The organism is Rivularia sp. UHCC 0363 (assembly GCF_034931125.1).
Lineage (GTDB): Bacteria > Cyanobacteriota > Cyanobacteriia > Cyanobacteriales > Nostocaceae > Rivularia.
This window is the reverse complement of the sequence record NZ_JAYGHM010000020.1, coordinates 1-108,677: the sequence shown is the minus strand read 5'-3', so window position 1 is coordinate 108,677 and position 108,677 is coordinate 1. Positions and strand designations below refer to the sequence as shown.

Below are 108,677 nucleotides of genomic sequence, written 5' to 3'. Positions count from 1 at the left end.
CCACAAACGGACTTTCTTAGGCGTACTTAAAACGCCTCTACTGATTCGGACTAAATCAAATTTAGTCGTCATCGCTACTTTACGAATAATATTTGCAGCACCGTTGCAGTCTGCATTTATTTTGATTCCGGTTCCAGATTTAAATAAACCGCGATTAGTTCTAATACCACTACTCTTCCACCCGTCGGGTTTCTCACCATATTTAGGTAGAATATCATTATCCAAAAACGATGTTTTAGAGGTATAACTTTCTTCGGTTTCAATAAACTCAATTCCGTATTGCTCGCATAACTGTTCAATACGGTTTTTTAGTTTTGCGGTTGGGATTTGGACAAATTTTTGATTGTTCTTTTTCCCCATATTCGCGCTATCTTTTTGACCAGTATTCCAACCAAAAACAATTGAACCAATGCTTTTATCAATGCAGTGGTTAATTACAGCTCTTGCTGCTTTATTAACAGCGTCACGCATTTGACGGTTACGTTTTTCTGTCAGTGCTGCGAGTCTATTTGACCAAAAACCTTGGGGTTTATTTTCTTTGATTTTGGCGACAGATTTGTTATACCACTGATTTAAGCTTTTGAGATGTAAGCCATCAACTATAAAAGATGTTCCAATATTAGATACACAAGTTAACCAATTATTCAAACCGTGGTCGATTCCTAGCACTTTTGATTTATCAAATTCAATATTTTCTAATTCTGTTTTATAAACAAATTCGGCATAGAAGCATCTATTCCTTGGTAATATTCTTATTTCTTTAATAGCTGACCAATTTAAGTTAGTAGGCATTGGTAGAAAAAAATCAGATATTCCAAACCATGCCTTAACTTGGGTTCCTAAAGGGAATCTAATTTGACCGTTTTTTAGTTTCAACCACCTTTTAGGATATGTGACAGTAAATAAACCACCAGGTTTTCTATAGTTTGGTGCTTTTGGTTTTTGATTTAACTCTCCATTTTTAGATTTAGCTGATAACTTTTTAAACGATTTAAAAGCTTCACCAACATTCAAGCAAGTTTGCTGCATAGAGGATGCATAACCCGCGTTGAAATGTTTGTTAGTTTTCATCTGAGCAGTTAAGTCAAACCCGCTAACAATCTTCCCTGTTTTAAACCATATTTGCCTAGCATAGTAGACAGAACAGTTATATAAATTATTAGATTCGTAGCAAAGATACTCAATTATCGATGCGGTTTCTTTGTCACACTTTATCAATCCTTGTTGACAGCCAAACACTTTGTTCTCCGGTTGCTCATCTATATTTGTTATGTTAGATTGTTGGTTGACAACTGTCAACCCGTCAACCAAATATTATGAGAAAAGACTCTGTAGGATATAGGCACAATGAACATTCTGTAGGCTTGGCTACGGTTCACTTAGTTTGGGTACCTAAAAGAAGGAAGCCTGTACTAAAAGGGAATGTTAAATTGCGATTATCTGAGATATTAGATTCAGTCGCGGTAGATAACGAATGGATTATCAAGGCTAAAGAAATAGCTTCAGACCATGTACATTTACTTATAGAGTATGACGAAAAAACAGCTATTTTTAATGTCATCAAAGCATTCAAAGGGAGAAGTTCAAAATTACTAAGAGATGAGTTCCCAGAATTGAAAAAACTCCCATCACTTTGGACTAGGAGTTACTTTTACGATACGTCTGGGAAAGTTAGCACTAGTAAGGTAATGGCGTATATAAACGACCCGCATCATGAAAGACATTAATATTGAATTCAGATAAATCGCGAAATGTGGCGGACAGAGTACTCTGTCCGCCCACTTTCGCTGCTATGTCGCTTTTCCACCCCGGTTTAAAAACACGGGGCTACCAAGCATCGGACTTTACGTGTTGTTCCAATCATCATAATTATTTTCCTATAACTCTAGTGCTAGGGTTATTAACCTAAATAATAATATACAAGATTTCCTACCCTCAAAAAATAATCAAAAACCAAATCGGGATATATTCCACTACCAACATCGTCGGAACAATTGAGATAAATTAAATATTGGCTCGCGGCATCAATTGGAGTATTCACTCGTTTAAAGCAGATGACAACAAAGTTACTGAACAATCGTTATCAAGTTATCCAGGTGTTAGGTGCTGGTGGGTTTGGTGAAACCTTTTTAGCAGAAGATACTCATCTTCCTTCTCGTCGTCGTTGTGTTATCAAGCAACTCAAACCGTTGGTAGACGATCCAAAAACCTATGAAAAAATTCAGCAACTTTTTGAACGAGAAGCAACAACTTTAGAATTTCTCGGTGAAGGTAGCGACCAAATTCCTAACCTTTACGCCTATTTTGCGGAAAATGGTCTGTTTTATCTGGTTCAGGAATGGATTCAAGGGCAAACTTTAACAAATATTATTGAAGTTAATGGATGTTTGGATGAAAAAGCTGTCAGAGAAATTTTACTTAGTTTGCTATCGGTTTTAGAATACGTTCACTCGAAAGGAATTATTCACCGCGATATAAAACCCGATAATATTATTTTCCGCAGTTCTAATAGTAAGCCGGTTTTAATTGATTTCGGTGCGGTCAAAGAAACTATTCGTAATACCGTCAATTCTTCGGGAAAACCGACGCAATCGATGGTGATTGGGACACCGGGATATATGCCGATCGAACAAGCTGTAGGACATACAGTCTTTGCTACTGATATTTACAGTTTGGGTTTAACCGCAATTTATTTGTTAACTGGGAAACATCCCCAAGAATTAGAAACTGACCCGCAAACTGGTAAAATACTATGGGAAAATTATGCCTCTGGAGAATTATCTACTTCTTTTAAAGCAATTCTTGATCGCGCGATCGATCCAAATGTAGGTAGTCGCTACAGTACTGCCAGCAAAATGCTTGATGCATTAAAGTCAAAGACTTCTACTACTGCTTCACCCGCATTTAACCAGAATACTCAAAAAACAGTTGCAGTATCTCCCGCAGCCGGAATTCCTCGAAATACCCCAACTCCAACTTCTACAAACTGGTTAAAACCCGGTTTAATTTTCGGTGGTTTGCTAACTGCTGGATTAATTGGGGGAGTGGCGATCGCCAATTTTAACCGTCAACAACCGGAGGAAAAGGTCGTCATATCTCAAACGCCGTCAGATATTAATAGTAGTCCTATTCCTTCTCGCGAACCAATCACCGAAGTCGAACCATCCGAAATCCCGGAAATTCAACCTCCATCACAGCCACAAATTGCTCCACCGCAACCGCAGCAGCAACCAATAATCGAACCAACACCTGAACCAACACCGGAAAACAACCAGCCGTCAGTCATTCCAATACCAGAACCACAACCCCAAATAATTTCGACTCCTGCTCCTATCCCTACTCCTAAAGCTTCAGCACCTCCAAAAGAAATTGAAAAACCAGTTGTTAATAATACAAACAATCGTAGTTTTCCAGTATTTCCTACAGGTATTTCTGAAAACAATGTCAAAGCAAATTTAGGACAGCCAACCAAAGTTTCTAAAGGTTTATGGAATACCCGCGCCTATCTTTATAAATTACAACCAAATCGTGTAGACCTCGGTTTGCTTTTTGACCGTCAATCTGGAATATTGCGGCAAACAGAAGCCTCTCTCGCCCAATCCGTGGGAGCAAACATGATGGAAAATACTTTAAGAGGAATGTTAGCAGGTAATATAAATGGCGATATCCAGCAAGGATTGCAGCAAGTTTATCAGCGCCAAACAAACCAATATTCCTTTCAAACCGGCGGTTTAAAAGGAGTAATCGAACGCAATCAAGAAGACCGCATTTATATTGCTGTCTGGGATGCGGATTTACATTAAACCAATTCGCAATTCGCAATTCGCAATTCGCAATTAATAATTACGGATTGCGAATTTTAAAAATTTATTACTTAACCGAAACCTTAGCACCAGCTTCTTCAAGCTGCTTCTTAGCATCTTCAGCAGCTTCTTTGGTAATAGCTTCTTTAATTGGTTTAGGAGCGGATTCTACTAAGTCTTTGGCTTCCTTCAAACCTAAGCCGGTAATACCGCGTACAACCTTGAGGATCGCAATCTTCTTATCGGCTGGTACGTCTTCAAGTACTACGTCAAACTCAGTTTTCTCTTCTTCAGGTTCAGCAGCAGCAGCACCAGGCGCTCCGGGCATCATTCCGGGCATCATCATCATGCCACCACCACTGGAAGCAGAAGCATCTACTTGAAATACTTCTTCGATTTGCTTAACTAGTTCGGAAGTTTCGAGTAAGCTCAAAGACTTCAAGCTTTCCATGATTTCATCGGTTTTTGCAGACATTTATTTACTCCTGAAGTTTTGTGTTGTTTTGTTACTTAAATCAAGAATTCTTTTTAATCTAGATTTTTCAAGTCAGACTTAGTTTGTTTATGTACAATCCAAGATCCAAAATCCTAAATCTAGAAGTTAAGAGTCCCCAGAACTTTCTTTCTCGGAAACTGCTTTGACTGCGCGTGCCAAGGAATTTGGTACTTCGTTGATACCTCTTGCCAATTTGGTTGGTACTGCGTTGAGTCCCACAGCCAATTTGGTTGCAATCGAATTCAAACCACCAGCCAAGCGAGCCATAAGTTCTTGCTTGGAAGGCAAATCCTTGAGTGCTTTGACTTGATCTACACTCAAAGCCTGTCCTTCAAGTACTCCACCACGAATTTGTGTTTTCTTGGTGACTTTTTGGAATTCTTCGTAAGCCGTAATGGCATCTTTTAAGTCTTCTTTTACTAGCAAAAAGACTGAAGAATCTTGAAGGTACTGCGTCATTGGCTGCCATAGAGTATCTTCTTCAACAGCAATACGCATCAAGGTGTTTTTGGTTCTTTTACAAACAGTACCAGTTGGACGCATCCGATTACGCAAATCGCTAATTTCCGATACGCTTAGTCCTTGGTATTCAATTACTAATGCCAGGGAAGATTCGCTCAAAAGTCCTTTGAGGTCGGCGACTATCTCCTTTTTGTTCTCTAGCGTTCTACCCATTTTATATCACCTCCTTCATGGTTTTTTTCGACCTTAAAAACAACAAAACCCTGACTGCAACAGCCAGGGTTTAACATTTGTAAAAACTTCTTTACAAGTAATTACAAAATCCTTAGATCATCTAATTCTTACTACTAGTAGAGAAAGAAGAAATGGGATGTTAACCTAGGCAGGAAATTAAGCTTTTGTAAAAGCACCTGCTGTCTCTGGCTGTTACGTATTGAGTTTTTAAGCTATGTCGCTAAGTTTTAAATCGCGCAAAGCGTTGACATCTAGTCTAATCGATGGTCCCATTGTGGCAGATACGTAAATAGTCCGCCAATAGCGACCCTTTGCTCCTGAAGGACGGTTACGTTCAATGCTTTCTTGCAACGCCTTCAAGTTTACCAATAAATCTTCTGGAGAAAAAGATGCCTTACCAAACATAACATGAACTATGCCAGTCCGGTCGGCTCTAAATTCTAATTTACCAGCTTTGAATTCTCCGATCGCACCTACAAGGTCAAATGTGACGGTTCCACCTTTAGGAGATGGCATCAAACCACGCGGTCCTAATAATTTACCAAGTTTTGCTACTTGCGGCATGACATCGGGGGTAGCAATTAGCTTATCAAAATCCATTCTTCCTTGCTGGATTTCGGTAATCAGTTCTTCAGAACCAACTACATCAGCACCTGCACTAGTTGCTTCTGCGACTTTTTCGCCTCGCGCAATTACTGCCACTCTGATGTCTTGTCCGGTACCTTTAGGCAGTACTACTGTTGTCCGCAACTGCTGATCTGTATATTTGGGGTCAATTCCCAAGCGAATATGCGCTTCTGCTGCTTCGGGGAATTTTGCTGTTGCCGTTTCTTTAAGCAAACTTAAAGCTTCTATCGGTTGATATTCTTGATCTTCTATCTTTTCATGCAGCGCTATCATACGACGCGACAATTTTGCCATTTGTTCCTCCTGGGGTAATTAGCGAGATTAATTCTCTCCCCCAAATAATTTTGGATTTTAGATTACTCTACGAGAAGACGCTTGCGCGTCAATGGATTTTGGATTTTAGTTAGTTGTTGGTTACTAGTTATAAATTCATAACTCTTAACTCTTAACTCCTAACTTTCTTAATCTGATACCGTTACACCCATATTACGAGCAGTACCCGCAATAATTTTCATCGCCGCTTCGATGTCGTTGGCGTTCAAATCGGGCATTTTAGTTTCGGCTATTTCTCGCAATTGGTCTTTTGTGATTGAACCAACTTTGGCTTTATTTGGTTCGGCAGAACCTTTTGCTATTTTGGCTGCTTTGGTAATTAGTACCGATGCTGGAGGAGTCTTGAGTATAAATGTAAAACTCCGGTCTTCAAAAACCGAAATTTCTACCGGAATCACCGTCCCAGCTTTATCAGCTGTTTTGGCGTTGTACTCCTTACAGAACATCATGATATTAACACCGTGCTGACCTAAAGCAGGTCCCACAGGAGGTGCTGGGTTAGCTTTCCCAGCTTGCAGAGCCAGTTTAATAATCGCTGTTATTTTCTTCGCCATTTCCTACTAGCTTTGTTTTTCTACTTGGTTAAATTCCAACTCTACTGGCGTATCTCTTCCGAAAATCGAAAGCAGTGCTTTGAGCTTGCTTCGTTCCGGACTTACTTCAATTACTTCACCTTCAAAGTCTTTGAATGGACCTGAAAGCACAATTATCTTATCACCAGCAGCCATGTCAATTTTCACTACTGGCTCTTGTTCGGTAGCTTGCTTGAAGATCCTTTCTACTTCACTACGAGAAAGGGGTAACGGTTTTACGTGACCACGCCCTCTTCCACTACCTTTTTTTTGTTCGGCTCCTACGAAGTTGATTACATGGGGGGTGTTTCGCACCACCTGCCAGATATCATCTTCCATTTCCATTTTTACCAGTACATAGCCAGGAAATACTTTTTCCTCTGTCTGGTAACGACTGCCATCTTTACGGATTTTGACTGTTGGCGTGTGTGGAATCTCTACCTGAATTATTTTGTCAGCCACATCAAAGGTTTGAATGCGCTGCTCCAAGTTGGTTTTTACACGCTTTTCGCAGCCAGAGGCTACTTGCACTGCATACCACCGGGGTGCTTGCACGCCATCGTTTGACGCTGCGTCCATTTCCTCTGACTGCAACGGCGAATTACGGTCTTCGTCTGTTGCAGAAGTCATTTAAATACCACTGTTGCTGCCCAAGCAAAGAATTTATCTACAAAAAATATCACTGTAGCGGAAAGGGTTACCATTAACAATACGGCTGCGGATTCACTCACCAACTGTTTACGACTAGGCCAAACGACTTTTTCAAATTCCTCTCTAGTTCCTTTAAAGAAGTTGCCAGCATTAAACCCGCTACTCATTTCCTGTACCTGTACTTCGTTTTTCTTGGCCATAGTCAAATACCTCTCCCCCAATCCTATATTCTTACTATACGGAACGTCTCCATTAAATAGTAACAGTTCTGAATTAGACCACTATTCATAAAATTAGATGTATAAAGCTGCTATAAAAAATAAAATTAACCCGAAAATCTTAGTAAAACTTTCGGGCTGCATTTTATTTAATAACGCGCCCTGGAGGACTTGAACCCCCGACATCAGGTTTTGGAGACCTGCGTTCTACCAACTGAACTAAGAGCGCACAAGCTTTATTAATTATTATTTGTGCTGGTCTTAACTAGTTTAACCCAATTGTGCCAAATATGATCTATTTTTTCTGAAAACTAATAAAGAGCGGCCAGTGATGCCGCTTTACTGTAGATGCTCGTATCTGTCTCGGGGTAGTTATTGATGTCACAGTGAGCGGTCAAAACGCTGCTTAATCCGGGTAGCTTTCCCGATGCGATCGCGAAGATAATAAAGTTTGGCACGTCGTACTTTACCTCGACGCATAACTTTTATATTATCAATTCGGGGAGAATGCAGGAGAAAAACCCGTTCAACGCCAACACCTTGAAATACTTTACGAACTGTAATAGTTTCGTTGATTCCACCGTTACGCTTGGCAATTACAACTCCTTCGTAGGGCTGTACGCGAAATTTCTCGCCTTCTTTGATTTTTACTCCGACTCTCACGGTATCACCTACGTAAATTAATGGTAGGTCTGTTTTGAGTTGTTCCGCTTCTAGGTTACGGATTATTTCTTGTACGTTCATTAGTTTTTTCAAATCTCACGATCACCAATAATAAATCTATATCGATGTTTTAGTCCACTTATTTAAAATGATTATTTTAATGATTACAATATTTTTTTGTATAAAGCACAATTTGTTTTTATATTCGGTAGTTGATATGGCTGTACTTAGAGTATTGAATGTATGAAATTTAGCGTTGTCATTACAACCTATAACCGTTTAGATTTACTTAAACGAGCAATTAACTCTGCTTTTAGCCAGACTGTTGAGTGTGAAATCGTGATTGCTGATGATTGTTCGTCTGATGGGACTTCCGAGTATGTCAATAATTTCAAGGAACAGCTACCACCACGACAGCAGCAACGACTAATTTACTTTTGTAATAGCGTTAATTCAGGTCATGCTGCAACAGTAAATGCTGGAATTTCTCTGGCTCAAGGTGAGTGGATTAAATTTTTAGATGATGACGACTATCTGGCTCCCAATTGTCTTGAAGAAATGCTTTGTGCGATCGCCATGCGTGAAAGTGCTGTAATCTGCTCTTGTATTGCGTCTCAGGTCAATGAGTTGTCAGCGGAGGTGAGTCGTACACCCGTACTCGGTCCGGGATCGGCTTTTTACATACCCCAAGCGGATATTCATTACGGTATGCTTTTGGAGCGATTACCATTCGGAACTCCGGTTCAAGTCGCTTGTACTCGTGAGGCTTTTTTAAAAAGCGGTGGATGGGATATTAAATTGACGGGCTGCGATGATATTGATTCTTGGATTCGTATTGCTCAGTTTGGAGATGCTATTTTCTTAAATCAGTGTTTGGCTTACCGAACAATTTGGTCTGGAGGATATGACCAAAAAATCTTTCTCCAAAAGCGTTTAAATACTAACATTTTAATGAAAGAGAAGATTTACGCTTTAGTTGACGAACAATACCGCTCTGACATTCCAGCTTTTGATGATATTAGAAATTACTTGAAGCTACATTGGGCAATAGTTGCATTGAAGCAAAAAAAAATCAAAAATTTTCTTAAATTGGCAGATACTTCTGTTTTATCTCTAACTGCTTGGCGGCTTCTGCTTGCTTCGGCTTTAGCACGTCGCGGGAATTTACACACTCGTAATTTACGTAAAATTGTCTTAATTGAATAATGATTTAGCTTTTAATAGGTAGATAATTTTGCCTACATCTAAACTAATGGCAGTAAATACATTGAAAAAACATTTACTGACTAATTAGGTTTATAAAATTATAATAGTTGGAATATACTTGATTTCTTTTAAAGGAGATATCGAAGATTACATATGAGCAGAGCATATTCCTAATATATATAAGAAAAGCGGCTAAAAGACTTCGCAGTTGCGATCGCGGAACGTTTTTATCCTTACGCATTACTTTTGCATAATTTCAGACTAAATAAATTCACTTATTAAAGATGCTCAGTATTCATAGAGCGTATCGTTGATTTTACTTAGATGCGTAAATTTATAGTCAAGCATTTCTTTGATGGTTTAGCTTAGTTAAAGCTAACTTCTCATGACTATCTATTTATAAGAAGCAATATTTTAACTGAAAAAATTTAAAATCATCAAGGAAACAAAATATTGAAAATTTTTATCTTATGTATGAAGTAAAACTTGCTTCGGAGCAGTTACTATAAATTCATGCTTTGTTTAAATGTAACAACTTATTTTAATACGTAGTATGTCGATGAAAATAATCCATATTTTGAACGATATTCAGGAAATTGGTAACGGTATCATCAATGTAGCGGTAGATATTGCTTGTTTGCAAGCTAAAAATGGTCATGATGTAGCGGTAGTTTCTGATGATGGTGAATATGAAATATTGCTTAATAAATATGGTGTTAAACATTATCATTTAAATCAAAAAAGAACACCACAAAATATTATGAAAGCAGGAGTAATTTATCGGCAGATTATCAAAGATTTTCAGCCAGATATCGTTCATGCTCATATGATGACAGGTATGCTGCTTGCAAGTGGTTTGAGATTTGGAAATAATTATGGTTTGGTTTCCACTGTACACAACGAATTTAAGCACGAAAGTATATTAATGGGTTTAGCTGATCGGGTAATTGCTGTCAGTAAAGTTGTGGCTCAAAGTATGAAAAAAAGGGGTATTTCAGAAGATAAATTACGGGTTATTTGTAATGGAACTTTGGGAAGTCCCCGGAACCCGATACATGAATATCAAAATTTACAGTTACACCATCCAGCAATTCTCACTGTTGCGGGAATGTATCAGCGTAAAGGTATTACTGTACTAATAAATGCTTTTGAGCAAATTGCAGATTTATTTCCTCAATCTCATCTTTATTTAGTCGGAAATGGTCCGGATAAAGAGATGTTTGAAACACAAGCAAAACAGCTAAGTTGCATTGATAGAATTCATTTTGAAGGTTATCAGCCAGAACCGCAACGCTACTTAAACTCTTGTGATATATTTGTCCTCGCTTCTTTTCGCGATCCTTGTCCGCTGGTACTTTCAGAAGCGCGTGAAGCCGGTTGTGCGATTATTGCAACCGAAGTTGATGGAATTCCTGAAGCTTTGGATTATGGAGAAGCTGGGCTTTTAGTACCACCACAAAATAGTCAAGCTTTAGCAAATAAGATGATAAATTTGGTGAATGATGCAAATGCATTACACGAATGGAAAAATCGAGCCGGTCAAAATTTAGAAAGGTTGAATGTTAACCGGGTTTATCAAGAAACATTAGCAGTTTATCAAGAGATTAAAGGTTAAATAATTTAACTCCTAACTCCTCACTATTCTTAATTCCCAAATCCAAAATCCAAAATCCTATGACTCCTAACTCCTAACTCTCCTTCCCCATTTTCCACTGAAAAGGTCATGTAGCAAAATATAAAAGCAGGGAATCACAAATAAAGTTAATACTGTTGCTAAAGACAATCCAGAAAAGACTACTACACCCAAAGGTTGTAGGAATTCCGAACCTTGCCCGATACCTAACGCTAGGGGGAACATACCCAAAACTGTGGTAATGGTGGTCATTAATACCGGACGCAAGCGTTGCGGTGCAGCTTGCAAAATTGCGGTTTGACGGTCAACACCTTTTTGTTCGCGAATTTGATTGGCTAACTCTACCATGATGATGGCGTTATTAACGACAATACCTACTAACAACACTGCACCAACGATAACCGTTGCACCAATGGCTGTCTGAGTAATATAAAGTCCGAAAATACCCCCAGCTAATGCCAAAGGAATTGTAAACATAATTACTAAGGGATCAACCAGGGAATTGTACTGCACAGCCATGACCACAAATACCAGAAAAGCGGCTAATCCTCCCAACAATTTCAAAGAGTTTTGCAATTCTTCATTAGCTTGCGATGACGAACTAGGCAATACCAACACACCTTCAGGCAAATCCAAACTCGCGAGTACAGAATTAACTTGTTTTAGTGCTTCCCCTAGACTTGCTCCTTCAGTTAAGTTACCTGCAACAATAAAGACCTGACGCTGGTTAATCCGCTGAATTTCTCCGGGTGCTTGTCCGTCAACAATGTCGGCAACGTCACTTAAACGTACTTGACGATTATTATTTACAAATAAAGGTAATCTTGCCAGTTCCGAAGCAGATTTGATTGATTCTTCGCTCAACTGTACCTTTATATCTACCAAACGGTTATCGCGCTGCAACTGAGTCGGTGTGCTACCCTCGATCGCGGTTTGAATAGTGTCACCAATCGATTGAGTTGTTAAACCTACATCCGCAACTCTTTCCCAGTCGGGTAAAATTTGAATTTCTGGTTGCTGGGGGTCAGCATCGGGACGGAATCTAGCTAAAGTAGCTTGTTCTTCCATTGCTGCTAATACTTGACGACCTGCTTCTTGTAGCGATCGCGAATCATTCCCCTGTAAAATCACATCAACTTCTGCACCACGGACGGGGGAATTACTCAATATTAAACCCCGGACTGCACCGGGACTCAGACGCAAACGAATTCCGGCTAAATTAAGTTTCTCAAACTCAGCGGTCACTTTTTCTACATAAGCTTCTACATCGGTACCGGGTTTTAAGGTAATGGTACTGGAACCCCGTAACGGGTTTTCACTGGTACTAGTACCAAACAGCGCACCTCCAGCAGTGGTAAAAGTATACTCGGTTTCTGGCTGTTCGATCAGAATATCATCTACCGCAGCCATAATTTTGCGGTTGGTTTCCAAAGGTGTACCGGGAGGAAACTGAGCAAATAAGTTGGCTTGTCCGGTACTAATGCGGGGTAAAATTTCTTGGGGGATTTGGGGAATCATCCATAAACTGCTACCACCAAATATTAAAATAGCTGCTCCAATAGCCAGCCAGCGAAAACGCAGCACTTTCGCTAAAAAATTACCGTATGCTCTCGTAGCAGCTTCAAAACTACGATTAAACTGACGTAATAACCAAAATTCGTTCAAACGACTCGACCACCGTAAAGCTAGCAGTCGGGATGTCATCATCGGTACAACGGTGACTGCAATTAAAATCGAAGCTGCAACAGAAAAGCTGATAGTGAGAATTAACTCATTAAATAGCAGCGAAATAAAGCCACCGATTAATAGAAACGGCAATACTGCAACTAAGTTGGTACTAGTGGAAGCAATCAAAGCTGATTCAACTTCCCGGCTGCTTTGTTCGGCTTGTTGGAGTAATTGATGGGGACTCAAACGAGTTCTTGTACTTTTACCCGGAGTCATTCCCGCACCTTCGGCAATATTCTCCAACATGACGATGGAGTTATCAACAACAATCCCCACACCCAAAGCTAAACCACCCAAACTAAAAATGTTCAGAGATAAGCCAAATACACCCATCATAACAATTGCAGCTAGGGTAGCTAAGGGAATTGCCAGTACAATAATCAACGTTTGACGGATAGAACCAAGAAATAATAAAACCGCGATCGCAGCGAGCAAGGTACCAATTAAACCGGAAGTAGTAACGTTTGATATGGAGTTACGGATAAACTGCGATTCATCCGAGGTTGTGGTAATTACTGTTCCTTCTGGAATTAAACCGGATGCTTTTAGCTGTTCCAAACGCTGTTTGACGCTATCGACAACATTAACTGTATTGCTATCCGGCTGTTTTTGAACGCTGAGTTTTACTGCTTCTTCGCGATTGAGTGAAACGAATATTCGTTGTTCTTCGGAACCATCGATAACTTGGGCAAAATCTCGTAGGTAAACGCGACGAGGGGGAGTAGCAGTTGTAGAAGATTCGGAAGCAGAAACTTCAAAGGAAAGATTTTCAATCTCTTGAGCATCTTGAAAACGTCCCACAGTCCGGATTAACGGCTCGGAATTTTCACCAAATATTCTGCCACCGGAAACGTCTTGGTTACGACTCCTCAGTTCATCAAGTACGTCTGTTAATCCTACGCCCAAAGCTTGCAAGCGGTTCAAGTCAATATTTACTCTAATTTCTTCTTGAAGCCCTCCTGATACATCTACCCCCGCAACCCCCGGAACTACACCAAGTTCACGAGCGAGTTCTTCTTCAGCAAATACACGCAGGTCAACGCCTTTTAAATCAGGTGAAGTTAAGGCAAATTCATAGACTGGTAATTGGGAAGGGTCAAATTTGAAAATACGCGGTGCTTCAAGAGTATCGGGTAAACTGCTTCTGGCTCTGTTATATGCAGCTGTCGCATCATTAAGGGCTTGGTCAATGTTACCCCCCGGTTGAAAATACAAATCGACGCTGATATTACCTTCACGAGTTTGGGAATATACCTGAAGCACACCTTCTGTACGAGCAAAAGCTTCTTCTAATGGTCTGGTAATTTCATCAACCCCCACTTCCGGGGAAATTCCCGGTGCTGTAATACGTGCGCCAATTCGGGGATAGGTAATTGATGGCAGTAAATCTACGGGTAATCTGATTGTATAAAAAACACCTAGCACAATTACTGCTAGTGTCAGCATCAACGTACCGATATGCTGACGAATTGAAACACCGCTAATACTAAATCCGTTTGGGTTAACTTGTTGCATATTACCAGTGAACAGTGAACAGTTATCAGTTATTCGTTTTTTGGAGTTGAGTTGGCTTTTCAGAAAGAATTGAAAGTCTTACAGCCGCATTATCTTTTAACGGCTCTCCGCTACGGGCTACAAATTTTTCTCCTGGTTGCAGTCCAGATAAAATTTCGACTTTGCCATCAATTTTTTTGCCAACTGTTACTTCTCTGACTGAAACTGTAGGCTTTTCTGAGGAATTTAAAACGAATATTTTACCTTGACTATTTGTCTGGGAATTTTCTTCAGTTTTGGTTTTGCTTTTTCTGTCTTTTTGTAACGCTGATTCAGGTATTACTATATTTGCTTGTTCCTGAGATGTAAAATCAACTCGTGCTAATAAACCGCTACCAATCTGCTTGTTGTTGTTAGGAATAACTACTTCTACTGGTACTAGTCGAGCGGTTGGATCGGCTGCGGGGGAAATACGGGTAACTGTTCCGTAGTATGTTTGATTGGGAAAGGAATCTAAACGCACCTGTACGGACTGTCCAACCTGGATTTTTGCTAATTCTAATTCGGAGATTTGAACTTCTACTTTGATCCGATTGAAGTCCCCTATTTTGACAATTTCATTCCCCGGTTGGAGAAGATTTCCCGGTTCTGTTAATCTCTGTAAAACTGCACCACTAATGGGTGATATGAGTCTTGCATAGGAGCGTCTTTCTACTGCTTCTGCAACAACTGCTTGCTGAGCAATAACTCTACCTTTTGCCGCTGCAAGAGCTTGCTGTTCGACCCGAACGTTTTCTTGAGCAGCACGAACAAGTTGAGCGGCTGATTGAGCTTGTGTACGTGCTTGTTCGGCAGTTTGTTTGGCGATCGCACCTTGACTTGCAAGTTTCTGCTGTCTTTGAGAATCTGCTTGTAGCTGTTGGAGTTGCAGTTTAGTTCTTTCGACTTCCGCACGAGCATTACTAATCTGAGCGTTAATACGTGCGATTTCTGATTTCAAAGATGCTAATTCTGCTTCTGCTTGATTTATTGCCGTTCTTAATAGGGTATCATCCACCTGTCCAATGACTTGCCCTTGGTTAACCGTATCACCAACATCTACATTTAATCCCAAAAGCCTTCCTTCTACTTGCGATCGCAATGAAACTGTACGAAAAGGTGTCGTAGTACCCGTCAGTGGCTGTGATTTTTGTAACGAATCCGTGCGAGCGATCGCTACATCTACAGGAACTGCACCACCTTTTTTTCCTCCCCTACTTCGACGTTGGGATTGAGCATCGGCTGTTTCTTTGGGAAGCGAGCCGCTACAACTAACGCTTAAAAGCCCTAATCCCAACAAACAAGCAATCAACCCGCGAGAACAAGGAACTAAGCTATATGCTGATGAGAAAAAATCATTATTCTGTTGTCTATTAGTCTCCTTCTTGTATGGCATATGTTTGAAATAAAAAATAGGGAATAGTGAGAAGGAAGAAACAATAAATAATGTTACTAATAAAGCATAATTTATTTAATAAAAGTAATTGGCTTTCCCAACTTTTTTAGAGGCAACTTAGCATGAAAAATAAAATAGTTAGTTTTATTAATACAAGCCGAGTATGAAGCAAAAAAGGTTTGAGAAAATTAAAAGCATTAATCTTTTACAAACTTAGTTAGTATGCATAACTAGTATTTACACTTATATGCATGATTTTTTTATACGACCTTACTTGTGGATATTTAAACTTATACATAAGAATCATCCGATTAACTATCAGGATTATAAATATTTTTAAATAATTCTGACTATATCGCAAGTAATAAATTCTACCTTACCTATTTATGACCTTTTTCACTTCTATTTTTTTTATTTAAAGGCTACAAATTTTTATTTGCGACATTGTAACTAAATTATCTTTCTTTTACAAAACATTGCGCTATTTTAAGAAAAGTAACAAAATCTGGTTTAGATAAAAGACATGGTGTAGTTATCATCTGACCGGATTTTGAGTTGAATATAAGGAAGTGTACCAGTGACATCACCGCTAAAGCTTGCAGAAGCAACAAATGAATCCGTATTGATCGCGAAATTTTTTCGAGAGTCCGAAGGTAAATGGCATTCGGAACGACGCTACTATACTTTACCGGACGGAGAAACTAAAGAAGTCGAAAGCGCGATCGCGGTGCGGTTTTTAGAAGCAGGATGTGATGAACTGATTGTTCTGGCTCAGATGCACGGTTTACCGTCAGATAAAATTTTGATTTGTGGTACCGAAGTGACTTGGGAAAGCGTCAACTCGGTGAGTGGGAAGAAGGAATCGAAGGGTTCTACCTTATTTGGGGCTTTGGGCAATATACTGTATCGCGATCGTGGTTTTGCTACGTCGAAACCAATTACCGCTGAGTTTCATTTACCGAATGAGAAAACTTTGTGTTTGCGTACCGAGTACAAAGGTTCGGTATTTGAGGAAGAGATCAAGTTTATTGGTGAGAAATACCGCACTCGTCAATCTGTGATTTCTCGCGCTGGGGAACAGGTAATGATTGGACAGTATTTGGAAAAGCGGATTGAAGGATGATCGGTAAAAAAAATCATCGTTGGGATTAGAGAGTAGGAAAGAGGTTTAGATGATTTTAGATTTTGTTACATACTTCGTTTTATTAATGCCTAAGAGTTTTGCACTGTTAGGTTTATTTTTATGTCTACATATAAGAATTAAGTCTCAGTTTGGATTGCTATAGCTAGTAAAGGTCGGCGGAAATAAAGCTACCATTTCAAATTACTAAAAAACCTCTAGAATCAACCCTCTTTCTTTTACCTTGTTATATTAGATAGCTTAAAAAACAGCTTGTAATACCGTCTCTTTATTAATATTAATATCAATATGAAATTATTTTATTATTTGATTCTAGTCACAATCAGTTGTATTGAACCTTTATTATTCCAATACATAAAAGGTATATCATTCGCGAAACAAGTGAGTATACCGCTTTGATTTGCTTGCAATATTTTATCAGTACCGATTTTAAATAAATTATCGGTATCAAAGTTAATTGTTCCCATCAGAGCAAACCAATTTTCTTGAGGTGAGCGTCTTAACCGTTCGCTATTTTTTAATATCCAGTTTGAAGTGGGGAACCCATCAGCATTGCATGAAACAAACCAATCTATCCATTTTTCATTTGTAGATACTGTTAAATGATAATCTTGATTGACAACTAAATTAATTCCCGTACTATTCCATTTTTGTCTTGCCAAAATTAACGCTCTTACAGATTCTCCAATATTCATCAATTTTTACCTAAATTCCAGTTATTCACTATTTCCTCTATTCAAAAATTGTGTGTTGAATTACAAACAGTACTATAAATTAATCTACTTTCAGTAGTTATTTTTTGCTATAACGAGTAATTTTACTTATTAGATTAATATTTTATTTATACGAATAAAGTTTGCAAATTTGAAAAAAGATTGTTAGCATTCAAATGGTTATCTTGTAGTTATATTTACCAGTGTATTCTACCAGTTGATGTAATTTAACATTGGGAAATATGGCAATTATTAGAGTCACCAGCATTGCGGATAGTGGAAAAGGAACCTTTAGAGAAGCTATCTTAAACGCAAATTCTAGGGATACTATTCGCTTCGATTCAGCCCTTGCTAACAAAACTATTCGATTAAAAGAACAGCTCGTCATTGATAAAACTCTAACTATCGATGGGGCTGATGCATCTAATTTAACTATCAGCGGTGAGAATAAGACGCGGATTCTAAAAGTTAGCTATAACTATTCAGATGTGGTACTGCGGAACCTTACTTTTGCTAACGGTAGAGCGGTTGATAGCGATCCGAATAAGACCTTGCGAGGTGGAGCGATCGAACTAGCTGACTCTAATACCTTGGTGGTAGAGAATTCCCGCTTTATTAAGAATGTGGGGGAACGAAGTGGTGCAATCTTTGTCGGCTACGGTGCGAGTGCCACAATCAAGGACAGTGTTTTTGATGGAAATGACGGCTCGGTAGCTAAAGACGGTTTTAGTGCCGGTGCAATCTCGACCTATGGAGGTGGACAAGGAGCAACAGTTGTTAATAGTAATGGTGAACGCAATGTCGGGGGAAATGCTTTTTTAAACATTAGTAACAGTACTTTCACCAATAATAAAGGTACCTATGGCGCTGTTTACACCTTGTTAACTGGACTCAAAGTTGAGGATTCGGTATTCAGAAAAAATCAGGGTGTAGGTGGAAGCGGAGCCATTTTCACTGATGGAGCGAATGGAACTGAGAAACCCGATAATCTCGGAGGGACGACTCTGATTCGTAACGTTATCGCTGAAGATAACGTTGGTGGTGGAGATTATGGTGGAGCCTTTTTCCTCAGCGGATATTCAAAGGACAAGATTGTAATTGAAAACAGCAAAATAGCGAATAATAAAGCCAACAAAGGAGGTGGTTTAGCTGTTCAGTCGTATCGAGATGAAGCAAATCCTGCCTCATTAATTATTCGTAATTCCACAATTGCTAATAACACATCACCGTCCCAAGGAGGAGGTCTATGGACAGATGTTAAAGGTGGAGTCACCATTGAAGATTCGACTTTTTCTGGCAACCGCGTTACGAATTCTAATAAAAATGGGCAAATAGGAGGAGCAATTGCCCTGAATTATAAAACGCAAGCTAAATCGACCATTACCAACAGCACATTTGTCAATAACTACGCCGATCGCCAAGCAGGAAATATCTGGATTGCTGGGGAAACCCAAGGGAAAAATCTAACCATCAGCAAGTCCAAGTTTGCAGGAAATAGATCTCCACAATTTAATGGTGAATCGGAGCGTACAGTAAATTTCAAAGTAACCGATGGAGGTGGGAATGTCGTTCAAAATATAAAGGGTGCCGATACTTCGATCGCTGGAGCAAAGCTTGTTACTAATTTACAGTTAGCTCCCGTTCCTCAAAATGCCGGTGATTTTGGTAGTAATCCAGGTGAATTACCTGTAGATACAGGACTCGAATCTGAGCCAATCCCTACACTGAAGAATGACCCTCTACGTTATGAAGCAGAAGAACTTACTCTAAATGGTTATCAAGTTGAGACTGTAAAAGACTCTGGTGCTAGTGGTGGAAAGCATATCTCTCTAAAAGGAGCAGGTCAGAATCAAGGCTCTGCTACAGGTCAATTTGAAGGTGAAACAGGAACTTATCAAGTTAAAGTCGGTTACTATGACGAAAACGACGGTCAGTCTAAAGCCACAGTCACTGTTGGAGAAAAGACCGCGAGCTTTGTGTTTGACCAAGATTTACCTGATAGCTGGGCAAAACCTGCTGCTAAAACTAGTCGTATTGCCGTAGAGTCAGTGCAGCTAAAGTCTGGGGACACCTTCAAAATCGAAGCAACTAGCAACCAAGGTGAATTTGCTCGCTTTGATTATATTGAATTCTCTCCCATTAACGTAGAAGCATCTTCAGTCAATAATCCGACTCCTCAATCAACCCCCATACCAATTGAGAATAATTTAGCTTCTGAACCATCTGAACCTACCATCAATGGAATAGTAAATCTTCGCAACGTCGATTTTGATGGAGATGGTAAAACTGACGAAAAAGTTTTGTTGACTCTAGAAGATATTAACAGTACCGCATCCTATAACAATTCTGGAGGTTTCTATCAAGTTTTAGACTTGGACGGTACCGTGGTTGATACAGTTACGAATCAGCCTATTCGACCCGGAGAAAAAGGATATGAAACAGCAGCACTCAATCAACGTATGACTCAACTAGAGTTCGGTAAAGATGATGGTAGCTTAAGTGTAGAAGTTGATGGAGGAATATTCTTAGCAGCATACGCGATCGCAAACGGTACCGCAGAAGAATTTCTCGATCAAAACCCAACTAACAACCAAAATCCAAATGGATTAAATGCTTACTTTGTTTTTGGAAATGCTAATCCAGATGGACAACAACACCTCAAATCTTCAGGTAACAGCTTGGGTCTTGAATATTTGTATGATGGTGGAGATCAAAGTTTTGATGATTTAACTTTCAACGTGAATGTGAAGAGCGCGTAATTAGCGTAGCAATAATTTGAACTTTTGTAGTGCGATCGACCCGGTTTCCTTAAACTGGGTTTTTTAATTCTTGCTTTAATCTTTCTAAAATTAACAAAACGCGACTATTGATTAATCGCGTTTGCTCAAATTGAGAACCTCACAAATTTTTATTAAATCACGCTATAATAATTGCACAATCATACAATGGCTATATTGTCAACTACTTGTAAAAACTTTTTATTTTAAATGTATGTGGGTAAAATCAGCTAAAATGATCGTTAAAATCATTGATTTCGAGCTGAGTGTAGTTTTCTCGGCGCACTAATTGAAATTACCCTAGAGTCCGTTTCTAAATTTTCCATATCTTCTGGAGTCACAGTTGCTGTAAGCAAATTAGCTGAAATATGACCTCTTAACTTCACACCTGCGGGTACATACCCTGGTTCTGCAACTTTTATAGTTACTCCGAAAAGATCGTCGCCATCTGGTTGTTGCGATGTGGTATTTTGGTCGCGTTCAGCGTATCGTGCCATTTCGGAACCATGTTCTTTTTTATGGCAGCCGTGCAACGTGCTTTTTCTGATATGCACTGGTCTTCCTGCGATGTAAAGCATAAATAATTATTCCTTGCTAACGACCCGATTTCTTAATTCGAGTAATGAGCATTATATTATATCGCTTTATCGTATCACATCGCTCTAACGGCGGAAATAGCAGCTTGAATATTAATCGGACCGTAGCCGTAGCGAGCTTTTTGAGAAGGGTCTTGAGGAGGATTATTCTGGGCGCTTTGCCGCAATATTTGGTGAATTTGGTTGATATCCAAGGTAATATTGCGATCGCGAGCTTCACTTAACATCAGGGCTACGATTCCGGTGACAACAGGTGAAGACATACTTGTGCCGGTTTTTCGGGAAGACTTAGTTTCGGTAAGCGATGATGCAGCCCATATATTTTGTCCGGGAGCGATAAAATCGGGTTTTTGTCGTCCATCACGAGTTGGACCGGAACTGGAAAAATATGAAATAGGTTGGTTGGGTTTTGTCGGGTCATAAGAACCAACCATAATGATATTCTGCCCGCAGCCGATGGAGTTAACAGTATGGGTATTATCATGAGGAGGAATAAAGCTGGTTTGAGAACCATCTTCCCGTTCTATCCAAGCGTGAAAATTACCGTTACTGACTTCCACTCCATGCAGTCGTAAAGTCCAAACTCCTCCCGGAAGCTTGGATTCCATAAAAACACCAATCATATTATCGCCGTTGTTAGGGTCGCAAAAACGGTGAGATAAATAAATTACGGTGTTATCGTCTTCGTCTACGATTTCGCCATTTTCTCCTAATCGCAGACTTACCAAAGTTTCGCCATCGGGAGGAATAATGTCTAAAAGAAATTTATCCGCGCCACTGTACCAAAGCTCCATTGCTTTATACTGCCTGTGTCCTCGCGGAATATCCCAATGTAAATCGGTGAAACCATCTTGCGGTACTGTTCCCGAAGCATGAATTCCCCTGTCGTAAGAATTTCCTGCTGCAATAACTACTGCTCGATTCGGCCGATCGCTGACTAAAGCATTGATACTTTGTTCCACCAAAGCCGTACCATCGTGCGGTCCACCATGTAAAGCCAAGCTGATATTAATTGCACAAGGACGTTCATCGGCAATGCCAAAAATAAAATCCACCGCTTCTACAAGTTCAGTAGTATCACCTAAAGAATTATCTACAGCCGAACCACCATTAGCCAAAACTGCTTCTACAGCACCATTAGAAAAGTGAACGAATACGATATCAGCTTCAGGAGCAATACCCGGATTTCCCGTACCGTTTCCGTTCCCCGTAGCAATATCCATGACATGGGTTCCATGTGCGAGTTTTCCGGGAGAATAACCCAAAGCTAAATAAGGATCGTTTGCCTGCAAAGCTTGGTTAATTTCCGCGCTACGATAAACTTTTCCATAACCGAAAGGACTATCAGGTTCCGAGCAACCATCTTGATCCCATAGAGCGAGTATTCTCGTAGAACCATCTGGGTGACGAAAATTCTTGTGAACAAAATCGCAACCGACATCAATAACTCCTACAACTACATCCCGTCCTTGGATCGTAGAATCTAATTGTACAAAATTAGGAGTAGTCAATACTTCTTCAAAATCAAAATTATCAACGGTTAATTGTAAAGCTTGCGATGCTTGTAAACTGACAACGCAATGGGAAGTACGCACAAACTGCAACCGCGATACAGGAACTCTTGCAGTAACAATTACGTCTCCCGAAGCCGTATTTATAATCTCTGTACCTTCTCGGACTTCGCTGAGCGATCGCCATGCTTGAATATCGTTGACCTTGGCAATGACCGCAATTTCTCCCACCTCCGTTGAAGCTGTAAGCGGAGTAGATAGTCCACGGCGACGGCGTTGTATAAGTCGTTGCAATCTTGGGTCAATATCTGCAAAAATGTTTGTCCATTCAAATCGCATCAATCACCTTCTTTTGGATCGTAAAATTTAAAATCTAGCTTCCTATCAGTATTTATCTGCAAATTATGCTTTTTTTACGATGTTTTAATTTGTGGGAGTAAAACCTATGGGGATAATTTATTTAAATCAAATATCAGCAGTAATAACCCTGAGATTACTTTATTTAATAGTAGCTCAAAATACACGTATTTTTATTTTGTTAGAGAATATTTTCGATAGAATAAAAGAGTCATGTTACCTAATTATTATTACTAATTGCTTTGTGCCAACAGCATCCGATTTTCAATTTCCGATCAAGTTTTAGTGCGGTTTCTGATTCAATCAAAATGTAATTTAGCGAACATAACAGCCAAAAACTTCCTAAAAAGATATTTACAAAACCCTAACACATTGATATATCTAGCGCAGGCTTAACATCATAAAAGTCATAATTCAATCAGAAATCAATATATATATCTAGAAAAAACCGTGTTGCAAATTAACAGAAAAATAATTGGTCTAACAGTCTTAGCAATGCTCGCTTTAGCTGGATGTAACACTTCGACATCAACTAAAACTGCTGCAAATCAAAGCGGAAATGTAATCTTCATTCATCCAGATGGTACGAGTGCATCTCATTGGGGTGCAGCGCGGATGCTGAATTACGGACCAGATGGTAGGCTAAATTGGGATAAAATGTCAAATTTGGGTGTTTATTTAGGACATTTGAAAAACCAGCTTACCGCAACTTCTAATGGAGGTGCGGTAATTCACGCGACAGGAGTTAAAGTAAACGCAGATTCTTTTGGATTGGATGAAAGCGGACAGCCGATAGTAGCAGCTTCAGGTAAACCACAAACAATTATGGAAGAAGCTGTAGCTGCTGGTAAAGCTACGGCAATTATCAATTCCGGAATCATACCCGAACCCGGAACTGGTGCTTTCATCGCTAAAACCAAAACTCGTCAGGAATTTACAGAAATTACCAAGCAAATAGTTAACTCTGGTGTTGATATAATTTTAGGTGGTGGTGAAATATTTTATTTGCCTAAAGGAACAGCCGGAAGATATGCTAAAGCTGAAGAAAGTCAACGGGAAGACGGATTAAATTTGATTGAAGAAGCGAAAAAAAAGGGTTATACCGTAGTTTACACTCGCGACGAACTTTTAAATTTACCCGCAGACACTAAAAAAGTATTGGGAATATTCGCTGCAACAGATACTTATAACGACGAATCCGAAGAAGATTTAAAAAAGAAAAATTTACCGCTGTATGTTTCAGATGCGCCGACAGTTTCGCAAATGTTACAAGCGACTTTAAAAATTGTATCGCAAGCTGATGGTTTTTTTATTGTTTTAGAAGAAGAAGGTAGCGATAATTTTTGTAATTACAACAACGCTAGAGGCTGCATAGAAGCAGTAAAACGTGCCGATGATGCAGTTGGTGTAGCAATGGAATTTATCGATAAAAATCCTAACACTTTATTAGTTACCGCCGCTGATAGTGATGCAGGTGGTTTGGAAGTTATTGGATCTACCACTAAAGATTTTCCCTTAGATCAACCTTTACCAGAAAAAGGTGAAAACGGCGCATCATGGGACGGTAAAGACGGAACGGGTACATTACCTTTTGTTTCTGGACCAGATAAACAAGGGAAAAATTATCCCTTTGCGATCGCGTGGTCTGGTTCTAATGATTTTACTGGTTCGATTGTCACCAAAGCACATGGATTAAATGCAGAGAAGTTACCGAATACTGTAGACAATACAGATATTTATCGTTTGATGTATTTAACGTTATTTGGTAAAGAAATACCTTTCTCGGTAGGGAGAAAACAACGATCAATTCCTTCAATCCAAAATCTATTGACGCGGAAGCGTCTTCCCGTAGGGTAATCTAAAATCTAAAATTCTTTGACCTTAATTAATGGTGGACAAACGAATAATAATTGTCCACCACTAAATAGTTATAGGGAATCACTTATCTACAATTCAAGCCAAGCTATTTGAAGAGAAGCACACTGTTTGGGTTTAGAGACATTATCGTCAAGATAAATTAATGCTGGCTTAACGACCTTTGTTCATTTTGGTATAAGTCTTGTTTGTTCCGACAAGACTACCAACCAAATATCCTCCTAATCCCCATAGAAATGAAGTTAAGAAAGAATCATTGGAAGTTTTTGCTTGAGAATCAGGTAAGTCAGCTTTTTTACTAGAATCGGGCGTTTGTGGAGTTTCTTTAACAAATGTTTCTTCATTGAAAGACTGTGCTATCAATTGCCCTGATAAACTATTGTCGGTAGCACTCGCGGGTTTTACAACTACAGTAAAAAATATCGCTAGACAAGCAGTTGTGAATGCTAATTTGTGAGTCATCCTCATCATAATCCGTAACCTTTTTGAGTTGAGTAGAGATTTAGACATATGAGGATAATTCCTCGCTCTGACCCGAATATTGGCAGAAGGAGGAATCGTCTTTATATACCTAAATTTTGGCTAGCAATAGCAGTTAGCTTTTACTATTTGTACTAGTTTTTACGGTGAAAAAACAATATGTCTATGTTACAATTAAATATTTGTCTTGAAAAGTAACTTGAACATCAGTGTTAATTATCATACAACTTTATTGGTATTTAACCTCATAAAATTACATCTTATTTTCTTTACTGGGAGTTTAATATTACTTTTCTCATTCAGATTTTGTAAGCTAATTGGCGTATTCCTGTATTGACTGCACAAACAACCCTACTAAAATTTAGGAAAATAATACCGATTGGATTGCGTAATTACTACATTTAAAAGTAAGTAAATTTTAAATTATAGTTTTAAGTAAAAATGTGTTCGTTAGTCTTGACTTTACGAAAGTGAAAAACACTTGATTATCAAGCTATGTTCCTGGTTGTTTGATAAAAAAACGAAACCCTTTGAATTAAAGGGCTTCAGGTACATTTTAAAATTATATAATTAGGGATAAATCAGCGGTTGAAGTTAGCTCAAATCTTGCACCAGTTGCAATAACCGTCTTGGAATAAATTCCCCTCGCGAGAAGTCAAAGTCTGATAAATCAGACTACTAGTAGCCTATTGCATTAATTATGAAGGGTGAAATTTTAGTCCTCTTCAGAGGACTTATGATATTAGCCCAGGAATTGCATTCCCGGACGGGCTGGGATAAAACCCGTTAAAAGGCTGTTGACAAGTCTTGTCGCTAATATCACGCACCATCCGGATAGTTATGATAATATCGCAAATAAGTATTAATACATAAACATAAAGTTTTATTAAAGACTCTCATTCGTGTTAGTTTCACCCGTTCTACGGGATAAATAGATTGATAAGGATGTCGAAAGATTTATCTTTGTAGTTGTTTTGAGGTGATGTGTGTGAAATTTAATTATTTAGGATTATTTAGTAATTTTTGTTTAGCAGCAGCATATTTAGCGTTAATTTCGCCGATATCTTCCGCGCAAGCGGCTACAGGCTTAGATAATACCGAAGGAACGGTAGAAAGTTTGCCGCAAGAACTTTTATTAGCGGATGATTATGATGATGATGACGACGATAAGAAAAAACTGAAAGTGAAGTTACCCGAAACTGTGGAAGCCTCTGTTTTCAAGGATATTTCTGAGCGGACACAAGTAGAATATTCGGCTTTGCGTTTGTTGAGAGCGGAAAAGACAACTTGGGTAGATGGTTGTTTGGGTTTGAAAGGAAACTGTAGTAAAGCTTTGGTTCCCGGTTATATAGTCGTGGTTGCTAGCGACAGCCAAATGTGGGTTTATCGCACCGATAAATCGGGAAAAATAGCCAAGTTGGATGAAGAATCGACTCAAACTTACAGCGCTATGATGATGAAGCGACAAACAGTCATGAGTCGAGTCAGTCGTCGTGAAACCGTGCAGGTACGTCGCTCTCAAGTACTTTCTGCAAATACCAGTAGTACTCAGGCTATGACTACTAATATCGCAGCACGCAGTCAGACTGCAATCAAAAGCAAGTCGGGAATGGCGATCGCAATTTATCAACCTGCGGGTAATTTGTCGGAAGTAATTACTCGTGTTTCCGTGAAAACTAAAGGTGGTAAGAAAGGTTTTTACAAAGAAAGATTTTTAGGCGACTACAAATATAAAATTAAGCAAAAGCAGAAAGCTAAATTTGTGAAGGGATTAAAAGCTGGGGACAGAATGGTTGTCCGTCTCTACGATACCCAAAATCGCTTTCTCGGCTACAGCGAATTTGAATATTTATCAGCCAATACTGTAGTTAATCTGATTTTGTCAAGCAATCCGACTCAATCTCAAATCGTTCGCACCGTTTACGGTATCGATTCGGACTTTGATGGTCAGATTGATACAAGTTCCAAAACTTACAGCTACTTTACTCAAGTTAGCAACGAGCGCGTCAGTTTCCTTAAAAGTAGCAATAACATTAACGTTAGTCAGTTTCAAGTCCAAGGTATCTCGACTGCAACAACCTTGCTGTATCCCGGATCGTTTACTCAAGGTGAATACGCTGTTGTTAGCCGCTCCATGAGTGTTTTTAGTTCCGACTCAGCTGATGCTTTAAAAGCTGCTCCCGGTAGTTTGGTCGGAATTACCGAAGTTAGCGATAATGATTCCATGTTTGATGTCAGCCAGCAAATGATGGCTTATCGAGAGGTCGGTGTATCCCGCAATATTCAGGTAAAATTTTCTGACGTATCGACAAGTCACTGGGCAAAAGATTTTATTGCAGAATTAGCAGCCTTAGAAATTATTGAAGGATTCCCCGACGGTACTTTCCGTCCGGACGAACAAGTGAACCGCGCCCAATTTGCAGCGATGATTAATCAAGCTTTTGAAAAGGTAAAAACTCGCAAATCGATTAAATTTACCGATGTATCCAATCGTTACTGGGCAGCCAGCGCTATCAGTAAAGCTTACGAAATGGGCTTTTTAGGTGCTTCCGGCAGTCAGTTCAACCCTACTAAAGCCCTTTCCCGTCTAGAAGTCTTGCTGGCTTTTGCACGGGGACTAAATTACAACGTCAGTGGTTCCACAGAAAATATTCTCACTGCTTATACCGATGCAACAATGATTCGCAGCGATGTGCGGAGTGCGATCGCGGCTCTAACCCAAAAAGGGGTTGTGGTTAACTATCCAGATGTGGCAACGCTGAACGCCGATAAAGTAGCAACAAGAGCCGAAGTCAGCGCTTTGCTATATAAAGCTTTAGTCAGTACTGGCGAGGTAGCAGATATATCATCAGATTACGCTGTCGGACAAAGCCAAGAAGCTACGGAATTGGAACAGGTTGCCGAAATGGAAGAAAACGACAACGTTAACGTCAGTCGGAATAAAAAACCTAAACAGAATTGTAACCAAGGAATTGGTAACGGTGCTGAAGGTTGCGACCCCGGAAACTCCCGTCCTCATGGTGGTAGTAATGATGAAGGTGGACGCACTCCGGGTGGGAAATAATCGCGATCGCAAATTAGTTACATAACCGAAAAAATCTAGACGTAGCAATGCTACGTCTCTACATTAATTTTGATCCATGATTTCATTTAGATTTATGCTTTCTTTCATATAAATATCTCTAATTGGAAATGGAATTGATATTCCTTCTTGCTTGTAACGTTTATGCAGTTTCTTAATAAATAGATGTTTGCCGATTCTTTGCTCAAAATATTCACCGACTCGCATATAAAGCGTAAAATCGATACTAAAATCATTAAAAGTATGAAATCTGATAAACGGTTCGTTTGCTACTAAATCGAGTGCAATTTCTTGCATAACTTCTTTAGCAACTTCTACGGTAACTCGTTCTACTTGTTCCAAATCACTATCGTAACTGACACCGACATTCATCGTTAATGTAAGCTGTTTGGCTGGTAAATGATAATTAGTAAAGTTTGCTGAAGCTAATTTAGAATTAGGAACGATAATAATATTTTTAGCAAGTTCTTCTATATTAATATTCCGCCAAGTTATATCTGTAATATAACCTTCTTGACCGCTTTCTAATTTTATATAATCTCCGGTTTTAACTTGTTTGGAAAGAAGTAAATAGAAACCAGAAAATAAGTTTGCTAAAGTATCTTGCAGCGCTAAACCAACTGCTAAACCAGTAATACCTAATGTTGTAATAATCGGCGTAATTTCAATTCCTATAGTTTGGAATATAATTAACGCTCCCAAAAGAAAAATGATAGACTTAATAAGATTTGAAATTAAAGAAGCAGGAACTCCTTCGGTTCTTTGAATAAATAGATTGATAAAACCAGCCGCAAGACGTGCTAATACTAAAGTAATTGTAAACAGAAATATTGCAATAACAATTTTTTGCAGAGCAGTGGTAACATCTTCTGTAAGCGAGTAACTCAAAATTGCTCCGAAAAAACCAGCAAGCACAAACCAGGTGAAAGGAATACGTCGCAAAGAACCGAATATTATTTCGCTTCCCGGTATACCCTTTTTGGTAATAATATTTCCGAGCTTATTAAAAATAATTTTTTCCGCAATTATTCCCGCAAATAAACCAACTAAAATAAATAAAAGCGGTCTAATCCATTGCATCATCATGATAATTTTGGATTTGATGTTTCGGATTACATTACCATAATCTCGTTACATTGAGTATTCAATTTATTAATTGTTTCAATAATAAAATTGGGCATAGGGAATTGGGAAGTGGAAACAAAGAATTATGAATAATGAATTTAAAACTCTTAACTCATCACTCCTAACTCCTAACTTTCATATGTCTTTACCAATAATTTACCACCCCGATTACGTTACTCCACTACCTGAAGCACATCGTTTCCCGATGCCAAAATTTCGCTTGCTTTACGAGTTACTTTTATCCGATGGAGTCGCGGATTTACAGCAATTTCACACACCAGAACGTCCTAATAAAGAAACCATCGAGTTAGTTCATACACCCGATTTTGTACAAGCTTACCTACAAGGAACCCTGGATGCAAAAGCACAGCGACGTATCGGTTTACCTTGGAGTCCGCAACTAGTAAATCGTACCTGTACGGCGGTAGGTGGTACAATCATGGCGGCAAAAATGGCGCTTACTCATGGTTTAGCTTGCAATACCGCAGGAGGAACCCATCACGCTTTCCCCAGTTACGGTTCAGGTTTTTGTATATTTAACGATTTAGCGATCGCAACTCGCACGATCCAAAAACTTAATCTGGCTCAAAAAATTCTCATTGTCGATTTAGACGTGCATCAAGGTGACGGTACGGCTTTTATATTCCAAGATGACGACAGCGTTTTTACTTTCTCAATGCACTGTGAAGTTAATTTTCCCGGTACCAAACAACAAAGCGATTTAGATGTACCTTTACCCGCAGGAATGGAAGACGACGCATATTTACAAACTTTAGCGAAATATTTACCGGATTTACTCGCAAATGTAAAACCAGATTTAGTATTATACGATGCTGGTGTTGATACTCATATAAATGATAAATTAGGCAAACTCGCTTTAACCGACACGGGGATTTATCGCCGGGAAATGCAGGTATTGAGTACTTGTGTAGCGGCTGGTTATCCCGTTGCTTGCGTCATCGGGGGCGGTTATGCAGATGATATGAAATCTTTGGTGTGGCGGCATTCTTTGTTACATCGGGCTGCTAGTGAGGTTTATCGCCAGTTTGGGTTGTAAATTAATTTTGGATACTTCGGCAAGTCTTACAGTGAGCTACGTCGAACTGCTCAGCACAAGTTTTAGATTTTGGATTTTAGATTTATTTCATGAATAAATTCGGGAACATGAGACGTTTTTAAATATAAAATTCGAGAATGTAGTTTAAGTGGTTTATTTTATTTAAAATGCAATTGAATCGACTCGAACAACAATTACAATTTATTATCGAAATTGACAAGTTAAAAAATGTCTTGCGTCAAACATTATTAACAGATGGTTCCCGTAGAGAAAATAGCGGCGAACATTCTTGGCATTTAGCAATGATGACGATGATTTTAGCGGAATATGCACCAGAAGGAACCGATCTATTTCGCGCTATGAAAATGTCATTAATTCACGATTTGGTAGAAATTGATGCTGGAGATACTTTTTGTTATGACGTACAGGGATATGAAAGTAAAGCAGCAAGAGAATTAGAAGCAGCAACTCGAATTTTTGGATTATTACCCGAAGAACAGGGAAAAGAATTACGATTACTTTGGGATGAATTTGAAGCCAGAGTTACACCCACAGCTAAATTTGCTGCTGCTTTGGATAGAATACAGCCGTTTTTGCACAATCAACAAACCGAAGGCGGAACTTGGAAAATACATAATATTAATCGCAGTCAAGTTATGAAAAGAATGGCACCTGTAGAAGAAGGTACGCCGGAACTTTGGGATTTTATATTAGCAGAAATTGACAATTGTATTGATAAAGGCTATTTGAAAAACTCTTGTGGAACTGATAACTGTTAACTGTTAACCAACGCCCAAGCAATAAATCTCTCAGTATAATAAAGGGCTAACTGATTACTAACACCATTAAAAATAGCATCAAAAGAATGTTCTGCCCAAGGAATTTCTAAGAAAACCGCAGTGTTTTGATCTCGCAACTTATTGTACATTTGTCTGCCAAATCGAGCTTCTACCACATGATCGCGACTTCCATAAATTAACAAAGTTGGTGGCAAATTAGGCTTGACGTAATTAATCGGTGAAGCAGTTTGATAAAGTATGGGGAACTGTTGAGGTGAACCCCCCAAAAACGCTTGTAAAACAGCACGGGAATTAATTGGATCGGGATTTGGTGGTTCGTTATATCCTTGAGTTAGGTTTACCGGGCCGTAATAATTTACGACAGCACGGATTGGTGGTGCATCGGGTTCGTAAGCTGCTAACATTGCCAGATGAGCGCCAGCAGAACGTCCAAATAATACCATTTTGTCGGTATCTGCTTCATATTCGGTAGCGCGATCGCGAATAAAATTCAAGGCAAAACGCACATCATCTAGTTGAGCGGGAAACTTGTATTGTGGTGCATGACGGTAATCGATCGCAAATACTGTATATCCACGAGCCGCCATGTATCGATTAAACTCAGGATTTACGGATGAATTCCCATTTTGCCAAGCTCCACCGTAAATAAATACAATTGCCGGATATTTACCAACTTTTGATGGTTGATAAACTTCCATGTTTAATGGTACACCTGCGGGAGTTGCAAAGTTAATATTAGTTAGATGACGGGTTTCTTGTAAGTTAATTCCTCGAAATATATCAGTTAAAATAAACGGCTGCTTCCGCATTTTGGCTTTTACTTCAACTGGAATTTTTTGTTGATAATCTGCACCTAATGCTTGATTCATTGCCGTATTCATTTGCATTTGAGTTGGGATAATCCTTACTAGTTCCCAACTGCAAACCAGCAATCCCATCAAACTAAAAATGCAGATTATTCGTTTTAGTTGAGGTGAGTAGATAAATAATAAAGCTAATCCCAATGTAATAATATTTGATAGGAATAACCAAGGGCAAATTTCCGGTGCTACAACTCCGAATTTTAATAAAAAGAAAGTTGGTGCGGGAATTATCAGCCAGGAAGTTAAGAAAAGGCTTATAAAACTGATAATTAATATCAGAACTTGTCCAAGCGATAAAAATAGTTTATTAGATGACATAATCAATCATATTGCGATTTAATAATACCAAGAATCTCTTCCCATTCATCCTCGCTCAAAGCTTTTTGCTCAAACTCCACTCCAAAACAATCTCTAGCAGCATCAACTAAAACAGTAATTATTCTTTCAATTTCTAAATCTTTCTCTAATCTAACTCCATCGAATAAATCTTCACCGAAAACCTTTTTAAATAACTCCTTATCCGGTTTCAAACGCATCGAACCATGCTGCAAAATTGCATCACCACGTCTCAACTGAGCGCTACCAATCAACTTATGACCATCAACAGTTACCAAATCCGCACCTGTGGCTGTACCGAAGCAATTAGGATTGTTAATATAACCCCTTCCAGCAATACCGTAATGTAGCTCAACACCTAAATTATGCCATCCTTGAATCAAAAATTCGCATATGATTTTATACACTTCAATCCGACTTCCAGAAAGCCCGGAAGCCACCACAGCGTAAGTTAAATCGCCGTGATGTAACACCGCACGTCCACCCGTAGGACGGCGTACTAGGTCTATTTGCTCACCTTTCCAAATCAAATTTTGCCAATCTTGCGAATACTTACGCTGATGATAACCAAGAGAAATTGCGGTGGGCTTCCAAGTATAAAAACGCAAAGTTGGCGGATATCCCGATTGATGCTGCTTTAGCAACCATTGATCGATCGCCATTTGTAATTTACCATCCGCTTCTAAAAACGGAATTAATCGCCAAATTTGGGAAATCAAAATTTAGTTAATAGTTTTGTAGGGTGCGTTACGGATTTCATCCTAACGCACCAAATTCTTAGTGGTCGCTGATAGCTGTTGACTGTTAAGCGCCAAACTTAGACTGTAAATCTTCGTCATTCTCATCTGCGATCGTCGCGACGATCGTAATTAAACGAGAAACTTCCGCAGCAGATAAATCTTCCAAAGTACGCATCGATATCACTACAACTTGGTTGTCTATAATACCGAAACGTGCTTCTAGAGTAGCGGAACAGTTCATCTGCAAAAGAGAGCGCATCATCGTAGCTTCATCTTTAGCAGGTAACTTCAAAACCGAAGACCAAATTGTAATTGTATCTTCGTCGCTTGTCCCCGTTAATTGGACAAACACCTCCACGCTACCGTACTTAAACTTCCATAGATAAGTACCGTCATTCTGGTGACTAACCATTGCGCTATCGTTTTCTTCCAGCGTATCGATAACGTTTTCAATCACCTCTAAATGGTTGATGGTTGTTTCTGTCATCGAATCATCCATATCGCTGTTTTCCGAATCGGTTTGGTAAGATGTCATACAAATTGTGCCTCAAGATGATAAATAAATATTCCCCACCTACTTTATACCTATAATTCGCAAACAGTGAGCAGTGAACGGTGAACCATTTAAAGTTCTATATTCTTAACTATTAGCTTCTGCACCTCTTTTCCCCATCACTTTTCGCGTTAATAATACGTTAACTCTGGGAATACTGAATGTAGTTTATATATATTCCCACTATGAGCTATTGTCTAAATCCCCATTGTCAGAAACCTCAAAATTATCGGGATGCTAAGTTTTGCCTGACTTGTGGTACTAAATTACTGTTAAAAGAACGTTATCGGGGAATAAAACCAATTGGACAAGGTGGCTTTGGTAGAACCTTGTTAGCTGTAGATGAAGACAAACCCTCAAAACCTCCTTGCGTCATCAAACAGTTTCTTCCTCAAGCGCAAGGTACTAATAATAGTCAAAAAGCTGCTGAATTATTTGAGCAAGAAGCCCAAAGGTTAGATGAATTAGGAAAACACAACCAAATTCCCGAATTATTGGCTTACCTAACTCAAGAAAAAAGTCAATATTTAGTACAAGAATATATTAATGGTCAAAATTTAGCAGAAATATTACTAGAGCAAGGCAATTTTAATGAATCACAAATTTGGGAATTGCTAAATAGTTTATTACCCGTGCTGGAATACGTCCATAGCTCCGAAGTGATTCATCGAGATATTAAGCCAGAAAATATTATTAGTAGCCGAGATAGAAAGTTATTCTTAGTAGATTTTGGCGCTGCTAAAGTTGTTACGGGAACCGCAATGTTACGAACGGGAACTAGTATCGGAACTCCTGAATTTGTCGCACCCGAACAAACTAGAGGTAAAGCTATTTATAGCAGCGATTTATATAGTTTAGGAACAACCTGCATTTATTTATTAACAGGAATTTCGCCCTTTGATTTATTTGATTTTTCTGAAAATACCTGGGTGTGGAGACAGTATTTAGTTGATAATTCTGTAAGCGATAAATTAAGTAATATTTTAGATAAACTAATTGATAATGCAACCAGTCGCCGCTATCAATCAGGAAGTGAAGTATTAAAAGAGATTAATCATTCTTCAATTTATATAAGTCCAGATAAAACGCAAAATACTATAAAAGTTAAACCATCAAATTATTCCTCTTGGCAATGTGTTTATAATTGTATTGCTCATACTGATATTATTGATTCTCTTGCTATTAGCTCAGATGGAAAGTTACTTGCTAGTGCTAGCCATGACTGTACAATAAAACTTTGGAAAATAAATAAAGGTAAACAAATTTGCACTACTAAATTAATTCAGACTATCAATAATGAAAATAATTTTTATGCTGTTGCTTTTAGCCCTAATGATCTAATTCTTGCCAGCGGTGATTCTGCAAACAATATCCACCTTTGGGATGTCAGTTCTGGTAAAAAAATCCGCACATTAACAGGACATACAGGTTGGTTTACTGGTGTTAATTGCTTAAGTTTTACTCCAGACGGTCAAATAATTGTTAGTGCTGGGGGTGATAAAACAGTAAAACTATGGGATGTAAATACAGGAAAAAACATTCGTACTCTTAAAGGTCACAATAGTTGGGTTCGCAGTGTTGCTATAAGTTCTAATGGGCAAATTATCGCTAGCGGTAGTAATGACAAAACAGCCATACTTTGGAACTTAAGTACGGGTCAAAAACTTAAATTCTGCAATCATACTAGTAGTGTGTTTGCTGCGATTAACTCTGTTGCTTTTAGCCCCGATGGACAAATTATTGCAACAGCTAGCGACGACTATACTATTAAGCTTTGGGAAGTAACTACCGGACAAGAAATTTATACTTTTAAAGGTCATGGTAACTGGGTTAGATGCGTTACTTTTAGTCCTAATGGAAAGATTCTTGCTAGTAGTAGTTATGGCAAGGATATCAAGCTATGGGACATGAATACAAATCAGGAAATATGTACTTTAACCGGACATTTATCTCAAGTTAATTCTCTTGTTTTTAGCCCTGATGGACAAACTTTATTTAGCGGTAGCAATGATAAAACTATTAAAGTTTGGCGATGCGAATAAACTTTAATATACTTTTAACCCAATTTGGCAATTAAAGTTCCTAGCTTCTATAAGCGGTATGTTTTGTGTCGCGGTAAAATCCTTGTTACAAAACATAATTACGAATTACGAATTACGAATTATCTTAATCTCCCCAAGAAAGCCACTCACGCGCTGCTTTTTCCGCTGCTTCAGGAGTATAGTATAATTTCCTTTCACCAAACACTTCTCCACCAGAACTTATGATTCTAAATTGCCATTCCGTTACTTCAGTGTGAAAAACCAACAATGTTAAATTTTCAATGCCAACAACTAGATGAACGGTAGTTTGAGTCATGGTATTGAGAAGTGAAAATGGCAGGGTTTTGCAATTACAGACTTGTTATATATCCCAGGGTAATCAATTATCAAGTTTTTTCTATACTTTGTATCAATTATCAATGAACAATTATCAATTTCCCTAATAACTGCTCACTGATAACTGTTAACTGATTACTGAATTTCCTTGACATTTTCCATAACCTGCTTGTATAGCTGCTGGTTATTTTGTTCTTGAAAAATCTCTGCTGCTCGCTGTAGGTCGGCTAAAGCACCATCTTTATCTTTTTCTGCACGAGCATTTCCCCGATTATTATAAGCAGCACCAAAGTTCGGATTGAGGCGAATTGCTTCATTATAATCTGCGATCGCACCTTCTTTATCTCCTTGAGCAGCGCGAGCATTTCCCCGATTATTATAAGCCACAGCATAGTTTGAATTTATACGTATTGCTTCAGTATAATCTGCTATTGCCTCGTTTCTATTTGCTTCTGCGGCACGAGCATTTCCCCGATTATTGTAAGCTTCGGCATAATTAGAATCTAAACTAATTGCTCGGTCGTAATCGGTAATTGCACCGTTTATATCCCCTTGAGCAGCACGAGCGTTTCCACGATTATTATACGCTTGAGCGTTGTCGGGACTGACGCGCAGGGCTTCATTGTAATCGGCGATCGCACCTTGTCTGTCCCCCGTGTCAAACTGGACTAAACCCCTACCGTTGTAAGCTTCTACATAATCGGAATCAAGACTGATAGCTTTTGTGTAAGCTGCGATCGCGCCTTGTGTATCACCCTGAATATGTTTATACTGCCCCTGGGCGTAAAATTGCTTAGCAGTTGATGGATTAGCAACCGGACTTGTGGCAGGACTCACTCCTATTTCTGTCACTAATAAGTCTTTATCGTTGCTGCAAGAAACAGTTACAGTTGCGATAAATCCACTTAATAAGGCTAAACCAAATTTTTTGGAAACTCTCAAATCTTGCTCGAACAACTGTTTCATAAGTCACTTTTTATCAAGACACCCACAATGGCATTAATATTTAAAAAATTCATTTTTCTTAACTTTGAATAATCATCACTCCAATTGGCTATATTGACTATTTTTGCACGGATTTTGTGGCGAATGTGTTTGCATTTTACCAAACTGATTTTAGTTTAAAAAACAAGTCTTCAGTCTGTCATAATGTAAGCCTAACGTATGTACTTGTTATTTATTCTTCACTTTCTGCTTGCTTGGAAATCAATCTTAAACTGCTGGTTGTTGAGATGTCTACAGCAAGTTGCTCGATATTGTCCCCCAATTTTTTTTGAATATCTTTAGTTAGGGTAATATCAAAATCTAAGTCTACATTTTGAGTTTCTACTAAGCGTACCAGTTCAGAAAATGGCACTTTAGTTGTTGTGCGTTCGGAACTATTAAGTTTAAAATTGTCGATCTCAGATAATTGTTGAGCCAGCATTGCTTGCTTAACTCGTTCTTGCAAATGTTCAAACTCGGATTTTACAAGTTGCCATTGATGTTCTAGCTCGATATATTTTGCGCTAAGTAAACTTAAATCTTCCGTTTCTGCATTAAAGTGTAATTTTTGAGTAATGTCTAACAAGCGCAAATGCACTTGAGCAAGAATAATGCAGTCCAAATAAGCATATTCAATTTGTTCGTCACTTAAAGGTCTAATTCCCCAATCGCTGGTTTGTTGCTGTTTATCAATATTTTTAAAATGACAAAGTTCTGTAGCCAAAGTCTTTAATTTGTAGTTAGGTAAAGGTAGAATATAGTAGGGAATTCTTTTTGCCATTTCTAAGGTGCAGGTGACATTTTTAGCATTCTTTTTACCTAAAAATCTTAAATCATACTTAGCATTATGAAACACTTTTTCTATTGAAGAATTTATCATAATTTTTTCTATGAACTCATCAACAACTTCTTGTTGTTCGAGTACATCCAAAATATAAACACTTTCCCCAGTTAAATCTGTACAGTCATCCAAAACTTGAATCAGTGATAGTCTAGGATTGCGAGTGTCATAGTCAGCAACTTCTGTATCTAGCCAAATTTTTGTTTTAGTATACTTAGCAACAAAAGAACGAATTTCATTAGCCGATTTAAGATAAGGCATTGAGTAATATTCCCTAAGAAAAATTGAGTAAAACTAACTAAGTTACAACTTCTTAAGGTAACATTTTGTCTGTAACTTATTTGTAGTGCCGTATCTGTTCGCTCTTAATAATTAGTATCATTTTAAATTTTTAATTGGAATAGGGAATTGGGAATTGGTAATAGGGAATAGGGAGTAGGGAGTAGGGAGTAGGGAGTAGGGAATAGGGAATAGGGAATAGGGAATAGGTAATAGGGAATAGGGAATAGGGAGTAGGGAGTAGGGAGTAGGGAATAGAGAAGAAAAAACGGTGAGAACAAGCAATATTAATAAAATATAATTTCTTTTTTATAATTAGTGTCAACACACAATAAAATATTGGTAGTATGCATTCTATAGCTGAGGATTGCGATCGCCTTAATGTTGATAAGCTAATGTGCAGTTTAATACTATAAAATAAAAACGCAATACTATTGTAGTGCGCTCAGGTTCACGAAGTATGTCCGTTCACCGTTAGATGTTCCCGCAGTGAAGGACAGCATCTTGCTATAAAAATACAAATTAAATGCGCGACAGCTTACATCTAAATATTATTTTCCATTACCTATTCCCCATTACTTATCCCCTATTCCCCATTCCCTATTCCCTATTACCTAAGAATTACGAATAGAATCAGCCTTCGATAAATTTTTCGCTTCAGCCTGCATCATTTTAATATCTGATGGAGTCCATAAACGAGGTGCTTGGCAATGATGAGCTATCAGCAAACCCCATAAACCGTTCTCAGTTAAAATAGGTACAACTAAATTAGCGCGAACGTCTAAATTACGTAAAAAGTCGCGGTGACAATCAGCAATCGGTTCTGATTCAATATCTGAAATTGCCCGTATTCTTCCGTCTAAATATAAAGCAGCGTACTCATCATTAAAACACTCATTAGGACCAGTAGAACCAAGAATAGATAGCTCCTGAGAACTCAAACATTCAAAAGTTACTTGTCCATCCCACTGAGAATAAAAATAATACAAAACGACTCTATCTACATCAAGCGTTTCTCGTAGACGGCTTGTAGTTTCTATAATTAAATTATCTCGTACTATTGTTGTTTTTAAACGATTAAGTACCCTTTCTAGACCACTGTCAAAACTTGCGTTATAATTTTGTGCCACCGTTTTAATATTTAAGTTGAGTAATGGTTATCTTCCTTGATGGTATAGTACCAAGTACTTCGCTAAGTTCGTTTTTAAATAATACTCTTTTAAAATTAGAAGAATATCTAATCAATTAGGTTAGAGGTTAAAGGTTAGAGGTCAAAGGTCAAAGCTTAAATATTTATTTGAAATAATTTCTAACTCATTCTCCTCGTCCCCCCATCCCCCCATCCCCCCATCCCCCCATCCCCTTGTCCCCCAATCCTCTTTCTCCACTTCCGTTCGCTTAGAGTAATAAAATAAACAAGTTGACCCCTCCGAATTTACTTACTATGACGACTTCTCAAATCCGCTTTTTGATGTGCGCTCCGGAATATTACGATGTAGACTATGTAATTAATCCCTGGATGGAAGGGAATATTCATAAGTCATCTCAAGAACGAGCCTTGCAGCAATGGCAAAAACTACATCACGTACTTAAGGAACACGCGATCGTTGATTTAGTCAAACCCCATCAAGGTGTTCCCGATATGGTTTTCACCGCTAATGCTGGTTTAGTTTTAGGTGAAAATGTGGTATTGAGTCGCTTTTTACATAAAGAGCGTCAGAAAGAAGAGCCTTATTTCAAAGCATGGTTTGAAGAAAATGGCTTTACGGTTTACGAATTACCTAAAGATTTACCTTTTGAAGGTGCGGGTGATGCACTTTTGGATCGAGAAGGACGCTGGTTGTGGGCTGGTTATGGTTTTCGTTCGGAATTGGATTCTCACCCTTTTCTGGCGAAATGGTTGGATATTGAGGTATTATCCTTACGATTAACTGACGATCGCTTTTATCATCTCGATACCTGCTTTTGTCCTTTAGCAAATGGCTATTTACTTTATTACCCCGGTGCTTTTGACTCCTATTCCAACCGCTTGATCGAAATGCGAGTTGCACCGGAAAAACGCATTGCTATAGAAGAAGCCGACGCGGTGAATTTCGCCTGTAATACGGTGAATGTGGACAACGTTGTGGTGATGAACAAAGCTTCCGATGAACTGAAAAAACGTTTGGCAAAAGTTGGTTTTGAAGTCATCGAAACCCCACTTACCGAATTTCTCAAAGCCGGGGGTGCGGCTAAATGTTTAACTTTGCGGGTAAACGAACCTGTAAGAGAAGAAGTACACGCCAACACTTACGTAGAAAGTCAAGTTGTCCGCATGGAAGGACACTTACTCGATTCCGGCTTAATCAACCGCGCCTTAGATTTAATTATAGACAATGGCGGTAGTTTCAAAGTCATGAATTTCCTTTTGGGAGAGCAGCGTCAAAGTACCTCTGCTGCTGAAGTGAAAGTTTCCGCACCTTCCCATGAAGTAATGGAAAGCATTGTATCCCATCTAATTGATTTGGGGGCAATGAACTTACCAGAAGACGAGCGAGACGCGAAACTTCAGCCCGTAATTCAAAACGGAGTCGCACCGGATGACTTCTACGTTAGTACCATTTATCCTACCGAAGTGCGGATTAACGGTAAATGGGTGAAAGTACTTTCGCAGCGTATGGATGGTGCGATCGCAATTACCGAAACGAACCAAGGAACGGTAGCACAGTGTAAAATATTGCGCGATTTAGAAGCAGGGGAACAAGTAATTGTAGATGTACAAGGTATCCGCACCATCCGCAACCCAGAATCGCGAGAAAAACGCAACACCGAGGAATTCAGCTTTATGTCTGCGGGAGTTTCCAGCGAACGCCGCGTAGAGTTGATTGTAGAACAAGTCGCCTGGGAACTACGTAAAATTCGTGATGCCGGAGGTAAAGTTGTTGTCACTGCTGGGCCTGTAGTCATACATACTGGCGGCGGACAACACTTGTCGCAACTGATACGGGAAGGTTACGTACAGGCGTTATTGGGTGGAAACGCGATCGCAGTTCACGACATCGAGCAATCAATGATGGGGACTTCTTTGGGCGTAGACATGAAGCGGGGTATTTCGGTACGCGGAGGACATCGGCACCACCTCAAAGCCATCAACTGGGTTCGTCGTCACGGTAGCATTGCCAAAGCCGTACAGGCAGGAATGATCAAAAAAGGTGTGATGTACGAATGCGTGAGAAATCACATACCTTTCGCTCTTGCCGGTTCAATCCGAGATGACGGACCTTTACCCGACACTCAAATGGATTTAATTAAAGCACAGCAAGAGTACGCGGAATTACTGAAGGGAGCAGATATGATATTAATGCTATCAACCATGCTACATTCCATCGGAGTAGGGAACATGACACCTGCCGGAGTAAAAATGGTGTGTGTCGATATTAACCCAGCAGTGGTCACAAAATTGAGCGATCGCGGTTCCGTAGAATCAGTTGGTGTAGTTACAGATGTCGGATTATTCCTCAGTTTGTTAGTACAGCAATTGGATAAATTGACAAGTCCCTATACCGCTGAAGTTGGTTAATTAAATGTAGAGACTTCGCAATTGCGAAGTCTCCCGAATTATAGATAAATACTAACGCAAAATTATTTATATAATTACTCGTGAGTTATATAAACCTTCCCTATTCCCCCCAACCCTATTCCCTCCCCAGACTAAATGTTTAATTTATTTTGCACGAATACTTACTCAACAAAAAAAATTAATTTATTAAACCAACAGCACCCAGTCAAAAAATATTATTTAACTAAAGTAAAATGCAGCTAACATCCCACAAACAATTCCAAATTAACCCCGTAAGTTTTATTGCTGACTTCCTACTTACAGGAATGGTAATCGGACCGATCGCTGCTCCTTTTCTTGCCGCTTCTGGGTTGCCAATTTTACCGACTATTGCAAAGATAATTTATTTTATGGGTCATCACGTTTGCCCTCAACCTCAGATGGGAGTTGAGTTAGCACCACCTTTCATCATGGCTGTATGTATGCGCTGCTACGGTACCGTAATGGGTTTATTTGCTACCCGCTTACTATATATGGCAGATGAGGGAAAAGCTTTTTACTGGCTGCATCAATACGGTTGGAATGGAGCAGCGCTAGCTACTGTATTAATGATGGCATATCCCCTGGAAATGGCGGGACAGATTTTGGGCTGGTGGAATTTTCAAAATCTTATTGTTGTGCCATTTGGTTTAATTACAGGTTTGGCTTGGGGTTTGTTTACCATGCCGATTTTACACGGTAAGCAAAGTTTAAATCCCACTTGAATATAAAGCTTAATCAAATTGTGGGATGGAGAGCAGCGCATTGCCGGGATTCCCCTTATTTATTTACAGAAAATTGTTTGAGAAACCCTTAAACGAATATAAAAAAGATGCAACCCTGTATGTTGTAGTCTCGAAACAAAAAATTATCAGGACTTAGCCATTAGACATCGAGCAATCGAAATATTGGTCAATTGCTCAACCAAAGCTTTAACATAAACATGGTGATTGTACTGCTCAATCACTAACTGATAACCCTTTGCGGCTAAAGCTTCACCCTGTTTAGGATTTCCTAACAGGCTGTTAATTGCTTGATTTAAACCCTCAGAATCATTGGGATTAACACCCAAAACCGCTTTTGCATCAATGAGTTCTTGGATAATTCCCGATGCACGAGTGATAATTACTGGCTTACGACAAGCAAGCGCTTCAAATAAAGTAGATAAACCTGCTTGAAAGTTGTTTGGGTAAAGAGGAACAACAACAATATCAGCATCGCAGTAAAGCTGTACTAAAGATTTCCAGTCATAGTAGCCATAGGACACATTTGCAGGAATAACTTTAGGAAAAGTCCGCGAATCAACAGTTTTAGTTGGAGAAGCAGCGCAGATTTTGACATCAACATTTAGAGACTCTGTTGCTCGTACAAGAGTTCGATAATCCCGTTGTTCCAAACCTCCACTAACAATCACCGGACGCAATTTATCTTTTGAAGCTTTGGGTGTGAAGAATGATATATCTGTAGGCTGATAGGGAAATAGACAAACGCGATTCTCGGGTAGATCCAGATAATCGCGCAAAAAATCAGCTTGTTCTTGATTAGCTGTCATGAATAAATCAACGCGCTTTCTTATCCCAAACAACTTCAAGGCTAAACGTCCTCGCGGTCTGTTAAGGTTATGGATAAATACAACTACTTTCGCTCCCTTTTCTCTTCCTCCACAGAGCGCAGCAATTGGTAAACCTACGTTCTCATCAGTGCAAAATATTACATCATCACCAGTAAGTCTAATAGATAGTTGACGTGCTAAAGCCCAACTATGTCTGCATCCTATAATCTTTTCACGAACAAGATCTACTGGTAGCAAAAAATATTTGCATGGCTGATGTATTTTTGCGTTTAACAGCCGACTAATTTCAAATATGACATGAGCGGGACTCTTACCAACCTGAGCATCTTGCTTGATATGTTCTAAATCAAAACAACTGCTGAGGGCTAAATGATATGCCATTATAGATTTTTAATTCAACTTTTTAAGTGAATTTACCTATTGAAGATTATTTTTGCCCTTTTGTTGCTTGATTTAATAAAACATGATTTATTCTGATGAAATAATAATAAATTAAAATAAAAAAGTTGTAATAGCGTAGTGCAACGATAAATATTTTTTTCTTGTTTTCTTGTTCCCAGGCTCTGTCTATTTGTGACAACTTAAGGTGAAATTAATGATGTCAACTCGTAATTATCGTTAAAAACGAGGTGAATGCAAGGTATTAAATCAAGCTTCGTACTGAGTTTTTAGCGAAATTTGGGAATCATGGATTCAAAATTTCGCGATTACTTAACTAAAAATGCTGTTTCCAACCTGGCTTTCAGAGCAAAATTTAAGCATTATTGCTTATTGACAAATTGTTTATATCCTTAAGTTGTCATCAATAGTCTCCGACTGGGAACTAGTTAATTACTGTATTAAATTATGTGAAAAAAATATGGTTAATTTTCCTTAAAATCAACACCCTAGGCAGAGCCTCAAAACACTGTGTTCCTTGCCAAAGACAAGGAACAAGAGATTCATATATTTTGTATGAATTTTATTCTAAAAAAGGCACAGGGATTTTATACTTAGACTTTAAGTATAAGTTTGAGAAGTTAACTTACGAGGTTGACAAGTTTTTTGAGCTTCTGGTTGACGTGAAAGGGTTTCATCGAAAATTTCAATAATCCGATCAACTTTAGAATCCCAATCAAAGTAGTTAGTACGCACTCGTTTCGGACCAGCTTCTCCCATTTGACGACGTAATTCTGGTGAATTAGCAAGTTTAATCATTGATAAAGCGAACCCATTCACAAAAGCTTCTATCGAAGTCGGTTCGACCCAAATACCGCAGTCAGGATGTAGGGTATTTGCCGGACCAGCCCATTTTGTTGCAATCACGGGTAATCCTAAAGCCATCGCTTCTAAAACGGCATTACCACCAGCTTCGCGCAAGGAAGGCATTACGAAAACATCGCATTCGCAAAGTAATTTTGATGCTTGTTCGCGTTTCATCCAGCCGCGAAATTTGACGTTATTTTCTAAACCTAAATCGGCAACTTGTGTTTCTAAATCTTCGCGTAATTCTCCGTCTCCAACTAATTCTAAAACGGCGTTTGTTTCGTCAGCAACTTGTTTAAAAGCATCAACTAAAAATTGAATTCCTTTCCAATCTACAAAACGACCTAAATACACAAAACGAACTGGTTTTTCCGGATTGGTCTCTGGCTGTTTTCTTGGTTGCCAAATATCTAAATCAACTCCACATTCAATTACCTCGTAAACCTTTCCCTTACATCCTGTTGGTAAAGATTTTTTAGTCAGGTCGTTGGCAACAATTAAGGTTTCTGCTTTCAATTTACCCGGTACAAATCGATGTAATATGTTAGAAAGTAACCTTCCTAAAGTCACTGACACAACAGCAAATTTAGAATCCATGTAGCGGAAATCTGGAGGGAAATCAACACCACCTGCTAAAGGTCCAAGTACTACTGGTACACCTAAATTGTACATAAAGTTCAATCCTTTGGGTGTAATTGGTGAAGGCTGAAAAACAATATGAATATCTTGACTTTTAATAAGTTTTTTCACCACTTTTCTAGCCTGGATTTGAGTAATCCAATGCACCATTTGTAGAAATATTAAATCTTCAATCCTGTAGTGAAATAATTTACCGACTCGCCAGATACTTTTTTGTAACCAATTATCTTCAATAAAGTGAAATTTATTAAAATCTTGGTCGTGAGGAAATTCTTGACGAAGTTCCTCTCTAACCCTTGCATGACAAACTATCTGTAAATCAATACCGCGTTCCTGAAACAGATAGAAATAATAAAGATTTTTGCCCGATTCACCACCCATGCGGCGAGATACATTCTCTGCCACTAATACTACTCGCAAGGAGTTTTGACTATTGTTATCTATTGTTGATATCATGATATTTTTATTTAAACAGAATTATGAAATTAACCGATCTTCAAAATATAATTATTTATTTAAATTATGCTTTGAAATGGAAATCCAAAACCCAGTAAATTACGAATTAAAAGAAATAGTGCAAGTATGCCGAGGAAAAAGGCTGTAGCTTGGATATCTTGAGCAATACAGGACAGTTTTTCTTGTCTTAGTCCTAAAATATTAACTATATATAAGGGAAAGTCACCGATCGCGATCGTAATAATTGCTCCCAAAGTACCAAAACGATAAAAAGCTAATGGCAATCCCACACCAATTATTACAAACCGAGCGAAGTTGCTTTGAGCCGAATATAACGGTTTTTTTATTGCTAAAAGAGCAGGACTGATTGTGTAAAACAATAGGGAAAACCAAATGCCACAACTCAGAATTGGCATCATCCATTGTGCCTCTTCATACCTTTGGTCATAAAGCGTGCCAATAATTAGATCGCCCAAGGTGACTAAAGACGCTAATAAAATTGCACATCCTAATAGTAAAGTTCTTCGCTGACGAAGAATCTTTTCTCGAAGACTGGCTCGCGGCAAATCCAATTGATTGGAAATTGCGGGGAAAATAACCCTAAAACTAAGTTTTTTAATTATCTCTCGCGGTATACTTGCCAAAGTATAAGCAATTGTGTAAATACCTAAAAGCTTAAATGACAGAAGTTTGGCAAGAATTAGACGGTCTGCTTGTTCTGATACGAACATCAATGCTGATGAAATAAACATCCATCTACCGAAAGATAAAATCTCTTTCAATGCATAAGCATCCCAAGCAAAGCGGTTAGTATATTCCGGTATTAATAAATAACTGCTCGCAGTTCTGTAAATCGCTCCTAATACTACTCCCATCGCTAAAGCAAAAATACTAGGGCTTACCCAAGCCCAGATAATAAAAGTAGATATAGTCATTATTTGTATAATTAAGTCGAATCGAGTCAATCTACCCAAATCAATTCGACGTTCGCAAGTGAGAGTAGCAGTGGAACAAAAGCCATCAATTACAGAGGAAAATCCCATCAGTGGAATTAACCATATTAGTCGAGGGTCATCGTAAAAATTTGTTAATGGTACAGTAAGTAGCAAGCAGAAAAACCAAAGTATAAAGCCCCGAATAATCTGTAAAGTCCAGGCAGTATTACGAAAATCTGGTTCATCACCTCGTTTATTATTAACAATACTTTGAGGAATACCGAGGTCTGAAAACAATTCGATACCAGCCCTAAAAGTATTAACTAAAGCCATTAAACCAAAATATTCTGGTACTAGCAGGCGAGTCAAAATCAGATTACTGGCAAATCGGAATACTTGACTGGTTCCATAACCCGCGAGCGTCCAAATTGCACCCCGAATAGCAAGCTTTTTCAAAGATGTCATAATTATTAAAACAATTTGACTGATAAAGCCAAGTCAATTATCAGATAACAAACAGGAGCAAGTCATAATTGGAAGCATTCTATCTGTATTTTTGTAGCATAATCATAGTCGCCAGCCAATTGAATGTTAGGATGAAATGTTAGGCTACATTACACAATTAACTAGATGATAGTTTTCTCCCGATCAAAGCTTTTTTCAAAATAAAATATTTAAACTACGGTTATAAAGCCATATTTAAGTTTATTTTTTTTAAGTCTTAACTTTAAAGAAATTTCAACAATCATACGCAAACTTACTAGAATTTACACGAATGAGTTTTATTTACAAAATCTTTAAACATTTGAAACAATAACATAATTTATTCTCAAAGTAAAATCACCGCTAAAATATAAATTTCAGATGTAGAAAATAGGTTTTATTTAAAGCTTTTGTAAAGATTACTATTCAAATAATGACAATTAAGACTTTTTTAACTTCAAAAAATTATAAATAAAGCAGCTTATTTTACAGGAAGTTAAGTAGTTTTACCATACTTATATGATAACTTTAACGAAGGAATCAAGTGTATAATTGATTGAATTAGTAATGGTTACAGTTTTAAAGTAAGATTTAATATAGATAATACTTGGTTTAAATTTCGACCTTGAGTGCTATCTATTATTTAGGATATAAGCAACTTAGCTTTTAGAATAATTTTCTTTCTTTTAATAATATCAATTGGTATTTCCTTGCTTTTGCAACAGTTATCTGGAAAATAATAGAATAAAGCATTTATTGCAGTAAAGTAAAAATCTAAAGGCTATAAAAATTACACAAACTGTCAGATATGAAATTACTGATAACAGGAGCATCTGGTTTTTTAGGAAAGTATGTAGTTGCTGAAGCATTGCGACACGGTTTTCAAGTACGTGCTGTAATTAGGCATACATCAGATGAAAAACGTTTACCTTGGTGCAATGCTGACAATTTAGAATTAATCCGTATTAATTTAACCGAATCAAAAGGACTCGAAGATGCTTTAGAAGGTATAGACACCGTAGTACATTTAGCCGCAGCTAAACAGGGTAACTACGATACGCAGTATGCAAATACTGTTGCCGCTACCGAGAATTTACTTAAAGCAATGGTAGTAGCGGATATCAAGCGTTTGGTGGCAATCAGTACATTTAGCGTGTACGACTACTTAAATATTCGCGATCGCGTTATCAACGAAGATTCAGCTATCGAAAGTCAGCCGAATTATAGGGACATTTACGCCCAAACTAAATTAATTCAAGAAAGTTTGTTTCGAGATTTTGAACAGACAAATCGGGGAGAAGTGACAATTCTCCGTCCGGGGATAGTTTACGGAAGAAACAATTTATGGAATGCCCATTTAGGGATAAATTTAAAAAATCGTCTGTGGATTCGGATTGGTGGAAACGCCCAGCTTCCCCTTACTTATGTAGAAAACTGCGCTCAAGCAATAGTTAGCGCTTGTTCTCGTCGAGAAGCGATCGGTGAAACTTTGAATATTGTTGACTCGGATTTACCAACCCAAAAAGTTTATGCCCAAAAAATAGTCAAATTGTTACCACGTCAGCCTTCCATTGGGATTAATTGGACATTGATGCGTTTGTTATCCCGTAGCGCTTGGTTATCTCACAAAATATTATTAGGAATTAAGCTACCCGGAATCTTGATACCAGCAAGACTAGAAGCCCGCTTCAAACCGTTTAGCTACAGTAACGAAAAAGCCCAAAATATACTAGATTGGCAGCCCAAATATTCCTTAAATGAAGCTTTAAAACGTAGCTGTAGCGAGATAGATGCGCTTTGGGATGTAGCAAATAAAACGGGTATTGCTTCGCGATCGCACAAATAGAACAAGGAGATGGGAGAAATTAAAAAATAACTCCTAACTTATAACCTTTAACCTTTAACCTTCCACCTTTAACCTGATTTATGCGTATTGCCTATCTTACGGGAGAATATCCTAGAGCTACGGATACTTTTATTCAACGTGAAGTTGCGACTCTTCGTCAATTAGGAGCAGAAATACACACTTTTTCCGTGCGACCTACAGGTGAAGAACATATGGTAGGAGAAGAACAAAAACAAGAACGAAATCAAACTTTTTATATTCTCCCTCCACACCCCATAAAATTGCTGCGATCGCATTTAAATCTATTATTCGCTTCACCCTCAAGGTATTTGACAGCGCTTAAATTAGCTTGGTCAACAAGAATATATGGATTGCGCGGCAATATATATCAGTTGTTCTACTTTTTAGAAGCAGGTATTCTCGCTCAAGAAATTAAAAAGAGGCAAATTCCCCATCTACACAACCATTTTGGAGATTCTAGCTGTAGCGTTGCGATGTTAGCAGCTTCCTTGGGAGGCTTTAGTTACAGCTTTACCTTACACGGTCCCTATATCTTCTTTCAACCGTATCATTGGAGACTGGATGAGAAAATAAACAGGGCTTTATTTGTAAGTTGCATTAGTAACTATTGTCGCAGTCAGGGAATGATATTTGCACCCATTAAAAAATGGAATCGCTTGCATATAGTTCACTGCGGTATCGACCCAGCATTATTTAAAGTAGTGTCACATAAAGGAAAAGGAAAACGTTTACTTTTTGTCAGCAGACTGACTATTGTCAAAGGCTTACCGATACTTTTAGAAAGTTTAGTTTCTTTGAAGCAACAGCATCGGGATTTGATCTTAACAGTAATTGGTGACGGCAGCGATCGCACTTATTTAGAGCAAATGACGGCTAATTTAGGCTTGAGCGATAATGTAAATTTTGTGGGCTACAAATCGCAAGCGGAAGTACGTAAATACTTTGAGGAAGCAGACGTATTTATTTCATCCAGCTTTGCTGAAGGAGTACCCGTAGTCTTAATGGAAGCAATGGCCGCAGGAGTACCCGTAGTTGCGACCCAAATCGCCGGGGTCTGTGAATTAGTAGAAAATAACGTTAGCGGCTACATCGTACCTGCCGGAGATACAACTTCTCTTACTAATAGCATCGAAAAACTACTGAATGACTGCGAACTCAGAGCCAAATTCGGCACCGCAGGCAGAAACAAAGTAGAAAAAGAATTTAATATTAATCTTGAAGCTCAAAAACTGTACAAAATCATGAGCAAAGCACTGCAACCAGTTGACAGTTACCAGTTGCCAGTTACCAAGAGTTAGGAATTGGGCATTGGGCATTATAAGTTAGGAGTTAAGAGTTATGAGTTATGAGTTATGAGTTATGAGTTAGGAATTAATAATAATTACCTACCCCCTCTTCCCCCTCTTCCCCATCCCCCCATCCCCCCATCCCCCCTCTCCTACTTCGCCCAATCCATCGGCTCTACAGGCTCGAAGGAAGTAGTCATTTTATAAGGAGAACCCGTTTCTAAAGAATTTTGAATTGCTAATACTATTTCATTATTGTGTAGTGAAAATCTAGGTGATAGTCTACAAGGACGATTTTCGATCATCGCATCAGCCATTTCTGCCACACCCCGACAAAAATCCATTTGTTGCGCCCCTTTATATCCAAATTTGGGCGCTTTTTTGACTAAAGGATAATTTTTCTTCCAAACACCTTCAAGTCTTTTTCGTCCTATAGTAAGACTGCGACGGATATAAACGGGGGTTCCATAATACCAGCAATCATCAATGCCGAGTATACCGTCATCGCCAATAATCTTTAAAGAATGGTCATGAGGTGCAACAATACTACAGGTTAATCTCGCAACTACTCCAGATGCAAATTTAATACAGGCTACAGAAAAGTCAGGAGCATCAATATCTAACGGTACATCAGTCTGTTTATCTGGAATTACACAAGACGAGAATGCCGAAACAGTCTCCGCAGGACCGAAGAAAGCTGTCAGCCAGTTTACATAGTAACCTGCGTGTTCTAACGTACAGCCAACTTCAAATTCATCTTTGTAAGGCCAAGGTGTACCCGATTCACTCAGCCATTTTTGATAAGGCATTTGGTGAACTAACCCGTCGTCCATTTCCGCATAAACTAAGCGAACTTTTCCCACCTGATTTTCTCGCAATGCTTTCCACATTGTTTGCGCGGTTTCGCTCAATAGGCTGCATGGGGCGGAGGAAAGATATAAACTTTTGGATAAAGCTGTATCCACGAGTTCCTTGGCTTGTTCCATTTGCATTGCAAACGGTTTTTCCGAATAAACGTGTTTCCCAGCCTCCAAACAAGCTTTAGAAACTTCGTAATGACTGCGTGGATTAGTCAAATTTAAGACTATATCGACCGTATTATCCTCAAGTATTTCGGTCAAAGTTTCGTAAACGCGATCTACATTATGGTAGTTAGCAAACTTAGTAGCGCGATCGCCAATTTTATCCATCACTCCCACAAGTTTTAATTGCGGATGCATTGAGAGAGTTTTAAGGTAATAATCAGCAACATACCCACAACCAACGATGGCAATAGATTTGTAGGATAAATTATTTTTATTGCTATTTTGGTTAACCGGAGTTATTGATTCTTTAGAAAAGGTGGTATCTTTCTTTCTAACTAAATTAGAAATCTTAAATACATTTTTAAGTAGCATAATTTTTTTACTGATTATTCTTTACTTCAACTCCTAACTCCGAACACGGATTAAATGGATGACACTGATTAATAAGTCCGGTGGTACTAACTCCTAACTATTATTAACTAGCTGCTATACCTTTATACTCAACAATAGTAGATTTCCTTCTTAATAAGCGGGATAAATGAAACTGAATCTGACCTATAATTCCAGGAAATTTATCTAATACGCAAAACAGACTATAAAGCAATGCATCAGAAGAAGCAATTTCTCTTGTTTTCGCATATTTATAGACACGAGAAGCTAATAGAGCATAAGCCCCTAAAAGTAAGATGATGCTTATCCCATTAGTTAACCAGGCGTTAGCAACTGCTAAAAGTGGCAATATTAAACCCCAAACCCAAATTCTACGACTTTCTTTGACCCAATGTTTTTCAGGAGATTTTCCGTGCATAAAGGCACCTTCAGCATAAGCGTGTCCGTTACGAATCGAACGCTTCCACCACTGCCTGAAATGCATAATTTGAGCATCGTGTAAAGTCATTTCGGCATCTATACGCATGATTTTGCCCCCAGCTTGACGTAATCGCACGCATAATTCTGGTTCTTCTCCAGCGATCAAAGTGGGATTAAAGCCATTAACCTGTTTCAAAGCTTTGACGCGCATCATCGCATCACCACCGCAGGCTTTAGCTTCACCCACGGGAGTATCCCATTCAATATCGCATAAGCGATTGTAAATATTGGTGGGAAATTCTTCCCGTCTTCTACCGCAAACTACCACAATTTCAGGTTTCGCATTCAGTATCTGGGTTGCTTTTTCCAGCCATTCGTCTACTACCAGACAGTCTCCATCCACGAACTGCACAAACTCAACTGACGGTTCTATTTGCAGTAGATATTCAAATCCCGCATTTCTGGCACGAGCAGCAGTAAAGGGAATTGATAGATCTAGCTCAACAACATTAACGCCCAAATTACGAGCTAATTCAACGCTGCCATCAGTAGAACCAGAATCAACGTAAACAACTGTTTTTACTTTTCCTAAAATTGAGAGCAAACATTGTTTGAGCCGACTTCCTTCGTTACGTCCAATTACAACTACTCCAATTGCATTCACTTATTCTCTCCCGTAATCTATTTTTTGAAATCAAAATATAAAATAGAAAAACTATTTTAATTAATAGACAGGATAAATGCGTGTCTTATTTATTAAAATCCTAATCAGCTTGAAAAGGCTTGTAAGTAGCATAAGACTTTTCTAATAAAAGCTTCCGTTCTACGTAACACTTGCTATCGGGAAACAGTTCGCGCATTCGATTTTTAGAAAGCACTCTCGTACCTCTGACCATCTCCGTCCAAACGGGTAATTTCTTTTCCCAGGATTTCTGTAATTTTTTTTGCACGAATTCCGGTAGTAACCAATAACCAATGACACCAGTATGCGGCTCAATAGGCCAATAATTACTTGGCGTTTGTACCCAATAGCCTTTAGCTAAACGCATTACTTCAGATGCAAAATCAGCTTGCTTTGATTCATCTCCAACGTGTTCGATAACTGAATTACTAAATACGATATCGAAGGATTTATTCGCGAAGCTGTCGGATAAATTAGTCGCATCTCCTTCAACTAAAGTATATTTTCCAAACTTACCAGTACTTTTATAAGAACCTGGTAAATTTACTAGCGTCACTTCAAAATCATGGTCAAACCATTGCCACATCGGCATATGCCCTCCCAAGTCAATAATTTTCGCGTGGGAAGGTGGTTTTACTAAAGCGAGAAATTGCTTCATCCGCTCTAATCGCCAAGCTTTACCAAAGGAATTATGTTTTGCCCATTCCGAGGCTTTTGCATAAGCTATGTGCATATTAATTGTCTCCATATTTGAAATTTTATTCTGTTTCGGCTCGCTCGGAATCTATCAGTATTTCGGACTTTTTACGGTGGTTATTTTTATCAATTAGCTTCTATCAAATGCCAATTTACCATTTTTTTCAAAGTCAGATCAAATATTTAATATTTTTGTTAATTTTATTCTATTGAAATTAGCCGATTTCTATGTTCTAATTCTTGAAAAAGGTTTATCAAATGCATCAGTAAAAATAATGCAAACAGAGCAACTGAACACGTTAACTCCTTTCCCATTTCCGGTTACATTTGTATGTAATCATCCACAAAAGTGGTCGGACTTATTCTTATCTTCATCAGATGCGCTTCCCGATCCCAAAAAGATTCATAGCCGAATCATTACTAATGAAGATTGTTGGATTATTCTGACATATTTGTATTTGAAGCAACGTCATTTGAATATATCAATATCCGACCGTTTTATACCCGGAGAAATCTGTGTTGTCAGTGCGATAGATTTCCGCATGAGGCAAAAGCCTTTTTCTTGTTTTGTAGTCGGCTGTCGTAGCGACGGACATAAACCAGTTTTATCTAATTTTGCCATAGTTCAAAATCAGGCAAATGTAGAATCGAAAACAGATGTATTAATTCCTCATTGGCCTCAACCAGGTTTGATCCCGCGCCAGCAAGAGAGAAGGAATCGAATTGAGAATTTGGTTTTTAAAGGACATGAAGGTAATTTATATGAAGCATTTCGTTCTCCAGAGTTTATTCAAGAATTAGATAAGTTGGGAGTACGGTTGGTAATTAGCCCAAAACCAAAGAATCAACCAGTCCAATGGCACGACTATAGCGATGCCGATTTAGTAATTGCAGTGCGCGATTTACCACACAAGGATTACCTTGTCAAACCGGCTAGCAAGCTTGTCAACTCATGGATGGCAGGTGTACCAGCACTGTTAGGACCCGAACCAGCATTCGTTCAACTACGGCGAGATGCATTAGACTTCATTGAGATCAGAACACCACAACAAGCGATCGATGCAATTCGTCGTCTAAAAAATGAACCTTCTTTATATCAAAAGATGATTGCCAATGGGCTTGAACGTTCGCAAGATTTCACCGTAGAGCGTATTGTACAACAATGGCATGATGTTCTTGGAGGACTTGTAGCGCAAAGATATTCTCGGTGGTGTCAGCGAACTCAAGTCAGTCGGATAGGAGAGTTTGCCATCAATGTATTTCGCAATCAAGTTGCTAGAGCAACAGCTAATTATCATCGGCATCATGGATATCGTCCAATTTCTGGAAAAATAACATAAAAAGTTGAGGTAAGTTGGGTGTTGAGTTTTAAAATTTCACCCAACAATAACAGACCTTCTAGTTAATATCTTTTATTCAAACCTCCAGTTAATTTTATCTATTAGAGTTGCATTATCAAACTTGTTCGCGCTTAAGTGCATTACTTTAAAAATGCATTTTGAGAATTCCGTTGCGAAAATCTAGTTAATGCTGGTTTTTTCTGGGTTGTATTAATACTGATTGTTTTTCTTGCCCTAACCGAAAAAGCAACCGCTATATACAGAACCCAATATACGTTAGCAAGACGTAGCAGATAACTTTCCATCATGTTATTTAAAGTTAAAAATAATAGATAAGCTAAAGGCCACATATCCTCTAAATTCTCAGACCCATAAGCTAGTTTTAGCGAGCGAAAGTAAACTATGCCAAAACTAATCAGAAAAAGAAAAAAACCAACAAAACCAACATCGAGCATTATATCAATAAAACCATTATGGGCATGAGGAGGCACAAAACCTTCCGAGACTGCATAGCCTGCCTCAATTGCATATTTACTTTTTTCTGCCCAGAATGCTCCTCTTCCAAAACCAAACCAAGGTTCTCTCATCAGTTCCGTGAACGCTACATTCCACATAGGTGTTCGCCCTGTTAAAGTAGCGTCTTTACCCATAAGACCTAAGATTTCTACCCATAAACCAATCACTATCGTGGCAATCGAACCAGCAAAAAGCAATACAGCATCTATATAAAATACGCTAACTTTTCCTTTCCATCTAAATTTCTGATAAAATAGCACAATTGAGATAGTGACAAAAGAAACAACAATAGAAGTTTTTGAAGTTGAAAATATTATAAATAACAGCGATATTACAAAACCAGCCCATTTATATCGGCGATGTTTGAGATTATTAATAGGCAACAATAAGAAGGCTATTGAACTTAAAACCATCAAGCTACCAAAGGTATTTTTGTAATCATAAATTCCTTTCCACGCACCTGGATGGTCGTGCCAGTGCAAGCCAGCGCTAGGTAAACGCCAGACAACAAGCATACTTAATATAGCTCCAAGACCAAATGTCCAAGCAACTAATCTTACCTGTTGTTTTAGACTAAATCTTGTTGCAAAATATAAACCAAATGAAGTCATTTGTAAAACTTCTGGCATAAATTTTTCAGTGAACTCAGGATTAACCGACCATATAGATGATGAATAAACTATTGCTGTCAGTATCCAAATAAAGATATCTTTACTAGCTATATGTAAAGCTCTTTTATAACTAAAGCAAATCAAGATCAGAGAAGTTGACCAAACAAAATATCTAATTATTGATATTATTGACTCTGAGATTATTCCTGGCGAAGTTTTAGTAGAACCAACAGCAAAACCTCCAGAGAAAAAAGTTAAGCCAATAATCACAAAGATTTTTTCAGCTATTTCTAGATGTTGTTTTTTCACGTCATTTATTAGTCAAATTATTTATTGATAATTTATTTGGATTTAATTTATAATTTTCAATTGATTTTTGTCCTCGCTTATTTGATACAGTATATTAGGAATCGCCAATTATCTCATTGGTAGTTAATTTATGGGTTCAGACTTTATTGAAAGCAAAATAGATTTTAAAGCAGTTCCCCAACTCTTTGTAGTGTCATAAAACTTTTCTTGCAGTATCAAGCACCTTTGCTTCTTTTGTTCGTAAAGTTGGCGATCGCCGTATAGTGAGAGTAAAGCATCGCCATAAGCCCTAATATCATTGGGAGGAACTTCCATAACAGCTTCACGAACGTAAGACAACGCCGGACAGACTGCGGAAGTAACCACGGGACGACCAGATAATATGCTTTCACAGACTACGCGGTTGAAACCTTCGCTAAAGTTTGTTCTCGTTGGTACAATGACAACGTGAGAGTGGCGATACATTTCCCGCATCTGCGATTTACTACAGTACCCATGAAAAATAAAAGACTTATTAATTCCAGCTTGAATCGTTTGACGGCGTAAACTTTCTAAAGCCGACCCCTCACCACAGATATTGAAAATAATATCAAGTCTGTCAACAGCAAAACGCTTGGCAATTTCCAGCAGGTCAAAAACTCCTTTATTTTGCTCAACCCTACCCGCAAACAAAATTTGAAAAGGTGAATGCTCTGGATGTGATTCGTTAATATCAGCAAAGTCTGCTCGGCGATAAGTAGAAAGAAATTCTAAAATAGGTCGGTGTTTACCATTTGTTAATTCAGAAATTTGCTTGGAAATATCTTCTGAGGCTACAAGTATTGCTTGAGAGTCACGAGCAAATAAATTTGTACTAAGTTTTACATTCAATTTATCAATTAAGCGTAAGGGTAAATACTTGCGCCACAGCAAACAATGTAGGGATGGTATAACTTTGATTCCGAACCCAGAAAACAAAGACAATACAAACCAATAGGTTGTACCACTATCTACAACCACAACATTTGCTTTAAAGCGTATTGCCTGTAAGAGTAATAATAATCCGTTGCCGATATATCCTAAGTGAAATAAAATTCCCTTGGCTCCCGACGATAGTAACGGACGATGTTCAACGATAAAACCCTCGCTTTTAACAAATTCTTTTTGATTCGAGCTTGCAATTACATAACATGAAGCATCTAATTCCTGACAAACATCATAGAATTGACTAGAGAAGGCAACCGATACTTGTGAAGGTGTATCTTCTTTATTAATCCAGCAATGATAAGCTTCGACAGCATCTTCTGGACCAAGAGCATAAATAATCCGTAAGGGTTTAGACATTTTCTTATTTAATCACATATTAATTGAATCTCTTTCTGTACGAATCCAAGTATTCTGAGGTTGAGCCAAAAATTGAAAATATATAGGTATCTTTTTCATAATATAAAAAGGTATAGCCAAAAGTTCTAACAAAGGTAAATCGGTACGCCCAAATTTAGTCCAGGCTGCTATCACACTCGCAAAAAATAAACATCCACCCGCAATGATCGTAATTAAGGGCAACCATGTTGCTGTAAATATTGCGCTTATCAAAGAAAATACTAAGGCAGAAAACCAGATTAAAACGAATAAAGATAGAGGTGGCACGCACAAGTCAATAGCACTTACCAACAGGTCAAATCGTTTTTGTTGTACTGATTCTTTGAATAAAGTTGGCACATAAGTGAGTAAAGTATTTAAATGACCGTGTTCCCAACGCTTTCGCTGACTTTTTACTGCTTTCGTTTGCTGCGGTAAAATCCCCTCGATCTGAGCTTGCGGACAAAATAATGGTGGATAGCCCGCAATACTTAAATCTATACCTAATTTCATGTCTTCGACGATACTGCCACTAGCTAAATTCACAGAGCGAATTACAGCGAAAGGAAAAGCCATACCCGTACCAGTCAACAAACAAGGCATCCCCAGTTTGGCTAAACCAAGCAAACGAACCTGATTTTTGACCCTAAAAGCAAATGCTGAAACCGATTGCTTGGCTGTACTATTACTCGGCTGTGCCATCAAATATGTTGCTTGCACGGGTCTTCCTGTAGTTATAGCTTTTTGGATAAGTTGTTCAATGGCATTTTCTGAAACTTGACAATCAGCATCTAAAAAGACCACAACATCAGGCGGATGCGATTCTAAAAAGCATAAACCATAATCCAAAGCGTATCCCTTACCCCTCAAATTCGGTTCGTGACGTTCGATAACTGTGGCTCCAGCGGTACGGGCAATCTCCGCAGTATTATCAGTACAATTATCAGCTACTACTACGACCCTATGTAAGCTATTTAACTTTAATTTCAAATTTTCTAACGTCGAACCAATTACAACTTCTTCATTATGAGCCGGAATTAAAACAGTAAATTCAACATCTTTAATATCTTGTCTGTAGTAAGTATTAATTCGAGGAATCGGCAATAATGCCACCATACATTCTATAAAAAGCACGCTGCACAGAACAAATAACCAGACGGCACAAGCAAATAATACGGTATAAATGCATCCTAATAACTGATTCATAAACATCGGTCGTCACCTTAATTTACTTGTTTTATAGTTTTACAAACTATCTTTGCAGGTATGCCTACTGCGGTTGCTCCCGGTGGTACATCACATAAAACAACCGCATTAGCTCCGATATTCGCTCCATCTCCAATAAAAATATCGCCAAAAATCTTGGCTCCCGCTCCTACATTTACCCTTTTTCCCAACTTCGGCACTTCCAAAGGACGCTCTAAATAACGATTACCTAAACTCACTCCCTGACGAATAATCGAATCATCGTCAATTGCACAAAATCCGTTAATTACAATCCCACCCTGGTGTTCGACAACCACGCGCCGCCCTAGTTTAACGGTAAATGGTATTTCAATTCCGTAAGTATTGCGAACCTTACGATGCATCATTTTATATATCAAAGTTAAAGGCGATCGCATCCATTTGGATTTAACTTTCATCCGCCAAACTCCGAAACGATGAACTGCAACGGCTCGAAATCCCGGTCGCGTCCAATCTCGTCCGTGAGTTGTCCAGTCTTCCTTCAACTGCTCCCACAAACTCAAATCATTAGCTGACATTTGCGTTTGGCTGTAATTTGTTATTTCGTTCAGTTGGGTACTCATAGTTCACCTTTGATTAGTGTTCGGGTCGAGTATTCACTTCTAACTTCTAGATTTAAGAACGCATTATCCCCGCGTCCACTTTCTCAGCGCTCGATTCAGATTGAGGACTACTGTAATAGAAATAGTTATTTGGCTCGTGCTTGACATTTACACCATTGGCAATAATTCCCAAAACATTCGCCTCCGACCTTTCTAGTAAAGACTTTGCAGCATTAGCACTCGCTGAATCTACTAATCCAGGTCTAACTACAACCAAAACGCCATCCACCATTTGCGATAAAACCGCAGTCTCCGCAGTTCCAACTAAAGGAGGAGTATCAAAAACTATGTAATCGTAATTAACAGACAGCATCTCTATAAAACTTGTCATTCGCTCTGAATCGATTAATGCTAGGGGATTCGGCGGCATAACGCCTGATGTTAGCACTGATAGATTATCCGCAACTATTTGCACGGCATCTTCTAAATTGTTTTCTCCAACCATCACATTACTCAAACCAATAGAGTTAATTAAACCCCAAAGATGATGTTGAGATGGCTGACGCAGATCGGCATCAATTAACAGCACTCGTCTTCCTACCTGTGCCATAACTGCTGCTAAATTAGCTGCGACTTCTGTTTTACCTTCACCTGCTACAGAACTTGTGACTACAATTGAGCGAACTTTCTTATCTAAGCTGATAAATTTCAAGTTAGCTTGAAGCATTTGATATGCTTCGTGAATTACCGTGCGAGGTGAAGTTGCAACAATAACTCTTTCGGATACTCCTGCAATTTGATTCTTTACAGCAGATATATTACCAGTATTAATATCGAATTTGGGAATTAACCCGAGCAAGGTGTAGCCAAAAAGATTCTCCGCTTCTTTAGCAGTTTTCAGCCTTCGATCAATCAAATCTGCAAAATAAGCCGAACCGATACTTAGTAATAAACCAACAAAGAGGCTACCAAAACTAATTAGAAATCTCTTTTTCTGATCTTGAGGACTAGGATGTACTTCCCTCGCTTTTTCAACGATACTGGCATTCCCCACAGTTTGATTTTCTGCTAATTTAGTTTCTTCTAATCTTGCCTTGAGGTTTTCGTAACTTTTTTGGGCTATTGATAATCTTTGTTCTAACTGATTTTGCATTCTCTCTAAATTTGGAATATTTTCAGTCCTCTGCTTGTAAATATTCCTTAGTTCAGACAAAGATTCTATCTTCTTTGCCAAACCTAAGCGCTGTGAGTGTAAGTCAACAAATTCGGCAGTCAAGTTTTGCTTAACTTGTCCTATTTGTAAACTGCTTGGAGCAATCCGCGCTTGATATCCTAAAGACTCAATTGTTCGCTTCTGCAATAAATTATTTAAAGCAGCTTCTTTTTGTTCAAGATCCACAATAGATGGATGAGCGTTAGTCCGTGTAGTTCTTAAAGTTGTTAATTCAGTTTGTACTTTTTGTAATTCATCTAATACTTCCTGTACCCCTTTGACTTGACTTAAAGAAGTTATATCTATAGCCTTATCCAAAGGTAAATTTACTTGACGACTGACTTCATTTTCTCTCGCGCTTATTTCAGCAAAGTCCGATTTAGCCTCGGCTAATTCTTTATCTATTTCATTAATAATATCAACTGCTTTAATTTTCTCTTCTTTTAACTCGATTACTTGATTTTTCTGTTTGAAATCTCGTAATTCTCTTGTTGCGTTGTTTAATTCTTTTTCCGCTCCTGGCAATTGTCGCTCAATAAACCTTCCTGCTGCGATCGCTTCAGAACTGTTGCTATCAATATTCTGTTTAATATAGGCTTCCATCACATTATTAACTACTTTTATAGCTAATTCTGGATTATCAGATGTGTAAGAAACTCTCATTATATCAGTACCTACAATTGAACCAGTACTGATAGATATTGAATCTGGATTTAAAGGTTGACCATTTTTTTCTTCAAGATCCAGAGACTTTACAACTTCCTTAATTATTGGTTCGGACTGCAAAATTATTGCTTGCGTATCTAAAGGGTTAGCTTCGCGTTTGATTGATTCTAAATGACCAATGTCTTTTCCAGCACCCGTTAGAGATGAGGTGTTATCTGCTCGAAAAAGTAGTTTCCCTGTAGCTTCAGAGGCAGGCTTTTGAGTTATCCAATTGAAAGCTGCAAAACCAGCAAAACCAGCGAAAACAATTGTTGCTACTAGCCAGCGGCGTTTCAAAACCAGCAAATACTTTTGTATATCTATCTCTTCAGGATAGTTATTATTCTCCATAGCTCCTGATGGGGTTACGTATTTTTTAATTGTGGTAATAGTACAAAAAAATCAAAGAGAAATACCAGTTTTTTATAGTTTGGTATGTTTTTTAAGAGAAGTACAAATAACTTCTACATCCTCTTAAAACCTTTGAAAGCAGACAAAATATTATTAGTTCGATTTCGTTTCACTTTCGACCACGGATTTTTATACAGTTTAAGCCGTTGCTTGAAGATTAAATAAAGGAATGGAAGCGCATCCATGATATATCTTTTCCAAAGCCTCTTCGGTTCGCTTGAAAGTCTATATAGCCACTCCAAACCAACTTCACTCATCCATTTTGGACAACGTTTGATATTTCCAGCTTCAAAGTTAATAGTTGCACCGATTGCCAAAAATATCTCGATTTTGTGCAAATGTTTTCTATGTTTTGCAACCCATATTTCTTGTTTGGGAGCGCCCACTCCAATTGCTAAAACAGTTGCATTTGAAGAATTAATCATGTTCAAAATTTTCTGACATTCCTCTCCATCTTTCTCAAATCCAAAAGGGGGTGAGTAAGTATCGACAATGATATTTCTCCCTACCTTAGAATTAATATTTTTCTGAGCGATCTCCGCAATTCCATCTGCGGCTCCAAGTAAAAAAATTTTTATGCTTTCATCGTTTTTATAATAAGTATAAAAAGCTGGAAACAGATCGGAACCGGATATTTTTTCTCGTATGGGTGTTCCTAAGAAATGAGATACATACATCAATATTTTGCTATCGCAAACTCTGTATTCTGCTTCTTGATAAACTCCATAAAAATCAGGGTCTCTCTGCAACTTCATCAGGTGGTCTACGTTGGGAGTCACTACAAGACCACCGTCTCGCAGATTATTTAACAGGTCGCTCATCGCGACATTGTGAATATTTACGTTCAGTAACTGCACCTGTATCATCACCTGTATCCAAACGATACTACGTTTAAAATGAAACGACTAGCCAGGTCTACCAATAATTAGGGAAACTCAAATGACTCTACGGAACAAGCGCAATTAAAATGCGGTTTTCACATGGTTATAATCCGAGGATTTCCAATCTTGTTTGGTCATCATATTAATCAACCAACAGCTTGGATTTGGATGTGAACACTCATCGTTACCGCAGCAGAGGCTAAAGGATTTTAAATAATTAGCTTCAAGCAAAAACTTATGAATCAAAAACAATTAGGATTTAGACAAAATACAATGGTTTATGTCTATTTCTTCATTTTTCTGCGAACAAACTTTAATATAACTTCAATTGGAATCATTTAAACATACTACTATAAAGTTAATGTGTAGAAACAGCCGTTTATAGTAAAGTAATTATAAAGTTACCGTAAAATTCCGGAAAAAATAGCATGGTTTTGGATAGACAAGGCTTCTTTTTTCTTTTTTAATCGTCTTTTCGGTTATAATTTAACAAAGTTTAAACATATTCGTGTTTTGATGGGTAAATATATAAGTATTTGGATAAATATTTGTAAAACTTTATAAATACATCAATAAGTACATACTTTTTATTCGTAATTTTTGATTATTTATTATCTAACAAGTCAGTATGAATAAAGATATTAATGAAAAGAACTATTACTAGTATTCCACCACATTAATTTTGATGGATAAAATTTTCGTAGTGCGAGCATCTTGCTCGCTCGTGGTAGAAAGATCGCGGGACGCTTGCGCTTCCCTGCGGGAACACCTTGCGGTGAACGCGCACACTTCGTGAGTCTGCGCTTACGCACACGCACTACGCTAACCCCTCATAACTTATGTGGTCAAGTACTAGTATTCCACTACATTAATTTTGACGGGTGGCATCCAATCCGCCAGGGACTGCAAGTCCCTGTCTGATAGCATAAGTCCTATAAATAGGACTCAGCTAATACTCCTCATAACTTATGTGGTGAACTACTAGCAGTTATTTTGGTTAAGGACACTTAGACGGGCAAGATGCCCGCTTATTATACAAAAATTAGATACGCGATCGCTTAGTTGTTGTACTTAAAATGCAATACTCTTTAAGCATCAATTTAAGAATTACTTTTTAACCACTTTGTAATCCCATCAGCAAGAGTTTGCGCTAATTTTTTCTGTTGTTTAGGATTTGTCACCCACTCAAATTCCTCTGGGTTGCTCATAAAACCTAATTCCAAGAGTAGTGATGGTGCTGCTTCAGGACGAGTTAACGCTAAGTTGTTCCAAAATACACCATAGGAAGGTCTATCTAATTTCTCAACTAAATAATTATGTAGAAATACAGCCAAACTATGGGCTTGGGGATGATACCAAAACATTCCTACACCCTTGGTTTTTTCTGCATCACCATAATCGGGAAGAGCATTGTAATGAACAGATAATGATAAGGTGGGTTCTTCTTGAGAAATTATTAGTTGCCTTTGGTCTAATGATACAAATTTATCATCTTCCCGCGTCATTACCACTGTTGCGCCTCGTTTAACCAATTCTTCACGCAGCAGCTTGGATACAGTTAAATTTACATCTTTTTCTGCTAAGCCCGTTGGTCCAGTGGCTCCCGATTCTTCACCACCATGTCCGGGGTCTAATAAAATCTTAATTCCTGATAAAGGTTTCCGTCTGCTACGAGCTAATTGGGGAGGATGACGTAATTTTAACTTTAAAGTTGTTCCTTCATATGCCAATTTGTATCCCCAATGTTGATTTTTCTTCAGATTAAAAACATATTGCACTGCACCAGAATTTACTCCTGGAGAAGGAGGTATTTGTTGCCAATCCATCATTGAGATAAACGGATTATCATTAAATGGAATGGTGTCAGTTTGAGCGGTAGTGTTGTGCAGCGTTAAGGTAAATTTATCCGCATCCTGCTTGACGCTCACGGGTACGGGAGTTTGTAATGGGAAACTTACCAAGGTTTCGGTTTTAGTTTGACTGGAAGCGACACTACGAATTATTGTATTTGGGACGATCGCGTTGGGTAAAGTCACAGTTTCCGCGCTTTTAATCCAAGCACCATATTCCAAACGCAGCCATTCACCCGTTTTTCCCGTTACAGCCGAACGGGTACCCTTTGGCAATGGCGTTAGTCTAGAATAATCAGTAGAAGGCCCGGTGCGAGCCACACCATACTCGGCATTTACTTCTATAACTGGCAAATTCGCGAGTTTTAGAATGCTTATCTTTCCAGGGGCTTCTTGAGTTATTGTTTGACCGTTCAACGTTAGTTGATATGCTGGTTTTGCTTCAGCAGCAGATTCTATTGTGGTACAGCCAGAATATTCGCCGATCGTAGCCTTTTGGGGTTGATTAGTTCCTGTTAAAGCCGCTAAATTGCTGGGTAACTGTGCTTGTGGTGGTTGAAGCAGCAGAGGAACTTGTTTATTTTCACCCAATTTTACAGATACTGTGGCGCTTGGAGGTGCGATCGCGCTAAAACATATAAGTTCTCCTGGAAGTCTAGCAATATCAACTTGTGGAATTAAAGATTCTTTGGCAAACGCTAACCCTTTGGGTACCGACTGTTGGTCGTTAAGCCTAGTTACTTTAATTTGAATCTCTTGGGATAAATGGCGAATTGTAAATAAGTTTTCCCCTATCTGTAAAGGGAAACTAGGTGCAAAATGACCGGATTGAGAACGATTAATTGGTTTACCATTTATCAGAACTTGTCCGGTTGGTGGAGCCGTACCAATGAAAAAGATTCTATCTGAGGTTGTTTTGTGGTTTGTCGGGGGATAAACCACTCTCAGAGTTTGTTCTTGTGCCGAAGCTAAATCGGAAGTCGCGATCGAAGCTAATAGTACTAATCCTAACAGTGGTTTCACGTCGATATTACACAATATTCTCAACATCTACTGTGGCACAATGACGGGATGTAATTTTTAGAAGTTGCTTGAAACTTAAAAATCCTATGACGAAGTTCGTATTTGTTACTGGTGGCGTAGTTTCCAGTATCGGTAAAGGAATTGTAGCAGCTAGCCTGGGACGATTGCTAAAATCGCGTGATTATTCTGTATCGATACTCAAGCTCGATCCATATATTAATGTTGACCCAGGAACCATGAGTCCGTTTCAACATGGTGAAGTTTTCGTAACCCAAGACGGTGCTGAAACCGATTTAGATTTGGGACATTACGAACGCTTCACCGACACTTCTATGTCCCGTCTCAACAGCGTTACTACTGGTTCTATTTACCAAGCTGTAATCAACCGAGAACGGCGCGGTGACTATAACGGTGGTACCGTACAGGTAATACCTCACATCACCAACGAAATCAAAGAACGGATTACTCGCGTCGCCCAAAATACTAATCCTGATGTGGTAATCACGGAGATTGGCGGCACGGTAGGCGATATTGAATCCCTACCGTTTTTAGAAGCAATTCGGCAGTTTCGTAAGGAAGTAGGGCGGCAAAACGTGCTGTATCTCCACGTAACTTTGATACCGTGGATTGCCTCAGCTGGGGAATTGAAAACCAAACCAACTCAACATTCAGTTAAAGAACTTAGGTCTATTGGCATTCAACCAGATATACTAGTTTGCCGATGCGACCGTCAACTACCAGAAGGAATAAAAGAAAAATTATCTGCATTTTGCGACGTGCCGGTGGAATGTGTAATTCCCTGCATCGACGCTAAAAGCATTTACGAAGTACCGTTAATTTTAGAACAAGAAGGATTGGCAACCCAAACCCTTTCCCTGCTTCAGATGAAGCAACAACCACCAGATTTACAGCAATGGCAGACCTTAGTTAAGCGGATGTATAACCCCGATCATCGCGTAGAAGTTGCCATAGTTGGTAAATACGTCCAGTTGAGCGATGCTTATCTTTCTGTGGTTGAATCACTGCGTCACGCGGCGATCGCTAGTCGTGGAGAATTACATATACGCTGGATCAATTCGGAAGAATTGGAAAGCGAACCACCAGAAATTCATCTCAAGGGAGTAGATGCAATAGTCGTACCGGGAGGATTTGGTTCTCGCGGGATTGATGGTAAGATCGCCGCCATCAAATACGCTCGCGAACGGCAAATACCATTCTTGGGTTTATGTTTGGGAATGCAGTGCTGTGTAATTGAATGGGCAAGAAACGTCGCAAAGCTTAAAGATGCTCAAAGCGCCGAATTTAACGAAAATTGCCTCAATCCAGTAATTAACTTGCTACCAGAACAGCAGGATGTAGTTGACTTGGGCGGTACAATGCGTTTGGGCGTGTATCCCTGTCATATAGTTCCCGGTACTCTAGCTTTTAAATTATACCTCGAAGAAAAAACTCTCGAAAGACATCGCCATCGTTACGAATTTAATAACGCTTACCGAAACTTGTTTTTGGAATCCGGTTACTTAATTGGTGGAACTTCTCCCGACGGAAGATTAGTAGAAATAGTCGAACTCCCCGATCATCCCTTCTTCATAGCTTGTCAATTTCATCCAGAATTTTTATCGCGTCCTAACGCACCCCATCCTTTGTTTAAAGGTTTAATGCAAGCAGCTATTACCCGTTCTCGCGAACGTGACGGCTTAACAGCACCCGTCCAAGTGTCTTGAAGTTCCAGAGTATTTACTCACAACGAGAAGGCAGTCAAGGCTTTATACTCTGAGACAGAAGTGTTGCAATAAAATGTTTCCTCCAAATAATAAGGAAGGACTAAAGGAGAAGTTGTGGCGTATTGGGTAAAAATCAACTACGAAAAAAAAGAATATGTAGTTGATTTTGAGCGCGTTACAGCTTTCTGCTGCGAACCAAACGGTCGGGTGACATTTTGGTTGCCAAATAGCGCCATACCTATCGTGATTATTCCTCATAACAACCAAGAAGACTACCAAAAGATTCTGGAATACATCGAACACGTCAACAATTCCGAATCAGAGGATACTTACTGGGTAAAAATTTCTTACGAAAGAAACGAATACGTTATCAACCTCAAATGTATTTCATCTTTCTGTCACGAACGTAATGGTAGAATCACCTTCTGGTTGCCCGACAGCAGCATACCCGTAATCATCAACCCCGCAAGCAATCCCGAATCCTATGAAAAAGTCCTCGACTACATTCATCAAACAACAGGATATTCTTTATCTGAGAACTAACTGCGATCTGATTTTGGATTTTAGATTTTAGATTTTGGATTGAAGATAAGGAGTTATGAGTGAGGAGTTAGGAGTTATGAGTGAGGAGTTAGGAGTGAGGAGTGAGGAGTTATTACAATTTTAACCTTTAACCTTTAACCTTTAACCTATGCCCTATGCCTAACTATCTTCTCAAACGCTAACTTTGCAGCCCCCAACATTCCCGCACCGTTACCTAATTGCGCTTTGATGATTTGCAAATCTACGCGGGATGTGGGCATGACTCGCCGCTCAATTTCTGCTTTCATTGATGGTAAGAAAAACTCAAAACTCGCACTAATACCACCTCCAATTACAACCGCTTCAGGTGTTAGTACGTAAATTAAACTTGTGACTCCAATCCCCAAGTCGCTACCATATTCTTGCCAAAATTTCAATGCTTCCGCATCCCCGGCTTTAGCTAAAGCGCCCAATTCTGCCGGTTCTTTCCCAGTACGACGACGAATGGCAACGATCGAGGTATGCTGTTCCAACGAACCTTGATTACCGCTTTTACACTGCGGACCATCGGGAATCAAACCAATTAAACCCAACTCTCCAGCAGATCCAAAACTTCCTGAAAATAACTTACCGTCTAGGAAAATCGCTCCACCGACACCAGTTCCTAAAGTTAATAAAATAAAATTCTTGTAATAACGACCCGCACCCAACCAAGCTTCTCCCAACCCCGCGCAGTTGGCATCGTTATCTATAATTGTGGGTTTACCAATTTTTGCTTCTAAAATATCCGCTAAAAAAACATTCCGCCATTGAGGAAGGTTGATCGCAATTTTCGCAATCCGTCCCGCTGCATCCGCAGGACCCGGAGTACCCACACCGATCGCCACAGCATTTCCTTGTGGGTCAACAATAGCGATCGCATCAACAATAGCCGTTACAACCGCTTCTGGTGTTGCTGGTTGGGGAGTATTTACGGTCAACGATTTTAAACAAGCACCATCAGACGTAAATCGTCCTAACTTGATCGCCGTTCCTCCCAAATCAACACCAATTACTTGCTCAATTACTTGATTTACCACTTTTATCAATTATCAATTATCAGTTGACCAGAAGGAATCGTTAATTGATTTATCCGAATAGACTTCTTGCAAACGAAAATTAGCCACTTGAGTCGAATCAAAACTATGCTGCGATCGCAAAACCGTTACAGGAACACCCTGTAAAATCCCAGATATCGCCACAAACAACATAAAACCACCCGCAGCAGCAGCAATCAACGAAATTTTATCTTTTACCATAATTTCAATATAGGGAATGGGGAATGGGGAATTGGATATTGGAAAGAGACAAGGGGACAAGGAGAAATTAATTCCTAATCTAAAATCTAAAATTTCATAATTCCTAACTCCTAACTCCTAACTTATTGTCGTTTCCTTAAACGGGGATTGACAAACTCATTCAACCCTTCACCGAGTAGTGATAACCCTACTACCATTGTTGTTAATGCTAATCCGGGGAAAAGCGTAGTCCACCAAATCCCTGTAGGAAGTGCTGCTAAAGCTTGTTTCAAATCGTGTCCCCATTCCGGTACTTCTTCGGGAAGCCCTAATCCTAAAAAGCCCAAACCTCCCAATACTAAGATTGCATCGGCGGCGTTTAAGGTAAATAATACGGGTACGCTTTGAATTACGTTTAGAAACAAATACCGTGAAAGTACTTGCCAAGTATTAGCGCCGATCGCCTGGGCTGCTTCTACAAAAACTTCGGTTTTAACACTGACTGTATGGTTACGAACAACTCGGTAATATTGCGGAATATAGGCAATACTAATAGCAATGGCTGCATTTAAGATTCCCCGTCCTACTACAAACGCTAACGTCACAGAAAGCAGCAATCCAGGCAAGGTATAAATACTATCCATAATAAATAGCAAAACCTTATCTAATCTACCGCCAATATAACCGCTCAACATTCCCAAAGGCACGCCAACCACCATACTTAATCCAGTAGCAAGAATCACCACCTGTAATGCTGCTTGAGCGCCAAAAACAGTCCGAGAAAAGATATCGTAGCCCAAGCGACTAGTCCCAAACCAGTGTTTTAGTGAAGGTGGCGTATGAATTGGGTTATCGAGAAACTCAGTTGGGTCTTGCAGCAATCCCAAACTTTGAAGTAAAGGAGCAAACAATGCCAGGAAAATAAACACCAAGGTCATGGTTAACCCAACCAACATTAACCTTTGAGAAAGGGTAGGTTTTTTGTTAATGAAAGGAAAAAATCTCGGCAGGAAACCTTTAGCAACGGTCATAGATTGATTTTTAGTTAGGTGTTATGAGTAATGAGTTTTAAGTTATCAGAGTCACTTTGTCAACTCAAAACTCAAAAATTAATATTTAAAATTACACGCAAGTCTTAAAGAATCTGCCTCTCTTTAGAGGGCAGAGTGTCAAAACCACTGACCATTTTTACAGATCATATAGTTCCCAGTGAAGACGGAAATATACAATTTTTAGGGCATGGGGCATTAAGCATTGTTGGGAATTTAACCTCAAACGCAAAACCGCCCGCACCCTCGAAGGGTGGGGCTACACAAACAAAGCCCACCTGCGTGGGCTAATATCAGTTCGTAGGTTGGGTTAAGCGCACGAAGAGTAATGATGCTCAATAAGAAATTAACAAAAGCGCTGTAACCCAACATTTTCTGACGGTACAAGAAAATGTTGGGTTACGACACGATACTTATAAATTCGCGTTACAAGCCAAATTGATTTTCGTGCCTAACCCAACCTACAAGCTAACTCTCATCTTCAATCCAAAATCCAAAATCTAAAATCCAAAATTCCTAAACAATGCTTTCCAACAACTCGCGGTATTGACTCTTCTGTTTCACGCCTTTGAGTTCTTGCAACAATTCTTTATCTTTGAAGATTTGGACTGTAGGGGTTCCGGTGACGTTTGCTTGTTGGGCAATTTCTCGATCTTTGTCAATGTCGATTTCTACGAAGTGGATTTTACCGTCAAATTCATCCACTACTTTATTTAATATGGGTTTGAGAGTATGACAAGGCCCGCAACCGGGAGAAACGTATTTGACTATCAAAGGGCGATCGCCATCGTGAAATATTTTTCTCAGGGCATAACCACCTATGTGACGAGTAGCATTAATGTCAAAGTTATCTTCTGTGTCGGCGGCAGTTTTTTGCTCTTCCTGCGGTTTTAGCTCGTTATTTTCTGGCTGTTGACGGAATTCTTGAATCAATCCTTGGGAGGATAACCAACGTTCTGCTAACATTGCTGCCATGCATCCCGTACCTGCTGCGGTGATTGCTTGACGAAATTCGTGGTCTTGTACGTCCCCTGATGCAAATACGCCTTCGACGCTGGTTTCTACGGAGTTAGATTTGGTCACAATGTAACCGACATCATCAAGTTCTAATTGTCCTTTAAATAATGATGTGTTGGGGGTGTGTCCGATCGCATAAAATAATCCCTTGACGTGTAGTTCGCTTTCTTCCCCAGTTTTATTATTACGAACTTTGATTCCTTGCATATGATTTTCATCGCCGAATATATCCACAGATTCGGTGTTCCAATGCACTTTAATTTTAGGATTGCTTAAAACGCGGTCTTGCATAGCTTTACTGGCTCGCATTGTATCGCCACGAACTAACAAATTGACCGTATCGCCGTATTTAGTTAAGTAAATTGCTTCTTCCGCTGCCGAATCACCAGCACCAATTACGGCTAATTCCGCACCATGAAAAATCGGAGTTGCACCGTCACAAATCGCACAAGCTGAGATGCCGCGACTCCAAAATGTATGCTCACTGGGTAAACCTAAACGTTTCGCTGTTGCACCAGTTGCGATCGCAATACTATTAGTTTTAATTTCTCGCTCGGTAGAACGCACGGTAAACGGACGCTGACTTAAATCGACGGAAATTACATCCTCAGTATATAGCTCGGCACCCCAGCGTTCTGCTTGGGCTTTCATTTGATCCATCAATTCCGGGCCAGTAATTCCTGCGGGGAAACCGGGGAAATTCTCCACCTCAGTAGTTGTCATCAACTGTCCCCCCGGTAATCCCCCAGCTTCAAACCCTTCAAAGACAACAGGTTTGAGGTTGGCGCGTCCCGCATAGATTGCAGCCGTGTAACCAGCGGGGCCCGAACCGATAATTACTAAATTTTCTACTGTCGGATTTGTCATAATATTTTAAGTAAACTCATAACGACTACGGTTTATATCATAGCAAATTTTTGGGGTTGTGGGGTAGGTTGTTGAGAAACTTGTAGGCTAGGCAAAAACGGTGTAATTCTTGGCTGGTTCCCAGACTCCGGCTGGGAACCCATCCCACGAGGCTCCGCCTCCCGTCAACCCCCTAGAGGCAGAGCCTCTAAAAATGCATTCCCAGTCTGGAGGCTGGGAACGAGTTAGAGGCTGGGAACGAGTTAATAAAGCTGTAATCAGAATTAATTTTATTGTTGAGTATTTTTCCTTACCGTTTCTATATCCAGCTTTAAACGTTCTGCAACTTGCTCAACGGTTAACCCTAAATCTAATAAAATTGGAATCATTTCCAGTTTTTGATTGAGAATACCTTGCTCAATACCTTCTTCAATACCTTGCTCAATACCTTCTTCTTTAGCTTCTTGATAAACTCTACTTGTTTTCAAATTGTTAAAAGAATCTAAATTTAGCATCGCTTCAATTTCCTCTACACTTAAACTCGCAAATTTGTCAATCACCACTGCCTTTATAAATTCTAAAACTTTTTCCTTCAAGGTGGTATCGGTCAACTCTTGTTGAGCTTGACTCATCAACACTCTTGCCAACTCTCCGGTTTTTCCTTGGCTTTTATTCTCGACAATTAAACGCATTACTCCCACCGAGAGCAAGGCTTCGGGAGTTGTTGCTAATTCATCAAGATAAAACCGACGTAGATGTGGTAATAAAAAATTTAAGTATCTAGGGAAATTTCCTTCACTACTTCTGGCGTTATAAATAACAACAGCATACCAATCGTGATTTGGTGGTTGATATTGAGTTAGGTAAAGAACGATTTCAGCGGCCAATTGGTTGTAAAAATTATCATCTTGATAGGAATGAGCTTCTAAAAAATAAATTGGCTCATTCGGATGGTTTTCAGAAGTTAAAAGTAAGCCATCTAAACGAAAATTTCTCTGTTTAATTTCCGGTGCGCTGAATTTATAGATACTTGGGTCTTTTTCTAGTTGACCGATTAATTCAAAGAATAATTCGGGTATTTCTTTGAATATTTCGTAGAAAAGTGGGTCGGCGGTCATGCACTTTTTACTGGTTTAAATATCAATATAAATAGTATATAGTAGTTGACTTATTATTTAGTAATCATGTATTTCGTGGTTAACAAAAATATAATTTTAAGTTGAATTAAAGTATTTATAACAATATTAAATCGTCGTTTATAAATGGCGATCGCCACAATTCGGATTACTTCTGCAACCAAGGGAGAGCCACATCCACCGTAGGGGTTTAGCACTGCTAAACCCCTACATATGTCTTGATAATGCATTATTTTACTTGGAAACCTGCTCTCTCACCCAAGCCCGAAAAGCGCGGGTTGTTGCCATTTCCCCGTTGATTCGAGTTTCTTCAATAAACCGAGGAATTTCCTTTACAGTTACCTGAGCAAAAGTAGGGCTTTGTTCGACTTCTATATACTGCCCATCATTAAGCGTGTAAATTCGTAAAACGTTGCCATCAAATCGCCAAAATTCAGGAATGCCAATTGCAGCGTATATTTTAAACTTATCTACTTTCGGTTTGGAGTATTCGACTTCTAGCACCAAATCTGGGGGTGGATCGATATTTAGGTCTATTTTTTCTTTATTTCTAACCCGATATTCGTTTTGGATGTAATAGGTGCTGTCTGGTTCTCCACCTCGTTCCAAGTCATCTCGCGTCAAAGTTAAAGAGCCAGTGCGTTTGATTTCTAAGCTTAATTCCTCACACATTACTCCAGTAAATACTTCTATAACGCGATTTGAGTTTTCGTGTGGCATATCTGGAGCCATAATTTCTAATACTCCATTTTCGTAGGCTAATCTGGTGTTTCTAGAGCTTCCCATATCCGTTAGCATCGCTTTGAAAGTTTGCCAGCTAATGTTCTCAAGTAAAGTCCTGGTTTCTGCTGGTGTTGATATTGCCACCATATTAAAAGTACCTCGCTTAAACTGGTTGTTTCTTAGGGCTTTAACTTTCTCAAGCATTACATAATAGCCGCGTGTTGGTTAAAAGCCTTGTGAAATAACTGTGAAAAGATCGCACTCAATGTTAGAAATCAAAAAAACTGGGAATACTAATGTTTGAGTAACCCGTTTGCTTAGGGTACTAAGTTCAGACGTATCTGGGAAAAATTAATATCAGGAGAAAATTCCATGCAAGCTCAAGCATCAGATTTAGTAGAAAAAATTCGTCAGCAGTTTGATAGTGCGCCTTATCCGAGAATTTCTGTTGATGAATCTCCTAAAGATAAACCTAGTTTGCTCTATATTCATAACTTAGCAACAGCTTACTATTTAAGAAATCAAAAAGTAATAGATACCAAAGGAAAAGTAATTTTAGATGCTGGATGCGGTAGTGGGTATAAATCCCTTGTACTCGCAGAAGCTAATCCAGGGGCAAAAATTATTGGTATTGATATTTCCGAAGAATCTATTAAGTTAGCACGGCAACGTTTGGAATATCATGGTTTTGACAATGCGGAATTTCATGTTTTAGGAATAGATGATTTACCTCAAACTGATTGGGAATTCGACTATATAAATTGTGATGAACTGCTTTATCTTTTTAACGATATAGGTAATGCTTTACAAGCGATGAAAGCAGTTTTAAAGCCAGAAGGAATTATTCGTAGTAATCTACATAGCTCAATCCAACGCTTTCACTATTTTCGCGCCCAAAAAGTTTTCACCATGATGGGTTTGATGGATGTCAATCCAGAAGACTTAGAAATGGGAATTGTAGTAGAAATTATGAATGCTTTAAAAGATAAAGTTAATCTCAAAGCATTAACTTGGCATTCTAAGTATGAAGGGGAGGATAGTAAAGAAAGAATTTTAATGAATTATCTATTCCAAGGAGATAAAGGTTACACCATTACCGATATGTTCAATGGTTTTAGAGCGGCAAACTTAGAATTTATCAGTATGGTGAATTGGCGGGAATGGAATTTAGTAGATTTGTTCAAAGAGCCAGATAATTTACCTGCTTTTATTGCCATGAGTTTACCCGAATCTTCAGTAGAGGAGCAGCTACAGTTATTTGAACTAATGCATCCCGTACATAGGCTGCTTGATTTTTGGTGTGGACATCCACAGAAAGGGCAATCCTTCGTACCAGTAGAAGATTGGAGTGATTCTGAGTGGGAAGGGGCAAAGGTACATTTACATCCTCAGTTAAAAACTCCTAAATTCCGAGAAGATTTAATCGCTTGTGTTGCACAACTGCGAACATTTTCTATAAGCAATCATTTATCGCTAATTGAAGAATCTATCAGTATAGATAGCTCAACAGCGCTTTGCTTGATTCCTTTATTAGAGCAACCCCAGTCGATGATGTCGTTGATTGAGCGCTGGAAGCAAGTCAGACCTTTAAATCCGGTTACTTTAGAAGCTACCGATCAAAGTCAAGCGTTTTATTTAGTGCAACAGCTACTGCTAAGACTCGAAAGCCTCGGTTATGTGATGTTAGAGGCTTAATTGAATTTTTGAACCCTAAAAAATACGCAAGCAGGGAAAACTAGAAGTAGGCTTTGCCTTTGCATATGCAATGAAATCTCCAGTCATTCTGGGTTTTACAATCTTCCAAAAAAAAGTTTTTCCAAAATGTTAATTATTTCAGTCGAAGTGGGTAAGTTACACCTAGAACTCGATAACCCATCCCCACTTAAAGGAAACACTAATGAAAACCGAACTTAAAGCAAAGTTTTTACAAAACATTCTCCGCAACAAGAAGAAAGACGAAGGTTTTACCCTGATTGAATTGTTGGTTGTAATCATTATTATCGGTATTTTGTCAGCAATTGCACTTCCTTCTTTCTTGAACCAAGCTAACAAAGCGAAGCAGTCTGAAGCAAAGACAATTACTGGTTCTATGAATAGAACTCAGCAAGCTTACTATTTGGAAAACAATCGGTTTGCAGATAATGATAATTTTTCGAGATTAGGTCTAGGTATTAAAACGGAGACTGGAAATTACAAATACATAATTGCAGGTGGTGGTACTGGTCAGAATGTTGTTACGAACCAAGGACAACCGCTCGAAGCGACTGCTCCACTCAAAGCTTATCTTGGCGGTGTTGCGATAGTATCAGATACAGTTACAAGTGAGACAAATACGTTAGCAGTATTATGTGAAGCAAAACTAGCTAGAAATGCGACAGGGGCAGCGACAGGTGAAGAAGCAGTAACAGATGCATCTTGTCCTACTGATAAATACGAATTGATTAAGTAAAATAAAGTTGCTTAAAACTCCAGATTTTAAAGTCAGTGACCTAATTTACTTAACGAAAATTCCTATCGATATTAATCTTGAAAGGTTAATCTAGATATCTGTCACAAATGGGTAGATTTTTCTACCCATTTTGCTTTTTTAGCAAAAAATTAGATAAATTTAGTAGAAAGTAAAAACTATTTTCGATGATTAGCAATGTAAATATTTTTCAGGAACAAGCTTATCAGTATTTAATTCAAAGCAATTACAATAAAGCAACAACTTTATACGAGCAAGCAATAGCAGATGAACCTAATATCAAATCTCATTACTGGCATTTAGGTTTAGCATTACTACTACAAGGGCAAGAAACAGAAGCGCAAATGACTTGGATGCTACCTTTAACAGAGGTAGAACCAGAAGACATTGAGCTTTATACAAATGAATTAATTCAAGTTTTGCAAACCGAAGCAGAACGACGCGAAATTAAAGAAGAATATTCTACTGCTTGGGTAATTCGCCAGCATATAAGAGAAATTAATCCCGAAGATATCAACAACTTGCTCGAACTGATTCAGCTTTCCATCAAACAGGAAAGTTTAGAAGATACAACTTTAAATGATTGGGCAATAATTGAGCTATTAAAACAAGATAATAATCTAGATTTAGGATTATTGCAGCAAGTATTACAAGAGTTTCTAGAAAACGTACCTTTTCACCCTTCTACTTTAGAATTTGTAGAAGCTTGCTTAACAAACTTCTCTAATCCAGAAGATTGTTTTTGGATAATACTACCAGCGGCGATGAAAATAGGTCACACCTTAAAAAATCCCGAACTGGCAGCCCATATTTTAGAATTATATTTATGTATAGATGCTGAAAATATAGAAGCTCTAAAACATCTTTCTATTTTTAATCAAAATTACGGTAATTATTCCGAAGGCATAGAAAAAGCAAGACTATGTTATTCTTTATCGCGCACAATACCAGATAAAATTGCTGCAATTCATGTAGTTTTACGTGGATTAATGACTGCGGGTGGATATTGGCAAGAAATTAATGCAACTTGCAAAGAATTAGAAGCGCTTTTACAAGAATTTATTCAAGCTCAACCGTATCCGTTAGATGGTGTAAGAACACTTTATTTGCTGACTCCATCCTTTGCCATACCTCATATAAAAGATACACCCAAAGAATTTAGAGCAATTCATAATCGGATAGCCCAAATTTTTCAATCAAATATTCAAGCTGCTGCAAAAGAAAAAGGTATATTGAATGCACAAAATACCTGGCAATTAGAAATTGCGGCTACACAAACCAAGTCCACCTCCGTGGACTTTATCAAACCCGCGCAGGCGGGTTTTGCTTCTGTAGCCCCACAATTCCATTGTGAGGGCAATTCACCTCAACCACTAACAACTTCAACCAAGAAACTAAAAATCGGATACCTCTCTTACGCTTTAAGAAGACATTCCGTAGGTTGGTTAGCTCGTTGGCTATTTCAACATCACGATCGAGAAAAATTTGAAATAAATACCTATTTTGTTAACTATAAATTAGTAGATGATTGGTTACAAGAATGGTACGTAAATGAATCAACTAATGCTCATAAATTAGGCATGGATGGCTTAGAAATTGCTGAAAAAATAAATGAAGACGAAATTGATATTTTAATTGATTTAGATAGCATCACCTTAGATATTTCCTCTGAAGTTTTAGCACTCAAACCAGCACCAGTTCAAGCTACTTGGTTGGGTTGGGATGCATCGGGAATACCTGCTGTTGATTACTTCATTGCAGATCCTTATGTTTTACCGGATTCTGCTCAAGATTATTATTCTGAGAAAATTTGGAGATTACCTCAAACTTATATTGCCGTTGATGGTTTTGAAGTCGGTACCCCTACTTTACGTCGAGATGATTTAGATATTCCCAGCGATGCAGTTATTTATCTCAGCGCTCAAAGGGGATATAAACGCCATCCCGAAACTATAAAATGGCAAATGAAAATTATTAAAGATGTCCCAAATAGCTACTTTTTAATTAAAGGTGATGCTGAAGAAGAATCAATTAAACGCTTTTTCAATCAAATAGCAGAAGAAGAGGGAGTTGATTGCTCTCGTTTAAGATTTTTACCCCAAGTCGCTTCAGAAGCAACCCACCGCGCCAATTTAGCTATTGCTGATGTAGTACTTGACACTTACCCCTATAACGGTGCTACAACTACTCTGGAAATTCTTTGGATGTGCGTTCCTTTAGTAACAAGAGTAGGCGAACAATTTGCCGCACGTAACAGCTACACCATGATGATGAATGCTGGTATAACAGAAGGCATTGCTTGGACGGATGAAGAATATATCGAATGGGGAATTCGTTTAGGGAAAGATGCCAAGTTAAGACAAGAAATTTCTTGGAAACTGCGACAGTCGCGACAAACTGCACCGCTTTGGAATGGGAAGCAATTTACTCGTGAAATGGAGAAAGCTTACGAACAAATGTGGGCAAATCATATTAGCGCTAGGTAGGAATAAAATAAACTAAATTTACAATTAATTATTATGACACCAATTAAACTCCACATTGGAGGTAAAGAACCTCATGCTGAATGGAAAATTTTAGATATTGAACCGCGAGAAGAAGTTGATTTTATCGGTGATGCAGCCAATTTAGAAAAATTTGCAGATAATTCAATTGCAGCAATTTATGCCAGCCATGTTTTAGAGCATTTTTATTATGGAATAAATAATGAATTGCTCAATACTCTTTCTGAATGGCACCGCGTACTGCAACCGGAAGGTAAATTATACATTAGCGTACCTAATTTACAAACTCTTTGCTGGTTGTATCTACATCCATCCCTCGTACCTTTAGAAAAACATCATATTATGCGGATTATGTTTGGGGGACAAACCAACGAACATGATGTTCATAAAGTAGGATTTGACTTTGATATTTTAGCTCTGTATTTGGAAGAAGTTGGTTTTCAGCAATATGAACCCGTTTCGGAGTTTGGTTTATTTCAGGATTGCAGCAGCTTGAGAATTTCAGATACGTTAATTAGTTTAAATGTAATTGCGACAAAGCCCGCGACAAATTAAAACACTTTATATAGTTTCATATAAAGTACTTCTTAACTTAGAGTTACGACTAAGTTCTCATGATACCCAGCACCACAGCAGAACTATCACTTGAACTACATTTTTTTATCGCAATTACTACAAGGATTTTCGGCACCCCTCTCCTTAATAAGGAGAGGGGAAGGGGGTGAGGTTCTTCTTTCTATTTCATCTAAGAAAAAAATACTTTCTCTCAACTCTCGAAAAATCACAAATTTTTCAAATGAAAATAAAAACCAAATTAAATAAAGTCGTCTCAATTACCAAATTAAAAACTTTCGCTTAACACAATACGACGCAGAATTCAATTTAGATTAAACACTGACGATTTTGGAGAATTCATCAACTATTATTAATTCCATAAACTCGAACAACTAAACATCAAAGCTGGAATCTACTTCTTAGCTTAGAGTACGGCTCATCTGATGTTATCTCTGAGACACTACCGGAGATGAGCAATTATTAAATTAATGTAAAGAAAATCTTCAGATAGTATCAAAATCTAGATGTTTGCGATAATGTAAATAGCGATTAGTAAAAAGCGGTGAAGATTCCCAACTCACTATTCGCGATCGCCGCTATGCAAAATCATGCTGCAAACTGCCTGCTTAACATCGCATTTGTCATGGTTTGTATATATTGTATTGAATTAGCCAGCGGAGGATGAAAATCTTCCTTAACTGTGCTAAATCTGCGAGGTTGCTGATAAATTAATTTGTTCGATAAGTAAGTTTAATACCTTTTGCTGCTTTCAGAATATTAGTAGTGATTACCGAACAAAACTAAAATCAACAGTAACCATGTCGAATTAGTTATGCTATATTCAAGAATAGTGAGACTTGCTTTGATTGCATTACCAAACTCTATGCAGAGACCATAATTGCAAAACGAAAAGCATTTTTGATTCAAGCATTTACCTAAACTTTAAGTATTATTTCAATTGAGGTTATGACTCAACAAGTAATTCACCCAATGGTGAAATTGCAACGCAATGTGCAATCACTCGTAAATTCAAATATTATCAAGCCCACAGATAGCATCTGGAAAATTGCTTTGCTTTATGGCGACGAGTGGCAACACTGGAAACACGAGCTGGTCGATTTCGGATTTACTATGCAAGACCCCGTTAAGGATTTGTTGGCGGTAGAAGGATGGGATGAAGAATAAACTATGAAACTATCAAAGGGTGAAGAATGGTTTTTTAAAGATTTATCTTTGCCCTACCTTTTTATCAACTTATCGCGTCTACATACGCTGATTCATTCGCATTCTGCTAATGCAGCTGCAAGTTCCTTTGAGGTTTGATATCGATCGCGTGGTAGAGGTTCTGTAACCTTGTCTATTACTTCTTTTAGCATGGGTGTAATAGTGGGAACCTTGGCTACATCAAACCGAAAGCTTCTTCCTTGCTGACGATAATACTTAAACGGGTTTTCTCCTGTAAGTAGAAAAATTAAAGTTGGTCCAATAGCGTATAAGTCCGATTGAGTTAAAGGTTGTCCCCGCTCTTGTTCGGGAGCGCAATATCCTTCTGCACCGATACGAGTCCCTGGTGCAGTCCCAATCTCCTTAACAGCGCCGAAATCCAGCACAACTATACGATTGTCAAAATTTCGCACCATGAGATTAGCCGGTTTTATATCGCGGTGAATCAAAGGTGGATTTTGACTATGCAAATAATCTAAAATATTGCAGGTCTGAATCATCCATTCAATGGCTTGATTTAAAGTTACAGGTCCCTTGCGATAAACAAATTTTTCCAAATCTTGTCCGTGGATTAGCTCCATTGCCAGGTATTTTTTCTTGTCTTCCACAAAAAAATCATAATACTTGGGAATTCCAGGGTGACTGAGCAATCCTAAAGTATCCGCTTCTCGTTGAAATAATTCTTGTGCTTTAGCAATTTTTGCCATATCGGCATTCATTTGTTTCAGCACCAATAATTGGGGACGACCCGTGGTTACACCTGTCGGGTCCCAAGCTAGATAGGTAGTACCCATCCCCCCCTGTCCTAACGTTCTCAGTACTTGATAGTGACGAATCGTTAACTCTACCGATAGAGGTTTACCGCAATAAATACAAAATAAATTATCGGGGGAGTTTCCTTCATGGGTGCAGCTTACAGGTGCAGCTACAGGATTTGCAGATGTTGATCGCTGTTGGGGTTTTGGTAATTCGAGTTTCAAAATTGGACCACCCCGAGCCAATTGCAGCAAACAATTCCCCGTTATCTGGACGTGAGTGACTAAGACACCGTTTAAAAAAGTGCCGTTAGTACCGTTGCTAATAATTTCCCAATCATCACCATGACCCGGAGAATTTGTATTTCTCAGTTCAAAATGATATCGAGAAACTAAATTACTATCGAGAACAATATCATTATCTGCCGCTCGTCCAACCCGAATCACCGAGGATTCATCAAAGCACCAATTTTTTAGCGGCGTTTTATTTTGCGCTTCTAATAGGGTTAGAGTAATCACTATACTTAAGAACTATAAATAATGGGGGATAAATTCCGAAGAATGAGAAGAATTAAAAAAAACTTCAAATTTGCGATGTCTTGATTTAAACACAGATTTTATACATACTGATGCAATTTTGAATTTTAGATTTTAGAACCCTCAAAACGCAGCCAAAACGAAAATAAATTAACTGGTCATTGATAATTGTTAATTGATTACTCACAGTTGACTTTCCAAATTTGGACGGACTTTGGCGCGAATAAGTATAGCGGTAATATTGTCGTGACCATTATATTGGTTTGCTAAATCAATCAAATCCCTCACACCCTTTTCTAAATTGGCTTCCGAACTGATTAAATTAAGCAAATTACTCTGCCAATTTTTTTCCAATAAATCATTATCCGATAAACCGTCCGAAGTCAGAACGAACAGCGAATCTTCATTAATCTCTAAAAACTGTACCTCCGGAGCGATAAAATCATTATCTCTGGGTCCCAAAGCTTGAGTTAGCTGATAAGCATCCGGACGAGAATAAGCGATGCTTGATTCAACCCCACGAGAAATTTCTCTTTGACCTACTTCATGGTCTACGGTTATCTGTTCCAAACCTCCTTTACGAGTCACCCGATAAAGACGGCTATCACCTACATGAGCCACCGCGACACGAGTATCCTGGATCAAAACTACCACTAAAGTAGTACCCATACGACCGACACCAGAACGAGCATCTTCCTGGTTAATATTGTGAATCGCTTGGTTTGCTTGAAAAACTGCTTCGCGGATCACTTCTTCGCTGGGTAGTCCCTCAGATTTCCAATTTTGTTGAAAATATCGCCGCAAAGTACTTACTGCTAACTCGCTAGCAACTTCACCACCTGCGTGTCCCCCCATTCCATCGCAAAGAATATACAAACCCCGCGCTTGTGCTACTCGACTTTTGGGCAGATCGACTTTATCAATTTTTGTTTCAATGCCAAAATAGTCTTCGTTGTGGTCGCGTTGTTTACCGACATCGGTCAGCCCTGCATTTTCTAAGCTAGCTAGCTGCATCGGTAAAACTATCGTTGGTGTATCGTCAATTTTAGTTGGACTTTGTTCTAATTCATCTAGCTGTAAAATTGTCGGATTTGAATTTTCCGAAGAAGCAACAGTCACATTCTCTGCATTCTCTGAATCTTCGCTTTGGTTGTCACCTTGCAAATCTGTAGAAATTAACTGCAAGTGCGATCGCAATTCTTCAGAAGTGGCAATTTTACCGGATTCTAAATTACCCAAAAGTTCTAACAAGTTCCCAAATTGGGTACGTTGGGACTCTCTAAATAATGCTTGCCAAATTGTTCCTAAAGCTTTAATAGGTGCTTCTTCAACCGATGCTTCCGACTCTTTACGTATATCTACATACAAGCGCTGCAACCCTAACGACTGGTCTTCATCAACCCGTAAATTCATCAAATCCAACAGACTTTCACGGCAATTGAAGGGTTCTAGTAAATCCCATAGCTGCGTCATCTGAGAGAAATAATGTATAATCTGCAACGATGTAATTTTGTCATCCTGCCATAATTCCAATAAATATACCCACTCAGAACGGTCTTCAATTAGAATCACCTGCATATTCCCTAGTTGCCATGCATCATGGATAAGGGGAATTCCCAGGTTACGGTGGGGTTGTAAAGCAATATAGGTCTTAGCAAGGTTAGGAATTTTGGCTTCTGCGACTAAGGTATCGATGGATGATTGTGAATTTGCCAACATCGCATCTATTGGCGACACTTGATAAGGTTGGCAATCGATAACTTTCACGTAGGCTTGGGCATTAACGGCATTTTCAAACAAAGCTGGTAACGGTTCAAGCATTTTATAGCGTTCTTGAGAATCTAAATAAGATGCTACAAATAAACTAGGGGTTTCTTGAGGAATATTCTCTTTATCCTCCTCCACATTTTTGGTTTCTTCCCCCTCTATTTCTACCTTATCCTCTTTTTCAACATCCTTTGGATCGTCTACCGCTACTGCAACTTCCTCACCTTCCTTGATAGCGATCGCCAACCAAATCTCCGAACAAACCGTATCGCAACTGTGACACTGGATTGCATCCAGAGGAAGAAAAACACCACACTGTTGACATTCCTTTTCAGTTAAGGATGCGCCGCAGTTTTGACAAAATTTGTTGCTATTAGGATTTTCAAAATTGCACTGAGGGCAAATCAGCATTATATCCGCGTCCTTAACTCCGGCTCATTTGTGCTTGTAATCGTTACAACTAATTTTAGGACTTACGCAAAAAGGCATATTTTCTTGTAGCTGTGACACTTTGACTAATTGTTAACGTAATAATCAGGTTTTCGTGTCACGCACCAACCAAGGTCTTGTGACAATTGCGTAAGTCCTGAATTTATTAATGGTATAACCAAGTATTTATAGTTCTACCAAATAAAACAAGTGTAACTGTTTTAATTGTGACGTATATTAACTATAGCTTTGAAATATCGGCAAATTAATTGTAGGATAAATTTCTGGATGTGCAATACACAGTAAACAGGGAACAGGGAAATAGAACTGATAACTGATAACTGATAAATTATCTCTCAAGAGGTAATTCAATCGAAAATATTGTCCGATTGTCACTGCTTTCAACCTCAATAATTCCTCCCAAATGCTTAGTCAGTTTCTGCACTAATGCTAATCCTAACCCCGTACCTCCTTGTTTCCAAGGGTCATTACTAGGAATCCGGTAAAACTTATCAAAAATACGCGGTAATTCCGCAGCGGGAATTTCCACACCAGTATTTATCACTTGAAACTGAATATTATCGGATTTTACTAAAGCGCTAACAATGATTTCTTGATTTGTCGGACTAAATTTACAAGCATTAGTCAGCAATTCTACTAAAATTCGTTCTAAGCTGAAGGGGTCGCAAACTATAGATGGAAGGTTCGGTTGCAAATAAAGCTTCATATTTTGCCGACAGCAGTTACGGTTACGTGCGTGATACAACTCAACTACTCGCTCTAACCATTGAGAAACTTCAACTTTTTCTAATACTAATGGTTTAGCAATAGTATCGAGTCGCTGTAAATCGAGAAAGTTGTTAATTAAGCTAATCTCTCGTTCGCACTCATTATTTAAAATTTGAAAATAACGAGATACTTTTGATTGATGTATATTACTTGAATTACAAACTGACTCAGATGTATCGTTCGGCTGTGGTTGTTTTTCAAGCTTAATTCCCAACATTTGAATCGCCATTTTCATATTAGTTAATGGTGTGCGTAATTCGTGGGATACCGTACTTAAAAATTCATCTTTGAGACGATTGAGAGATTCCATCTCTTCTAATTGAGCTTTCGCTGCTATTTGACTTTCCCTAACTGCTACCTCTGCTTGTTTACACTCAGTAATGTCAATACAGCTACCCATATAACCAATAAAATTATCGTTAGATGAAAATCGAGGCACACCGCGATCGCAAATCCAGCGATAATCACCGTCAGCACGTTTTAAACGGTATTCTATTTCAAACTTTTGTTGCTGTTTGATTGCTTGAAAGTAGGTTGATAAATATGTATTTTTATCTTCAGGATGTAAATTCTCTAACCATCCCCATGCTAATTCTTGCTCAATTTTACGTCCTGTAAGCTTTAACCAAGAAGAATTGAAAAAGTTATGTACTCCTTTCTCATTCGTCATCCACAACATAACTGGTGTGCGATCGGCAAATTCCAGAAAACTTGGCTCGGTTGGATTTGAAACCTGAGATTTGTAAGCAGTAATATCTTCACAAACCATCAAAATTATGAGATTTTGTGATGCATCAAGAGATTTTCGTGCTGTGACTTTAACCCAAACAATATTACTATCAGGACAATTTAAACAAAATTCCTCATCTGCGACTCCTGACGTATTTTTTAATAATCCCGTCAATAGCTCCGATAGTTTTTCACGTTCAAAAAAAGCAAATAGATTAAAAATTAATGTTTGATTCAAATCCCTGGGGACATAACCCAACCGCTTTGCACCAAATTGATTTACAGATAAAATTATCCCGGTAGAATCTAAAGTAAAATAGATCCCAGGATTTTGGTCATATAAATTACGATACCAATCTAATTCTTCCTGAGTACGACACAAAGCTTCCGCTGTACAAATTTCTAAATTCGAGGTTGTTTCAGGCACAAATTCCAAGCTTGCAGATTTTGCAGAGACAAGATTTTTTTGGCGAGTTTGATAGCAGTTAAATGACTGATTTACGCTCATAAGAATGCACCCTAACGCTGATGATAATTTAATCAGAATAAAAAAATAGTATTATACAGTTTTTTGAGAACATATTTTGAAAAATGTCATGTCAAAAAATATGTAAAATAAATCACAAAATTATTTGATGTTGACCTGGTATATCTAACACCTTAATCTGACTAAAAATATTTTTTTAGTAATTAACTTACTTATTACGAATTCTAATCAAACATTGACATAAGGGGGTGATGGTTGTTATACCCTTTTACTTGGCAGCGAATTAGTAGAAAATACTAAGTTATATAAAATTTTTATTTCTTCGGGGGTGAGGTCGCGCCATTGTCCGGGGTGTAAAGTATCTAATTCAATATGTGCTATTTGGATTCGTACCAACCGTAAAGTAGGAAATCCCACAGATGCAGTCATCCGGCGGACTTGACGGTTTTTCCCTTCAGTCAAAGTCATTTCCAGCCATGCGGTAGGTACATTTTTGCGGAATCTAATCGGAGGAATGCGATCGGGTAAAAGCGGTGCTTCCGGTAGTAATTTTACCTTTGCTGGTTGAGTGTGATAATTTGCGATTGCCACACCTTGTTCTAATTTATTCAAAGCCGCAGCATCGGGGATTCTATCTACCTGTACCCAATAAGTGCGACTATGCCCAAACTGAGGATGACAAAGCCGATGTTGTAATTGTCCGTGATTTGTCAACAGTAATAACCCTTCACTATCAGCATCTAAACGTCCTACAGGATACACATCGGGAATTGAAATATAGTCTTGAAGAGTACTTTGTTCCGGCGTATCTTTAGAAAACTGGCTCAGAACACCATAAGGTTTATAAAAAATGATGTAGCGATGCTTATTTTTAGGCATTGGTAATTGGTAATTGGTAATCCAAAATATAAAACTTTAAACTCTTAACTCTTAATTTACCTATTCCCCATTCCCCATCCCCAATTCCCTAATCCCCATTCCCCATTCCCTAATAATTGATAATTGTTAAAGTATTTATCTCTATTAGCAAAAAAGTGGTAAGATATTTTCCAATATGCTAGGGGTGCCTGTTTAAAACGGGCTGAGATTACACCCTTTGCACCTGAGTCCGGGTAATACCGGCGGAGGGAAGCTGTTTATTGAGGAAACCGAATATGCGTACACAATGGGTTGTTAAGCGGCGCGGACAAGCGAATGTTTCTCAAATGCATTACGCTCGTCAAGGTGTGATTACTGAAGAAATGCACCATGTGGCCGCACGGGAAAATTTACCCGTGGAACTCATTCGCGATGAAGTGGCACGGGGTAGAATGATTATCCCAGCGAATATTAATCATACCAATTTGGAACCAATGGCGATCGGCATTGCTTCTAAATGTAAGGTAAATGCTAATATCGGCGCTTCTCCTAACTCCAGTGATCTAAGTGAAGAAGTCGATAAGCTGAAGTTAGCGGTTAAGTATGGTGCCGATACCGTCATGGATTTATCTACAGGTGGCGGAAATTTAGATGAAATTCGTACCGCGATTATCAACGCTTCACCCGTTCCCATTGGAACCGTACCAATTTACCAAGCTTTAGAAAGCGTTCACGGTAACATTGAAAGTCTCACTGCTGATGATTTTCTCAACATTATTGAGAAACACGCGCAGCAAGGTGTGGACTACATGACTATCCATGCTGGAATTTTAATTGAGCATTTGCCTTTAGTGAGAAACCGGATCACGGGGATTGTATCTCGCGGTGGTGGTATTATCGCTCGCTGGATGCTGCATCATCATAAGCAAAATCCGCTTTATACTCATTTCCAAGATATTATCGAGATTTTCAAGAAATACGATGTTTCTTTCAGCTTAGGTGATTCTTTACGTCCCGGCTGTACCCACGACGCTTCCGACGAAGCGCAATTAGCCGAACTTAAAACCTTGGGACAATTAACCCGTAAAGCTTGGGAACACGACATCCAGGTAATGGTAGAAGGTCCCGGACACGTACCGATGGATCAAATTGAATTTAACGTTAGAAAGCAGATGGAAGAATGTTCCGAAGCTCCTTTCTACGTTCTGGGTCCTTTAGTTACCGACATTGCACCCGGTTACGACCACATTACCTCAGCGATCGGTGCTGCAATGGCTGGTTGGTACGGAACTGCAATGCTTTGCTACGTAACACCAAAAGAACATTTGGGTTTACCAAACGCTGAAGATGTACGTAATGGTTTAATTGCTTACAAAATTGCAGCCCATGCGGCAGATATTGCCAGACACAGACCCGGAGCAAGAGATAGAGACGATGAGCTTTCCCACGCTCGCTACAACTTCGACTGGAATCGTCAGTTTGAATTATCGCTCGATCCCGAAAGAGCCAAAGAATATCACGACGAAACCTTACCAGCCGATATTTATAAAACCGCCGAATTTTGCTCGATGTGCGGGCCTAAATTCTGTCCCATGCAAACCAAAGTTGATGCTGATGCATTAACCGAGTTAGAGAAATTCTTAGCAAAAACAGATAAACAAGCCATAGCGCAAACTTAATTTGTCCCGAAACTAATGTAGAGACGTTGCACTGCAACGTCTTCTTAATTCTGCGTACAAACGAATCCGTAAATTATCCGGCTCCACCGAATTATTAACAAATCAAAATACGGGTAGGGGTTTAGCAATGCTAAACCCCTACGATGGATCTGTTTTTTTCAAACTCATATTTTGTATTTTCTGTCAATAGTCCTAAATGATCCGATTTCCTCGAATTATTCATACAACTTACTCGATGGAAATCAAAATACGGGAGACGTAGCAATACGCCCCGTCTCTACATTATTAACAGGGTTTGATTACAAAATCTGCTTATATCTCTCTTGAATATCAGTAATCGAAAACACAGCATCAAACAGTAAATCTACTGATTGATAATATTCCGCTCCACCTTGCTCTCTATCTATCAGTGAAATTACTCGATTAACTGTATAACCAGCATCTCTCAATCTGGTAACAGCTTTCATTGCCGATCGCCCTGTAGTTACCACATCTTCTAAAACTACAACCTCAGCCCCTTCGGGTAAACTGGGACCTTCTACATAAGCTTTGGTTCCGTGACCTTTGGCTTCCTTACGAACAATCAAAGCCGGTATCGGTCTACCTTCTAGTGCGGAAACCACACTTACAGCAGTAACAATTGGGTCAGCCCCCAAGGTTAAACCTGCCACAGCTTGAGTATCTGAAGACAGCATATTTAAGAGAATGCGACCAATAGCTAAAGCACCTTGGGGATGGAGCGTAACTTCCTTACCATTGATGTAATAAGAACTACGCGCTCCAGAAGAAAGGACAAAATCTCCTTCCTGATAAGCCATCTGACAAAATAAATCTAGTAGCCGTTGGCTTAGATTATTTAAATCAGTATCAGTAGCCCATAAATCTTTGTGGGTAGAGCTTTCAGTGTGATAAACCATTACAAATCATTAAAATTTATGTTACACCGGACTAGTCGAACTTATAGGAGTTCTGACATTAAGCATAAGTCAAAATTCGTACCAAAATACAGGAGTTGTTAATATGCCCTTAAACTTGAAAAACCTAAGTGGGTTATTAGTGCTTGCTGCTACTATCGGTTTCCCGAATATTGCAGTAGCAGAAACAGAATCGAGTTATCAAACACCGAATGAAGTATTTGAAAAAGCCTTTTATGAGAACTATCCCGACTTTTACGACAACAATGGTTTGTTCCGGGAAATAGATTGGATCTTTGGACCTGGTTCCTTGTTCAATAGTTCTTTTCCAGAACATCAAATTGAACGAGATGCGAAGCTAGTAAATATTGTTTATCAAGATGCACTCAAGCAGCAAACAACCAACGACCCATATATCCGGACTCCAGATTTACCAAATCCTTATAATAGCTCATTGCTGGGTTCTCCCCGATTGAGAGCAAGCCAGCTACAAGTTGGAACTGAATTCCGCTTTGATAACTTACCATCTCGCTAACATCGGGTGCTATACCCATTGATAAATTACTGGTCATTAGTTTTTAATTAAGAGAACTAATGACTGTTAAATCCAGGGTGCAGGAGTTGAACCTGCCTAACACGAATTATGAGTTCGTTGCCTCAACCGCTCGGCCAACCCTGGCTGACAATCTATTATAGCGCAAGTTTACTTTTTTGCGTAACAATACATCATTTAACAAAAAAATAATGCAAACTAATATTTATTAAGTTGCTTTAGCTCGTCGCCGGAAGCCCCGCGCTCTACCTGTACTCAGGTGAGCGACGGGATGGATAGGCGGGCGGCGACGATTATATCTCCGATGATGTTGCACCAAGGGTGCGACGGGAGAGGAGATGTATGAGAAGTCGCCACTATTTAGTTAGGGAATAAATAAATCTTCCTAGAAATGCGATAATGGTTGTATGTTGAACCTCACATACAGCTACCGAATTTATCCAGACACCAATGCCGAAACCATTATACTTAATTGGTTGGATCAATCGCGGCGGGTGTATAACTATGCGCTCAGTGAACGGCGGGACTGGATAAAGTCGCGCAAATGTGCGGTTAATGCTTGTAGCCTTAAGTCAGAATACATCATCAGTGCCGATACACCTTACCCTAACTACTACGCCCAAAAGCGAAATCTGACAGCAGCAAGGAAGATAATTCCCGCTCTTGATGCTGTTCACTCGCAAGTATTGCAAGAAACATTGGCAAGACTCGATAAGTCTTTTCGCTCTATGCAGGAGAGGGGTTTTGGCTTCCCGCGCTTTAAGAAGTACGGGCAGATGCGCTCCTTGCTGTTTCCCCAGTTCAAGGCTAATCCCGTTACTGGATGGCACATTAGACTGCCCAAAATCGGTGCTGTACGGATTAATTTGCATCGCCCTATCCCTGAAGGTATGGGGGTTAAGCAAGTGCGGGTAGTTAAAAAGGCATCGGGCTGGTATGCCATGTTGGTGCTGCAATGCGATGTCTCTATCCCTGAAGCCTTAGCCTTGCCTATTGGTGCTTCTATAGGAATCGACCTGGGATTGCTCAGTTTCTTGGCTACAAGTACAGGAAAATTGATTCCTCGTCCTAAATTCTTTGTTCAATTGCAAAGCAAGCTTAAATGGCTGCAACGCCAATTGAAAGATAAGGTCAAAGGCTCCTCCAATTACAAAAAAGCCCAGAAACAAATAGCACTTCTCCATGAACATATCCACAATACCCGCCGTGAGTTTCATTTTCTGACTGCCCACCAGCTTTGTGATGGAGTGGGAATGATATTTGCTGAAGACCTTAATTTGGTCGCTCTGGCGGGTGGAATGTTGGCAAAGCATTGTTTGGATGCTGGCTGGGGTGAATTTTTGGAGATTCTGGGCTGGGTATGTAAAAAGCGAGGTGTCTATTTTGCTAAGGTTGACTCCAAAGGGACGAGCCAAACTTGTCCTAATTGTGGAGCACATACGGGAAAGAAAGAACTTGAGGAGCGAGTACATAATTGCTCCGAATGTGGATACATAACAGACCGAGATGTAGCTGCGGCAATAGTCGTAGAGCAGCGAGGTCTTACATCCGTTGGACAGACGGTAGTGCTGGCTGTGGAGGTTGACCGCCTGGGGGTTCCCGCGAAGCAGCAAAATCCCAGAGGCGACTCTTGGGAAGCCCACACTGTACTCGGTACTCCGAGTAAGTGATGGGAGGATGTCACAAATAGCAGGAACGATAAACTTCAATATCGATATCTTTTACTTATCCTTAAGCCGACCTACTTATATTAATTCCCCAATGAAACTAAATTCTACTGTACTTCTAACATTGATTTTGTTAACCCTAATGTTAGGTGCTGGTTCAGTCAGCGCTTTTTGGGGGTTTACCTTGGGAAGCGCGGCTCTTAAAGGAGTCACAGCCCCCGATGCTCGTCCTACTACTAAGTTTGCCAGGAAAGGCACAACTGGTGGTCAGGAAAAAGAAGGTGTAGTCTTTGTTAAAGAAGAAGAAATTCTTAAAGTTGTGAAAGCTCGCATCGAAGGTAAAACTAAAGCAGCCAAATCAAAGAATCTTGATGATCTAGAAGAAGGAAACGACGATACGAAACGCAAACGCGAGCAGAAGCCACCTGAAGCCGAAGAAAAACTCCAAGCAGGATTTCCCGTACAAGCCGAAAGCGAAGGTGTAACTTTTTCAGTCCAATCAGCCCGTTATTCGGGGGGTGCTTTGTTACTAAAAGTTAAGATGGATAATAAAGGTAAGGATTCGGTACGCTTTTTGTATAGTTTCCTAGATGTGACCGACGATAAAGGAAGAACTTTGAGCGCTTCCACAGAAGGTTTACCATCAGAATTGGCTTCTGATGCACCATCATCATATGGTACCGTCAGTATTCCTGCTGCTTTACTTGATGATGTCAAACAGATTTCCTTAGCCCTTACAGATTATCCAGCACAGAAATTACGGTTGGAAGTATCAAATATTCCTGTAGAAAGGTAGATATTAGGAATATTAAGTGTTAGATTCTGTATTTTAGATTGCATCAACGAGATAGTGGGGCTTCAGTTTTACGTGAGAAAAGGCAGTGAATGGTCTTAATAATTTAAATTGGACAGAAGTAGGGCTGAGATTGTTGTCAGTCTTACTTTTAATTGCCATCAATGCCTTTTTTGTAACCGCAGAATTTTCAATGGTCACAGTACGGCGATCGCGAATACATCAGTTGGTGGAAGCTGGGGATATTCAAGCGATCGCGGTGGAGATACTGCAACGTAGCATTGATAGACTGTTGTCCACAACCCAGTTAGGCATTACTCTTTCAAGTTTGGCACTGGGATGGATTGGAGAAAATACGATTGTTGAATTGATTAATGTATGGCTGGAATCTTTACCCGTACCCGAAGGAATGAATCTTTTGATTGCTCATTCCCTATCAATCCCAATTGCCTTTTTTCTAATAGCTTATTTACAAATAGTTCTGGGTGAATTGTGTCCTAAATCCGTAGCAATGCTTTATTCGGAAGAATTAGCCCGGTTTTTGGGACCCTCAGTTACGGCGATCGTCAGATTTTTCAGCCCGTTCATTTGGATTCTTAATCAATCAACCCGTTTTCTATTACGGTTATTCGGGATCGAATACACTGGCAAAAGCTGGAGACCACCAGTTACCCCCGAAGAATTATTATTGATTATTTCCACGGAAAGGGAATCCACTGGTTTAAAAGCCAGAGAACGAGAACTTTTAAAAAATATCTTTGAGTTTGGAGAAGTCACAGTGCAAGCTGTAATGGTTCCCCGCAGCAGCATGGTCGTGCTATCCAAAAACGCAACTTTACGAATTTTTCTGCAAGAAATGGCAAGTACTGGTCATTCTTGCTACCCCATATTCGGGGAATCCTTAGATGATATTCGCGGCATTATTTACTTCAAAGACCTGACAAAGCCTTTAGGATTAGGGCAAATCACCTTGGATACCCAGATTCATTCCTGTATGCGTCCTGCAAGGTTTGTACCCGAACATACACCTCTGAACGAACTATTACCCATGATGCAGCAGGAAAAGCTAGCTATGGTTGTGGTAGTAGATGAATTTGGCGGTACCGTAGGATTAGTAACCATCCAGGACGTAGTTGCTCAAATCATCGGCGACATTGGCGAAACGCAAAACAGCAATGATATGCTCATCCAAACCTTAGACGAGCAAACTTTTTTAGTTCAAGCGCAAATAAACCTAGAAGATCTCAACGAAGTACTAGAACTCCATCTTCCTTTGACAAAAGAATATCAAACACTCGGAGGCTTTATGCTTTACCGCTTACAAAAAATTCCCACCATTGGTGAAAGCTTCCGCTATCAAAATATAGAATTTACAGTAGCCTCACTAACAGGTCCCCGCTTACAGCAAATTCAAGTCAAAAGGCTGTAAAAGTTAGGAGTTAGGACCACCGGAGTTAGGAGTTGTGGGATTTAGATTCTAATCTAAAATCTACCCCTCCCCATCCACCTTTAACCTTTAACCTTTAATCTAGATCATACTCCACTGGATCTGTCAATCCCAATTCGGCAAAAGCAGCAAGACGCAAACGACAAGAATCGCAAACTCCACAGGCTACATTTCCACCGCTATAGCAAGACCAAGTTAATTCCCAAGGAACTCCTAATTTGTTGCCTAATTGAATAATTTCGGTTTTTTTCAAATCAATTAAAGGGGTGACAATATCGATGGGATTGCCTTCACGTCCTTGCTTAGTTCCTAAACGAAATACTTCCTGCATCGCTTGGATATAGTCGGGACGACAATCGGGGTATCCAGAGTAGTCCAAAGCATTTACGCCAATATAAATTTTTTCTGCGGCAATGGTTTCGGCATAAGAAACGGCAAAACTTAAAAATATCGTATTTCTTGCCGGAACGTAGGTAATAGGAATATTTTGAGACATTTCCTCTAGAGAACGCTCTTGAGGTAAACTAATCGAATTATCGGTAAGTGCCGAACCCCCCCATTGAGTTAAGTCAAATTTAATAATTTGATGTTGGGCTACATTGGCTTTTTTGCCTATTGAAACTGCCGATCGCAATTCTTTTCGATGTCTTTGTTGATAATCAAAGCTAATTGCATAACATTCATATTTATCGGCTAACGCTTGATATAAAACCGTGGAAGAGTCAAGTCCCCCCGATAATAAAATGACAGCTTTCATACTAATAACTAAAATAACTAAATTATTGACTCAAACTACTTTACTTAATTTATCACTCGGTAAAATTTAATTTTTTAATCTTTTAGTGTAAATGTTTTGCTGGAGTAATAATCAAAACACAATATTATTGACTATAAAATTCTTGATAGATCAAAAATATCTTTGTCTTTATGTCATTAAAACAATACATTACTGACTATTCCGAATCCGTATCATATGTATAAATTGAATCCAATTACTTGCAATTATTATACATTTGCAACATTTAGGAAATTATGGTTGTTGAGTAACTTTTGCCCTAATTTCTGATTTACAGCAGTTTGCAAATAAATGAGGTACATTCCCAATTCCCAATTCCCTTATAACGATATGTCCTGTACCTCATTCAAAAGTCACTATAATAAAAAAAAATTCATTAATAAGTAACATTATTTTTAACACTGCTTATCTTAATTATTACCTGTTCCCCTTTAAAGACTGTGGAATCAACGTCAACCTGAAAAGCTTAAGCTTAAGTTATTGATGAAAACTTAAACTTAATCAACAAACAATATATTTTATTTGTGAAGAATAAAATAAAAGATTATCAAGAGCGGATTGTACAAAAGAAAAGCGGATATCGGGAACTCATAACTAACTTTGAAATTCTTCATAAATAGAACCTCTATGTTACCATCTGGTTACGATCTGGATGGTTATGAGGTTACTACTCTTTTGGCAATAAAGTATAAAAGCCAACAATTGTAGCGTCTTTAAAGTTGGTGGTTGAGGAGAGAAAACTAGAGTGCAAGATAGCAGCATGTCAGCGGCAGAAAACAATGGATACGTACAGCGTCACCAACCACACCCAATTCGTGTAGGTGTGATTGGTGTAGGTAATATGGGACAACATCACACCCGTGTACTAAGTTCGATGAAAGACGTAGAACTAGTTGGTGTAGCCGATATTAATATTGAGCGAGGCTTGGAAACCGCCAGTAAATATAAAACCAAGTTTTTTGAGGATTACTGCGAGCTATTGCCTCATGTGGAGGCGGTTTGTATTGCCGTTCCCACTCGTCTACATTATGCCGTCGGTATAAATTGTCTATTAGCAGGAGTCCACGTTCTAATCGAAAAGCCAATTGCTGCAAATATTTCTGAGGCAGAATCTTTAGTTAATGCCGCAGCAGAATCTGGCTGTATCTTGCAAGTAGGGCATATAGAGCGCTTTAAGCCAGCTTTTGGAGAACTAACCAAAATTCTTAAAACTGACGAACTGCTGGCGCTAGAAGCTCATCGTATGAGTCCTTATTCAAATCGGGCAAACGATGTTTCAGTAGTGCTGGATTTGATGATCCACGATATCGATTTGCTTTTAGAATTAGCTGCTGCACCAGTCGTGAAGTTATCAGCTAGCGGTACTCGTACCCCAAACTCAACCTATTTAGATTACGTTACTGCGACATTAGGTTTTGCCAATGGTATTGTAGCTACCTTGACTGCTAGTAAAATCACTCACCGCAAAATCCGCAGAATTGTAGCTCATTGCAAAAATTCATTTACTGAAGCTGATTTCCTTAAAAATGAAATTTGGATTCACCGATACCCGAATAATTCTATTACAGATAATAAGCAACCATACAGGCAAGACGGTTTGATAGAGAAAGTCTACACCTCGAATGTAGAACCTTTGGGGGCTGAATTAGAACACTTTATTAATTGTGTGCGTGGTGGTAATCAGCCTTCAGTAGGTGGGGAACAAGCCCTCAAAGCTCTAAGATTAGCAAGTTTAATTGAACAAATGGCTGTCTCTGACAAAGTTTGGAACCCTTTAGATAGCCAATCGGAGCCTCGGATACAATCTTTTAGTTCCACCATCTAGAAACAAGCGACTTCAATACCAATGTAATTTGAGAATTTTAACGGTTATTTTAGCCATTCTAGGAGTATTAAGTAGGTCTATGCTTACTTAGTGCTTCTTTTTTTGCTTGAAGATAAATTCTAAACAGATCGTAAGAATCTTTAATTTTAGGAAAATAAAAATAAAAATTATATAGAGTGTAGTCAATTTATCTTGATTATTGGCATCAAAATAATGCACTTTCTATGAAGCATACAATCAGTTCACTTGAGCGAGATTGATGTGACCATTTAAAAAATAAATTGATACCTAGTGTATCTAATGTTTCATGATAATTTGTTTATGGGGGGGTTGTGTATACCGTTAAAAAAACAAATAATTTATTATCCGCATAATATGTCGAGCCGCGAGCATTTTTTTGAGAAAAGCAGCCATCTGTGTCAAACTAAATATCTTAAGCAAAACCCAAACTAATTAAAAAGTCTGGGGGAATAATAGCTTAAGACTACTCTATTCTATTAGTTTTCATCGGTTATACATTTTTAGTGCGGGGTCTTGCTCGTTCGTTATTCGCAATTAGCGAGTTTCTCAACTCACACTACCCACGAGTAACGCAAAACTAATAAGACAGACCAGTAGTTTTGAAGATATAAGCTTTGATATTACGTATGAGCTTTGTGATTTTAAACTCATAAATACATCAGCAATATTGCTAGACTTGCTTACCTGTTTTACACATATATGGTGGCGGTACACGGGTAGGTTTGCTAACATACTCAGAAAAAGCGTGATGTAGTCAGTTATGAAGTAGTTTGTGTTTTGTTGCTTGCCATCCGTTTAAACAAATCTACAAAGAAAATATGGCTCTAGTGCTTATCGTTAAAGCGATAATACAAAAGCCTTTACCGAACGAAAAGTAAAACGGTTCTACCTGTTACAACAGGCTTTAGTTCCCATTGTTTTCCTTCGTACTTTGTTAACTTACAACCATAGTCAAAAATCGTACTATCGGATTGTTAAGGTACTTGAGTAATTTTTGCTCGCTCGCCGTATTAGCGCGACTGTATCTTAATGAGAGTTGATTCCATCAAGAATATACGACAGACGATTTTTGTAAGATTAGCATGATACCTTGTTAGAGCTAAGTAGAAACTAGGAATTTCCATGACAGACCAACCTTCCGCTGCTACCCCGATGAATGCCGCTGCTATACCCATGAATAGAATCACGGCATCTACTCCCATTAATGCAACTCCCAAACTGACCAATACCACTAATGGTGGGAGTAAAAATATTCTTAGTGTAGACCTTGGTAGAACTTCTACCAAAACTACCGTCAGTCGAGAGCCGAATAGCGTGATTTTTGTCTCTTCTAACGTCAAGCAAATGACGATGGAACAAGTACGCGGAGGAGTTTTTGAAGCTCGTGCAACAGATCCTTTAATGGATCTTTGGCTGGAATACCAAGGAAATGGTTACGCTGTTGGTCAACTAGCAGCAGACTTTGGAGCCGATTTAGGAGTCGGTCAATCCAAGGTAGAATCCGCGCTGATTAAAGTTTTGGCTTGTGCTGGATACTTTAAGCTAAATGATGAGATTTCAGTAATCTTAGGTCTTCCTTATCTTTCTCAAGAACAGTTTGAAAAAGAAAAAGCCCAGATCATATCTCAAGTTACTGGTCCTCACGTAATGAACTTCCGTAGTGAACCCGTAACCATAAACGTGAATAAAGTTTGGGTAATGCCAGAGGGCTATGGTAGCTTACTTTGGTGTGAATCTCAGCCCAAGAAGGGACCTGGGGCCCCTGACTTCACCAAAGTTTCTGCGGCGATCGTTGATATTGGACACCAAACTACAGATTGTTTGATGGTCGATAACTTTCGTTTCGCAAGAGGAGCTTCTAAGAGCGAAGACTTTGGTATGAGCAAATTCTACGAACTAGTAGCTGCTGAAATCGAAGGTGCAGATAGTCAATCTTTATCTTTGATTGCTGCGGTTAATAAGCCTAAAGGCGAACGCTTCTATCGTCCTAGAGGTTCTGGTAAACCTACCAATCTAGATGATTTTCTTCCGAACCTCATAGAAATGTTTTCGCGTGAAATCTGCACTCGCGTGTTAGCATGGCTGCCAGAACGTGTTACCGACGTGATTCTCACCGGGGGTGGTGGTGAATTTTTCTGGGAAGACGTTCAGCGCTTGCTCAAAGAAGCAAAAATTAATGCCCATTTAGCTGCACCTTCCCGACAAGCTAACGCGTTGGGGCAGTATATTTATGGAGAGGCACAATTATCTGCCAGTCGCTCTTCTAGGTCTTAAAACTGATGTTCCAATGGTCAAAAAAGGTAGTTAAATCGGTTACGTTCAATCCAGGGGTAGCGGATGAAAGCTTGTTAGATGTGGTTGAAAGGCACTTAGAAAAAGAGCCAGATAAAACTTTCAGCGACCTCTGTAAAGAAGCTTTATGGCAAGCTTTGTGCGTACCCGAATCTGTACGACCAGATCCGCAACCAACATCAACAGCGACACCGAAACCACCATCAGAAGTGGGAGAACACATCGCTGACCTGGAAAGAAAATTGGCTGACCTTGAGGAACGTTTCTTTACTAGGGAATCAAATCGGTTGGTAACGATGGAACAACATTTGACGCAGCTTAGTCAGCAAGTGGCTCAGTTGGCAATGATGGTCAATCAAGGTTCGGTCGTTCACCCTTCAACTCAATCAAAGGCATTAGAGGTATTCAATAATACTTCTCTACCTGCTCCTGTGGTGAATAATCCTTATCAAGAGGAAGACCCTTTAATCAGACGCATGAGCGAACTCGTGGATGATTTTTAAGGGAAGCAGGGTGTATATCTATTGCTGTCAAACATCCTCGATCGCGGTTAATTTTGGAGCAAGAGTTTTTCTCTGCAAATTATTAATTGCAAATGATGTTTGACAGCTATACCTTAATGTTTATTTTTAAATATTGTTTAAATATTGTTTAAATATTAAGCTCGATCACAGTCTACAAATAATTAAATAAAGTATAATTAGATACTTTTCTATAAATATTTCAGCATCAAGCAGATGAAAGTTATATGTTAATACGGTTCCTTGTTCCCAGTCTCCGGCTGGGAATGCATCTCTAAAGGCTCTGCCTTCTTTATATACGGTCGGCAGAGCCTCCCGTAAGGCATTCCCCCTGCTGTGCCTGGGAACGAGAAAACCCCCGATTGGTGGACGGGTTGCCTTCCCCAAGCCCCCTCCAGAAAAGTTGATCTATTTTGTGTTTGATAATTAATTACAATCTTTGATCAATTATTTTCTTAACTGAACCGTATTGAATTATATCTGCAAGCACGATCGCTATTTTCCTGCTTGAACGAGAAAAATCTTCATTCAGCTTTCATCATTTTACGTAAAATTTTTTTAACCCTTGTATAAAGGAAGTGTTAGAATCCATCGAGTAGAATTTAAAGATAGGTAGGATCGTGATGATGCCAGTTGCCAATAAATCTATCAAGTTTGGTACAGACGGCTGGCGCGGCGTTATTGGCGATGAGTTCACCTTTGAACGTTTAGCCTTGGTTGCGCCAGTAGCCGCGCAGGTATTATTGTATACATATGGCAAAATAGTAGGCAATCGTACCATCATTGTTGGTCACGATCGCCGATTCATGGCAGAAGATTTTGCTCAATTTGTTGCTCAGACAGTCATCGATGCAGGCTTTGATGTGGTGCTAACTGACACTTTTGCTCCAACCCCAGCTTTTAGTTGGGCAGCAAAACACCAGAATGCCTTGGGAGCCTTAGTAGTTACAGCTTCTCACAATCCGGGGAAGTATTTAGGATTAAAAGTTAAAAGTTGTTTTGGTGGTTCGGTATCGTCGGAAGTAACTAAGGAAATTGAAAGTTTGCTGACACAATCGGTGTCTTTTAATTCACCACCGGGCAAATTAGAAACCTTTGACCCTTGGCAAAGTTACACTCAGGGTTTAGAAGGCAAGGTTGACATTACCAAGATTAGAGATGCCATAGCTTCAGGTAAGCTAACTTTATTTACCGACGCAATGCATGGTGCATCCGCTGGTGGATTAGCAATGCTACTCGGCGATCAAGTCCAAGAAATTAATAGCGATCGCGACCCTTTATTTGAAGGTGGTGCGCCAGAACCTTTACCAAAGTATATTTCTAAGTTTATACAATTAATCAAAAATCATCGCCAAACCAATCCTGAAGGTTTATCGGTGGGATTAGTATTTGATGGTGACTGCGATCGAATTGCTGCTGTAGATGGGGAAGGTAACTTCTTAAGTTCGCAAATATTGATTCCGATACTAATCGATCATTTAACTCAACGACGTGGGTTTACTGGCGAAATAGTTAAAACTGTCAGCGGTTCGGATTTGATTCCTTTAATTGCCGAACTGCATAATTTATCAGTGTACGAAACCCCCGTAGGTTATAAGTACATCGCCGATAGAATGTTAGACGCGCCCGTTTTATTGGGTGGTGAGGAATCCGGTGGAATCGGTTATGGAAGCCACATCCCCGAAAGAGATGCTTTACTTTCGGCATTATATGTGTTGGAAGCAATCGTTGAATCGGGAATGGATTTAGGCGATTATTACCGTCATTTACAAAACCAAGTTAATTTTGATTCAGTATACGACCGTATCGACTTACCACTTTCAGGAATGGAAGCGCGAGCAAAGCTTTTGCAACAACTGCAAAGCGAACCATTAAAAGAAATTGCCGGTAAGCAAGTAATTGATTGTCAAACAATCGACGGTTACAAATTCCGTCTCGATGACAACAGTTGGTTAATGATTCGCTTTAGCGGAACCGAACCAGTTCTACGCTTGTACTGCGAAGCATCTACTTTAGAGGAAGTACATAAAACCTTAGCTTGGGCGAAAGATTGGGCCCAGTGATGGGAAGATAAAGGGAGAAGGGGATGGGGAGATGGGGAGATGGGGAGAACTTATAACCTCTAACCTCTAACCTTTGACCCTTGACCTTTGACCCCTTTGACTGATGAAATTAGTTGTAGCTACATCAAATCCCGGCAAGTTAAAAGAATTACAAAAATATCTTGCGGATTTGGATTGGGAATTAGTTCTCAAACCGCAAGAATTAGAAGTTGAAGAAACCGGCGATACTTTTCTGGAAAATGCTCGTCTTAAAGCTTCCGAAGTGGCAATTGCTACAAATAATTGGGCGATCGCAGATGATTCTGGTTTACAGGTAGATGCATTAAATGGCGCACCGGGAGTTTATTCAGCCCGCTATGGTGCGAATGATTCCGAACGTATTGCCAGGTTATTAAAAGAATTGGGAGACGAAACCAATAGAGACGCACAATTTGCTTGCGCGATCGCTATTGCTCGTCCCGATGGTGCGATCGCTTTAGAATCTGAAGGCATTTGCAGGGGTGAAATTCTTCATGTTGCTCGCGGTAATGGTGGTTTCGGCTACGACCCAGTTTTTTACGTTCCCCAAAAACAGTTGACCTTTGCCGAGATGACGACCGAGGTGAAGCGCTCAATTAGTCATCGAGGCAAAGCGCTTGCAGGTTTACTTCCTGAGTTAGAGCAAGTTAAATCGATTTAATTAACCATGAAGTTTAAAAATTCAAACTTCCATGCTTGTCAAACTGCGGTTGATTACAAGGTTTCAGGTTGCAAGATATCAGAGATAAGTTTTGTCCGCGAACCAAGAATCCCCCGCATTCTATGCGTGGGGAATATCAAGCCTCAAATTTCAGACTTCATGTTTTTTTAAACAGCTTCTGTATTCTTTTCTCCGGTACGAATCCGCACCACTTGTTCCACCGGCGATATAAAAATCTTACCATCGCCAATTTCACCAGTACGGGCAGCGGAAATAACTTTATCTACGACCATATCAACTTGAGTATCTTCTACGACAATTTCTACTTTGAGTTTTTGTAGAAATTCGACGGTGTACTCAGAACCGCGATAACGTTCGGTTTGTCCCTTTTGCCGTCCAAATCCCCGGACTTCAGAGACTGTCATCCCTACTATACCGGCATTGACTAAAGCAATTTTGACTTCATCGAGCTTAAAAGGGCGGATAATCGCTTCTACTTTCTTCATTTGACTGTCTCCTTACTTTTATTCACTTTATCTATCTAACCAGATCCACAGCCTCGTAAGCGGTAACTGGCAAACTAGTTATCCACAATATGTACCATTTACCGTCTGGCAAAAAATCACAACTCAAGTAAGCATCAAGTAGTTTTGAGTATTTTTTTGCAAGTGAATCGGGAACAAGTTACAGTTAAAATGATTACAAATGATTGACTTGCAATAATATTACAGAATATATTAATTTTGAGATTATTTTATTTATTGGTAGAAAATTATTTAAACGAATTAAAAGCGGATTAAATCAATTCCTCAATATTAATTACTAGATTATATCGCGATCTAAATATGGTCTATAAGATAAGCTTTCTCTTACTTTGTTGCACTAGCGAGCATGATTTTCTAAAAGAGGACGTACAATTACGTAACCAGCACCAAAACCCATAAAAATAATCAGAACAATTGCAAAAATTAACCACCTTCCGCTAACTTGCGATAATTGTGATTCGTCAGCGTAGTAATAGCTTGCTTCTTGTTCTTCTATAAATACTGTTTCTGGTAAGGGTTCGATAAATTCCGTCACTTGGGGAACTGGTGATGTGCGCGGACGTTTGGCTCGCTTTTGCGACGTATTACGCTTGTATTGTTTAGTTGGTGGCGCATTTTGGCTTGTTTTAACTGTTTGCTCAACAGCAGCATTCGCGTTATGACTCACTGCATCCTGTAGATGTAAAACAGCATTAACAGTTTTAGTGATTTCCTGACGAAGCACGTAATTTTCTTGCGCTAAATATTCGTTTTTCTGATTAAGTTGATGTATGGCAATTTGTGCTGCCTGTAACTCCGCTGCTAATTCACGGTATACGCTCAACGGTACGGAAGCTGAATAAGGTTGATTTGGAGGTGTTGACGTATCGTAAACAGAATTTGTAATTGTTCGCATAGGTACGCTTTCAACAATAAATGTTGTTTTGATTTATTTGATTTGATTTAATTTAATACAAATATTCTTCGCAAGTGTTAGAAAACATCTGTCTATATCTGAGAATAATTTAAAAAAGCCTTACATAAAAAATATGTTTACCGAGTTTTACAATTAAGCATACTAGTAAACTTATCATTAATAATCTTATTCTCCATGTATTAAGGTGACATTTGTCACCTTATAAATAGCAATGTAAAACAGTTTTAAAGTGAATATGGATTATTTTTTAATAAAGGAAAAAAGTGTCCTACGGGTCCTTGTCCTTTACCAATATCTAAAGCATGAATTAATGCTTGTGAAACATATTCTTTTGCCTGACGGGCTGATTTAAATAAACTATCTCCTCGCGCTAAATTAGCGGCGATCGCGGCTGATAAAGTACAGCCAGTTCCATGAGTATTTTTGGTAGCAACTAACTGTATGAGTAAAGTTTCGAGGTTTTTACCATCAAACCAAATATCGATTCCGCGCAAGCTTCCCTGCATTCCACCACCTTTAACTAAAACGGCTTTAACTTTTAATTTTTCGTGAATGGTTTGCGCTGCTGCTTTCATGTCATCAAGAGTTTTAATTTCTAAACCGCTAAGAATTTGCGCTTCGTATCGGTTGGGAGTCAAAACGCTGGCTAAAGGTATCAGGCGATCGCGAAGGGTTTTTATGGCTTCATCATCAATTAATTGCGCTCCCGTCCGCGACACCATCACTGGGTCCACCACTAAATTGGGAATTTGTAAAGTTTCTATTTGTTCAACAACAGTAACAATAATTTCCTGATTTAGTAGCATTCCAGTTTTAGCGGCTTGTACCCCGATATCTTGACATACAGCCTGAATTTGCTGCTCTACAGATTCTTTTGGCATTGCATCAACCCGCGTTACACCTAAAGTGTTTTGTGCGGTGACGCAGGTAATAGCGCAGGTACCGTGGACGCAATGAAAAGCGAAGGTGCGTAGATCGGCTTGAATTCCCGCACCACCACCGCTATCGGAACCAGCAATAGTTAAAGCGACGGGTACCTTGGATGTTGATTTGGTATTCATTAATCTATTTAAAGAATATGAGTTGGGAATGATGAACTTAAAGTACAAGATTTTCGGTGACTTTATCTCGTCCAGGGTGCAACAATTTCAAATTAGTTTTTTCTAGTTTCCCCTCTTTCCCATTTTCTTACTCTTTTATTGTTTTATTGTCCCTCATTTCTTTTTCAATTCTTTGTAATTCACTTTGGAGAAATTTACCCCATTCTCCGGCTAAAGGGATTTCTGTAAAAGGGATACGAACAAACTTAGAAGTTTCGGGAAATACAAATTCTAATTCTATTTTTTGAGCTTTTCTAGGTAATTCATCTACATTGATAGGTTTGTCATCTATCAAAAGATTGATATCTTTAACATTATTCAAGGAAAAAGTTTCTAAATTCGCGATACCCTTGACAGTAGGTTTCCCCCAAGTAATATTGTTGCCTTTTTGAGCCAAAACCGCGTAAATATCGTACTTTGCCCGGTCAAAGTTCTGAGACCAAACACGATAACCTTCAACTTTTTTAAATTCTCTAGAACCTTGCCAAGCCAACCAAAAAAATGCTATCAGCAAAGGCAACCATAAAAGTCCGCGTTCCATAAGATAACCTTGATTCTGCTTCAGATAAAATAGAAATGTGACAATGACGAAAAATTGTGTATTCCAATTGTTGAATCCCTCAAAGAAGATTTACTCAAATCCGGACTTGTAAACTTTTAGGACTTAGCAAAAAGGCATATTTTTTTGTAGGGGAGGCAAAATGGGGCGTAGATAATATCCCCCATTATTGCCGTTGCTGTGACACTTTGATTGATTTTTAAGGCAATAATCAGGTTTTTAGTGTCACGCACCATCTGAGTCTTGTGACAATCGCGTAAGTCCTGACTTTGTAGATATTCTTCTATCTTCAGGGAAAAATTGTTCCGTCTAAGCTATGGTAGTGAGCAAACTGACACAGAGCTGATTTTAAATTCAAATAAATTCAAATGAAAAAACTCATATTATTTTGCTTGTTTGTCATCGGGTTGAGTTTTGCCCTATTAACTTTTATGAACGTTAAGGGACTTGCAACTCGCGGTGAATTTGAGACGATCGTGCTAGATTTTCGGGAAGATATCCCATTTGAAAAATTACAGCAAGATTTGCAAACAATAGCTCAAAAGTACGATGTGAATCCTCAATTAGATAATATATTTTCTCAAAAGGATAATGTTTATATTATCAAAGGGGATAAACAACGAATCAAGGAACTGCGTAAATCAGAATTTGCGCGAGACACCGAATTTATCGAACCTAACTATATATATAAAATTCCAGAACGGGGCAATCCCGAAGAAGATAAGATTGCACGGGAGGCTGAATATTTACTGCCGTCCGATAACATCTTAGAAGAAGAAGTAAAGCCAAATCTCAAAGGTGTTAACGACCCGCTTTACAGCAAACAGTGGAACTTACATAATATACATATCGAAGGGGCTTGGGATAAAACCAAAGGTAAAGGTGTAACTGTAGCCGTAATTGACACTGGTATTACTAAGGTGCGCGATTTAGTTGAAACCAAGTTTGTCAAAGGCTACGATTTTGTCAACGATAGAGAAAACGCTTCAGACGACAACGGACACGGTACCCACGTTGCCGGTACTATTGCCCAAGCGACTAACAATAGTTGGGGTGTAGCCGGAATTGCTTACGAAGCCAGCTTAATGCCTTTGAAGGTACTTAGTAGTTATGGTGGTGGTACGGTAGCCGATATTGCCGAAGCGATTAAATTTGCTGCCGATAATAAGGCAGATGTAATTAATATGAGTTTGGGTGGTGGTGGTGAAAGCCAATTGATGAAAGATGCAATTAATTATGCTCACAGTAAAGGAGTAGTGATAATTGCAGCTGCTGGAAACGAAAACCAAAATTCGGCTTCCTATCCCGCACGTTATCCCAACGTTTTCGCAGTTTCAGCATTAGGTTCCGACGGAGAAAAAGCACCTTATTCTAACTATGGTGCGGGTGTAGATATTTCCGCTCCTGGTGGTAGCGATGCTGGTAAAATTCTGCAAGCAACCGTTGATATGGACAGCAAAGGTGAAGAAGTCTTTCTAGGGTTGCAGGGTACAAGTATGGCTGCACCTCACGTTGCTGGTGTTGCTGCATTAATTAAAGCCACTGGAGTAGAACAACCTGACGAAATTCTCAAAGCTCTTACCGAATCAGCACGAGTGATTCAAGATGACGGCTTAAATTACTATGGTGCTGGACAGCTAAATGCTCAAGCAGCAGTAACCCTGGGAGCGCAAGGAAGAATCAGCTTCCAAGACTTCTTCCGCTGGTTGCGTGATAGCGGCTATTTTAACCCCGGTTTCTGGATTGATGGGGGTGTGGTAGCGCTTTTACCCAAGATTTTAATGGTAGTCGGTTCTTATTTATTAGCTTGGTTTTTACGAGTTTACTTTCCTTTTACCTGGAGTTGGAGTTTAGCCAGCGGTTTAGTTGCAGGTAGTTCTGGATTATTCTTCCTCAAAGGATTTTACATCTTTGACCTTCCTCAATGGCCCTTCCGTCTTTTAGGTAGTTCCATTTCCGAATTAGGTAATACTTTGCAGGGAACCAATCCTTTTAACCCATTATTTGCCAGCGTTTTAGTTCCGATAGTTTTGATGGCATTACTGTTAGGACATAAACAATGGAAGTGGTTTGCGATCGGTTCTAGTTTGGGTATTGCAGCTTGCTTAGCTGTAAGTTCTGTAACCGATCCTGCCGTTTGGGGACTGGGAAATGATATCTTAGCTCGTGGATTTTTGGTTACTAATGCACTGCTTTGCTTCTTCTTAGCTCGTTTCGCAGTGAAAAACGAAGAACAACCAGTTTGAACAGTGAACAGTAGCGAACAGTGAGCAAAAATAAGAATGTTTACTGTTCGCTGCACAATATTAACCACTAACTATTAACAAAAAACATGAGTATTACAGTAAAAGGTACCGTTGAACGTCGCGATATTGGCATGGGTGCTTGGGCTTTAATTGGTGAAGATGGAAAAACCTATGAAATCATGAGAGGAGCGGATAAAAGCTTACTCCAAGCAGGAACAAAAGCGGAGGTCACTGGAGTTGTACGCGAAGATGTGATGACCACTGCTATGATTGGTCCGGTCTTGGAGGTTAAATCTTTTGAAGTCAGTAGTTAAAAGCCTAATCGTTGTTTTGATCGAGAACTGATTGCAGACGAGTTCTAAATTCTCCTTTGGGATGTCCTCCTTTGACTTCACCTAAAATTAAGGCTTCTTCAGTTGAATCACAGACAATATAGGTAGGCCATCCCATTTCTGATTTATCAGGATATTGAGTTAATAAAATTTTACGATATTTTCGATAAGTAGCAGTATCCTGCATTTTGACATCAATAAATTCTAAGCCAAGTTCTTCAACCACTTTTTTGTCATAAAAAGACATTTTGTGACAAATACCGCAGTCTTCGCTTGAAAACTTAATTACTGCTAAAGCCATAATTTTAAATTTGAGCTAAATTTGAGCTATTTTAAATTCATTAAATACAGGACGAAATCTTACCATATAATCGTAGGATTGAAATCTAGGGAACCAATCATCTTCTTAGATCGACAGGTAATTTCAAGTAAGGTAGCCGGAAGTTACGGGGTTTGATATTTAAATTAGGCTGCAAGTTCACAATAAATTATAAAATTCATCAATACTTTTACCGTTAGGGCGCGATTTACCTTAAATATCAGTTGCTATTACGTAAGTACAGGGAAATCTTTAAAGATAATAAACACATTATTTGCCTTCTACCTTGATGATGTGTAAGGGAAGCAAAATTTGGAAAACCCTTAGATAAAGCTCTAGATTTGCAACTTAGCTGTATTAAAGCTTATACGGTTTGATCGGATAAATTTGAAAGGCGATCGCGTTAATGTAAAATCTTAGGCAAGTATGTTACATTGAATACTCTACTTAAATAGATTTTGCGACTTATCGATTAATAGAGGTTATACTCTGAGAACGACTGAGTAATAATTAAAAATTTAAGTCGTATTACTTAAGTAAAAACCCTTGCTTTGGTATTGAGTTCGTTAAGGGAGTTAGTCATTAGGGTATATCTACGAATAATTTACTTAAGTACTTAAGTAGATTTAATTATCGGTATAGATTTGTTAAAACTTTGCGTTCGATCTATACAGAATAAAACCCCCAGCGTGCTTGTAGGCTTACCAGGGG

General features: G+C 38.9%; 88 protein-coding genes, 2 tRNA genes, 1 riboswitch and 1 other annotated feature. Of the genes, 35 read left to right on the top strand and 55 right to left on the bottom strand.

All coding sequences use genetic code 11. The annotated features are described in order from the left end of the window. Window positions 1-1,239: transposase (locus tag VB797_RS13820; protein ID WP_323238267.1), on the bottom strand; the 1,239-nt coding region annotated here is incomplete at its 3' end. Window positions 1,240-1,316: 77 nt separating this feature from the next. On the opposite strand from VB797_RS13820, the gene tnpA reads away from it, so the two are divergent. Together tnpA and VB797_RS13810 are read left to right on the top strand one after the other, a co-directional pair. Next, the gene (gene tnpA / locus VB797_RS13815) at window positions 1,317-1,727 is read left to right on the top strand and encodes an IS200/IS605 family transposase (protein ID WP_323238260.1); all 411 of its coding nucleotides are present in this window, start codon (window positions 1,317-1,319) and stop codon (window positions 1,725-1,727) included. A gap of 327 nt (window positions 1,728-2,054) precedes the next feature. Beyond that, a complete protein-coding gene (locus VB797_RS13810; RefSeq protein WP_323238259.1) occupies window positions 2,055-3,803 on the top strand; it encodes a protein kinase domain-containing protein in 1,749 nt (582 codons plus the stop codon). A gap of 67 nt (window positions 3,804-3,870) precedes the next feature. Here the strand turns inward: VB797_RS13810 and rplL are convergent, their stop codons facing one another. The 8 genes from rplL to rplS all read right to left on the bottom strand — a co-directional run bounded on the left by rplL (window position 3,871) and on the right by rplS (window position 8,140). Further along, complete coding sequence (rplL, locus tag VB797_RS13805; RefSeq protein WP_323238258.1) at window positions 3,871-4,278, bottom strand: 50S ribosomal protein L7/L12; 408 nt, start codon at window positions 4,276-4,278, stop codon at window positions 3,871-3,873. Between the two features lie 126 nt (window positions 4,279-4,404). Continuing rightward, a complete protein-coding gene (rplJ, locus tag VB797_RS13800) occupies window positions 4,405-4,974 on the bottom strand; it encodes a 50S ribosomal protein L10 (RefSeq protein ID WP_323238257.1) in 570 nt (189 codons plus the stop codon). A 33-nt stretch (window positions 4,975-5,007) separates the two neighbouring features. After that, window positions 5,008-5,202 (bottom strand) — a sequence feature (ribosomal protein L10 leader region). Continuing rightward, a complete protein-coding gene (rplA, locus tag VB797_RS13795; protein WP_323238256.1) occupies window positions 5,203-5,916 on the bottom strand; it encodes a 50S ribosomal protein L1 in 714 nt (237 codons plus the stop codon). It abuts the feature before it with no gap. A 167-nt stretch (window positions 5,917-6,083) separates the two neighbouring features. Continuing rightward, window positions 6,084-6,509 carry a 50S ribosomal protein L11 gene (gene rplK / locus VB797_RS13790; protein ID WP_323238255.1) on the bottom strand — a complete coding sequence of 142 codons (426 nt, stop codon included), beginning with the start codon at window positions 6,507-6,509 and terminating at the stop codon, window positions 6,084-6,086. Between the two features lie 6 nt (window positions 6,510-6,515). Further along, window positions 6,516-7,157: a transcription termination/antitermination protein NusG gene (gene nusG / locus VB797_RS13785; RefSeq protein WP_323238254.1), complete on the bottom strand. Its 642-nt coding sequence runs from the start codon at window positions 7,155-7,157 to the stop codon at window positions 6,516-6,518. Beyond that, window positions 7,154-7,378, bottom strand: coding sequence for a preprotein translocase subunit SecE (gene secE, locus VB797_RS13780; protein WP_323238253.1), 225 nt, complete (start codon window positions 7,376-7,378; stop codon window positions 7,154-7,156). Before secE ends, nusG begins: the two co-directional genes overlap by 4 nt. A 174-nt stretch (window positions 7,379-7,552) precedes the next feature. Then, window positions 7,553-7,625 (bottom strand) — tRNA-Trp (locus VB797_RS13775). Between the two features lie 152 nt (window positions 7,626-7,777). Continuing rightward, window positions 7,778-8,140: a 50S ribosomal protein L19 gene (gene rplS / locus VB797_RS13770; protein ID WP_323238252.1), complete on the bottom strand. Its 363-nt coding sequence runs from the start codon at window positions 8,138-8,140 to the stop codon at window positions 7,778-7,780. Window positions 8,141-8,302: 162 nt separating this feature from the next. On the opposite strand from rplS, the gene VB797_RS13765 reads away from it, so the two are divergent. Both VB797_RS13765 and VB797_RS13760 read left to right on the top strand, forming a co-directional pair. Beyond that, window positions 8,303-9,265, top strand: coding sequence for a glycosyltransferase family 2 protein (locus VB797_RS13765; protein ID WP_323238251.1), 963 nt, complete (start codon window positions 8,303-8,305; stop codon window positions 9,263-9,265). A 559-nt stretch (window positions 9,266-9,824) separates the two neighbouring features. Continuing rightward, complete coding sequence (locus VB797_RS13760) at window positions 9,825-10,880, top strand: glycosyltransferase family 4 protein (RefSeq protein WP_323238250.1); 1,056 nt, start codon at window positions 9,825-9,827, stop codon at window positions 10,878-10,880. A gap of 66 nt (window positions 10,881-10,946) precedes the next feature. Here the strand turns inward: VB797_RS13760 and VB797_RS13755 are convergent, their stop codons facing one another. Together VB797_RS13755 and VB797_RS13750 are read right to left on the bottom strand one after the other, a co-directional pair. Next, window positions 10,947-14,141, bottom strand: coding sequence for an efflux RND transporter permease subunit (locus VB797_RS13755; protein WP_323238249.1), 3,195 nt, complete (start codon window positions 14,139-14,141; stop codon window positions 10,947-10,949). Between the two features lie 25 nt (window positions 14,142-14,166). Continuing rightward, on the bottom strand, window positions 14,167-15,555 hold the full coding sequence (locus VB797_RS13750; protein WP_323238248.1) for an efflux RND transporter periplasmic adaptor subunit: 1,389 nt from the start codon (window positions 15,553-15,555) through the stop codon (window positions 14,167-14,169). Window positions 15,556-16,132: 577 nt separating this feature from the next. On the opposite strand from VB797_RS13750, the gene VB797_RS13745 reads away from it, so the two are divergent. Then, complete coding sequence (locus VB797_RS13745; RefSeq protein WP_323238247.1) at window positions 16,133-16,678, top strand: phycobiliprotein lyase; 546 nt, start codon at window positions 16,133-16,135, stop codon at window positions 16,676-16,678. A 320-nt stretch (window positions 16,679-16,998) separates the two neighbouring features. On the opposite strand, the gene VB797_RS13740 is transcribed toward VB797_RS13745, so the two are convergent. Beyond that, the gene (locus tag VB797_RS13740) at window positions 16,999-17,391 is read right to left on the bottom strand and encodes a hypothetical protein (RefSeq protein WP_323238246.1); all 393 of its coding nucleotides are present in this window, start codon (window positions 17,389-17,391) and stop codon (window positions 16,999-17,001) included. 260 nt (window positions 17,392-17,651) lie between these two features. On the opposite strand from VB797_RS13740, the gene VB797_RS13735 reads away from it, so the two are divergent. Beyond that, window positions 17,652-20,168 carry a DUF4114 domain-containing protein gene (locus tag VB797_RS13735; RefSeq protein ID WP_323238245.1) on the top strand — a complete coding sequence of 839 codons (2,517 nt, stop codon included), beginning with the start codon at window positions 17,652-17,654 and terminating at the stop codon, window positions 20,166-20,168. Between the two features lie 266 nt (window positions 20,169-20,434). Here VB797_RS13735 and VB797_RS13730 read toward each other — a convergent pair whose 3' ends face one another. Both VB797_RS13730 and VB797_RS13725 read right to left on the bottom strand, forming a co-directional pair. Next, window positions 20,435-20,764 (bottom strand): hypothetical protein, encoded by a 330-nt coding sequence (locus VB797_RS13730; RefSeq protein ID WP_323238244.1) that lies wholly within the window; start codon window positions 20,762-20,764, stop codon window positions 20,435-20,437. A gap of 74 nt (window positions 20,765-20,838) precedes the next feature. Continuing rightward, window positions 20,839-22,632: a S8 family peptidase gene (locus tag VB797_RS13725; RefSeq protein WP_323238243.1), complete on the bottom strand. Its 1,794-nt coding sequence runs from the start codon at window positions 22,630-22,632 to the stop codon at window positions 20,839-20,841. A 513-nt stretch (window positions 22,633-23,145) separates the two neighbouring features. Between VB797_RS13725 and VB797_RS13720 the strand changes: the two genes are divergently transcribed. Then, entirely contained in the window at window positions 23,146-24,507 is a 1,362-nt protein-coding gene (locus tag VB797_RS13720) for an alkaline phosphatase (RefSeq protein WP_416350868.1), read from the top strand. Window positions 24,508-24,678: 171 nt separating this feature from the next. On the opposite strand, the gene VB797_RS13715 is transcribed toward VB797_RS13720, so the two are convergent. Further along, complete coding sequence (locus tag VB797_RS13715) at window positions 24,679-24,987, bottom strand: hypothetical protein (protein ID WP_323238241.1); 309 nt, start codon at window positions 24,985-24,987, stop codon at window positions 24,679-24,681. Window positions 24,988-25,987: 1,000 nt separating this feature from the next. Between VB797_RS13715 and VB797_RS13710 the strand changes: the two genes are divergently transcribed. Continuing rightward, entirely contained in the window at window positions 25,988-28,069 is a 2,082-nt protein-coding gene (locus VB797_RS13710) for an S-layer homology domain-containing protein (protein WP_416350866.1), read from the top strand. Between the two features lie 63 nt (window positions 28,070-28,132). Here VB797_RS13710 and VB797_RS13705 read toward each other — a convergent pair whose 3' ends face one another. Next, on the bottom strand, window positions 28,133-29,170 hold the full coding sequence (locus VB797_RS13705) for a mechanosensitive ion channel family protein (protein WP_323238266.1): 1,038 nt from the start codon (window positions 29,168-29,170) through the stop codon (window positions 28,133-28,135). 181 nt (window positions 29,171-29,351) lie between these two features. On the opposite strand from VB797_RS13705, the gene VB797_RS13700 reads away from it, so the two are divergent. Both VB797_RS13700 and VB797_RS13695 read left to right on the top strand, forming a co-directional pair. Beyond that, the gene (locus tag VB797_RS13700; protein WP_323238265.1) at window positions 29,352-30,269 is read left to right on the top strand and encodes a histone deacetylase; all 918 of its coding nucleotides are present in this window, start codon (window positions 29,352-29,354) and stop codon (window positions 30,267-30,269) included. A gap of 167 nt (window positions 30,270-30,436) precedes the next feature. Then, on the top strand, window positions 30,437-31,048 hold the full coding sequence (locus VB797_RS13695; RefSeq protein ID WP_323238239.1) for an HD domain-containing protein: 612 nt from the start codon (window positions 30,437-30,439) through the stop codon (window positions 31,046-31,048). Here the strand turns inward: VB797_RS13695 and VB797_RS13690 are convergent. The 3 genes from VB797_RS13690 to VB797_RS13680 form a co-directional block, all read right to left on the bottom strand. Beyond that, window positions 31,045-32,250 (bottom strand): alpha/beta hydrolase, encoded by a 1,206-nt coding sequence (locus VB797_RS13690; protein ID WP_323238238.1) that lies wholly within the window; start codon window positions 32,248-32,250, stop codon window positions 31,045-31,047. The genes VB797_RS13695 and VB797_RS13690 overlap by 4 nt on opposite strands. Window positions 32,251-32,252: 2 nt before the next feature. Next, window positions 32,253-32,930 carry a biotin/lipoate A/B protein ligase family protein gene (locus tag VB797_RS13685; protein WP_416350867.1) on the bottom strand — a complete coding sequence of 226 codons (678 nt, stop codon included), beginning with the start codon at window positions 32,928-32,930 and terminating at the stop codon, window positions 32,253-32,255. Window positions 32,931-33,072: 142 nt separating this feature from the next. Beyond that, the gene (locus VB797_RS13680) at window positions 33,073-33,543 is read right to left on the bottom strand and encodes a YbjN domain-containing protein (RefSeq protein ID WP_323238237.1); all 471 of its coding nucleotides are present in this window, start codon (window positions 33,541-33,543) and stop codon (window positions 33,073-33,075) included. Window positions 33,544-33,746: 203 nt separating this feature from the next. Here VB797_RS13680 and VB797_RS13675 point away from each other — a divergent pair, with 203 nt between their 5' ends. Further along, window positions 33,747-35,603: a WD40 repeat domain-containing serine/threonine-protein kinase gene (locus VB797_RS13675; protein WP_323238236.1), complete on the top strand. Its 1,857-nt coding sequence runs from the start codon at window positions 33,747-33,749 to the stop codon at window positions 35,601-35,603. A 124-nt stretch (window positions 35,604-35,727) separates the two neighbouring features. Here VB797_RS13675 and VB797_RS13670 read toward each other — a convergent pair whose 3' ends face one another. The 4 genes from VB797_RS13670 to VB797_RS13655 form a co-directional block, all read right to left on the bottom strand. After that, a complete protein-coding gene (locus VB797_RS13670) occupies window positions 35,728-35,919 on the bottom strand; it encodes a hypothetical protein (protein ID WP_323238235.1) in 192 nt (63 codons plus the stop codon). A 155-nt stretch (window positions 35,920-36,074) separates the two neighbouring features. Beyond that, window positions 36,075-36,905, bottom strand: coding sequence for a tetratricopeptide repeat protein (locus VB797_RS13665; protein ID WP_323238234.1), 831 nt, complete (start codon window positions 36,903-36,905; stop codon window positions 36,075-36,077). 211 nt (window positions 36,906-37,116) lie between these two features. Continuing rightward, window positions 37,117-38,025: a ribonuclease D gene (locus VB797_RS13660; protein ID WP_323238233.1), complete on the bottom strand. Its 909-nt coding sequence runs from the start codon at window positions 38,023-38,025 to the stop codon at window positions 37,117-37,119. A 632-nt stretch (window positions 38,026-38,657) separates the two neighbouring features. Beyond that, entirely contained in the window at window positions 38,658-39,173 is a 516-nt protein-coding gene (locus tag VB797_RS13655) for a GAF domain-containing protein (RefSeq protein WP_323238232.1), read from the bottom strand. Between the two features lie 314 nt (window positions 39,174-39,487). On the opposite strand from VB797_RS13655, the gene VB797_RS13650 reads away from it, so the two are divergent. Beyond that, window positions 39,488-41,602 carry a TIGR00300 family protein gene (locus VB797_RS13650; protein WP_323238231.1) on the top strand — a complete coding sequence of 705 codons (2,115 nt, stop codon included), beginning with the start codon at window positions 39,488-39,490 and terminating at the stop codon, window positions 41,600-41,602. A 233-nt stretch (window positions 41,603-41,835) separates the two neighbouring features. After that, a complete protein-coding gene (locus VB797_RS13645; RefSeq protein WP_323238230.1) occupies window positions 41,836-42,345 on the top strand; it encodes a DUF2085 domain-containing protein in 510 nt (169 codons plus the stop codon). A gap of 146 nt (window positions 42,346-42,491) precedes the next feature. Here VB797_RS13645 and VB797_RS13640 read toward each other — a convergent pair whose 3' ends face one another. From VB797_RS13640 to VB797_RS13630, 3 genes are all read right to left on the bottom strand, one after another. After that, window positions 42,492-43,574: a glycosyltransferase family 4 protein gene (locus tag VB797_RS13640; RefSeq protein ID WP_323238229.1), complete on the bottom strand. Its 1,083-nt coding sequence runs from the start codon at window positions 43,572-43,574 to the stop codon at window positions 42,492-42,494. A 618-nt stretch (window positions 43,575-44,192) separates the two neighbouring features. Further along, a complete protein-coding gene (locus VB797_RS13635; RefSeq protein ID WP_323238228.1) occupies window positions 44,193-45,533 on the bottom strand; it encodes a glycosyltransferase family 4 protein in 1,341 nt (446 codons plus the stop codon). A 59-nt stretch (window positions 45,534-45,592) separates the two neighbouring features. Further along, the gene (locus VB797_RS13630) at window positions 45,593-46,933 is read right to left on the bottom strand and encodes an oligosaccharide flippase family protein (protein WP_323238227.1); all 1,341 of its coding nucleotides are present in this window, start codon (window positions 46,931-46,933) and stop codon (window positions 45,593-45,595) included. 826 nt (window positions 46,934-47,759) lie between these two features. Here VB797_RS13630 and VB797_RS13625 point away from each other — a divergent pair. Further along, complete coding sequence (locus VB797_RS13625; RefSeq protein WP_323238226.1) at window positions 47,760-48,797, top strand: NAD(P)-dependent oxidoreductase; 1,038 nt, start codon at window positions 47,760-47,762, stop codon at window positions 48,795-48,797. A gap of 80 nt (window positions 48,798-48,877) precedes the next feature. Beyond that, on the top strand, window positions 48,878-50,116 hold the full coding sequence (locus tag VB797_RS13620) for a glycosyltransferase family 4 protein (RefSeq protein WP_323238225.1): 1,239 nt from the start codon (window positions 48,878-48,880) through the stop codon (window positions 50,114-50,116). A 140-nt stretch (window positions 50,117-50,256) separates the two neighbouring features. Here VB797_RS13620 and VB797_RS13615 read toward each other — a convergent pair whose 3' ends face one another. The 3 genes from VB797_RS13615 to VB797_RS13605 all read right to left on the bottom strand — a co-directional run bounded on the left by VB797_RS13615 (window position 50,257) and on the right by VB797_RS13605 (window position 53,354). Beyond that, window positions 50,257-51,501, bottom strand: coding sequence for a Gfo/Idh/MocA family oxidoreductase (locus tag VB797_RS13615; protein WP_323238224.1), 1,245 nt, complete (start codon window positions 51,499-51,501; stop codon window positions 50,257-50,259). A 103-nt stretch (window positions 51,502-51,604) separates the two neighbouring features. Continuing rightward, window positions 51,605-52,603, bottom strand: coding sequence for a glycosyltransferase family A protein (locus tag VB797_RS13610; RefSeq protein WP_323238223.1), 999 nt, complete (start codon window positions 52,601-52,603; stop codon window positions 51,605-51,607). A 100-nt stretch (window positions 52,604-52,703) separates the two neighbouring features. Further along, a complete protein-coding gene (locus tag VB797_RS13605) occupies window positions 52,704-53,354 on the bottom strand; it encodes a methyltransferase domain-containing protein (protein ID WP_323238222.1) in 651 nt (216 codons plus the stop codon). 238 nt (window positions 53,355-53,592) lie between these two features. Here VB797_RS13605 and VB797_RS13600 point away from each other — a divergent pair, with 238 nt between their 5' ends. Next, window positions 53,593-54,657: a glycosyltransferase family 1 protein gene (locus tag VB797_RS13600; protein WP_323238221.1), complete on the top strand. Its 1,065-nt coding sequence runs from the start codon at window positions 53,593-53,595 to the stop codon at window positions 54,655-54,657. Window positions 54,658-54,797: 140 nt separating this feature from the next. On the opposite strand, the gene VB797_RS13595 is transcribed toward VB797_RS13600, so the two are convergent. The 7 genes from VB797_RS13595 to VB797_RS13565 all read right to left on the bottom strand — a co-directional run bounded on the left by VB797_RS13595 (window position 54,798) and on the right by VB797_RS13565 (window position 65,304). After that, entirely contained in the window at window positions 54,798-56,093 is a 1,296-nt protein-coding gene (locus tag VB797_RS13595) for an O-antigen ligase family protein (protein ID WP_323238220.1), read from the bottom strand. A gap of 123 nt (window positions 56,094-56,216) precedes the next feature. After that, window positions 56,217-57,416 carry a glycosyltransferase family 4 protein gene (locus VB797_RS13590; RefSeq protein ID WP_323238219.1) on the bottom strand — a complete coding sequence of 400 codons (1,200 nt, stop codon included), beginning with the start codon at window positions 57,414-57,416 and terminating at the stop codon, window positions 56,217-56,219. 12 nt (window positions 57,417-57,428) lie between these two features. Then, window positions 57,429-58,640, bottom strand: a complete 1,212-nt coding sequence (locus VB797_RS13585; RefSeq protein ID WP_323238218.1) for a glycosyltransferase family 2 protein — start codon at window positions 58,638-58,640, stop codon at window positions 57,429-57,431. A 17-nt stretch (window positions 58,641-58,657) separates the two neighbouring features. Next, window positions 58,658-59,242: a serine O-acetyltransferase gene (locus VB797_RS13580; protein WP_323238217.1), complete on the bottom strand. Its 585-nt coding sequence runs from the start codon at window positions 59,240-59,242 to the stop codon at window positions 58,658-58,660. A gap of 52 nt (window positions 59,243-59,294) precedes the next feature. Beyond that, on the bottom strand, window positions 59,295-61,490 hold the full coding sequence (locus tag VB797_RS13575) for a GumC family protein (RefSeq protein ID WP_323238216.1): 2,196 nt from the start codon (window positions 61,488-61,490) through the stop codon (window positions 59,295-59,297). A gap of 113 nt (window positions 61,491-61,603) precedes the next feature. Beyond that, entirely contained in the window at window positions 61,604-62,416 is an 813-nt protein-coding gene (locus VB797_RS13570; RefSeq protein WP_323238215.1) for a WecB/TagA/CpsF family glycosyltransferase, read from the bottom strand. A 1,115-nt stretch (window positions 62,417-63,531) separates the two neighbouring features. Then, window positions 63,532-65,304 (bottom strand): N-acetylmuramoyl-L-alanine amidase, encoded by a 1,773-nt coding sequence (locus tag VB797_RS13565; RefSeq protein ID WP_323238214.1) that lies wholly within the window; start codon window positions 65,302-65,304, stop codon window positions 63,532-63,534. Window positions 65,305-65,390: 86 nt separating this feature from the next. On the opposite strand from VB797_RS13565, the gene VB797_RS13560 reads away from it, so the two are divergent. Together VB797_RS13560 and VB797_RS13555 are read left to right on the top strand one after the other, a co-directional pair. Beyond that, window positions 65,391-67,028, top strand: coding sequence for a CTP synthase (locus tag VB797_RS13560; protein WP_323238213.1), 1,638 nt, complete (start codon window positions 65,391-65,393; stop codon window positions 67,026-67,028). A gap of 114 nt (window positions 67,029-67,142) precedes the next feature. Beyond that, complete coding sequence (locus tag VB797_RS13555; RefSeq protein ID WP_323238212.1) at window positions 67,143-67,571, top strand: hypothetical protein; 429 nt, start codon at window positions 67,143-67,145, stop codon at window positions 67,569-67,571. Between the two features lie 146 nt (window positions 67,572-67,717). Here VB797_RS13555 and VB797_RS13550 read toward each other — a convergent pair whose 3' ends face one another. The 7 genes from VB797_RS13550 to VB797_RS13520 all read right to left on the bottom strand — a co-directional run bounded on the left by VB797_RS13550 (window position 67,718) and on the right by VB797_RS13520 (window position 73,745). Then, complete coding sequence (locus VB797_RS13550) at window positions 67,718-68,629, bottom strand: ROK family protein (protein ID WP_323238211.1); 912 nt, start codon at window positions 68,627-68,629, stop codon at window positions 67,718-67,720. 12 nt (window positions 68,630-68,641) lie between these two features. Continuing rightward, a complete protein-coding gene (locus VB797_RS13545) occupies window positions 68,642-68,848 on the bottom strand; it encodes a hypothetical protein (RefSeq protein ID WP_323238210.1) in 207 nt (68 codons plus the stop codon). A 122-nt stretch (window positions 68,849-68,970) separates the two neighbouring features. Further along, window positions 68,971-69,858: an ABC transporter permease gene (locus VB797_RS13540; RefSeq protein ID WP_323238209.1), complete on the bottom strand. Its 888-nt coding sequence runs from the start codon at window positions 69,856-69,858 to the stop codon at window positions 68,971-68,973. A 534-nt stretch (window positions 69,859-70,392) separates the two neighbouring features. After that, window positions 70,393-71,760 carry a thioredoxin-disulfide reductase gene (gene trxB, locus VB797_RS13535; protein WP_323238208.1) on the bottom strand — a complete coding sequence of 456 codons (1,368 nt, stop codon included), beginning with the start codon at window positions 71,758-71,760 and terminating at the stop codon, window positions 70,393-70,395. A 269-nt stretch (window positions 71,761-72,029) separates the two neighbouring features. Further along, window positions 72,030-72,857: an Rpn family recombination-promoting nuclease/putative transposase gene (locus VB797_RS13530; RefSeq protein WP_323238207.1), complete on the bottom strand. Its 828-nt coding sequence runs from the start codon at window positions 72,855-72,857 to the stop codon at window positions 72,030-72,032. A gap of 53 nt (window positions 72,858-72,910) precedes the next feature. Beyond that, on the bottom strand, window positions 72,911-73,105 hold the full coding sequence (locus VB797_RS13525) for a hypothetical protein (RefSeq protein WP_323238206.1): 195 nt from the start codon (window positions 73,103-73,105) through the stop codon (window positions 72,911-72,913). A gap of 4 nt (window positions 73,106-73,109) precedes the next feature. Further along, a complete protein-coding gene (locus VB797_RS13520; RefSeq protein ID WP_323238263.1) occupies window positions 73,110-73,745 on the bottom strand; it encodes a Uma2 family endonuclease in 636 nt (211 codons plus the stop codon). A 225-nt stretch (window positions 73,746-73,970) separates the two neighbouring features. Here VB797_RS13520 and VB797_RS13515 point away from each other — a divergent pair, with 225 nt between their 5' ends. The 5 genes from VB797_RS13515 (at window position 73,971) to VB797_RS13495 (ending at window position 80,309) form a co-directional block, all read left to right on the top strand. Beyond that, complete coding sequence (locus VB797_RS13515) at window positions 73,971-75,293, top strand: class I SAM-dependent methyltransferase (protein WP_323238205.1); 1,323 nt, start codon at window positions 73,971-73,973, stop codon at window positions 75,291-75,293. Window positions 75,294-75,495: 202 nt separating this feature from the next. Further along, window positions 75,496-76,047 (top strand): type IV pilin-like G/H family protein, encoded by a 552-nt coding sequence (locus VB797_RS13510; protein ID WP_323238204.1) that lies wholly within the window; start codon window positions 75,496-75,498, stop codon window positions 76,045-76,047. A 185-nt stretch (window positions 76,048-76,232) separates the two neighbouring features. Further along, a complete protein-coding gene (locus tag VB797_RS13505) occupies window positions 76,233-78,551 on the top strand; it encodes an O-linked N-acetylglucosamine transferase, SPINDLY family protein (RefSeq protein ID WP_323238203.1) in 2,319 nt (772 codons plus the stop codon). Between the two features lie 33 nt (window positions 78,552-78,584). Next, window positions 78,585-79,124, top strand: a complete 540-nt coding sequence (locus VB797_RS13500) for a class I SAM-dependent methyltransferase (protein ID WP_323238202.1) — start codon at window positions 78,585-78,587, stop codon at window positions 79,122-79,124. 966 nt (window positions 79,125-80,090) lie between these two features. Then, window positions 80,091-80,309 (top strand): DUF4327 family protein, encoded by a 219-nt coding sequence (locus VB797_RS13495; protein WP_323238201.1) that lies wholly within the window; start codon window positions 80,091-80,093, stop codon window positions 80,307-80,309. 92 nt (window positions 80,310-80,401) lie between these two features. Here the strand turns inward: VB797_RS13495 and VB797_RS13490 are convergent, their stop codons facing one another. From VB797_RS13490 to VB797_RS13475, 4 genes are all read right to left on the bottom strand, one after another. Beyond that, window positions 80,402-81,622 (bottom strand): protein kinase domain-containing protein, encoded by a 1,221-nt coding sequence (locus VB797_RS13490; protein ID WP_323238200.1) that lies wholly within the window; start codon window positions 81,620-81,622, stop codon window positions 80,402-80,404. 201 nt (window positions 81,623-81,823) lie between these two features. Next, window positions 81,824-83,818 (bottom strand): serine/threonine phosphatase, encoded by a 1,995-nt coding sequence (locus VB797_RS13485; RefSeq protein ID WP_323238199.1) that lies wholly within the window; start codon window positions 83,816-83,818, stop codon window positions 81,824-81,826. Window positions 83,819-84,185: 367 nt separating this feature from the next. Then, window positions 84,186-85,862, bottom strand: coding sequence for a PAS domain-containing sensor histidine kinase (locus VB797_RS13480; RefSeq protein ID WP_323238198.1), 1,677 nt, complete (start codon window positions 85,860-85,862; stop codon window positions 84,186-84,188). A gap of 237 nt (window positions 85,863-86,099) precedes the next feature. Continuing rightward, a complete protein-coding gene (locus tag VB797_RS13475) occupies window positions 86,100-86,720 on the bottom strand; it encodes a pseudouridine synthase (protein ID WP_323238197.1) in 621 nt (206 codons plus the stop codon). A gap of 170 nt (window positions 86,721-86,890) precedes the next feature. Next, a riboswitch (TPP riboswitch) is annotated at window positions 86,891-86,988 on the top strand. Between the two features lie 7 nt (window positions 86,989-86,995). On the opposite strand from VB797_RS13475, the gene thiC reads away from it, so the two are divergent. Next, entirely contained in the window at window positions 86,996-88,378 is a 1,383-nt protein-coding gene (gene thiC / locus VB797_RS13470; RefSeq protein WP_323238196.1) for a phosphomethylpyrimidine synthase, read from the top strand. Window positions 88,379-88,677: 299 nt separating this feature from the next. Here the strand turns inward: thiC and pyrE are convergent, their stop codons facing one another. Then, window positions 88,678-89,295 (bottom strand): orotate phosphoribosyltransferase, encoded by a 618-nt coding sequence (pyrE, locus tag VB797_RS13465; protein ID WP_323238195.1) that lies wholly within the window; start codon window positions 89,293-89,295, stop codon window positions 88,678-88,680. Between the two features lie 103 nt (window positions 89,296-89,398). On the opposite strand from pyrE, the gene VB797_RS13460 reads away from it, so the two are divergent. Then, window positions 89,399-89,827, top strand: coding sequence for a hypothetical protein (locus VB797_RS13460; RefSeq protein ID WP_323238194.1), 429 nt, complete (start codon window positions 89,399-89,401; stop codon window positions 89,825-89,827). A 71-nt stretch (window positions 89,828-89,898) separates the two neighbouring features. Here the strand turns inward: VB797_RS13460 and VB797_RS13455 are convergent. Next, window positions 89,899-89,971, bottom strand: a tRNA-Ile gene (locus tag VB797_RS13455). Between the two features lie 281 nt (window positions 89,972-90,252). On the opposite strand from VB797_RS13455, the gene VB797_RS13450 reads away from it, so the two are divergent. From VB797_RS13450 to VB797_RS13440, 3 genes are all read left to right on the top strand, one after another. Then, the gene (locus VB797_RS13450; protein WP_323238193.1) at window positions 90,253-91,515 is read left to right on the top strand and encodes a transposase; all 1,263 of its coding nucleotides are present in this window, start codon (window positions 90,253-90,255) and stop codon (window positions 91,513-91,515) included. A 91-nt stretch (window positions 91,516-91,606) separates the two neighbouring features. Further along, a complete protein-coding gene (locus tag VB797_RS13445; RefSeq protein WP_323238192.1) occupies window positions 91,607-92,308 on the top strand; it encodes a hypothetical protein in 702 nt (233 codons plus the stop codon). Between the two features lie 85 nt (window positions 92,309-92,393). Then, window positions 92,394-93,734, top strand: a complete 1,341-nt coding sequence (locus VB797_RS13440) for a hemolysin family protein (protein WP_323238191.1) — start codon at window positions 92,394-92,396, stop codon at window positions 93,732-93,734. Window positions 93,735-93,828: 94 nt separating this feature from the next. Here the strand turns inward: VB797_RS13440 and queC are convergent, their stop codons facing one another. After that, window positions 93,829-94,509 carry a 7-cyano-7-deazaguanine synthase QueC gene (gene queC / locus VB797_RS13435; RefSeq protein ID WP_323238190.1) on the bottom strand — a complete coding sequence of 227 codons (681 nt, stop codon included), beginning with the start codon at window positions 94,507-94,509 and terminating at the stop codon, window positions 93,829-93,831. Between the two features lie 799 nt (window positions 94,510-95,308). Between queC and VB797_RS13430 the strand changes: the two genes are divergently transcribed. From VB797_RS13430 to rdgB, 5 genes are all read left to right on the top strand, one after another. Then, on the top strand, window positions 95,309-96,373 hold the full coding sequence (locus VB797_RS13430; protein ID WP_323238189.1) for a Gfo/Idh/MocA family oxidoreductase: 1,065 nt from the start codon (window positions 95,309-95,311) through the stop codon (window positions 96,371-96,373). Window positions 96,374-97,516: 1,143 nt separating this feature from the next. After that, on the top strand, window positions 97,517-98,668 hold the full coding sequence (locus VB797_RS13425; RefSeq protein WP_323238188.1) for a ParM/StbA family protein: 1,152 nt from the start codon (window positions 97,517-97,519) through the stop codon (window positions 98,666-98,668). Between the two features lie 5 nt (window positions 98,669-98,673). After that, window positions 98,674-99,189: a plasmid segregation centromere-binding protein ParR gene (locus VB797_RS13420; protein ID WP_323238187.1), complete on the top strand. Its 516-nt coding sequence runs from the start codon at window positions 98,674-98,676 to the stop codon at window positions 99,187-99,189. A 644-nt stretch (window positions 99,190-99,833) separates the two neighbouring features. Continuing rightward, a complete protein-coding gene (locus VB797_RS13415; RefSeq protein ID WP_323238262.1) occupies window positions 99,834-101,270 on the top strand; it encodes a phosphoglucomutase/phosphomannomutase family protein in 1,437 nt (478 codons plus the stop codon). A 103-nt stretch (window positions 101,271-101,373) separates the two neighbouring features. Further along, on the top strand, window positions 101,374-101,949 hold the full coding sequence (gene rdgB / locus VB797_RS13410; protein WP_416350865.1) for an RdgB/HAM1 family non-canonical purine NTP pyrophosphatase: 576 nt from the start codon (window positions 101,374-101,376) through the stop codon (window positions 101,947-101,949). Window positions 101,950-102,116: 167 nt separating this feature from the next. On the opposite strand, the gene VB797_RS13405 is transcribed toward rdgB, so the two are convergent. The 4 genes from VB797_RS13405 to VB797_RS13390 all read right to left on the bottom strand — a co-directional run bounded on the left by VB797_RS13405 (window position 102,117) and on the right by VB797_RS13390 (window position 105,051). Beyond that, window positions 102,117-102,455 (bottom strand): P-II family nitrogen regulator, encoded by a 339-nt coding sequence (locus VB797_RS13405; protein WP_323238186.1) that lies wholly within the window; start codon window positions 102,453-102,455, stop codon window positions 102,117-102,119. A 376-nt stretch (window positions 102,456-102,831) separates the two neighbouring features. After that, entirely contained in the window at window positions 102,832-103,389 is a 558-nt protein-coding gene (locus tag VB797_RS13400; protein WP_323238185.1) for a hypothetical protein, read from the bottom strand. Between the two features lie 245 nt (window positions 103,390-103,634). After that, window positions 103,635-104,471 (bottom strand): bifunctional hydroxymethylpyrimidine kinase/phosphomethylpyrimidine kinase, encoded by an 837-nt coding sequence (gene thiD / locus VB797_RS13395; protein ID WP_323238184.1) that lies wholly within the window; start codon window positions 104,469-104,471, stop codon window positions 103,635-103,637. 127 nt (window positions 104,472-104,598) lie between these two features. Beyond that, window positions 104,599-105,051: a hypothetical protein gene (locus VB797_RS13390; RefSeq protein ID WP_323238183.1), complete on the bottom strand. Its 453-nt coding sequence runs from the start codon at window positions 105,049-105,051 to the stop codon at window positions 104,599-104,601. A gap of 386 nt (window positions 105,052-105,437) precedes the next feature. Here VB797_RS13390 and VB797_RS13385 point away from each other — a divergent pair, with 386 nt between their 5' ends. Together VB797_RS13385 and VB797_RS13380 are read left to right on the top strand one after the other, a co-directional pair. Continuing rightward, the gene (locus tag VB797_RS13385) at window positions 105,438-107,315 is read left to right on the top strand and encodes a S8 family peptidase (protein WP_323238182.1); all 1,878 of its coding nucleotides are present in this window, start codon (window positions 105,438-105,440) and stop codon (window positions 107,313-107,315) included. Window positions 107,316-107,401: 86 nt separating this feature from the next. Continuing rightward, window positions 107,402-107,629 carry a hypothetical protein gene (locus VB797_RS13380; protein WP_323238181.1) on the top strand — a complete coding sequence of 76 codons (228 nt, stop codon included), beginning with the start codon at window positions 107,402-107,404 and terminating at the stop codon, window positions 107,627-107,629. Window positions 107,630-107,633: 4 nt separating this feature from the next. On the opposite strand, the gene VB797_RS13375 is transcribed toward VB797_RS13380, so the two are convergent. Next, the gene (locus VB797_RS13375; RefSeq protein WP_323238180.1) at window positions 107,634-107,948 is read right to left on the bottom strand and encodes a thioredoxin family protein; all 315 of its coding nucleotides are present in this window, start codon (window positions 107,946-107,948) and stop codon (window positions 107,634-107,636) included. Between the last annotated feature and the right edge of the window lie 729 nt (window positions 107,949-108,677).

What these genes read in the sequence shown, in the direction of transcription:
- tnpA (WP_323238260.1), top strand. Translation starts at nt 1,317, where the DNA reads ATGAGAAAAGACTCTGTAGGATATAGGCACAATGAACATTCTGTAGGC.
- VB797_RS13810 (WP_323238259.1), top strand. Translation starts at nt 2,055, where the DNA reads ATGACAACAAAGTTACTGAACAATCGTTATCAAGTTATCCAGGTGTTA.
- rplL (WP_323238258.1), bottom strand. Translation starts at nt 4,278, where the DNA reads ATGTCTGCAAAAACCGATGAAATCATGGAAAGCTTGAAGTCTTTGAGC.
- rplJ (WP_323238257.1), bottom strand. Translation starts at nt 4,974, where the DNA reads ATGGGTAGAACGCTAGAGAACAAAAAGGAGATAGTCGCCGACCTCAAA.
- rplA (WP_323238256.1), bottom strand. Translation starts at nt 5,916, where the DNA reads ATGGCAAAATTGTCGCGTCGTATGATAGCGCTGCATGAAAAGATAGAA.
- rplK (WP_323238255.1), bottom strand. Translation starts at nt 6,509, where the DNA reads ATGGCGAAGAAAATAACAGCGATTATTAAACTGGCTCTGCAAGCTGGG.
- nusG (WP_323238254.1), bottom strand. Translation starts at nt 7,157, where the DNA reads ATGACTTCTGCAACAGACGAAGACCGTAATTCGCCGTTGCAGTCAGAG.
- secE (WP_323238253.1), bottom strand. Translation starts at nt 7,378, where the DNA reads ATGGCCAAGAAAAACGAAGTACAGGTACAGGAAATGAGTAGCGGGTTT.
- rplS (WP_323238252.1), bottom strand. Translation starts at nt 8,140, where the DNA reads ATGAACGTACAAGAAATAATCCGTAACCTAGAAGCGGAACAACTCAAA.
- VB797_RS13765 (WP_323238251.1), top strand. Translation starts at nt 8,303, where the DNA reads ATGAAATTTAGCGTTGTCATTACAACCTATAACCGTTTAGATTTACTT.
- VB797_RS13760 (WP_323238250.1), top strand. Translation starts at nt 9,825, where the DNA reads ATGAAAATAATCCATATTTTGAACGATATTCAGGAAATTGGTAACGGT.
- VB797_RS13755 (WP_323238249.1), bottom strand. Translation starts at nt 14,141, where the DNA reads ATGCAACAAGTTAACCCAAACGGATTTAGTATTAGCGGTGTTTCAATT.
- VB797_RS13750 (WP_323238248.1), bottom strand. Translation starts at nt 15,555, where the DNA reads ATGCCATACAAGAAGGAGACTAATAGACAACAGAATAATGATTTTTTC.
- VB797_RS13740 (WP_323238246.1), bottom strand. Translation starts at nt 17,391, where the DNA reads ATGAATATTGGAGAATCTGTAAGAGCGTTAATTTTGGCAAGACAAAAA.
- VB797_RS13735 (WP_323238245.1), top strand. Translation starts at nt 17,652, where the DNA reads ATGGCAATTATTAGAGTCACCAGCATTGCGGATAGTGGAAAAGGAACC.
- VB797_RS13730 (WP_323238244.1), bottom strand. Translation starts at nt 20,764, where the DNA reads ATGCTTTACATCGCAGGAAGACCAGTGCATATCAGAAAAAGCACGTTG.
- VB797_RS13725 (WP_323238243.1), bottom strand. Translation starts at nt 22,632, where the DNA reads ATGCGATTTGAATGGACAAACATTTTTGCAGATATTGACCCAAGATTG.
- VB797_RS13720 (WP_416350868.1), top strand. Translation starts at nt 23,146, where the DNA reads ATGCTCGCTTTAGCTGGATGTAACACTTCGACATCAACTAAAACTGCT.
- VB797_RS13715 (WP_323238241.1), bottom strand. Translation starts at nt 24,987, where the DNA reads ATGACTCACAAATTAGCATTCACAACTGCTTGTCTAGCGATATTTTTT.
- VB797_RS13710 (WP_416350866.1), top strand. Translation starts at nt 25,988, where the DNA reads ATGTGTGTGAAATTTAATTATTTAGGATTATTTAGTAATTTTTGTTTA.
- VB797_RS13705 (WP_323238266.1), bottom strand. Translation starts at nt 29,170, where the DNA reads ATGATGCAATGGATTAGACCGCTTTTATTTATTTTAGTTGGTTTATTT.
- VB797_RS13700 (WP_323238265.1), top strand. Translation starts at nt 29,352, where the DNA reads ATGTCTTTACCAATAATTTACCACCCCGATTACGTTACTCCACTACCT.
- VB797_RS13695 (WP_323238239.1), top strand. Translation starts at nt 30,437, where the DNA reads ATGCAATTGAATCGACTCGAACAACAATTACAATTTATTATCGAAATT.
- VB797_RS13690 (WP_323238238.1), bottom strand. Translation starts at nt 32,250, where the DNA reads ATGTCATCTAATAAACTATTTTTATCGCTTGGACAAGTTCTGATATTA.
- VB797_RS13685 (WP_416350867.1), bottom strand. Translation starts at nt 32,930, where the DNA reads ATGGCGATCGATCAATGGTTGCTAAAGCAGCATCAATCGGGATATCCG.
- VB797_RS13680 (WP_323238237.1), bottom strand. Translation starts at nt 33,543, where the DNA reads ATGACATCTTACCAAACCGATTCGGAAAACAGCGATATGGATGATTCG.
- VB797_RS13675 (WP_323238236.1), top strand. Translation starts at nt 33,747, where the DNA reads ATGAGCTATTGTCTAAATCCCCATTGTCAGAAACCTCAAAATTATCGG.
- VB797_RS13670 (WP_323238235.1), bottom strand. Translation starts at nt 35,919, where the DNA reads ATGACTCAAACTACCGTTCATCTAGTTGTTGGCATTGAAAATTTAACA.
- VB797_RS13665 (WP_323238234.1), bottom strand. Translation starts at nt 36,905, where the DNA reads ATGAAACAGTTGTTCGAGCAAGATTTGAGAGTTTCCAAAAAATTTGGT.
- VB797_RS13660 (WP_323238233.1), bottom strand. Translation starts at nt 38,025, where the DNA reads ATGCCTTATCTTAAATCGGCTAATGAAATTCGTTCTTTTGTTGCTAAG.
- VB797_RS13650 (WP_323238231.1), top strand. Translation starts at nt 39,488, where the DNA reads ATGACGACTTCTCAAATCCGCTTTTTGATGTGCGCTCCGGAATATTAC.
- VB797_RS13645 (WP_323238230.1), top strand. Translation starts at nt 41,836, where the DNA reads ATGCAGCTAACATCCCACAAACAATTCCAAATTAACCCCGTAAGTTTT.
- VB797_RS13640 (WP_323238229.1), bottom strand. Translation starts at nt 43,574, where the DNA reads ATGGCATATCATTTAGCCCTCAGCAGTTGTTTTGATTTAGAACATATC.
- VB797_RS13635 (WP_323238228.1), bottom strand. Translation starts at nt 45,533, where the DNA reads ATGATATCAACAATAGATAACAATAGTCAAAACTCCTTGCGAGTAGTA.
- VB797_RS13630 (WP_323238227.1), bottom strand. Translation starts at nt 46,933, where the DNA reads ATGACATCTTTGAAAAAGCTTGCTATTCGGGGTGCAATTTGGACGCTC.
- VB797_RS13625 (WP_323238226.1), top strand. Translation starts at nt 47,760, where the DNA reads ATGAAATTACTGATAACAGGAGCATCTGGTTTTTTAGGAAAGTATGTA.
- VB797_RS13620 (WP_323238225.1), top strand. Translation starts at nt 48,878, where the DNA reads ATGCGTATTGCCTATCTTACGGGAGAATATCCTAGAGCTACGGATACT.
- VB797_RS13615 (WP_323238224.1), bottom strand. Translation starts at nt 51,501, where the DNA reads ATGCTACTTAAAAATGTATTTAAGATTTCTAATTTAGTTAGAAAGAAA.
- VB797_RS13605 (WP_323238222.1), bottom strand. Translation starts at nt 53,354, where the DNA reads ATGCACATAGCTTATGCAAAAGCCTCGGAATGGGCAAAACATAATTCC.
- VB797_RS13600 (WP_323238221.1), top strand. Translation starts at nt 53,593, where the DNA reads ATGCAAACAGAGCAACTGAACACGTTAACTCCTTTCCCATTTCCGGTT.
- VB797_RS13590 (WP_323238219.1), bottom strand. Translation starts at nt 57,416, where the DNA reads ATGTCTAAACCCTTACGGATTATTTATGCTCTTGGTCCAGAAGATGCT.
- VB797_RS13585 (WP_323238218.1), bottom strand. Translation starts at nt 58,640, where the DNA reads ATGAATCAGTTATTAGGATGCATTTATACCGTATTATTTGCTTGTGCC.
- VB797_RS13580 (WP_323238217.1), bottom strand. Translation starts at nt 59,242, where the DNA reads ATGAGTACCCAACTGAACGAAATAACAAATTACAGCCAAACGCAAATG.
- VB797_RS13575 (WP_323238216.1), bottom strand. Translation starts at nt 61,490, where the DNA reads ATGGAGAATAATAACTATCCTGAAGAGATAGATATACAAAAGTATTTG.
- VB797_RS13570 (WP_323238215.1), bottom strand. Translation starts at nt 62,416, where the DNA reads ATGATACAGGTGCAGTTACTGAACGTAAATATTCACAATGTCGCGATG.
- VB797_RS13560 (WP_323238213.1), top strand. Translation starts at nt 65,391, where the DNA reads ATGACGAAGTTCGTATTTGTTACTGGTGGCGTAGTTTCCAGTATCGGT.
- VB797_RS13545 (WP_323238210.1), bottom strand. Translation starts at nt 68,848, where the DNA reads ATGGTAAAAGATAAAATTTCGTTGATTGCTGCTGCTGCGGGTGGTTTT.
- VB797_RS13540 (WP_323238209.1), bottom strand. Translation starts at nt 69,858, where the DNA reads ATGACCGTTGCTAAAGGTTTCCTGCCGAGATTTTTTCCTTTCATTAAC.
- trxB (WP_323238208.1), bottom strand. Translation starts at nt 71,760, where the DNA reads ATGACAAATCCGACAGTAGAAAATTTAGTAATTATCGGTTCGGGCCCC.
- VB797_RS13530 (WP_323238207.1), bottom strand. Translation starts at nt 72,857, where the DNA reads ATGACCGCCGACCCACTTTTCTACGAAATATTCAAAGAAATACCCGAA.
- VB797_RS13525 (WP_323238206.1), bottom strand. Translation starts at nt 73,105, where the DNA reads ATGCATTATCAAGACATATGTAGGGGTTTAGCAGTGCTAAACCCCTAC.
- VB797_RS13520 (WP_323238263.1), bottom strand. Translation starts at nt 73,745, where the DNA reads ATGGTGGCAATATCAACACCAGCAGAAACCAGGACTTTACTTGAGAAC.
- VB797_RS13515 (WP_323238205.1), top strand. Translation starts at nt 73,971, where the DNA reads ATGCAAGCTCAAGCATCAGATTTAGTAGAAAAAATTCGTCAGCAGTTT.
- VB797_RS13510 (WP_323238204.1), top strand. Translation starts at nt 75,496, where the DNA reads ATGAAAACCGAACTTAAAGCAAAGTTTTTACAAAACATTCTCCGCAAC.
- VB797_RS13505 (WP_323238203.1), top strand. Translation starts at nt 76,233, where the DNA reads ATGATTAGCAATGTAAATATTTTTCAGGAACAAGCTTATCAGTATTTA.
- VB797_RS13500 (WP_323238202.1), top strand. Translation starts at nt 78,585, where the DNA reads ATGACACCAATTAAACTCCACATTGGAGGTAAAGAACCTCATGCTGAA.
- VB797_RS13495 (WP_323238201.1), top strand. Translation starts at nt 80,091, where the DNA reads ATGACTCAACAAGTAATTCACCCAATGGTGAAATTGCAACGCAATGTG.
- VB797_RS13485 (WP_323238199.1), bottom strand. Translation starts at nt 83,818, where the DNA reads ATGCTGATTTGCCCTCAGTGCAATTTTGAAAATCCTAATAGCAACAAA.
- VB797_RS13480 (WP_323238198.1), bottom strand. Translation starts at nt 85,862, where the DNA reads ATGAGCGTAAATCAGTCATTTAACTGCTATCAAACTCGCCAAAAAAAT.
- VB797_RS13475 (WP_323238197.1), bottom strand. Translation starts at nt 86,720, where the DNA reads ATGCCTAAAAATAAGCATCGCTACATCATTTTTTATAAACCTTATGGT.
- thiC (WP_323238196.1), top strand. Translation starts at nt 86,996, where the DNA reads ATGCGTACACAATGGGTTGTTAAGCGGCGCGGACAAGCGAATGTTTCT.
- pyrE (WP_323238195.1), bottom strand. Translation starts at nt 89,295, where the DNA reads ATGGTTTATCACACTGAAAGCTCTACCCACAAAGATTTATGGGCTACT.
- VB797_RS13460 (WP_323238194.1), top strand. Translation starts at nt 89,399, where the DNA reads ATGCCCTTAAACTTGAAAAACCTAAGTGGGTTATTAGTGCTTGCTGCT.
- VB797_RS13450 (WP_323238193.1), top strand. Translation starts at nt 90,253, where the DNA reads ATGTTGAACCTCACATACAGCTACCGAATTTATCCAGACACCAATGCC.
- VB797_RS13445 (WP_323238192.1), top strand. Translation starts at nt 91,607, where the DNA reads ATGAAACTAAATTCTACTGTACTTCTAACATTGATTTTGTTAACCCTA.
- queC (WP_323238190.1), bottom strand. Translation starts at nt 94,509, where the DNA reads ATGAAAGCTGTCATTTTATTATCGGGGGGACTTGACTCTTCCACGGTT.
- VB797_RS13430 (WP_323238189.1), top strand. Translation starts at nt 95,309, where the DNA reads ATGTCAGCGGCAGAAAACAATGGATACGTACAGCGTCACCAACCACAC.
- VB797_RS13425 (WP_323238188.1), top strand. Translation starts at nt 97,517, where the DNA reads ATGACAGACCAACCTTCCGCTGCTACCCCGATGAATGCCGCTGCTATA.
- VB797_RS13420 (WP_323238187.1), top strand. Translation starts at nt 98,674, where the DNA reads ATGTTCCAATGGTCAAAAAAGGTAGTTAAATCGGTTACGTTCAATCCA.
- VB797_RS13415 (WP_323238262.1), top strand. Translation starts at nt 99,834, where the DNA reads ATGCCAGTTGCCAATAAATCTATCAAGTTTGGTACAGACGGCTGGCGC.
- rdgB (WP_416350865.1), top strand. Translation starts at nt 101,374, where the DNA reads ATGAAATTAGTTGTAGCTACATCAAATCCCGGCAAGTTAAAAGAATTA.
- VB797_RS13405 (WP_323238186.1), bottom strand. Translation starts at nt 102,455, where the DNA reads ATGAAGAAAGTAGAAGCGATTATCCGCCCTTTTAAGCTCGATGAAGTC.
- VB797_RS13400 (WP_323238185.1), bottom strand. Translation starts at nt 103,389, where the DNA reads ATGCGAACAATTACAAATTCTGTTTACGATACGTCAACACCTCCAAAT.
- thiD (WP_323238184.1), bottom strand. Translation starts at nt 104,471, where the DNA reads ATGAATACCAAATCAACATCCAAGGTACCCGTCGCTTTAACTATTGCT.
- VB797_RS13390 (WP_323238183.1), bottom strand. Translation starts at nt 105,051, where the DNA reads ATGGAACGCGGACTTTTATGGTTGCCTTTGCTGATAGCATTTTTTTGG.
- VB797_RS13385 (WP_323238182.1), top strand. Translation starts at nt 105,438, where the DNA reads ATGAAAAAACTCATATTATTTTGCTTGTTTGTCATCGGGTTGAGTTTT.
- VB797_RS13380 (WP_323238181.1), top strand. Translation starts at nt 107,402, where the DNA reads ATGAGTATTACAGTAAAAGGTACCGTTGAACGTCGCGATATTGGCATG.
- VB797_RS13375 (WP_323238180.1), bottom strand. Translation starts at nt 107,948, where the DNA reads ATGGCTTTAGCAGTAATTAAGTTTTCAAGCGAAGACTGCGGTATTTGT.